General features: G+C 71.7%; 91 protein-coding genes and 1 pseudogene. 52 read left to right on the top strand and 40 right to left on the bottom strand.

Annotated elements, in window-relative coordinates:
• Positions 1–114: 114 nt before the first annotated feature.
• Entirely contained in the window at positions 115–894 is a 780-nt protein-coding gene (locus KZ829_RS38540) for an ABC transporter ATP-binding protein (protein ID WP_220148783.1), read from the bottom strand.
• 118 nt (positions 895–1,012) lie between these two features.
• Between KZ829_RS38540 and KZ829_RS38545 the strand changes: the two genes are divergently transcribed.
• From KZ829_RS38545 to KZ829_RS38585, 9 genes are all read left to right on the top strand, one after another.
• Positions 1,013–1,834 (top strand): TIGR02452 family protein, encoded by an 822-nt coding sequence (locus tag KZ829_RS38545; RefSeq protein WP_220148784.1) that lies wholly within the window; start codon positions 1,013–1,015, stop codon positions 1,832–1,834.
• 43 nt (positions 1,835–1,877) lie between these two features.
• Positions 1,878–2,354, top strand: coding sequence for a hypothetical protein (locus KZ829_RS38550; protein WP_220148785.1), 477 nt, complete (start codon positions 1,878–1,880; stop codon positions 2,352–2,354).
• A 113-nt stretch (positions 2,355–2,467) separates the two neighbouring features.
• Positions 2,468–4,096 carry a methyl-accepting chemotaxis protein gene (locus tag KZ829_RS38555; RefSeq protein WP_220148786.1) on the top strand — a complete coding sequence of 543 codons (1,629 nt, stop codon included), beginning with the start codon at positions 2,468–2,470 and terminating at the stop codon, positions 4,094–4,096.
• A 28-nt stretch (positions 4,097–4,124) separates the two neighbouring features.
• On the top strand, positions 4,125–4,388 hold the full coding sequence (locus KZ829_RS38560; RefSeq protein WP_246636984.1) for a hypothetical protein: 264 nt from the start codon (positions 4,125–4,127) through the stop codon (positions 4,386–4,388).
• Between the two features lie 8 nt (positions 4,389–4,396).
• Positions 4,397–4,903: a GAF domain-containing protein gene (locus tag KZ829_RS38565; protein ID WP_220148787.1), complete on the top strand. Its 507-nt coding sequence runs from the start codon at positions 4,397–4,399 to the stop codon at positions 4,901–4,903.
• A 350-nt stretch (positions 4,904–5,253) separates the two neighbouring features.
• Positions 5,254–5,661, top strand: coding sequence for a hypothetical protein (locus KZ829_RS38570; RefSeq protein ID WP_220148788.1), 408 nt, complete (start codon positions 5,254–5,256; stop codon positions 5,659–5,661).
• Between the two features lie 43 nt (positions 5,662–5,704).
• Positions 5,705–6,769, top strand: coding sequence for a carbohydrate kinase family protein (locus KZ829_RS38575; protein ID WP_220148789.1), 1,065 nt, complete (start codon positions 5,705–5,707; stop codon positions 6,767–6,769).
• Positions 6,770–6,947: 178 nt separating this feature from the next.
• Positions 6,948–8,501: a family 4 glycosyl hydrolase gene (locus KZ829_RS38580; RefSeq protein WP_246636985.1), complete on the top strand. Its 1,554-nt coding sequence runs from the start codon at positions 6,948–6,950 to the stop codon at positions 8,499–8,501.
• 53 nt (positions 8,502–8,554) lie between these two features.
• The gene (locus KZ829_RS38585) at positions 8,555–8,863 is read left to right on the top strand and encodes a putative quinol monooxygenase (RefSeq protein WP_220148790.1); all 309 of its coding nucleotides are present in this window, start codon (positions 8,555–8,557) and stop codon (positions 8,861–8,863) included.
• Between the two features lie 63 nt (positions 8,864–8,926).
• On the opposite strand, the gene KZ829_RS38590 is transcribed toward KZ829_RS38585, so the two are convergent.
• Together KZ829_RS38590 and KZ829_RS38595 are read right to left on the bottom strand one after the other, a co-directional pair.
• Entirely contained in the window at positions 8,927–10,105 is a 1,179-nt protein-coding gene (locus tag KZ829_RS38590) for a fatty acid desaturase family protein (protein WP_372454006.1), read from the bottom strand.
• A gap of 130 nt (positions 10,106–10,235) precedes the next feature.
• Positions 10,236–11,312 (bottom strand): ferredoxin reductase, encoded by a 1,077-nt coding sequence (locus tag KZ829_RS38595; protein ID WP_220148791.1) that lies wholly within the window; start codon positions 11,310–11,312, stop codon positions 10,236–10,238.
• A gap of 110 nt (positions 11,313–11,422) precedes the next feature.
• Between KZ829_RS38595 and KZ829_RS38600 the strand changes: the two genes are divergently transcribed.
• From KZ829_RS38600 to KZ829_RS38630, 7 genes are all read left to right on the top strand, one after another.
• Positions 11,423–12,607, top strand: coding sequence for a PucR family transcriptional regulator (locus KZ829_RS38600; protein ID WP_204300397.1), 1,185 nt, complete (start codon positions 11,423–11,425; stop codon positions 12,605–12,607).
• 125 nt (positions 12,608–12,732) lie between these two features.
• Complete coding sequence (locus tag KZ829_RS38605; RefSeq protein WP_220148792.1) at positions 12,733–13,431, top strand: YqeB family protein; 699 nt, start codon at positions 12,733–12,735, stop codon at positions 13,429–13,431.
• Positions 13,428–14,603 (top strand): sensor histidine kinase, encoded by a 1,176-nt coding sequence (locus KZ829_RS38610; RefSeq protein ID WP_220148793.1) that lies wholly within the window; start codon positions 13,428–13,430, stop codon positions 14,601–14,603. Before KZ829_RS38605 ends, KZ829_RS38610 begins: the two co-directional genes overlap by 4 nt.
• Positions 14,582–15,262 carry a response regulator gene (locus tag KZ829_RS38615; RefSeq protein WP_372454007.1) on the top strand — a complete coding sequence of 227 codons (681 nt, stop codon included), beginning with the start codon at positions 14,582–14,584 and terminating at the stop codon, positions 15,260–15,262. The genes KZ829_RS38610 and KZ829_RS38615 overlap by 22 nt, the downstream gene beginning before the upstream one ends.
• A gap of 131 nt (positions 15,263–15,393) precedes the next feature.
• Positions 15,394–16,365, top strand: coding sequence for a methionine ABC transporter ATP-binding protein (locus KZ829_RS38620; protein ID WP_308285845.1), 972 nt, complete (start codon positions 15,394–15,396; stop codon positions 16,363–16,365).
• A complete protein-coding gene (locus tag KZ829_RS38625; RefSeq protein ID WP_220148796.1) occupies positions 16,362–17,018 on the top strand; it encodes a methionine ABC transporter permease in 657 nt (218 codons plus the stop codon). Before KZ829_RS38620 ends, KZ829_RS38625 begins: the two co-directional genes overlap by 4 nt.
• 72 nt (positions 17,019–17,090) lie before the next feature.
• Positions 17,091–17,912 carry a MetQ/NlpA family ABC transporter substrate-binding protein gene (locus KZ829_RS38630; protein WP_220148797.1) on the top strand — a complete coding sequence of 274 codons (822 nt, stop codon included), beginning with the start codon at positions 17,091–17,093 and terminating at the stop codon, positions 17,910–17,912.
• A 34-nt stretch (positions 17,913–17,946) separates the two neighbouring features.
• On the opposite strand, the gene KZ829_RS38635 is transcribed toward KZ829_RS38630, so the two are convergent.
• Positions 17,947–18,636, bottom strand: a complete 690-nt coding sequence (locus KZ829_RS38635) for a lytic polysaccharide monooxygenase (protein ID WP_220148798.1) — start codon at positions 18,634–18,636, stop codon at positions 17,947–17,949.
• A gap of 115 nt (positions 18,637–18,751) precedes the next feature.
• Here KZ829_RS38635 and KZ829_RS38640 point away from each other — a divergent pair, with 115 nt between their 5' ends.
• Positions 18,752–18,916, top strand: coding sequence for a hypothetical protein (locus KZ829_RS38640; protein ID WP_220148799.1), 165 nt, complete (start codon positions 18,752–18,754; stop codon positions 18,914–18,916).
• A 31-nt stretch (positions 18,917–18,947) separates the two neighbouring features.
• Here KZ829_RS38640 and ald read toward each other — a convergent pair whose 3' ends face one another.
• Positions 18,948–20,063, bottom strand: a complete 1,116-nt coding sequence (ald, locus tag KZ829_RS38645; RefSeq protein ID WP_220148800.1) for an alanine dehydrogenase — start codon at positions 20,061–20,063, stop codon at positions 18,948–18,950.
• Between the two features lie 128 nt (positions 20,064–20,191).
• Here ald and KZ829_RS38650 point away from each other — a divergent pair, with 128 nt between their 5' ends.
• Both KZ829_RS38650 and KZ829_RS38655 read left to right on the top strand, forming a co-directional pair.
• Positions 20,192–20,659: an Lrp/AsnC family transcriptional regulator gene (locus tag KZ829_RS38650; RefSeq protein ID WP_220148801.1), complete on the top strand. Its 468-nt coding sequence runs from the start codon at positions 20,192–20,194 to the stop codon at positions 20,657–20,659.
• A 98-nt stretch (positions 20,660–20,757) separates the two neighbouring features.
• Positions 20,758–22,038, top strand: a complete 1,281-nt coding sequence (locus KZ829_RS38655; protein ID WP_220148802.1) for a hypothetical protein — start codon at positions 20,758–20,760, stop codon at positions 22,036–22,038.
• A gap of 645 nt (positions 22,039–22,683) precedes the next feature.
• Here KZ829_RS38655 and KZ829_RS38660 read toward each other — a convergent pair.
• Genes KZ829_RS38660 through KZ829_RS38680 form a run of 5 tightly spaced genes read right to left on the bottom strand, consistent with a single transcriptional unit; the run spans position 22,684 to position 27,681 of the window.
• Positions 22,684–23,535 carry a hypothetical protein gene (locus tag KZ829_RS38660; RefSeq protein ID WP_246637006.1) on the bottom strand — a complete coding sequence of 284 codons (852 nt, stop codon included), beginning with the start codon at positions 23,533–23,535 and terminating at the stop codon, positions 22,684–22,686.
• Complete coding sequence (locus KZ829_RS38665; RefSeq protein WP_220148803.1) at positions 23,532–24,368, bottom strand: carbohydrate ABC transporter permease; 837 nt, start codon at positions 24,366–24,368, stop codon at positions 23,532–23,534. Before KZ829_RS38665 ends, KZ829_RS38660 begins: the two co-directional genes overlap by 4 nt.
• The gene (locus KZ829_RS38670) at positions 24,368–25,342 is read right to left on the bottom strand and encodes a carbohydrate ABC transporter permease (RefSeq protein ID WP_220148804.1); all 975 of its coding nucleotides are present in this window, start codon (positions 25,340–25,342) and stop codon (positions 24,368–24,370) included. Before KZ829_RS38670 ends, KZ829_RS38665 begins: the two co-directional genes overlap by 1 nt.
• A 5-nt stretch (positions 25,343–25,347) precedes the next feature.
• Entirely contained in the window at positions 25,348–26,646 is a 1,299-nt protein-coding gene (locus tag KZ829_RS38675) for an ABC transporter substrate-binding protein (RefSeq protein WP_220148805.1), read from the bottom strand.
• A gap of 9 nt (positions 26,647–26,655) precedes the next feature.
• On the bottom strand, positions 26,656–27,681 hold the full coding sequence (locus KZ829_RS38680; RefSeq protein ID WP_220148806.1) for a LacI family DNA-binding transcriptional regulator: 1,026 nt from the start codon (positions 27,679–27,681) through the stop codon (positions 26,656–26,658).
• Positions 27,682–27,899: 218 nt separating this feature from the next.
• Here KZ829_RS38680 and KZ829_RS38685 point away from each other — a divergent pair, with 218 nt between their 5' ends.
• The 9 genes from KZ829_RS38685 to KZ829_RS38725 all read left to right on the top strand — a co-directional run bounded on the left by KZ829_RS38685 (position 27,900) and on the right by KZ829_RS38725 (position 38,324).
• Positions 27,900–29,219 (top strand): Gfo/Idh/MocA family protein, encoded by a 1,320-nt coding sequence (locus KZ829_RS38685; protein ID WP_220148807.1) that lies wholly within the window; start codon positions 27,900–27,902, stop codon positions 29,217–29,219.
• Complete coding sequence (gene uxaC, locus KZ829_RS38690; RefSeq protein ID WP_220148808.1) at positions 29,216–30,634, top strand: glucuronate isomerase; 1,419 nt, start codon at positions 29,216–29,218, stop codon at positions 30,632–30,634. The genes KZ829_RS38685 and uxaC overlap by 4 nt, the downstream gene beginning before the upstream one ends.
• Entirely contained in the window at positions 30,634–31,923 is a 1,290-nt protein-coding gene (locus KZ829_RS38695) for an enolase C-terminal domain-like protein (protein ID WP_220148809.1), read from the top strand. Before uxaC ends, KZ829_RS38695 begins: the two co-directional genes overlap by 1 nt.
• Positions 31,914–33,374, top strand: a complete 1,461-nt coding sequence (locus KZ829_RS38700) for a mannitol dehydrogenase family protein (RefSeq protein WP_220148810.1) — start codon at positions 31,914–31,916, stop codon at positions 33,372–33,374. The genes KZ829_RS38695 and KZ829_RS38700 overlap by 10 nt, the downstream gene beginning before the upstream one ends.
• Positions 33,374–34,534 (top strand): Gfo/Idh/MocA family protein, encoded by a 1,161-nt coding sequence (locus KZ829_RS38705; protein ID WP_220148811.1) that lies wholly within the window; start codon positions 33,374–33,376, stop codon positions 34,532–34,534. The genes KZ829_RS38700 and KZ829_RS38705 overlap by 1 nt, the downstream gene beginning before the upstream one ends.
• Before the next feature lie 13 nt (positions 34,535–34,547).
• A complete protein-coding gene (locus KZ829_RS38710; RefSeq protein WP_220148812.1) occupies positions 34,548–34,883 on the top strand; it encodes a cupin domain-containing protein in 336 nt (111 codons plus the stop codon).
• Between the two features lie 9 nt (positions 34,884–34,892).
• Complete coding sequence (locus KZ829_RS38715; protein WP_220148813.1) at positions 34,893–36,206, top strand: pectate lyase family protein; 1,314 nt, start codon at positions 34,893–34,895, stop codon at positions 36,204–36,206.
• A gap of 146 nt (positions 36,207–36,352) precedes the next feature.
• Entirely contained in the window at positions 36,353–36,952 is a 600-nt protein-coding gene (locus KZ829_RS38720; RefSeq protein WP_220148814.1) for a fascin domain-containing protein, read from the top strand.
• Between the two features lie 142 nt (positions 36,953–37,094).
• Complete coding sequence (locus KZ829_RS38725) at positions 37,095–38,324, top strand: hypothetical protein (RefSeq protein WP_220148815.1); 1,230 nt, start codon at positions 37,095–37,097, stop codon at positions 38,322–38,324.
• 1 nt (position 38,325) lies between these two features.
• Here the strand turns inward: KZ829_RS38725 and KZ829_RS38730 are convergent, their stop codons facing one another.
• A complete protein-coding gene (locus KZ829_RS38730; protein ID WP_220148816.1) occupies positions 38,326–38,676 on the bottom strand; it encodes a hypothetical protein in 351 nt (116 codons plus the stop codon).
• Between the two features lie 360 nt (positions 38,677–39,036).
• Entirely contained in the window at positions 39,037–39,651 is a 615-nt protein-coding gene (locus tag KZ829_RS38735; RefSeq protein WP_220148817.1) for a hypothetical protein, read from the bottom strand.
• A 219-nt stretch (positions 39,652–39,870) separates the two neighbouring features.
• On the opposite strand from KZ829_RS38735, the gene KZ829_RS38740 reads away from it, so the two are divergent.
• On the top strand, positions 39,871–41,889 hold the full coding sequence (locus KZ829_RS38740) for an MFS transporter (protein WP_220148818.1): 2,019 nt from the start codon (positions 39,871–39,873) through the stop codon (positions 41,887–41,889).
• 36 nt (positions 41,890–41,925) lie between these two features.
• Here KZ829_RS38740 and KZ829_RS38745 read toward each other — a convergent pair whose 3' ends face one another.
• Positions 41,926–42,795, bottom strand: coding sequence for a class I SAM-dependent methyltransferase (locus KZ829_RS38745; protein WP_220148819.1), 870 nt, complete (start codon positions 42,793–42,795; stop codon positions 41,926–41,928).
• 47 nt (positions 42,796–42,842) lie between these two features.
• Here KZ829_RS38745 and KZ829_RS38750 point away from each other — a divergent pair, with 47 nt between their 5' ends.
• Positions 42,843–43,409 carry a helix-turn-helix domain-containing protein gene (locus tag KZ829_RS38750; RefSeq protein WP_220148820.1) on the top strand — a complete coding sequence of 189 codons (567 nt, stop codon included), beginning with the start codon at positions 42,843–42,845 and terminating at the stop codon, positions 43,407–43,409.
• A gap of 6 nt (positions 43,410–43,415) precedes the next feature.
• Here the strand turns inward: KZ829_RS38750 and KZ829_RS38755 are convergent, their stop codons facing one another.
• Positions 43,416–44,435: a LacI family DNA-binding transcriptional regulator gene (locus tag KZ829_RS38755; RefSeq protein WP_220148821.1), complete on the bottom strand. Its 1,020-nt coding sequence runs from the start codon at positions 44,433–44,435 to the stop codon at positions 43,416–43,418.
• Positions 44,436–44,612: 177 nt separating this feature from the next.
• Between KZ829_RS38755 and KZ829_RS38760 the strand changes: the two genes are divergently transcribed.
• Entirely contained in the window at positions 44,613–45,623 is a 1,011-nt protein-coding gene (locus KZ829_RS38760; RefSeq protein ID WP_220148822.1) for a LacI family DNA-binding transcriptional regulator, read from the top strand.
• Between the two features lie 221 nt (positions 45,624–45,844).
• Here the strand turns inward: KZ829_RS38760 and KZ829_RS38765 are convergent, their stop codons facing one another.
• Entirely contained in the window at positions 45,845–47,248 is a 1,404-nt protein-coding gene (locus tag KZ829_RS38765; RefSeq protein WP_220148823.1) for a serine/threonine-protein kinase, read from the bottom strand.
• Between the two features lie 153 nt (positions 47,249–47,401).
• Here KZ829_RS38765 and KZ829_RS38770 point away from each other — a divergent pair, with 153 nt between their 5' ends.
• From KZ829_RS38770 to KZ829_RS38795, 6 genes are all read left to right on the top strand, one after another.
• Positions 47,402–48,004, top strand: a complete 603-nt coding sequence (locus KZ829_RS38770; RefSeq protein ID WP_220148824.1) for a hypothetical protein — start codon at positions 47,402–47,404, stop codon at positions 48,002–48,004.
• A gap of 124 nt (positions 48,005–48,128) precedes the next feature.
• Positions 48,129–49,955 (top strand): diguanylate cyclase domain-containing protein, encoded by a 1,827-nt coding sequence (locus KZ829_RS38775; RefSeq protein ID WP_220148825.1) that lies wholly within the window; start codon positions 48,129–48,131, stop codon positions 49,953–49,955.
• Complete coding sequence (locus KZ829_RS38780) at positions 49,952–52,228, top strand: putative bifunctional diguanylate cyclase/phosphodiesterase (protein ID WP_220148826.1); 2,277 nt, start codon at positions 49,952–49,954, stop codon at positions 52,226–52,228. Before KZ829_RS38775 ends, KZ829_RS38780 begins: the two co-directional genes overlap by 4 nt.
• A gap of 19 nt (positions 52,229–52,247) precedes the next feature.
• Positions 52,248–52,757, top strand: coding sequence for a hypothetical protein (locus KZ829_RS38785; protein WP_220148827.1), 510 nt, complete (start codon positions 52,248–52,250; stop codon positions 52,755–52,757).
• Positions 52,745–53,614 (top strand): SCO6745 family protein, encoded by an 870-nt coding sequence (locus KZ829_RS38790; RefSeq protein WP_308285846.1) that lies wholly within the window; start codon positions 52,745–52,747, stop codon positions 53,612–53,614. The genes KZ829_RS38785 and KZ829_RS38790 overlap by 13 nt, the downstream gene beginning before the upstream one ends.
• A gap of 67 nt (positions 53,615–53,681) precedes the next feature.
• A complete protein-coding gene (locus tag KZ829_RS38795) occupies positions 53,682–54,464 on the top strand; it encodes a hypothetical protein (RefSeq protein ID WP_220148828.1) in 783 nt (260 codons plus the stop codon).
• 1 nt (position 54,465) lies between these two features.
• Here KZ829_RS38795 and KZ829_RS38800 read toward each other — a convergent pair whose 3' ends face one another.
• From KZ829_RS38800 to KZ829_RS38830, 7 genes are all read right to left on the bottom strand, one after another.
• The gene (locus KZ829_RS38800; protein WP_220148829.1) at positions 54,466–55,596 is read right to left on the bottom strand and encodes an ABC transporter substrate-binding protein; all 1,131 of its coding nucleotides are present in this window, start codon (positions 55,594–55,596) and stop codon (positions 54,466–54,468) included.
• A 9-nt stretch (positions 55,597–55,605) separates the two neighbouring features.
• Entirely contained in the window at positions 55,606–56,361 is a 756-nt protein-coding gene (locus KZ829_RS38805) for an ABC transporter permease (RefSeq protein WP_220148830.1), read from the bottom strand.
• Between the two features lie 73 nt (positions 56,362–56,434).
• Positions 56,435–57,250, bottom strand: coding sequence for an ABC transporter ATP-binding protein (locus KZ829_RS38810; RefSeq protein WP_308285847.1), 816 nt, complete (start codon positions 57,248–57,250; stop codon positions 56,435–56,437).
• Positions 57,247–58,089, bottom strand: a complete 843-nt coding sequence (locus KZ829_RS38815) for an ABC transporter permease (RefSeq protein WP_220148831.1) — start codon at positions 58,087–58,089, stop codon at positions 57,247–57,249. Before KZ829_RS38815 ends, KZ829_RS38810 begins: the two co-directional genes overlap by 4 nt.
• On the bottom strand, positions 58,086–59,084 hold the full coding sequence (locus tag KZ829_RS38820; RefSeq protein WP_220148832.1) for a TIGR03842 family LLM class F420-dependent oxidoreductase: 999 nt from the start codon (positions 59,082–59,084) through the stop codon (positions 58,086–58,088). Before KZ829_RS38820 ends, KZ829_RS38815 begins: the two co-directional genes overlap by 4 nt.
• Before the next feature lie 12 nt (positions 59,085–59,096).
• Entirely contained in the window at positions 59,097–60,497 is a 1,401-nt protein-coding gene (gene hydA, locus KZ829_RS38825) for a dihydropyrimidinase (RefSeq protein ID WP_220148833.1), read from the bottom strand.
• Positions 60,494–61,336 carry a nitrilase-related carbon-nitrogen hydrolase gene (locus KZ829_RS38830; protein ID WP_220148834.1) on the bottom strand — a complete coding sequence of 281 codons (843 nt, stop codon included), beginning with the start codon at positions 61,334–61,336 and terminating at the stop codon, positions 60,494–60,496. The genes hydA and KZ829_RS38830 overlap by 4 nt, the downstream gene beginning before the upstream one ends.
• 142 nt (positions 61,337–61,478) lie before the next feature.
• Here KZ829_RS38830 and KZ829_RS38835 point away from each other — a divergent pair, with 142 nt between their 5' ends.
• The 4 genes from KZ829_RS38835 (at position 61,479) to KZ829_RS38850 (ending at position 66,159) form a co-directional block, all read left to right on the top strand.
• The gene (locus KZ829_RS38835; protein WP_246636986.1) at positions 61,479–62,903 is read left to right on the top strand and encodes an aminotransferase class I/II-fold pyridoxal phosphate-dependent enzyme; all 1,425 of its coding nucleotides are present in this window, start codon (positions 61,479–61,481) and stop codon (positions 62,901–62,903) included.
• A gap of 27 nt (positions 62,904–62,930) precedes the next feature.
• On the top strand, positions 62,931–64,226 hold the full coding sequence (locus KZ829_RS38840; protein ID WP_220148836.1) for an aspartate aminotransferase family protein: 1,296 nt from the start codon (positions 62,931–62,933) through the stop codon (positions 64,224–64,226).
• Positions 64,227–64,612: 386 nt separating this feature from the next.
• On the top strand, positions 64,613–65,839 hold the full coding sequence (locus KZ829_RS38845) for an inorganic phosphate transporter (protein WP_220148837.1): 1,227 nt from the start codon (positions 64,613–64,615) through the stop codon (positions 65,837–65,839).
• 11 nt (positions 65,840–65,850) lie between these two features.
• On the top strand, positions 65,851–66,159 hold the full coding sequence (locus KZ829_RS38850) for a hypothetical protein (RefSeq protein ID WP_220148838.1): 309 nt from the start codon (positions 65,851–65,853) through the stop codon (positions 66,157–66,159).
• A 68-nt stretch (positions 66,160–66,227) separates the two neighbouring features.
• Here KZ829_RS38850 and KZ829_RS38855 read toward each other — a convergent pair whose 3' ends face one another.
• The 5 genes from KZ829_RS38855 to KZ829_RS38875 form a co-directional block, all read right to left on the bottom strand.
• Positions 66,228–67,325, bottom strand: a complete 1,098-nt coding sequence (locus tag KZ829_RS38855; RefSeq protein WP_220148839.1) for a glycerophosphodiester phosphodiesterase — start codon at positions 67,323–67,325, stop codon at positions 66,228–66,230.
• Between the two features lie 218 nt (positions 67,326–67,543).
• Positions 67,544–69,511 (bottom strand): hypothetical protein, encoded by a 1,968-nt coding sequence (locus KZ829_RS38860; protein ID WP_220148840.1) that lies wholly within the window; start codon positions 69,509–69,511, stop codon positions 67,544–67,546.
• A gap of 33 nt (positions 69,512–69,544) precedes the next feature.
• Positions 69,545–72,505 (bottom strand): glycine--tRNA ligase, encoded by a 2,961-nt coding sequence (locus KZ829_RS38865; protein ID WP_220148841.1) that lies wholly within the window; start codon positions 72,503–72,505, stop codon positions 69,545–69,547.
• 115 nt (positions 72,506–72,620) lie between these two features.
• Positions 72,621–73,415, bottom strand: coding sequence for a hypothetical protein (locus KZ829_RS38870; protein WP_220148842.1), 795 nt, complete (start codon positions 73,413–73,415; stop codon positions 72,621–72,623).
• 93 nt (positions 73,416–73,508) lie between these two features.
• Positions 73,509–75,035 carry a sensor domain-containing diguanylate cyclase gene (locus KZ829_RS38875; RefSeq protein WP_220148843.1) on the bottom strand — a complete coding sequence of 509 codons (1,527 nt, stop codon included), beginning with the start codon at positions 75,033–75,035 and terminating at the stop codon, positions 73,509–73,511.
• A gap of 78 nt (positions 75,036–75,113) precedes the next feature.
• Here KZ829_RS38875 and KZ829_RS43635 point away from each other — a divergent pair.
• Positions 75,114–75,302 (top strand): annotated as a pseudogene (locus KZ829_RS43635) (HAD-IA family hydrolase); the annotation flags it as partial.
• Between the two features lie 180 nt (positions 75,303–75,482).
• Here KZ829_RS43635 and KZ829_RS43640 read toward each other — a convergent pair.
• Positions 75,483–76,376, bottom strand: coding sequence for a hypothetical protein (locus tag KZ829_RS43640; RefSeq protein WP_246636987.1), 894 nt, complete (start codon positions 76,374–76,376; stop codon positions 75,483–75,485).
• Entirely contained in the window at positions 76,373–77,068 is a 696-nt protein-coding gene (locus KZ829_RS38885) for an RNA polymerase sigma factor (protein ID WP_220148844.1), read from the bottom strand. Before KZ829_RS38885 ends, KZ829_RS43640 begins: the two co-directional genes overlap by 4 nt.
• A 186-nt stretch (positions 77,069–77,254) precedes the next feature.
• Between KZ829_RS38885 and KZ829_RS38890 the strand changes: the two genes are divergently transcribed.
• Together KZ829_RS38890 and KZ829_RS38895 are read left to right on the top strand one after the other, a co-directional pair.
• Positions 77,255–79,021, top strand: coding sequence for a glycoside hydrolase family 6 protein (locus KZ829_RS38890; protein WP_220148845.1), 1,767 nt, complete (start codon positions 77,255–77,257; stop codon positions 79,019–79,021).
• 116 nt (positions 79,022–79,137) lie between these two features.
• Positions 79,138–79,773, top strand: a complete 636-nt coding sequence (locus tag KZ829_RS38895) for a hypothetical protein (RefSeq protein WP_220148846.1) — start codon at positions 79,138–79,140, stop codon at positions 79,771–79,773.
• 100 nt (positions 79,774–79,873) lie between these two features.
• Here KZ829_RS38895 and KZ829_RS38900 read toward each other — a convergent pair whose 3' ends face one another.
• Both KZ829_RS38900 and KZ829_RS38905 read right to left on the bottom strand, forming a co-directional pair.
• Positions 79,874–80,797: a DUF3455 domain-containing protein gene (locus tag KZ829_RS38900; protein ID WP_220148847.1), complete on the bottom strand. Its 924-nt coding sequence runs from the start codon at positions 80,795–80,797 to the stop codon at positions 79,874–79,876.
• 109 nt (positions 80,798–80,906) lie between these two features.
• Positions 80,907–81,692, bottom strand: coding sequence for a hypothetical protein (locus tag KZ829_RS38905; RefSeq protein WP_220148848.1), 786 nt, complete (start codon positions 81,690–81,692; stop codon positions 80,907–80,909).
• A gap of 379 nt (positions 81,693–82,071) precedes the next feature.
• On the opposite strand from KZ829_RS38905, the gene KZ829_RS38910 reads away from it, so the two are divergent.
• The 3 genes from KZ829_RS38910 to KZ829_RS38920 are packed head-to-tail and all read left to right on the top strand — an operon-like array spanning position 82,072 to position 85,855.
• Entirely contained in the window at positions 82,072–83,802 is a 1,731-nt protein-coding gene (locus KZ829_RS38910; RefSeq protein ID WP_220148849.1) for a translation initiation factor III, read from the top strand.
• Complete coding sequence (locus KZ829_RS38915) at positions 83,799–85,274, top strand: NADH-quinone oxidoreductase subunit NuoF family protein (protein WP_220148850.1); 1,476 nt, start codon at positions 83,799–83,801, stop codon at positions 85,272–85,274. Before KZ829_RS38910 ends, KZ829_RS38915 begins: the two co-directional genes overlap by 4 nt.
• On the top strand, positions 85,271–85,855 hold the full coding sequence (locus tag KZ829_RS38920) for a TlpA family protein disulfide reductase (RefSeq protein WP_220148851.1): 585 nt from the start codon (positions 85,271–85,273) through the stop codon (positions 85,853–85,855). The genes KZ829_RS38915 and KZ829_RS38920 overlap by 4 nt, the downstream gene beginning before the upstream one ends.
• A 3-nt stretch (positions 85,856–85,858) precedes the next feature.
• Here the strand turns inward: KZ829_RS38920 and KZ829_RS38925 are convergent, their stop codons facing one another.
• Positions 85,859–86,110, bottom strand: a complete 252-nt coding sequence (locus KZ829_RS38925; RefSeq protein ID WP_220148852.1) for a PspC domain-containing protein — start codon at positions 86,108–86,110, stop codon at positions 85,859–85,861.
• A gap of 187 nt (positions 86,111–86,297) precedes the next feature.
• On the opposite strand from KZ829_RS38925, the gene KZ829_RS38930 reads away from it, so the two are divergent.
• Complete coding sequence (locus KZ829_RS38930) at positions 86,298–88,082, top strand: serine/threonine protein kinase (RefSeq protein WP_220148853.1); 1,785 nt, start codon at positions 86,298–86,300, stop codon at positions 88,080–88,082.
• A gap of 48 nt (positions 88,083–88,130) precedes the next feature.
• Here the strand turns inward: KZ829_RS38930 and KZ829_RS38935 are convergent, their stop codons facing one another.
• Positions 88,131–90,515, bottom strand: coding sequence for a Tex family protein (locus KZ829_RS38935; RefSeq protein WP_220148854.1), 2,385 nt, complete (start codon positions 90,513–90,515; stop codon positions 88,131–88,133).
• Between the two features lie 398 nt (positions 90,516–90,913).
• Between KZ829_RS38935 and KZ829_RS38940 the strand changes: the two genes are divergently transcribed.
• Complete coding sequence (locus KZ829_RS38940; protein WP_220148855.1) at positions 90,914–91,633, top strand: PP2C family protein-serine/threonine phosphatase; 720 nt, start codon at positions 90,914–90,916, stop codon at positions 91,631–91,633.
• Here KZ829_RS38940 and KZ829_RS38945 read toward each other — a convergent pair.
• On the bottom strand, positions 91,630–91,992 hold the full coding sequence (locus KZ829_RS38945) for an MmcQ/YjbR family DNA-binding protein (RefSeq protein ID WP_220148856.1): 363 nt from the start codon (positions 91,990–91,992) through the stop codon (positions 91,630–91,632). The two genes, KZ829_RS38940 and KZ829_RS38945, sit on opposite strands and share 4 nt — an antisense overlap.
• 47 nt (positions 91,993–92,039) lie before the next feature.
• Here KZ829_RS38945 and KZ829_RS38950 point away from each other — a divergent pair, with 47 nt between their 5' ends.
• Positions 92,040–92,579, top strand: coding sequence for a GNAT family N-acetyltransferase (locus KZ829_RS38950; RefSeq protein ID WP_246637004.1), 540 nt, complete (start codon positions 92,040–92,042; stop codon positions 92,577–92,579).
• Positions 92,580–92,582: 3 nt separating this feature from the next.
• On the opposite strand, the gene glgB is transcribed toward KZ829_RS38950, so the two are convergent.
• Genes glgB through KZ829_RS38970 form a run of 4 tightly spaced genes read right to left on the bottom strand, consistent with a single transcriptional unit; the run spans position 92,583 to position 99,789 of the window.
• Entirely contained in the window at positions 92,583–94,733 is a 2,151-nt protein-coding gene (gene glgB, locus KZ829_RS38955) for a 1,4-alpha-glucan branching protein GlgB (RefSeq protein ID WP_246636988.1), read from the bottom strand.
• A 23-nt stretch (positions 94,734–94,756) separates the two neighbouring features.
• Positions 94,757–96,058 (bottom strand): maltokinase N-terminal cap-like domain-containing protein, encoded by a 1,302-nt coding sequence (locus KZ829_RS38960; RefSeq protein ID WP_220148858.1) that lies wholly within the window; start codon positions 96,056–96,058, stop codon positions 94,757–94,759.
• Positions 96,055–97,812, bottom strand: a complete 1,758-nt coding sequence (gene treS / locus KZ829_RS38965; protein WP_220148859.1) for a maltose alpha-D-glucosyltransferase — start codon at positions 97,810–97,812, stop codon at positions 96,055–96,057. Before treS ends, KZ829_RS38960 begins: the two co-directional genes overlap by 4 nt.
• Before the next feature lie 12 nt (positions 97,813–97,824).
• The gene (locus KZ829_RS38970; RefSeq protein WP_220148860.1) at positions 97,825–99,789 is read right to left on the bottom strand and encodes an alpha-1,4-glucan--maltose-1-phosphate maltosyltransferase; all 1,965 of its coding nucleotides are present in this window, start codon (positions 99,787–99,789) and stop codon (positions 97,825–97,827) included.
• Between the two features lie 430 nt (positions 99,790–100,219).
• On the opposite strand from KZ829_RS38970, the gene KZ829_RS38975 reads away from it, so the two are divergent.
• Positions 100,220–100,819: a hypothetical protein gene (locus KZ829_RS38975; protein WP_220148861.1), complete on the top strand. Its 600-nt coding sequence runs from the start codon at positions 100,220–100,222 to the stop codon at positions 100,817–100,819.
• Between the two features lie 230 nt (positions 100,820–101,049).
• On the opposite strand, the gene KZ829_RS38980 is transcribed toward KZ829_RS38975, so the two are convergent.
• Together KZ829_RS38980 and ppgK are read right to left on the bottom strand one after the other, a co-directional pair.
• Positions 101,050–101,511 carry a PPOX class F420-dependent oxidoreductase gene (locus KZ829_RS38980; protein WP_204300331.1) on the bottom strand — a complete coding sequence of 154 codons (462 nt, stop codon included), beginning with the start codon at positions 101,509–101,511 and terminating at the stop codon, positions 101,050–101,052.
• 21 nt (positions 101,512–101,532) lie between these two features.
• Positions 101,533–102,327 carry a polyphosphate--glucose phosphotransferase gene (ppgK, locus tag KZ829_RS38985; protein ID WP_220148862.1) on the bottom strand — a complete coding sequence of 265 codons (795 nt, stop codon included), beginning with the start codon at positions 102,325–102,327 and terminating at the stop codon, positions 101,533–101,535.
• Positions 102,328–102,572: 245 nt separating this feature from the next.
• On the opposite strand from ppgK, the gene KZ829_RS38990 reads away from it, so the two are divergent.
• On the top strand, positions 102,573–102,821 hold a 249-nt coding region (locus KZ829_RS38990), incomplete at its 3' end, for a sigma factor (protein ID WP_281428346.1).

Genomic DNA, 102,821 nt, shown 5'->3' on the forward strand with positions numbered 1-102,821 from the left:
CCCCCCCCCCCCCCCCCCCCCCCCCCCCCCCCCCCCCCCCCCCCCCCCCCCCCCCCCCCCCCCCCCCCCCCCCCCCCCCCCCCCCCCCCCCCCGCGGGGCGGTCGTGCGGTGGTTCAGGGGGCCACGGCAGCGGGGGTACGGACTCCGAGCTCGGCCAGCAGGGAGGAGCGGAGTGCGGCCAGCCCGGCGTCGCCCCGGTCCCGGGGACGGGCGCCGGGGACGTCGAGCACCAGTCGCACCGAGGCCGCGCCGCCGTCCCGGGCGCCCAGCAGCACGATCCGGTCGGCCAGGTGCAGCGCCTCGTCGACGTCGTGGGTGACCAGCAGGACCGTGGTGCCGGCCTCGCGCTGGACGTCGGCGAGCAGGTCCTGCATGCGCAGCCGGGTCAGCGCGTCCAGCGCGGCGAACGGTTCGTCGAGCAGCAGCACGCCGGGGCGCCGGGCCAGGGCGCGGGCCAGTGCGGCCCGCTGCGCCATGCCGCCGGACACCTGCCGGGGCCGGTGTCTCGCGAAGTCGGCGAGCCCCACGACGGAGAGCCAGTGCGCGACCTCCTCGCGGGCGCGGTCGCCGGTGACGTCGCGGGGCAGGCCGAACGCCACATTGCGCTCCAGGGTCCGCCAGGGCAGCAGCCGGGGCTCCTGGAAGACGACGGCGCAGCGGGGCTCGAAGCCGCGCACCGGTTGCCCGTCCACCAGCACGCTGCCCGTGGTCGGAGTGTCCAGGCCGCCGGCCAGGCGCAGCAGGGTCGATTTGCCGCAGCCGGACGGCCCGAGCAGGGCGACGACCTCGCCGGCGGCCACGTCGAGGTCGACGCCGGCCAGGACGGCGCGGCGGCGGCCGCTCGCGGTGAACTCCTTGCCGACGCCGGAGATCTGCAGGGGTACGGCGCTCATGCCGCGCACTATACCGACTATTCCTACCGGTTAACTAGAGTGTCTTGTCCGGGCCGGGGTCTCCGCCGTACCGGTAAATGCCTGGTGCCATCCGCCGGGGGCGGCGATCATCGAGATCATGAGTGCCAGGTTGCGCGGGATCGCGCGGGAGACGGTCGCGATCACCGAGCAGGGGTGGTACGAGGGGCCGGACGGTGTCGTGGACATCGCCGGTGACGTCGCCGCCGCGGTCGCCGGCACCCGGCTGCACCTGCCCGGCGACCCGCTCCCCGAACCCGTCCCGGTGGCCGGCCCACCCGTGATCGAGGTGACCGCCGAGTCCACTCTGGCCGCCGCCCGCCGAGTCGGCGCCGGGGTGGCCTGCCTCAACTTCGCGTCGGCCCGCAACCCGGGCGGCGGCTTCCTCAACGGGGCCCAGGCGCAGGAGGAGAGCATCGCCCGTGGCTCGGCGATCTATCCCGCGCTGCTGGCCGCCGGAGACTTCTACGCCTTCCACCGGGCCGACCGGGGACTGCTCTACACCGACCGGATCATCTGGTCCCCGGCGGTTCCGGTCTTTCGTGACGACCGCGGTCGGCTGCTGGCTCACCCGTACCCCGTCTCGATTCTGACCTCGGCCGCCCCCAACCGCGCGGCGATCACCCGGAACGAGCCGGACCTGCTCGCGGGGGTCTCCGGCGCGCTCGCCCGGAGGGCGGCCCGAGTGTTGCGGGTGGCCGCCGCCCACGGCGCCCGCGAACTGGTCCTCGGGGCCTGGGGCTGCGGCGTCTTCGGCAACGACCCGGGCGAGGTGGCGCGGGCCTTCGCCGCGGCGCTGCGCGACGGGCCGTGGTTCGACCGGGTGGTCTTCGCGATCATGGACCGCCGGGAGACGGTCCGCGACGAGTTCCGGACGGCCTTCGCGCTTCCCGGCGATGCCGGGCACCGGACGGTAGGGTAGTCGCTACCGCCTGTCCGCCGTCGCAGCCCGGCTGGAGCGCGTCATGACGGATTCCGACGATCCCCTGGTCCGCGTCGGGCGCTGGGCGCTCGCCAAGGTCTGGTTCGGTGTGGTGCTCTCCGGCGGCTACGCGCTCGGCCGGCACTACGACTGGCCGCAGGCGTTCCTGACGGCGGCCGCCGTGCTCGGCGCGGTGGCGCTCGCTCTGGCGTCGTCGTTCCTGCCGATCTGGACCAGGCAGCGGCCCAGCGGCATCCCGGTCGCCGACGTCGGGCTGCGGGTGATGGTGTGGGGCGGGCTGGCCGGGTCGGTGATCGCCCTGCTGCTGGGCATGCCGGCGGTCGGCATGGTGGCCGCCGCGCTCCTGCTCAACACGGCGGCCCGCACCTTCGGCGACCCGTTCGCCCCGTTCCTGCGGCGGCTGCGGATCACCCCGCCGGTCCGCTACCGGGCTCGCGAGCGGACGGTCCCGCCGCGCCGGGTCCGCCGGCCCGGCCCGGTCGAGGACCGGGCCGCCTGAGCGGCGTCGCACTCCTATCTGGCCCAGGTTGCTCAGAGGTTGCCGGATGGTGCCGACGTGAGTAGTACGGGCGGCCGGTGTGGGGCGGCCGGGCCTGGCCAGGGAGACTGGATATGACCGAAGTGACCGGGGAGGCGGACCCGAACGCCGGAGGACGGCGGTTCTGGGTCGATCTCAGCGTCAACCTCAAGATCATCGCTGCGATCGTGGTCGCCGTGGTGGTCGCTCTGCTGATAGGTGTGCTGGGACTGCGGGCGGCCGCCGCGGCCAGCGACGCGGCACAGTCGATCTACCGGAGCAACGTGCTGGGCGTGGCGGCGCTGGGAGCGGTGCAGAACGGGATGACCCAGGCCCAGCTCGCCCTGTCCGACCACATGCTCAACGCGGACACCGACGCCGAAGGGCAGTACGAGGAGCAGATCGCCGAGGACTTCGACGCCGTCGAGAAGGCGTGGGCCGTCTACGAGGCCACCGACCCGGTCCCCGATCCGGCCATGGTCGACGACGTGAAAGCCGACTGGCAGGAGTTCGTGCGGACCGCGAACGAGCAACTGATCCCCGCCGCCCAGAGCAACGACATGGACGCCTGGGTGGCCGTCCGCAACGGCCCGCTCCAGGATCTGACCACCGAGATCAACGGGCACCTCGCCGAGATGGTCCAGATCGAGCGGGCCGCGGCGGCGCAGGCGGCCGACAACGCCCGCTCCAGGCACGAGAGCAGCCGCCTCCAGTCGATCCTGCTGCTCGTCCTCGGCGTCGCCGCGGCCCTCGGGCTCGGCGTCCTGGTGGCGCGGGGCATCGTCCGCTCGCTGGACCGGGTCACCGAGGTCTGTGAAGGCCTGGCCGACGGCGACCTGACCCGGCAGACCGGGCTCACCAGCCGCGACGAGCCCGGGCGCATGGGCCGCGCCCTGGACGTCGCCGTCACCCGGCTCCGGGACACCGTCGGCACCATCGGCGGGTCCGCGGTCACGCTGGCCAGCGCCTCCGAGGAACTGTCCACGGTCAGCTCCCAGCTGGGGAGCGGGGCCGCCGACGTCGCCGAGAAGGCCGGCACCGCCAGCACGGCCAGCGAGTCGGTCAACATCGGCATCCAGTCGGTCGCCGCCGGCGCCGAGGAGATGAGCGCCTCGATCGCCGAGATCGCCTCCAACGCGGCCGACGCGGCCCGGGTCGCCCACGACGGCATGGCCGTCGCCGAGCGCACCAACAACCAGGTCGCCGAACTCGGCGCCGCCAGCGCGGAGATCGGCGACGTGGTCCGGCTGATCACCGTCATCGCCGAGCAGACCAACCTGCTGGCCCTCAACGCCACCATCGAGGCCGCCCGCGCCGGCGAGCTGGGCAAGGGATTCGCCGTGGTGGCCGGTGAGGTCAAGGAACTCGCCCAGCAGACCGCCAAGGCGACCGAGGAGATCATCGAGCGGATCGCCGCCATCCAGGAGTCCAGCGGCTCGGCGGCCACCGCGATCGGCGAGATCACCCAGGTCATCCAGCGTATCGGCGACTACACCACGACCATCGCGTCCGCCGTGGAGGAACAGACCGCCACCACCGGCGAGATGAGCCGGTCGGTCGCGGACGCCGCCACCAGCAGCGGCGACGTCGCCCGGACCATCTCCGGGGTCGCCGAGGTCGCGGCCGCCACCGCCGAGGGCGCCCGGGCCACCCAGCAGGCGGCGGCCGACCTCACCCGGCTCGCCGGGGACCTCACCAACCTGGTCGGTGGTTTCCGCCACTGAACCCTGGACCCTCGTGACGGGAGAGATCGTGACCAGTGCGCCCTACGGGCTCAGCCGGCCCACCGTGGACGACGCCCGGGCCGCGGTGCTCCGCGTCCACGCCGGGAACGGCACCCGGATCTGGACCGACCTGCTCCACGCCGCGGGGCTCACCGGGAACGAGCCCGGCGGCCTGGACCGGATGCTCGCCGTCATGCACGACGCCGACCCGTCCACCCGGCTCTGCGCCCTCGCCATCAAGATCCGGGTCACCGCACACACCCATCTCACCGCCGCCCACAGCATCCTCTAGGAGTCGCCGTGAACACCGATCTCTTCGACCGGCTCGGCGTCCCGGAGCGGATCCGGGAGATCGCCGGGTACGACCTCTTCGACGAAGATCTGCGGACCAGCCTCGACGCCATCGCGAAACGAAGCGCCGGGCTCCTCGAGGCGCCGATCTCGATGGTGTCGATGATCCTCGACACCTCACAGTTCATCATCGGCTCGTACGGGGTGTCCGGGTGGGTGGCCGACGCGGAGGGGACACCGGCGGAATGGGCCATGTGCACGCACACCGTGCTCGCCGGGGAGCCCTACTGCGTCGTCGACGGGACGCAGGACCCCAGGCACGCGGACAACCCGTTCCTGCGGATGACCGGGATGCGCAGCTACCTCGGGGTGCCGCTGATCGGCGGTGGGCACGCGCTCGGGGCGCACTGCGTGATCGACGCGCGGCCACGGATCTTCACCGACGTCGACCGGGCGGTGCTGGCCGACGGGGCGGAGAAGGTGATGCGGCTGCTCGACGCGTACCGGCTCCGGTAGCGGCCGGGATCTCCCGGCGCGGGACGGCCTCCGGGGCCCACTCCAGATCGAGGGCCCGTGCGACAAGGGGACGTACGTGACCCGCGACGGATTCCTCGGCGTCAATTGGGTGGCATAGGCGAACAGATCGTCGGCGATGTGCTCGATCGTTTCCCAGCAGGACCAGATCAGGCCGGTGGCCGGGGTGTGCCAATCCCGGTCCGTCGCGGTCTGCAGGGTGGCGATGGCCAGGTCAACCGCCTCGCGGACGTCCCGCGCACCGCTGGAGTTCTCAGTCATCGCGGCAATTCAGCCCCCCCGGGTGACGAGCGGCCACGGAATTTGTCATACCCCAGGCGCATCATCGCGGTATGGGAGAACCAGCAACGCCGATTCGCCGCCGGATTGAGCTCACCGTCGCTGAGGCTCGCCTGCGGTTCCAGCAACTCGTCCGCGTCACCGGGGTGACCGGGCAGGTGACCGTGGTGGTCGACGGCGGGCGGCCGATCGCCGCCATCGTGCCGGCCTCGCAGGTGCTCGACCCGCCTCCGGCCCCGCCCCCGCCTCCGGCGGCGCCTTCGGCTGCCGCTGAGGGATGGATGCGCCGTGTGGAGAAGGTGCGGGAGGACGTCCGCCGGCAGCATGCGCAACGCATCGGGGACCTGTCCCAAGCCTTGGATGAGGCATGGAGGCTTCTCGATGAAATGCGGCCGCCGGGCACCGACCGGACTGTGGACACACTGCGTGCCGCCCATGTAGACCTTCGGAAGGCTCGCTGATCAAAGGCCACTTCACCGATAGGAGCGGCGCTAAGATCGGACGATGGCTCGACAGCTCGACCTATTCGTCCCGGGAATCGTCTACCTCGATGTGATCTTCACCGGCCTCCGCGAGCTGCCCGAGCCCGGCACCGAGGTCTGGGCGCCCGGCATGGGTTCGTGCCCCGGCGGCGTCGCCAACCTGGCGGTGGCCGCCAGCCGGCTCGGCCTGCACACGGGGCTCGGCACGGCGCTGAGCTCGGACGCCTACGGTGAGTTCTGCCACCAGGTGCTGAGCCGTCAGGAGGGGATCGACCTCTCCGCCTCACGCCGCCTCGACGACTGGCACTCACCGGTGACCGTGTCGGTGGCGTACGACCGGGACCGCAGCATGATCACCCACGGCCATCCGCTGCCCACCGACGCCGACGGGCTGGTCAACGGCCTCCCACCGGCCCGCAGCGCCGCCGTGAGCCTGGCGCCGGAGGGCACCGGCTGGGTGCGCCGCGCCCGCGCCGCCGGGACACTCATCTTCGCCGACGCCGGGTGGGACGACACCGACCAGTGGTCGTGCGAGGTGCTCGGGGTGCTCGCCGACTGCCACGCCTTCCTGCCCAACGCGGTCGAGGCCATGCGCTGGACCCGCACCGACGAGCCGCGCCAGGCCCTGGAGAAACTGTCCGGCCTCGTACCGGTGGTGGTGGTGACCTGCGGCGCCGACGGGGCAATCGCCATCGACGGGAGCACCGGGGAGATCGCGTCCGTCCCCGGCGTGCCGGTGGAGGCCCTCGACCCGACCGGCGCCGGTGACGTCTTCACCGCCGGCTTCGTCACCGGCACGCTCGGCGGCTGGCCGCTCGCCGACCGGGTGGCCTTCGCGACCCTCGTGGGCGCCCTGTCGGTGCAGCATTTCGGCGGCTCCCTGTCGGCCCCCGGCTGGGGCGACATCGCCGACTGGTGGACCGCCACCCGCGCCGGCGCCGCCCGCCACCACGGCGACTCCAGCGAGGCGGTCCTGGCCCGGCGGTTCGGCTTCCTCGACGACGTGATCCCGGCGGGAAGCCGCAACGCGGTCCACCGGGCCACGGCCACGATCGCCCGGCTCTCCGACGTCAGCCCCGGCCACTGACCCGGCACATGCCCTGCCCCGCCGTCCGCGCCGGTCCGCCCTTCTCGCCGGGCCGGCTGCTTCGGCCGTGCCGACGTTCGCCGTCGTTCACGTCACGGCCCGGCGCCTTCTGTCTGGCCGTCGCCCGTGGGTCAGGGCGGCGAAGAACGATGATCGGTAACCGAGCCATGGAGATCGCATGCGACTGACGATTCTCGGCGGCGGGGGTTTCCGGGTGCCACTGGTGCACCGGGCGCTGCTCGCCGACCGCGAGCGGACCGGCATCACCGAGCTGGTCCTGTACGACGTCGACGCCGGGCGCCTCGACGCGATCGGCCGGGTGCTCACCGCCCAGGCCCGCGGCGTGCCCGGAGCCCCGCGGCTGATCACCACCACCGACCTGGACACCGCGGTCACCCGTGCGGACTTCGTGTTCTGCGCGATCCGGGTGGGCGGCCTCCGCGGGCGGGTCACCGACGAGAGGGTGGCGCTCGAAGCGGGCGTCCTCGGCCAGGAGACGGTCGGAGCGGGCGGCATCTCCTACGGCCTGCGCACCGTCCCCGAGGCCCGCCGCATCGCCGCCCGCATCGCGCGCCTCGCCCCCGCCGCCTGGACGATCAACTTCACCAACCCCGCCGGTCTGGTCACCGAGGCCATGGCCACCCACCTCGGCGACCGGGTCATCGGCATCTGCGACTCCCCGTCCGGCCTGGTCGACCGCGTGCTGCGGGCCCTCGGCGCCGGCCCCGGCACGGTCCGGGTCGACTACGCCGGCCTCAACCACCTGGGCTGGCTCTACGGCGTCCACCTCCTCGACGCGGCCGATCCACGTGCCACCGATCCGCTCGCGGTTGGCGCTGGGCGTACCGGGACGGATTTGCCGGGTTCGGACAGCGGGAGTGATCCGCTCGGGGTGGGCGCTGGGCGTACCGGGACCGGTCTGTCGGGTGTGTGGGGTTCAGGTGGCGGGACCGGTCCGCTGAGGGCGGGCGACTCGCGTGCCGGGACCGATGTGTCCGGCCAGGGCGACGGGAATCTCCTGGCGGGCCTCCTGGACGACCGCCCGCGGCTGGAATCGTTCGAGGAGGGCCGCCTCTTCGGCGCCGACCGGCTTCGTGACCTGGGCGCGATCCCCAACGAGTATCTGCACTACTACTACGATCCGGCCGGCACGCTGGCCGCGGTGCGCCAGGCGGCGCAGACCCGGGGTGAGTTCCTGCTCGGGCAGCAGCGGCGCTGTTATGCCGAGATCCTCGTCCGCGATCCGCTCGGCGCCTGGCTGGGGGCGTGGCGGGAGCGGGAGGCCACCTACATGGCCGAGAACCGGGAGCTCACCGGCGCCGGCGAGCGGGAGCACGACGAGTCCCGGCCCGCCGGTTACGAGGGTGTCGCGCTCGCGGTGATGCGCGCCCTGGCCCTCGACGAGCCCACCACCCTGATCCTGAACGTGCGCAACCGGGGCGCCGTCACCGTCCTCGACGACGGCGCGGTGGTCGAGGTGCCGTGCACGGTGGACGCCCGCGGGGCTTCGCCCCAGCGGATCTCGCCGCTTCCGGCGCACGGCACGGGGCTGATCCAGGCGGTCAAGACGGCCGAGAGGTGGGTCCTGCAAGCGGTCGATTCAGGATCAAGAGCCGCAGCGGTACGGGCGATGGCCGCGCATCCCCTGGTCGGATCGGAACACCTCGCGGCCCGTCTGATCGACGCCTACCGGGCCGAGTTCCCGGAACTCGCCTACCTGCGGGCCGGGTGAGCCGAAAACTGTCGTACCCGCCTGGCAGGGTGACCGGTGAAAGGGGGCACGAGATGAGGTATGGCTACTTCGGCACGATGAGGACCCGGCCCGGCCACCGGGAGGAGGTCGTGTCGATCCTGCTCGGCGGCGCCGACGGTCTGCGCGCCGCCGGCTGCTACGTCTACGTCGTCGGTGTTTCGGACGACGACGATCAGACCATCTGGGTCAACGAGGTGTGGGAGAGCAAGGAGCATCACGACGCCTCCCTGCAACTGCCCGGGACCCGGGCCGCGATCGCCAGGGCGATGCCCCTGCTGACCGGCGAGTTCACCAGTCAGGAGATCAGTGTGCTGGGCGGCCTGGGCGTCCCACCCGAGTGACGGCGCCGGGGCCGGGCGTCACACGCCCGGTCCCGATGGATGGTGCTGTGGTGGATCGTGCGGTCAGGCCGCGACCTCGGCGGGGTGGCGCGGCGGGATCGAGTGGTCGATCTCGCGGGCCGGCTTTCGGTTGGGCAGGGCCAGGCGGAAGACCTTGGCCCACGCCGACGCCACCTGGAAGACCAGCGGCCCGGTCACGTACTTGAGCTGGTAACGCTCGAAGAGCGCCCGGACCTTCGGCGCGACCTCGGCGTAACGGCTGGCCGGCAGGTCGGGGAAGAGGTGGTGCTCGATCTGGTGGGAGAGGTTGCCGGTCATGATGTGCATCAGCTTGCTGCCGGAGATGTTGGCCGAGCCGAGCATCTGCCGGAGGTACCACTCACCCCGGGTCTCGCCGGTGATCGACGTGCGCTCGAAGGTCTCGACGCCGTTCGGGAAGTGGCCGCACATGATCACCGAGTGGCTCCACAGGTTCCGGGCCAGGTTGGCCACGAAGTTGGCGGCCATGGTGCCGAAGAGGGCGCCGAGCGGGTTGCCGACGGCGAAACCGACCGGGAGGGCGAGGGCCGGGTGCACGACGTAGTCACGGGTGACCTGCCGGCGGATCTTGTGGAGGACCTGGCGGGCGCGGGCGCGGAACTCGGGGTTGTTGCGGCGCTTCTTGGTCCGCAGGTTGCGGCCCAGCTCCAGGTCGTAGGCGGCGATGCCGTATTCGAAGAAGCACGCGTTGACGAAGTTGTAGAAGGGCTGCCCGAGGTGCGCGGGCGCCCACTTCTGCTGCTCGTCGACGCGCATGATGCCGTAGCCGAGGTCGTTGTCCCGGCCGACCACGTTGGTGTACTTGTGGTGCAGCTCGTTGTGCGAGTGCTTCCACTGCTCGGCCGGCGACGCCGAGTCCCACTCCCAGGTGGTCGAGTGGATCTTCGGGTCGCGCATGAAGTCGTACTGGCCGTGGAGGATGTTGTGGCCGATCTCCATGTTCTCCAGGATCTTGGAGATCGACAGGCCGATCGTGCCGAGGACCCAGGCCGGGGGGAAGACCGAGAAGAGCAGGACGGCGCGGCTGCCGAGCTCGAGGCGCCGCTGCACGGCGATCATCCGCCGGATGTGCCGGGCGTCCTTCTCACCGCGGACGGCGAGGATCTCGTCGCGGATGGCGTCGAGCTCCCGGCCGAGCTGCTCGATGTCCTCCGGGGAGAGATGGGCGATCGGGTTGACTTCCTTGCGCTGCAGCGTCGTCACAGAACTTCCTCGTTCTTTCGGGAGCCGGTTCGGCGGGAGCCGGCTCGCGGGCGGGGCTCCGAGGTTGCGGGCTCGGAGGTGGCGCCTCCGAGGTTGCGGGCTCGGAGGATGCCGGGTCGGCGCTACGGGGTCAGGCGTCCAGCCGGCACGGGCCGGCGGCCGTGGAGATGCATGTCTGGATCAGGACGTTGTCGCCGTCCACCTCGGTCGCGGTGGTGAGCTTGCCGTCGCGGACGTCGCGGACGATGCCCTCGCGCATGGGCAGCACGCACTTGAAGCAGATGCCCATCCGGCAGCCGGATTTCATCAGCCGGCCCGCCGCCTCGGCCGCGTCGAGCACCGTGGCGCCGGCGGCGACGTCCACGACCAGCCCGGACTTCTCGAAGGTGACCGTGCCGCCGTCGCCGGCGACCAGCACCGTGGGCCGGAAGCGTTCGACGTGCAGCCGCTCGGCGGCGCCCGCGTCGGCCCAGTGCTCCTGGAGGTCGTCGAGCATGTCGCCGGGGCCGCACGCCCAGGTCTCCCGCTCGAACAGGTCGGGCACCAGGTCGGCCAGGGCGGCCGGCTTGAGCCGCCCGTCGGCGCGGGTGTGCCGCTCGATCAGCCGGATCCGGCCCTGGGCGGCGAGTTCACGCAGCTCGGCGCCGAAGACCACGCCCTCCGGGGTCCTGGCTGAGTGCACGACGACCACGTCGCCCAGCTCGGGCAGGGCGCTGCGCAGCATGCCCATCACCGGGGTGATGCCGCTGCCCGCCGTGACGAACAGCGCCTTGGCCGGCCGGGGCGAGGTCAGCACGAAGTCGCCGGCCGGCAGGTCGAGGTGGACCAGCATGCCCTTGCGGGCGTGCCGCAGCAGGTGGCCGCTGACCGCGCCGTCCTGGACGGCGTTCACGGTGACGGTGAACCTGCCGTCACGGCGGTCGGCCGCGCTGGTCACCGAGTAGGCACGCCACAGCCGGACACCGTCGACGTCCACGCCGAGCCGAACGTACTGTCCGGGCTGGTGTGGCTCCCAGCCACGACCCGGGCGCAGCTCCAGGGTGACCGCGTCGGCGGTCTCGGGGCGCACGGCTTCGATCCGGGCGCGCAGGACGGTGGGGTTGCGCAGGGGCGCGATGACGTCGAGATAGTCGGCCGGCACCACCGGAGTGGTGATCAGCTCGACGACCCGCCACGCGCCGTTGCGCAATGTCTGATTTACAGGCACCTACCAAGACTGGTCGCTTGCAAAGGCAAAGTCCTGACCTGGGAAAGTGAATCCGGGGCCGCATAATTGTTCGGCGGGGACAAAGACCGGACGGAATGTGAGGGAGCCGCGTGAAACAGCCGCTGCGCGACGTACGGTCCTATCGCCTGCCGCCAGAGGTCGTCGACCCACTCCGGCAGGGTCTGTCCGGAGTCTCCTCGCAGACGATCAAGGCGATCATCCGGGAGGTCCCGGCGTACGCCGAACCGTTCGCCGGCGAGCTCGGGCACAAGATCGCGCGGGCGGTGCGGGCCGCGCTCGCCACCTTCCTCAACCTGGTGTCCCGTCCGGGCGCCGACCCGGGCACCCCGATGGCGTCGGCGATCGAGGCGGCGTACGCGCTGGGCCGCGGCGAGGCCCGCTCCGGCCGCAGCCTGGACGCGCTGCTCGCCGCCTACCGGGTGGGCGCCCGGGTGGCGTGGCGTGAGCTGGCCGCGATCAGCGTCGCCGCCGGGCAGCCCGCCGCCACCATCGCCGACTTCGCCGAGCTGGTCTTCGCCTACATCGACGAGCTGTCCGCGGCGAGCGTGGCCGGGCACGCCGACGAGCTGGCCGCCTCCGGCCGGATCCGGATGCGCCACCTCCAGGAGCTGGCGCAGGCGCTGGTCGCCGGGGAGCCCGCGCACGTGCTCCAGGCGGCCGCCGAGCAGGCCGAGTGGGCGCCCCCGCAGACCCTCACCGCGCTGCTGCTGCCGGAGCGCGCGGCACGCTGGGTGATCGACCTGCTCGATCCGCGTACGTTGCAGCTCGCCGACGCCGTACCCGATCTCCCCGGCCTGACCGTGCTGCTGGTCCCGGACCCGCAGGGCAGCTCCCGCCCGACCATGACCCGGCTGCTGACCGGCCACAACGTGGTGATGGGCCCGGCCCGCCCGTGGCTCGAGGCGAGGAGCTCGCTGGACCGGGCGATCCGGGTGCACCGGATGACCGCTCCGGCCGGCGGCGAGGTCGTCGACACCGAGGACCATCTGGCCGCGGTGGTGGTGACCGCCGACCCGGGCGCGCTGGCGGATCTGCGGGCCTGGGCGCTGACCCCGCTGGCCGGCGAGCGCGGCGCGGCCGCCGCCAAGCTGATCGAGACGCTGCGCAGCTGGCTGCTGCACCACGGCCGCCGCGAGGACGTGGCCGCCGAGCTGTTCGTGCACCCGCAGACGGTCCGCTACCGGATGGCCCGGCTCCGCGAGCTGTACGGCGACCGCCTCCGCGACCCGCAGTGGGTCCTGGCCCTGACCATCGCCCTGGCCATCCCGGAGTGAAGCGTCCCCGGCCGGGCGGATATACCAAAGTCAGAACCGGCCGACTTCGGACGACTGGTTCGGCCGAACGGCCCGAAATAGCGTGGTCACCGCAAGGGCGGGCAGCGGAAGCGGGTGGTCGGGACATGGGCGGCGATGCGTCACGGCAGGACGGGACGGTGCTGACGTTCTCGCCGGTGGCCCGCGTCCTGGTGCTGTTCGGGCCGGCCACGCTCGGCGCCCTGATCGGGTTCGCGCTGCCGGTGGCCGCCCGTTGGCTGGTGGACGTGGGCTTCCCGGTCCTCGGTGTGGTGTGGAGGGTGGCCTCTTCGGTCGACACCTGGTGGAAGGCCGCCGTGCAGGCCGCGATCCTCGCGGTGGTGGGCGGACTGGTCAGCGTGGAGATCGTGCAGCGCACCGCCCGGGTCACGGTCGGTTCCGGCGAGGTGCGGTTGCGGACCGGGGACAGCGAGGTCGTCGTCGCCCGCCCGGAGATCGGGGCACTGTTCGTGGAGGGCGGCGCCCTGGTGATCCTGGACCGGGAGTCGCGGCGGGTGTTCCACGGCGAGCCGCAGGCCGGGGCCGACGTGCTGGAGCGGGTCTTCCGCGAGCACGGCTACCCCTGGCGGTCCGAGGACCCGTTCGCCGGCCTCTACCAGCGGTGGGTCCCGGAGACCGGTCAGCTGCCGGTGGCCGTCGAGGCGGTGCTGTCGGCCCGCTCGGTCGCGCTGCGCAAGAAGGCCGCGAAGGAGGCCGCCGAGCTGCGCGGATCCCTGGAGAAGCTGGGTTACGCGGTCCGCGACGACGGCGCCCACCAGCTCTGGCGCCCGCTGGTGCGCTCATGACACCGGCGACCGAGGTGGAGGCGGAGCGGAAGGAACGGGCCGGGCAGCGCGTCTGGGATGTGGCGGCCGTGCTGTCCTCCTGCGTCGGGGCGGCGATCGTCCTCGGCGACGCCCAGGCCGGCCGTGGGATGAGCGACGATCAGGTGTTCCTGCATCTGGTGGCCGGGTGCGTCTTCGCCCAGGCGCTCTGGTGGCGGCGCCGGTGGCCGGTGGCGGTGGCGGTCTTCCTCAGCGTCGTCTCGGTGGTCGCCGAGGGCGCCGGCGTGGCCTCGCTGATCGCCCTGTTCACGGTCGTCACGCTGCGGCGCGGCCGGCCGACCGTGCTGGTCACCGCGATCGGTGTGGCGACCGGGCTGCTCTTCACGTGGATCAACCCGGATCCCACCGTGCCGATGCCGGTCAACATCGCGCTCACCATCGCGATCACCGCCGCCACGGTCGCGATCGGGCTTGCGGCGCGGGCCCGGCGGGACCTGATCGAGTCGCTGCGGGAGCGGGCCGTCCGTGCCGAGGAGGAGACGCGGCTGCGGGCCGACCGGCTGCGCTCGCTGGAACGGGAACGGATCGCCCGGGAGATGCACGACGCGCTCGCCCACCGGATCTCGATGGTCAGCCTGCACGCCGGTGCCCTCCAGATCCGTCCCGATCTGACCCCGGAGGAGGTGGCGAAGGCGGCCGCCACCATCCGGGACAGCGCTCATCAGGCCCTCGAGGACCTGCGCGAGATCCTCGGCGTGCTGCGGGCCGGTGACGGCGACGGCCTCCGGCCGCAACCCGACCTGCGAGACCTGGGCGACCTCCTCGCCGATGCCCACCGAGCGGGGGTACGGGTGAGCGCCGTCAACCACCTGGACGGACTGCCGATCAGCGCGTCGCTGGGGCGGACCCTGTACCGGCTGATCCAGGAGGGCCTCACGAACGCGGGCAAGCACGCGCCCGGCACGTCCGTACGCCTGCTGTTGGAGAGCACCGGTGAGGGTGAGCTGCATCTGTTGATCTCCAACCCGTTGCCGGGCATCGCGCGCAGCGTGGTTCCGGGGGCGGGCGCCGGGCTGGTCGGGCTGGCCGAGCGGGTGGAGCTGCTGCACGGGCGGCTGTCGCACGGTGTCCGCGACCATCCGGGCGCGGGCCTGAGTTTCGATCTGGAGGCGTGGTTGCCGTGGCCGAGCTGATCCGGGTGCTGATCGCCGATGACGACCCGCTGGTGCGGGTGGGCCTGTCGCTGGTGCTGGGCGCGGCGCCGGAGATCCAGATCGTCGGCGAGGCGGGTGACGGCGCCGAGGCGGTCGAGCTGGCCCGGCGCCTGCGGCCGGACGTGGTGCTGATGGACGTGCGGATGCCCCGGACGGACGGTCTGGCCGCGACCGCTGAGCTGCGGCGGGACGGCCCGGCCCCGGCGATCGTGGTGCTGACCACCTTCGACACCGACGAGAACCTGCTCGGGGCGCTGCGCCTGGGGGCCAACGGCTTCCTCCTGAAGGACATCGCGCCGACCGAGATCCTGGACGCGGTGCGGCGGGCGGCCGCGGGTGAGTCGATCCTGGCGCCGTCGGTGGTGCCGCGCCTGATCGGGTACGCGGTGGCCCGTGACCCGGAGAGTGACGGCGGCCGCGGCAGCCGGGCGTCGGCGGTGCTCGACCGGCTCACCGAGCGTGAGCGGGAGGTGGCCGAGGCGGTGGCGACCGGGCGCTCCAACGCGGAGATCGGCGCGGAGCTGCACATGAGCGTGCCGACCGTGAAGGCGTACGTCTCCCGGCTGCTCGACAAGCTCGGCTGCGCCAACCGGGTGCAGGTGGCGATCCTGGTCCACGAGTCGCGTACGGGAAAGTGACCTTCCTCGTGAGGGTCGTTACAGGAAGTGGTTTCCGGCGGTGACTCCGGCTAGCGTTGACCGAACGCAAAGACCTACTTGCTGAGTAGGCATTGCGACGCTCGTCACAACTGCTGACCAGGGTGTTCAACGTGATCGAAATTGGCGGTCTGCGCAAGGCGTATCGCTCCAGGAGGGGCTCGGTCCAGGCCGTCGACGGAGTCGACCTGACCGTCGGTGATGGCGAGGTCTTCGGCGTCCTCGGCCGCAGCGGCGCCGGCAAGAGCACCCTGCTGCGTTGCGTCAACATGCTGGAGCGGCCGGACGCCGGCACGGTCACGGTCGACGGTGTCGAGCTGACCGGTCTGCGCGGTAAGCGGCTGCGGACCGCCCGGCACGGGATCGGGATGATCCACCAGCACTTCGCGCTGCTCTCCTCACGCACCGTGGCCGGTAACGTCGCGTTCGCGCTGGAGGTGACCGGCGCCCCGCGGGCGGAGCGGAAGGCCCGGGTCGCCGAGCTGCTCGAACTGGTCGGTCTCAGCGAGCGCGCGGACGCGTACCCTGCCCAGCTGTCCGGTGGCCAGAAGCAGCGGGTCGGCATCGCCCGCGCGCTCGCCGCGCGGCCCCGGGTGCTGCTCTCCGACGAGGCGACCTCGGCGCTCGACCCGGAGACCACCGAGTCGATCCTGCGGCTGCTGCTCGACCTGAACCGCCGGCTCGGCCTCACCATCCTGCTGATCACCCACGAGATGACCGTGGTGAAGCGGATCTGCACGTCGGCCGCGGTGATGCGGGACGGGCGGTTCACCGAGTCCGGCGCCATCACCGATCTGCTGCGGCGGCCGGAGTCGGAGCTGGCCCGGGACCTGTTCCCGCTGGAGCCGGTGACCGGCGCGGCCGGGGACACGATCGTCGACATCACGGTGAGCGGTGACGAGGCCGACGAGCCGATCATCGCGGAGCTGGCCCGGCGGTTCGCTCTCGACGTACGCATCCTGGGTGGTTCTGTGGAAACGCTCGCCGCGACGCGCGCCGGGCGCTGGCGTCTCGCTCTGCCGGGCGCCCCGGACGACAACCGTGAGGCCCTCGACTACCTGCGCGAACGAGGGGTGGCGGCGTGACCTGGCAGGAGATCTACGAGCTGCTCGACGTCGGGGTGCGCGAGACGGCCTGGATGGTCGGCGTGTCGGCGCTGCTCACCGCTGTCGGCGGCCTGCTCGTCGGGGTGCTGCTGGTGCTCACCGGCGCCGGCGGCCTGCTGCCGCTGCGGCCGCTCAACGCGGTCCTCGGCCTGATCGTGAACGTCGGCCGGTCGCTGCCGTTCATCATCCTGCTGGTCGCGGTCATCCCGTTCACCCGCATGGTGGTCGGCACCACGATCGGCACCGACGCGGCGATCGTCCCGCTGACCATCGGCGCCATCCCGTTCTTCGCCCGGATCGTCGAGTCGGCGCTGCGCGAGGTGCCGCCGGACGTGGTCGCCGCGGCCACCGCGATGGGCGCCACCCGCACCCAGATCGTCGGCAAGGTGCTGCTCCGCGAGGCCCTTCCGGCCCTGGTCGCGGGCCTGACCATCACGGTGATCGCGCTGGTCGGCTACTCGGCGATGGCCGGGGTGGTCGGCGGCGGCGGTCTCGGTGACCTCGCCATCCGGTACGGCTACCAGCGCTTCGAGACCGAAGTGATGATCGCGACCGTGGTGGCCCTGGTGATCCTCGTCCAGCTCGTCCAGATGCTCGGCGACCTGCTCGTCCGCAGGTTGTCGCACCGCTGACCAACCCCCGGCCGTGACCCGGCCGGGGTCCGTCCCAATTCCTCTAACACCCATCGAAATGAAAGGTTCCTCATGCGCCGCCGCTCCTTCGCCGCCGTCCTGGCCGCCGCCACCCTCACCCTGGGCCTGGCCGCGTGCGGCTCGTCCGACTCCTCCGACAGCGCGGACAAGGACACCCTCAAGGTCGGCGTCAGCCCGGTCCCGCACGGCGAGATCCTCAAGTACGTCTCGGAGAACCTGGCCGCCGCCGAGGGCCTGAAGATCGAGATCGTCGAGTTCAACGACTACATCCAGCCCAACGTGGCGCTCAGCGAGAAGCAGCTGGACGCCAACTACTTCCAGCACATCCCGTACCTGGAGGAGGAGGTCGCGTCGAAGGGCTACAAGTTCACCGCGCTCAAGCCGGTGCACATCGAGCCGCTCGGCGTCTACTCCAAGACCGTGGAGACCCTGGCCGAGGTGCCTTCCGGCGGCGTCGTGGGCATCCCGAACGACCCGTCGAACTCGGGCCGCGCCCTCGCCCTGCTCGCCAAGAACGGCCTGATCACCCTGAAGGACGGCGTCGGCGTCAAGGCGACCGAGAAGGACATCACCGCCAACCCGAAGAACCTCCAGTTCAAGGCGCTCGAGGCCGCGCAGCTGCCGCGCAGCCTGGAGGACACCGCGATCTCGGTGATCAATGGCAACTACGCGATCGAGACCGGGCTCAAGCCGGCCACCGACTCGCTCGTGCTGGAGACCGGCGACGACAACCCGTACGCCAACCTGGTCGTCGTCCGCACCGGTGACGAGACCGACGCGCGGGTCGTGAAGCTGGAGAAGCTGCTGCACTCCGCCGAGGTGAAGAAGTTCATCGAGGACAAGTACCAGGGTTCGGTCCTGGCCGCGTTCTGATGTTCGGGGAGCCGCGTGCGGCTCCCCGAAACCCTCAGCAGGCGCCCTGGTCCGCCCACACGTCGGCGGATCCGGGCGTCTCACCCTGCGTCCACCACTTGGCCCGCCAGGTGTGGCGGTTGTGCGACACCAGGTTGCCGCCCACGTAGACCGCGCCGCTGCTCCACGCCGCCGCCGTGCAGCCGGTCGGCGGGGGAGTGCCGCCGCCCCCGCCGGTGCCGCCGATGTTGACGTCGATGCACGAGTAGAACGCGTTGGCGGTGTCGGCGATCGTCCAGACGGCGAGGACCTTCTGCCGTCCGGAGAAGCCGCTCAGATTGACGGTGTGTGACAGCGTCGCCGGCGGCTGCTGGCTGTTGCCGGCGAAGTACCCGACCCGCGTGCCGCCGATGAAGTACTCCCAGCTCGCGGTCGCGTGCCGGGCCGTGTTGATCCAGGTGAACGTCTGCGAGGTGCTGACGTTGGTGGCCGGCCAGCCCTTGCTGTCGTCGTTGAGCTCGGCGAAGACACCGTTGTTGCCGTGACAGTTCCGCAGGCCCTTGGGGCCCTCGACGCTTTGCGGCTCGTACTTGATCTGCCCGCAGGCGACCCGCCCCTGCGCGCACAGGGCCTGCCGGCTGGGCGGTGACGAGACATATCCGTGCGCGGCCGCCGGTGAGGCGACCAGTATCGAGCCCGCGGTCCCCAGGACGGCGACGGCGAGCAGGGTCAGAAACTTGCGCATGCCACTCCCTCCAATGACAGATGTCGATTAATGGGTGTGACAGAAATATAAAGTAAGGTTTCCTAAATTAAAAGCGGGATGGCGCGATCCGCACACGACGGCGCATGATCGGAGCATGACCGAGGAGACCGCCGCCGAACGGCACCAGCGCTTCGGAAGACTGCCCGCCCGGATCCGGCCCGAGGACCACGTCGAGCTGGTCGACATCCGCCGCCCGGAGGGCCGGCCGGCCACCGCGCTCGATCTCGAACACGAGCGCGCCCTGCACACGGCCGCCTGACGGCCGGGAGCAGGGCGCGGTTGAAGGCCGATCAGGCCAGGATCGTTTCGATCCGCTCGGTGGGGAGCCCGAGGGCCGAGCCGACCAGGTCGTTGGTGAGGACACCGGCGTGCACGTTCAGGCCCAGCGCGAGCGCCGGGTCGGCCCGCAGCGCGTCGCGCCAGCCCAGGTCGGCCAGGCGCAGGACGTACGGCAGGGTGGCGTTGGTGAGCGCGTAGGTCGAGGTGTTCGGCACCGCGCCCGGCATGTTGGCCACGCAGTAGAAGACCGACTCGTGCACCCGGTAGACCGGGTCCTGGTGGGTGGTGGGCCGCGAGTCCTCGAAGCAGCCACCCTGGTCGATCGCGATGTCGACCAGCACCGAGCCGGGCTTCATCCGCTTCACCAGCGCGTTGCTGACCAGGGTGGGGGCCTTCGCGCCGGGCACCAGCACCGCGCCGATCACCATGTCGGCGTCCAGGACCGACTGCTCGACCGCGTACGAGCTGGACACCAGGGTCTTCACCCGGCCGCCGAACCGGTCGTCGATCTGCCGCAGCCGCGGGATGCTCAGGTCCAGCACGGTGACGTCGGCGCCCAGGCCGAGGGCGATGGTCGCCGCGTTCACACCGGACACGCCGCCGCCGATCACCGTCACCTTCGCGGGCGCCACCCCCGGGACGCCGCCCGGCAGCACACCCCGGCCGCCGCTGTTGCGCATCAGGCTGTACGCGCCCACCTGCGGCGCGAGCCGGCCGGCCACCTCGGACATCGGCGCGAGCAGCGGCAGCGACCCGTCGGCGAGCTGCACCGTCTCGTACGCGATCGCGGTGGTCCCGCTGTTCAGCAGCGCCTTGGTGCCCTCGGCGTCGGCCGCCAGGTGCAGGTAGGTGAAGAGGACCTGCCCGGCGCGCAGCCGGTGGTACTCCTCGGCGATCGGCTCCTTCACCTTGAGGATCATGTCGGCCGCGCCCCACACGGCGTCCGCGTCCGGGAGGATCCGGGCGCCCGCCGCCTCGAAGTCGGCGTCGCTGATGGCGGATCCCACGCCGGCGCCGGCCTGGACCGACACCTCGTGCCCGTGTCGCACCGCCTCCACGACACCGGCCGGGGTGATCGCCACCCGGTACTCGTGGTTCTTGACCTCTGCCGGCACACCGATGTGCATGGGGTTCCTTCCGCCACCAACTCCCGATGGCGATAGAGTGGAACGATGTGCAGCTCGGGGGCAACACGAGCGAAGAAGATTCTGTTCACTGACGCCGACGGGCAAATCCTTCGATCCGGCGTGCCCGGATGACCGATCTGCCGAAGGATGTTCGAGGCCTCGATCACATCGACCTGGAGTTGCTGAGCCTGCTGGAGTCCGACGGCCGGATGCCCAACAACGCGCTCGCCGAACGGGTCGGCATCGCCCCGTCGACCTGCCTCACCCGGATCCGGCGGCTGCGCGAGATCGGCGCGGTCCGCGGCTTCCACGCCGACGTCGACCCGGCCTGGATCGGCCGCCCGATCCAGGCCATGATCGCCGTGCGGATCCGTTCGGACGCCCGCGAGGAGATCGGCCGCTTCGCCGAGTCACTGGCCGGCATCCCGGCGGTCCGCGACGTCTACTTCGTCTCCGGGTCCTACGACTTCCTGCTGCACGTCGCCTGCGCCGACGTCGACGACCTCCGCTCGATCATCGCCGAGCGGCTCAGCGGCACCCGCCTGGTCGCCGGCACCGAGACCTACCTGATCTTCGAGCACCGCCGCGGCTCCTGACCGCCTCCGCTCCCCGGATTCACGCGTTCATCTATGCTCGGCGCGCCGCAGCTTGTTGATCATGGGAGGCGCGGGTGCGGGCGAATGGGCTGCCACGGATGGCGGGGCTGACGGCGTGGGTGACCGGCGTGGCCTTCGTCGTCGCGCTACTGGTGCTGTGCTGCGGTTATCCGATGTTCGGCTTCGAATGGCGCCCGAGCGGCGGGTCGGCGAAGGCGGCGCCACAGGGTCCCGGATCTCTGCCGGAGCGGGTCGGTGCCCCGTCGCCGTGGACCCCCGACGGCCTGGAGGCACCGATCGCCGCGGCCTCCGTTCTCTACACCTCGAACACCTGGTTCGCCGACGAGTCCGGGCACCTCAGCGGACTGGTCGGGCGCGCGGACGACACCTACCGGGTCACCGAACTGTACGGGCCGGCCGGCATGTCCTCGGTGCTCTCCCCGGACGGCACGCACATCGCCGTGGACGAGGGCGTCGCCGAACTGGGAACCGGGAAGATCACCGCCTTCCGGGAGCGGGACGACACCAGCGACCTCCGCGTCGAACCCCAGGCGTGGTCACCGGACGGAAACTCGGTGGCGGTGCTGTTCGGCTCGTGGAACGACCACGGCGGGCCCGACGACGGCGTACGCCTGAAGGTCGTCGACGTGCGCAGCGGCGCGATGCGCGAGATCGCCGTGCTGAGCCCGATGGCCGCGTTGCCCGGATGGACCGTGGCGTTCTCGCCGGACGGGACGCGGCTCGCCTTCCAGGTGGAGGACCGGATCCGGGTGCTCACACTCGCCGACGGCAGCAGCGTGGACCTGCCCCTGCCGGCCGGCGCGCGGATCGCCGGGAAGGGCGCGTGGACCCGGGACGGGCAGAGCCTGCTCGTGGTGAGCGGCGAGAAGTGCGACTGCGCCGGGTACCCGCGACGGTGGACGGTCCGGACGATCGCGGCGGCCGACGGCACGGTGACCGGGCCCTCCTGGACCCGCGACGGCGTCTACGCGCTACGGGTCCTCGGCTGGTGGAAGGGCCGGCCGGCGACGGTCGAGTACACGGCCACCCGCGCGGCCAACCCGTCGCTGTTCGCCGACGCCCTCGGGCAGGACGAGCTGACCAGCCAGGACGGCATCGAGAGCGCCCGGCTGATCGAGCTGGGGAGCGGCCGGGAACTGCTCGCCGGGGACGAGATCCCGGTCAACGGGGACGTCGAGTCGATCGACGTGCCCGATCGGATCCTGGCCGAAGGGCGGACCCGGGCGGGGTCGCCGCCGCTGCTGGATCTTGACGCGCTGACCCTGCTGCCGGTCACGGTCGTGCTCACCGGCCTGCTGGTGCTGCTGTTCCTCGGCGTCTGGTGGCTGGCCGCCCGCCTCTGGCCCACACCGCGCTGACGTGCCGCGCCGCGCGCCAACCCTCCGCGCGCCAACCCTCCGCGCGCCAACCCTCCGCGCGCCAACCTTCCGTGATCTTGGACGTATTGCCACCGCCAGCGGTCGTAAAGCGTCCAAGGTTGCGGAGGGCGGGGATGGGGGCGGTGCTTCGCGCGCGCAACCTTCCGTGATCTTGGACGTATTGCTACCGCCAGCGGTCGTAAAGCGTCCAAGGTTGCGGAGGGCGGGGATGGGGGCGGTGCTTCGCGCGCGCAACCTTCCGTGATCTTGGACGTATTGCTACCGCCAGCGGTCGTAAAGCGTCCAAGGTTGCGGAGGGCGGGGATGGGGGCGGTGCTTCGCGCGCGCAACCTTCCGTGATCTTGGACGTATTGCTACCGCCAGCGGTCGTAAAGCGTCCAAGGTTGCGGAGGGCGGGGATGGGGGCGGTGCTTCGCGCGCGCAACCTTCCGTGATCTTGGACGTATTGCTACCGCCAGCGGTCGTAAAGCGTCCAAGGTTGCGGAGGGCGGGGATGGGGGCGGTGCTTCGCGCGCAACCTTCCGCGATCTTGGACGTATTGCCACCGCCAGCGGTCGTAAAGCGTCCAAGATCACGGGGTGTGGGCGCGGAGCGCGGTGAGTGAACGTCGCGGGTGTGGCGGGATCACTCCGCGGGGGCCAGGCGGTCGCTCAGGACGTGGCCGGCGAACAGGTGGAAGCCCACCACCAGCGGGATCGTCGCCGGGACCGAGAGTGCCAGGAAGAAGGCGAGCATGCCGGCCAGCGCCGGGGCGATCGCCGACCACGGCCGGCTCACCGCCTGACCCCAGGCCCAGCCGATCGCGGCCTTCCATGACTGCGACGGATCACGGCCGCCGGCCACCAGGGTGAGTGTGGTGACCCCGGCCAGCCAGGTGACGACGGCCGCGGTGATCACCAGCATCGGCGTGCCGCCGGGTACCCAGCCGCGGCTCAGCGCCACCAGGTCGATCAGCAGCAGCGCGGCCACCAGCACGACCGGGACACCGGGCAGCAGGGTGCGGCGGAACTGCCGCAGCAACGGCCGGAAGGCGGGCAGCGAACCGGCGTGGTAGCGGTGCCGGACCGCCGTCGAACCAGCCGCCAGCGCCGCCGGCAGGGTCAGGACCGGCAGCGCCGCGACCGTCACCCCGATGCCGATCAGCGCGAGATCGGTGCCGAGCGCGAACCGTTCGCGCCAGTCCGGCCGGATCTCCGGCTCGTCCTCACGCGGCCAGTTCGGACCGCTCGGCCGGCCGGCCGTGATAGCGAGCGGGGCGCTCGGCCCATCCGCCGTCGTGGCGATTGGGGTGCTCGGCCCGTCGGCTGGAGTGGGGAGTGGGGTGCTCGGCCCGTCGGCTGGAGTGGGGAGTGGGGTGCTCGGCCCGTCGGCTGGAGTGGGGAGTGGGGTGCTCGGCCCGTCGGCTGGAGTGGGGAGTGGGGTGCTCGGCCCGCCCGCCGGTGTGGCGAGCGGGCCGGTGGCGGCGGGCGTGGTCATCCCTTGAGGCCCGACGTGTTGATGCCCTCGACGAGCATCCGCTGGAAGGCCACGAAGAACAGGAAGACCGGGGCCAGCGACAGCACCGACATGGCGAACATCGGGCCGACCGAGGACTGCCCGCTGGAGTCGATGAACAGCGTCAGTGCCACCGGGGCGGTGTACTTCTCCAGGTCGGACAGGTAGACCAGCTGGCGGAAGAAGTCGTTCCACGTCCAGATGAACGAGAAGATCGCGGTCGACACCAGAGCCGGCCGGGACAGCGGCAGGATCACGTGCCGGAACACGCCGTACGGGGAGCAGCCGTCGATCGTGGCGGCCTCGTCGAGGTCACGGGGCACTCCCCGCATGAACTGGACCATCAGGAAGACGAAGAACGCCTCGGTGGCCAGCAGTTGCGGGACGATCAGCGGCGCGTACGGCCAGTCGCCGCCCACCCAGCCGAACGTCTTGAACATGACGAACTGCGGGACGATCAGCACGTGGCCGGGCAGCAGCAGGGTCCCGATCATGATGGCGAACCAGAAGCCGCGCAGCCGGAACTTCAAACGGGCGAAGGCGTACGCCGCCAGCAGGCACGAGATGCAGTTGGCGACCACCGTGAGGCCCGCCACGAGCGCGCTGTTGAGGAAGAACCGCCCGAAGCTGACGTCGAAGTTGCTCCAGCCGTCGGTGTAGTTGCCCGGCGTCCACTCGTTGGGCAGCACCGCCACGTTGTTCAGGACCTCGGCCGGGCTCTTGAACGAGCTGCCGAGCATCCACACCAGCGGGTAGAGCACCACCGCCGAGAGCAGGACCAGCGTCAACGGCCGGGCCAGGCGCTGGAGGGTCATCAGTCTTCTCCGTCCGAGTAGTGCACCCAGAACTTGCCGGTCCGGAAGACGACGGCGGTGACCAGGCCGATCGCGAGCAGGAAGGCCCAGGCCATCGCCGAGGCGTAGCCCATCTGGTACTCGTTCCAGCCCTTGATGTAGAGGTGCAGCGTGTACATGAGGGTTGAGTCGACCGGGCCGCCGGTGCCGTTGCTGAGCACGAACGCCGAGGTGAAGCCCTGGAAGCCGTTGATCGTCTCGAGCACCAGATTGAAGAAGATCACCGGCGACAGCATCGGGAGCGTGATGCTGAGGAACTTGCGCCACGGGCTGGCGCCGTCCACCGAGGCCGCCTCGTACAGCTCGACGGGGACCTGTTTGAGACCGGCCAGGAAGATCACCATCGGGGCGCCGAACTGCCACACGGCCAGCAGGATCAGCGTGCCGAGCGCGAAGTCCGGGTCGTTCACCCACGCCTTGCCCTCGATGCCGAACCAGCCGAGGAAGGAGTTGAACGCGCCGTCGCGGTTGAACATGTTGACCCAGACGATGGCCAGCGCCACGCTGCCGCCCAGCAGGGAGGGCAGGTAGAACAGGCCACGGAACAGGCCGGCGGCCTTGAACGATCTGTTCAGCAGCATCGCCACACCGAGCGCGGCGGCCAGTTTGAGCGGGGTGGCCACCAGCGCGAAGACCAGGGTGACCCGGACCGCGTGCCAGAAGGACGGGTCCTCGGTGAACATGGTGCGGTAGTTGTCCAGCCCCACCCACTTCATCGACTCCCAGTCGGAGAGGACGTCGTAGTTGGTGAAGCTGAGGTAGAGCGACATCAGCATCGGGATGGCCGTGATGGTCAGCAGCCCGAGCAGCCAGGGGGACAGGAAGACGTAGCCGGCGACGCCGTCGTTCTTGCGCTTGGCGGGCCGGCCCCGCCGCTGGGAAGCGGCGGGACCGGTCGTCGGCGCGGTCGGCGAGGGCCGTGCCGTTGTTGCCATGGGACTCACCGGCTGATCGCGGCCTGGGCGGCGGCGAAGAACTGCTCGGCGGCCTTGGCCGGGGTGGCGCGCCCGTACTGGGCCTCCTCAGCGGCCTTGATCAGCTCGGAGCGGACGGTGCTGTGACCCTTCGGCGGCACCGCGGGGCCGGGGCCGAAGGTCTTGCCCAGCTCCTTGACCATCTCGATGGTCTGCTTCATCGACGGGTTCTCGGTCGACGCGGCGACCTGGGCGCGGATCTCGGTGTTCGACGGCAGACCGCGGTCGGTGCCCAGGATCTTGCCCGCCTCCGGGTCGTTGACCAGGAAGTTCAGCACGTCGGCCGCGACGTCCTTGTGCTCGCTGCCCTTGTAGACCGAGAAGTACATCGAGGCGCGCGGCCACTGCTTGGTGGAGTCACCCGGGTACGCGATGACCTCCAGCGCGTCCTTGGTGTTCTTCTGCAGCTCGGGCATCTGGTTGGCCCACACCCAGGAGGTGAGCGCCTTGCCGGTGACGACCAGCTGCTTGCTGACGTCGGTGGCGTTGCCCTCGTGGATCACGTCCGGTGTCGGGGTGGCCTTGGCGTCCCGGGCGCCCTTCCACAGCTCGAACCAGGCCTGCACGTCGGCCTGGGTGAAGCCGAGCTGGCTGCCGTTGTAGAACTCCTTGCCGTTCTGGCGCAGCCACACCCAGAACGCCTTGTAGTCGGCGCTCGGGTCCTGGGTGCCGGCCACACCGGTCTTCGCGGCGGCGCCCTTGGCCCAGGCGATGTGCTCCTCCCAGGACTGCCCGGTGGTGGGCAGCGGCACCTTGGCGGCCTCCAGCTTGGTCTTGTTGAAGACCAGACCCTGGGTGTTCTCACCGAACGGCACGCCGGCCAGCTTGCCGTCCACAGTGGCGTACGTGACGAGACCCTGCGGGAACTTCGAGGTGTCGATCTTCCCGGACTTCTGGTACTCGGTGAGGTCCTGCGTGACGTTGCGGGTCGCGTACTCGGCCAGGTAGTTGTCGTCGATCTGGAAGATGTCCGGCGCGTCGTTGCCGGCGGTGAGTGTGGCCAGCTTGTCGAAGTAGCCCTGGTTGGCCTGCCAGGTCTTCTTGAACGTGACCTCGGGGTGCTTGGTCGTGTAGAGGGCGAGGGCCTGCTCGGTGAGCTGGGCGCGGGCCTCGGCGCCCCACCAGAAGAAGCTCAGCTCGACCTTGCCGTCGTCGCTGGACTCCTCGCCGCCACAGGCGCCGAGGGCGAGGGGAAGGGCCAGCATGCCGGCGACCAGGCCGCGGAGCAGGCGGCGCCGGGGAAGGGGGTGGGATGAGGTGGTCATGGGGGTTCGTCACTCCTTGACGTGTGCGGCAACCTCAGCGGCGATCGCGACGGCCGGGGCGTACGGCCCCGGGCCGGTGGAGTTGCGAATGATCAAGTCGGTCCGGAGGGTGACCTGCCCGGTCGCCCCGTCGTCGCCCTGCTGGAGCAGCATGTCGACGGCGGCACGGCCGGCGGCGGCGGTCGGGTTGGCCACGGTGGTGAGCCGTGGTCGCACCAGCCCGCTGTACGCGATGTCGTCGATCCCGACGATGCTGACCTGCCCGGGGACCTCCACACCGCGGTCCTGCAACGCCTGTAGCAGGCCGATCGCCATCAGGTCGTTGTAGGCCAGCACCGCGGTGGCGCCGGTGGCGAGCACCGCCTCGGCGGCGGCCGCCCCGGCCTCCTCGACCGGCTGGTTCGGGCCGAGGACGGTGAGATCCGCGCCGGCCGTACGGGCGGTGGCCCCGGCGGCCCGGCGGATCTCCCGGTTGGTCCACGAGCCCCGCGGCCCGGCCAGATAGACCAGGTGGCGGTGGCCCAGGTCCAGCAGGTGGCGCACGGCTTCCCGGGCGCCCTGTCCCACGTCCATGACCACCGCGGGCAAGCCGGTGATCATGCGGTTGATCACGACCAGGGGCACCTCGCGGCGCAACTGCTCTATCTGGTCGTCGCTCATCCGGGGACTGCACAGCAGGATCCCGTCGACCTGCTTGGCCAGTGCCTGCACCAGGTCGGACTCGACGATCGGATCCTCGTCGGTGTCGGCGACGAAGACGTGGTAGTCCCGCCGCCGGGCGTGGGTCTCGGCCGCCTTGATCAGAGGCGGGAAGAACGGGTTCGCGATATCGGCCACGATCAGGCCGATGTTGTGGGTACGTCCGGTGATCAGTGCCCGGGCCGCCCGGTTGGGGCGGTAACCGAGCTGCTCCGCGGTGGCCAGAACCCGGGAACGGGTCTCGGGGTTGACCAGATGCGGCGCGGAGAACGTGCGCGACACCGTGGAGATGTGCACGCCGGACGCCCTTGCGACGTCCCGGATCGTCACAGCCACGGTGCCTCCCTTGATGACGGCCCGGATGTGACCCGGGTCTCTAGGTGACAGCCATTAATGCAAACGGTTGCTGTCATGTCAACGCCCTTCAATGTCGATCTTGTTGCCGGGCCATGACTCAGTCGTGTCATATGTGGACAAATGATAGCTACGCATTGACTTGGGTCGTGGTTTGCTCCCTAAGCTGTTGCAAACGTTTGCCGAATGGAGGCGACGGAATGCCCCTCTCTTCCCGCCGCCGGTACGCCCTCGTGGGCGCCGGCTCCCGGGCCGGAATGTTCCTCCGCGCGATCACCGGCGACCACGCGGACGTGGCCGAGCTGGTCGCGATGGCCGACACCAACCAGGCCCGGCCGGCCGTCCACAACAGGCGGCTCGCCGAACCCGTCCCGGTGTACGACGCGGCGGACTTCACCGAGATGCTCAAGCGTGAGCGCGTCGACGTCGTGCTGGTCGCGACCGTGGACCGCTATCACGACCACTACGTCGCGGCGGCGCTCGACGCCGGCTGCGACGCGATCACCGAGAAGCCGATGACCGTCGACGTCGCCGGTTGCCGTCGCATCCTGGACGCCCAACGGCGCACCGGGCGCGACGTCCGGGTCACTTTCAACTACCGCTACAACCCGCTGCACGAGGCGGTGAAGCGGGTGATCTCGTCCGGCGAGATCGGCGAGATCGGCTCGGTCCACTTCGAGTGGTTGCTGGACGTCCGGCACGGCGCCGACTACTTCCGCCGCTGGCACCGCGACAAGGCCAACTCCGGCGGCCTGCTGGTGCACAAGGCCGGCCACCACTTCGACCTGGTCAACTGGTGGCTCGACGACGGGCCCGAGCAGGTCTTCGCGGCCGGGCGGCTGTTCTTCTACGGCGAGCAGGGACGCCGCCACGGGTACGCCCGGGACTACGACCGGGCGCACGGTGCGGCGACCGCCGACGGGGACCCGTTCGCGCTGCGGATGACCGACGAACCGACCATGCGCGAGCTCTACCTCGAAGCCGAGGGCGACGACGGCTACATCCGGGACCGCAACGTCTTCGCGCCCGGGGTGACCATCGAGGACGACATGGCCGTGCTGGTCCGCTACACCCGCGGCGCGTCGATGAGCTACCACCTCACGGCGTACGCGCCCTGGGAGGGTTACCGGGTGATGTTCAACGGAAGCCGGGGCCGGCTGGAGCTGGAGGTCGTGGAGAGCGACCACGTCTCACCCGCGGCCGCGGCCGGCGTCAAGGGCGAGCCGGGCGCCGAATCGGCCGCCGAGAAGGGCTTCAAGCGGCTGCTGGTCCGGCCGTTCTGGGCGCCGCCCCGGGAGGTCGTGGTGGACGGGCTGTCCCGGCACGGGCACGGCGGCGCGGACGTGCGGATGCTTGCCGACCTGATCCGGCCGGACGCCCCCACGGACCCGCTCGGGCGGACGGCCGGCGCCGTCGACGGCGCCCGCGCCCTGCTCACCGGCCTGGCCGCCAACGAGTCCCTGGCTCAGGGGCAGGCCATACGCGTGCAAGACCTCCTAGATCTTGAGGACAACGAGTGATCGACGAGAACCATCTCTTCCCCGCCGAGCCGACCCAGCGGCAGATCGCCCGCGAGCTGTACCGGCACGCCAAGGATCTGCCCCTGATCAGCCCGCACGGGCATGTCGACCCGGTGCTGCTCGCCGACGACCAGCCGTTCGGAGACCCGGCCCGGCTGTTCGTGGTCCCCGACCACTACGTCACCCGGATGCTGGCCAGCCAGGGCATTCCACCGGCCCGGCTCGGCGTGCCCAGCATCGACGGGTCGGCGGTCGAGACCGACGGGCGGGCGATCTGGCGGCTGCTCGCGGAGAACTGGAAGCTGTTCCGAGGCACCCCCTCCCGGCTCTGGACGGAGAAGGTGCTCTCCGGCGTCTTCGGTCTCACCAAGCCGCTGAACGGCCAGAACGCCGACGAGATCTACGACGAGCTGTCCGCCCGGCTCGCCGAGCCCGAGTTCCGGCCGCGGGCGCTGTTCACCCGGTTCAACATCGAGGTGCTGGCCACCACCGAGAGCCCTCTCGACGAACTGCGCGCGCACGCGAAACTGGCCGCCGACGGCTGGGGCGGCCCGGGCGGCCGGGTGATCACCACGTTCCGTCCCGACAACCTGGTCGACCCGGACTGGCCCGGCTGGGCCGAGCGGGTGGCCGGGCTCGGCGAGCTGACCGGCCTCGACGTCGGCACCTACCCCGGCTTCCTGAACGCGCTGCGCAGCCGCCGGGCCGCGTTCATCGAGGCCGGCGCCACCAGCTCGGACCACGGCCACCTCACCGCGGCCACCCTGCTGCTGAGCGACGCCGACGCGGCCGTCCTCTACCGCAAGGCCCTCGGCGGCGGCGCCACCGCGGCCGACGCCGAGGCGTTCCGGGCCCACATGCTCGTCGAGTTCGCGAAGATGTCCCTCGAGGACGGCCTGGTCATGCAGCTGCACCCGGGTTCGGTCCGCAACCACAACGAGGCGCTCTACCAGCGGCACGGCCGGGACGTGGGCGGCGACATCCCGTCGGCCACCGACTACGTGCACGCGCTCAAGCCGCTGCTCGACGCGTACGGCGCCGACCCTCGCCTGCGGATCGTGCTCTACACACTGGACGAGACCGTCTTCACCCGCGAGCTCGCCCCGCTCGCCGGCGGCTACCCCAGCCTCTACCTGGGCGCGCCCTGGTGGTTCCTGGACAGCCCGGAGGGTCTGCGCCGGTTCCGGGAGACCGCCACCGAGACGGCCGGCTTCTACAACACGTCCGGATTCGTCGACGACACCCGGGCGTTCTGCTCCATCCCGGCCCGGCACGACGTGGCACGCCGCATCGACGCCGGATTCCTGGCCCGGCTCGTCGCCGAGCACCGCCTCCCGCTCGACGAGGCCGCCGAGACCATCGCCGACCTCGCCTACCACCTCCCGAAGCGTGTCTTCCGACTGGAGAAGAACTGATGACAGTGCGGATCACCGGCGTCGACGTCCACGACGTCCGGTTCCCGACCGCGGCGGCCGGTGACGGCTCCGACGCGATCAACAAGGGTGACTACTCGGCCACCTACGTCGAGGTCACCACCGACGCCGGGGTCACCGGCAGCGGCCTGACCTTCACCAACGGCCGCGGCAACGAGCTCACCTGCGCGGCCGTCGAGGCGCTGGCCCACCACGTCACCGGCCGCACCGTCGAGGAGATCGCCGCCGACCAGGTCGGCTTCTGGCGGTCCATCACCGCGGACGTGCAGCTGCGCTGGCTCGGCCCGGAGAAGGGCGTCATCCACATGGCGTCCGGCGCGCTGATCAACGCGGTCTGGGACCTGCGGGCCCGCCTCGCGGGCAAGCCGATGTGGCGGTACCTCGCCGAGATGCCGGCCGACGAGCTGGTCGCCTCCATCGACTTCCGGCACATCAGCGACGCGATCACGCCCGGCGAGGCGCGCGAGATCCTCGAGAAGGGCGCCATCGGGTACGCCGAACGCCTCGCCGAACTGGAGAGTGACGGCTTCCCGGCCTACACCACGAGCGTCGGCTGGCTCGGCTACCCCGACGACAAGGTGCGCGAGCTGACCCGGCGGGCGGTGGCCGACGGCTGGCGCGCGGTCAAGATGAAGACCGGCGGCCCGCTGGAGGACGACGTCCGCCGGGCCGGCATCATCCGCGGCGAGCTGCCCGACGGCGCCCTGCTGATGATGGACTCCAACCAGGTCTGGGACGTGGACCAGGCGATCGCCGCGATGGAGGAGCTGAAGGCCTTCGACCCGTACTGGATCGAGGAGCCCACACACGCCGACGACGTCCTCGGTCACGCCCGGATCGCCCGCGCCGTGGCGCCGGTCCGGGTCGCCACCGGCGAGGTCGCCGCCAACCGGGTGATCTTCAAGCAGCTGTTGCAGGCCGGCGCGATCGGCGTCTGCCAGGTCGACGCCTGCCGGGTCGCCGGCGTGAACGAGGTGCTCTCCATCCTGCTGCTGGCCGCCAAGTTCGGGGTGCCGGTCTGCCCGCACTCCGGCGGCGTCGGCCTCTGCGAGTACGTGCAGCACCTGGCGATCTTCGACTTCCTGCGGGTGGGCCGGTCGCTGGACGGCCGCATGATCGAGTACGTCGACCACCTGCACGAGCACTTCACCGACCCGGTCACCGTGGTCGACGGCCGCTACCGGCTGCCGCGGCTGCCCGGCTACAGCGTCGAGATGAAGCCGGAGTCGATCGCCGAGTTCCGCTTCCCGGACGGGCCGGCATGGCGGTGACCTACCGTCTCGGTCGCGGGGCGCTCACGTCGCTGCCCGAGGCGAGCCGTCCCGCCGTCAGCCCCGGCAGCGTCCGTGCCGGGATCGTCCACCTCGGCCTGGGCGCCTTCCACCGCGCCCACCAGGCCGTCTTCACCGAGGACGCGGTCGCCGCGTCGGGCGGCGACTGGGGGATCCTCGGCGTCGCACCGCGCTCGCGCGACATCCTGGAGAGACTCCGCGAGCAGGACGGGCTCTACAGCGTGCTGACCGTCGGCGGTGGAGCGGACCGGGCCCGCGCGATCGGCATCCTGGCCGGGCTCGGGCACGCCGCCGGCGACCCGCACGGGGTGGTCGCGGCGATCGCCGACCCGAGCATCCGGATCGTGTCGATGACCGTCACCGAGAAGGCGTACCGGCTCGACCCGGCCGGGCGGCTGCTGGTCGACGACGACCTGCGCGCCCAGCTCACCGGCCAGGCGCCACCGGTCAGCGTGCCGGCGCTGCTGGCCCGCGGGCTGATCCGGCGCCGGGCGGCCGGCGGTGGACCGCTCACCGTGCTCTGCTGCGACAACATGCAGCGCAACGGCGCCCGGATCCGTGGCCTGGTCGAGCAGGCGCTCGAGGTGGCCGGCGCCGATCTGAGCGCCGACGTCGCCTTCCCGTCCACCATGGTGGACCGGATCGTGCCCGCCACCAGCGCGGACCACATCCGCCGGGCGGCCGCCGCGCTGGGCGCCGACGACGCCGCGCCGGTGGTGGCCGAACCGTTCACCCAATGGGTGATCGAGGACGACTTCCCCGGCGGGCGGCCGGACTGGGCGGCCGCGGGCGCGATTCTCACCGGCGACGTCACCCCCTGGGAGACGCTGAAGCTGCGCGCCCTCAACGGCGTCCACTCGTCGGCCGCCTACCTGGGCGCGCTGGCCGGCCGGGAGTTCATCGCCGACTCGCTGGAGCTGCCCGGGATGACCGGGCTGCTGCGCAGGCTCATCGCCGACGACATCGCGCCGACCATCGCGCCGCCGCCCGGGGTCACCGTGACCGGGTACGGCGAGTCGGTCCTGGAGCGGTTCGCCAACCGCGAGCTGGGCCACCGCAACCTCCAGGTGGCGATGGACGGCACCCAGAAGCTGCCGTACCGGCTGCTCGACACCATCACCGAACGCCGCCGGGCCGGCGCCGTCCCGGTCTGGGGCGCGCTGATGGTGGCCGCCTGGATGCGCTTCGCCCGGGGATCCGCCGACGGCGGCGCCCAACTGCCGCTGGACGACCCGCTGGCCGGGCTGATCCGGGACGCCCTGGCCGGCGCGCCGAAAACACCGGCCGGTGTGGTGGGCGCCCTGCTCGGCCTGGACGCGGTCTTCGGGCCGGAGCTCGCCGGCGACGACGTCCTGCGCGCCGAGCTGCTGCGCTGGTACGGCGAGCTGGACCGGCACGGCGTCGTGGCGACGGTGAAGGGGCTGGGCTGATGGCCACCCGGGTGGCGCTGATCGGCGCCGGGGGCCACGGGCTCTCGCACCGGCGTACGTTGCAGCGGTTGTCCGACGCCGGAACCGTCGAGGTGGCCGGGCTCTGCGACCGGCAGCCGGTCGACCCGCACCCGGACGCGCCGCTGCCCGGGGTGCCGTTCTACCGCGACCACCGGGAGCTGCTCGCCGGGGAGCGGCCGGAGATCGTGATCGTCTGCACTCCGCCGCACACCCACCTGGCGATCGCGCTGGACGTGCTGGCGGTCGGCGCCGACCTGCTGCTGGAGAAGCCGCCGGTGATGTCGTCGTTCGAGCACGACCGGCTGGCGGAGGCCGTGGCCGAGAGCGGGCGGCTCTGCCAGGTCGGGTTCCAGGCGCTCGGGTCGACGGCTCTCGCCGAACTGTGCGCGGCCGCGCCGGCCGGGCCGATCGGGGTGTCCGGGGCGTGGTGGCGCCCGGACTCCTACTACGAGCGGGCGCCCTGGGCCGGGCGCCGTGCCGTGGACGGCCGGCCGGTGCTGGACGGGGCGCTGGTCAACCCGTTCGCGCACGCCCTCATGCAGGCGCTGGTGCTGGCCGACGAGGGCGGCCCCGGGTTCCGGCCGGTCCGGATGGAGCTGGAGCGCTACCGGACCCGGCCGATCGAGACCGACGACACCACGTTCCTGCGCCTCACCGGGAACGACGGGCGCCGCGTCACCGTGGGGGTGACGCTGGCGTCGGCGGTCTTCATCGCCGGGGAGATCCGGGCCGGCGGCGCCGTCCTGGAGTACCCGACCGACCGCCTGCGGCTGTCCGGCCAGGCCGAGGTCCAGCGGGTCCCCGGCCGGACCGGGCTGCTGGAGAACCTGATCGAGCACCGGCGCGACCCCCGGACGCCGCTGCTGGCGCCGCTGGCCCGGACCGGGTTGTTCACCGCGGTCGCCGAGGCGATCGTGCGGGCGCCCGAACCGAGCGTGATCGGCGACGGCTGGCTCGCGCCGCACCCGGACGGCGGCGGGCGGGTCGTCACCGGGATCGACGAGATCGTCCGGGAGGTGGCCGAGACCGATCGGCTGCCCTCGGAGACGAGGGTGCCCTGGGCCGCCGAGGTCCATCGCACCGTCGTGGAACCCCGGCTGAGGTTGGGGGCTGCTCAGCCCGTACGACAAAGGGATTGAAAGGAGGAACGCCATGCGCAAGTTGAGCTTCGCCGATCTCGACACCGGGGATCAGGGGCCTAGATTCACCAACGTCCTGCCCGGACACGTGACCGACCGTGGCGGGTTCCGGATCTATCCGGAACCCGGCCACCGCACACACGACGGGCCGGGGCGGCACACGCACCCGATCCCCGAGGTGTTCTACATCGTGCAGGGACAGGGCGAGATCGAGATCGAGGGCGAGGTGGTGGACAAGTTCGAGGCCGGTGACGCGATCCTGATCGAGCCGGAGGAGGACCACCACCTGATCAGCCGGGGCGAGGGCCCGCTGGCCTTCGTCTGGATGCACCTGGAACCGGTCGAGTAGGGCCGGGCCATGCGAACCGCTCTCGCGGCGGCGCTCGGCGCGGTCCTCACCGCCGGCGTCGCCACCGTCCCCGCCTCCGCCGCCCCGCCCGCCGTCCCGGTGCTCGCGCGGCAGACCCTGCCCGCGAACGACGGGTGGGCGGCCGCCACCACCGGGACCACCGGTGGCTCCGCGGCCGACGACGCGCACGTCTTCGTGGTGCGCAACCGTGCCGAACTGGCCGCCGCCCTGGCCGGAGGCACCGATCCGACCCCGCGGATCGTGCTGGTCAAGGGCACCATCGATGCCAATGTGGACGATGCGGGCAATCCCCTGACCTGCGCCGGCTACGCGGACCCGGCGTACAGCCTGGACGCCTACCTGGCCGCCTACGACCCGGATGTGTGGGGCCGCGCCAGCCGGCCGTCCGGGCCGCTCGAGGAGGCCCGGGTCCGGTCGCAGCGCACCCAGGCCGCCCGGATCCAGCTGCGGGTGGGCGCCAACACCACCATCTACGGGCTGCCGAACGCCCGGCTGGTCGGCGCCAACCTGCTGATCTCCAACGTGGACAACGTCATCGTGCGGAACCTGCGGATGGAGGACGCGGCGGACTGCTTCCCGGCGTGGGACCCCACCGACGGGTCGGCGGGCAACTGGAACTCCGCCTACGACCTGATCACCCTGACCGGGGCGACGCACGTGTGGGCCGACCACAACACGCTCAGCGACGGGAACAACGTCGACGCCGACCAGCCGCTGTACTACGGGCGGCCGTACCAGGTGCACGACGGCGCGCTCGACGTGATCCGGGCGTCCGATCTGGTCACCATCTCCTGGAATGTGTTCCAGGAGCACGACAAGACGATGCTGATCGGTTCCACCAACACCGTCGGCGCGGATGTCGGGAAACTGCGCGTGACCGTGCACCACAATCGTTTCGCCAATGTCGGGCAGCGTGTTCCGCGGGTGCGATTCGGTCAGGTCGACGTATTCAACAACTACTACTACATGACCGATGAGGACACCTATTCGTATTCGTGGGGCGTCGGCGTCCAATCGGCGATCTACGCGGAGAACAACTTCCTGCTGCGTAGCGCCGACCTGGCGCTCGAGGACTTCGTCTACGACTGGGGCGGCACGGCGATCACCGAGATCGGCACGCTGACCAGGGTCGGAACCGGCCCGGTACGCGAGGTCGACCTGCTCGGCGAGTACAACGCCACGCACGATCCGGACCTCGGCACGGACGCCGGCTGGACCCCGGCGCTGCGGGCCGGCCCGGTCACGCCGACCATCGCGGTGCCGCTTCTGGTGAACGCGTGGGCGGGCGCCGGAAAGATCTGACGGAAATCTCCCGGCCGGGGTTTTCGGCTTCCCCGGCCGGGTTCTCCGCCGATCGCATCCGCCGATCGCGCCGAATCGCGGAAAGGGCTGGGCTACGCTGGCGGGCGTCTGCTTCCCGGCGAATCCGCAATTCGAGGGTGATCCTCATGAACAGTGCTGCCCGGTGCGCGGCGGCGGTGATGGCGGCCGGTCTCCTCCCGTTCGTGGCGCCCTCCGCGCCCGCCGGTGCGGTCCCGGTGGCCCCGGGCGCCGGCTCGCCCGCCCTGGAACGGATGCGGCGTGAGGTGGCCGCCGCGACCGGCTCACGCCGCGTGCCCTGCTGGCGCAACGTCACCATCAGATCCGCGGCCAACGGCCGGTACGTCTCCGCCGAGATCGGCTGGGACGGCCCCGGCTACGGGGCACTGCGCGCCCGGGCGACGAGAGTCAGCCCGTGGGAGAGATTCACCGTCTGCCGGGACGCCTACTCCGGCGCCACCTGGATCCGGGCACAGGCCAACAACGACTTCGTCTCCGCCGAGCTGGACTACGCCGGCGCCACGTACGGGCTGTTGCGCGCCCAGGCCCAGAGGGTCGCCGGGTGGGAGCGGTTCTACTCCAACCGGGCGCCCGGTGGGAACTTCTCGTTCTATGCCCGGGCCACCCGGCGATGGGTGTCCGCCGAGGTCACGTTCCGGGGAAGGGGATACGGCTCGCTGCGCGCGCGGGCCACGAGCGTGGGCGCTGAGGAGACTTTCAGCTGGTAGGAGTCGTCTCGTTTGGTAAGGGCCTTAAGAGTGCAGCCCCTAGAACCTTAAGTTTTTCTTTATTCGCATCTTTGGTGATCCGCCGTTGGGAGCGTTCCCGTATGGACCGGTCGAGAGAGCGGTTCGACAGGAAGGCACGCAGATGAAGCGGTACCGGAGCTACGCGAAGGGCTCGTCGGCCGGAGCGAAGCGCTGGCGTGTGGCCGGCGTCGCGGGTGTCGCGGTGGCCCTGGTCGGTGTGGGGCTCGGCGTCGCGGCCGCGGCCGACTCCGCCGTCCCGACGGTGAACTGCCCGACGGTGGCGGACAAGCTCGGCGCCGTGCCGGCGCAGGCCCAGGCGGAGATCGCCCGCAACCTGCAGCTGCTGAACACGCAGATCCAGGAGGCCAACAACCGGATCCGCACCACCCAGGGTCAGGGCGGCGCGAACTTCATCCAGAACGCGATCCTCGACCCGCTGAAGGACAAGCGGTTCGCGGCGATCAACCGGATGGAGACGGCGATCGGCCGGACCATCGCCAAGCCGAACCTGAACGCGGAGGGCCTGTCGGGCTGCTCGCTGAACGCCAACGGCGGCGGCAACGCCTCGCCGGAGCCGGCCAACGTACCCGCCGCCTCGGTGTCGGCCGGTGCCGCCGCGGTCGGGAACGTCGGCACGATCGTCTGCCCGGACGTCGTCATCAACGTGGCGGTCCCGGCGCAGGCCCAGGCCGAGATCGACCGGAACCTGGCCCTGCTGCAGACCCAGATCAACGAGGCGAACGCCCGGCTCAAGAGCTCGGTCGGCCAGGGCGGCGCCAACTTCGTCCAGAACGCGATCCTCGGCCCGCTGAAGGACAAGCGCTTCGCCGCGATCAACCGGATGGAGACGGCGATCGGCCGTAACGCCGCCAAGCCGGACCTGAACGCCGAGGGCCTGTCGACCTGCTCGCTCAACGCCGCCGGCGGTGGCGCCGCGGCCGCGCCGACCGCGGCCCCGACCACCCAGGCCCCGGCGAACAACGGCAACGCCGGGAACAACGGCAACAACCAGGCCGCGGCCAGCCGGAACACCGGCAACGTCGGCATCAACGACGGCACCGCGCAGGTGGACTGCCCGGACGTCGTGATCAACGTGGCGATCCCGGCGCAGGCCGCGAACGAGGTCAACCAGAACCTGGCCCTGCTGCAGACCCAGATCAACGAGGCGAACGCCCGGATCAAGAGCACGGCCTTCCAGGGTGGCGTGAACTTCATCAACAACGCGATCCTCGGCCCGCTGAAGGGCAAGCGGTTCGCGGCCATCAACCGGATGGAGACGGCGATCGGCCGTAACGCCGCCAAGCCGGACCTCAACGCCGAGGGTCTGTCCGCCTGCAACCTGAACAAATAATTCACCGAGATTGATCGACGGAACGGCCCGGCTGCGTCTGGCGGCCGGGCCGTTCCCGTGCCTTGCCGGCGGCGCGGTTGTAGAGGAACGCCTTGGCCGCGGCCTGGGACAGGTTCGCCAGGCCGAGCGCGGTCCAGAGCAGCGGCAGCCCGCCGTGCTCGGCGGCCGGGACGGCCACCACCGCCAGCAGGCCGAAGAAGATCAGCGTGCAGAACAGGCTCGGCAGGGTGTTGCGCAGGCCGAGCAGCGCGAACCCGTAGACGGCCTGGAGCGCGTCGGTCACCACGGCGAACCCGACCAGCGGCAGCAGCGCCAGAACATCCGGCCGGGCCGAGACCGTCGACAGCCGCACCGTCCACGCCGGACGCCCGGGCGACCGCCGGGGTGGCCAGCACCACCAGAGCGCCGCAGCCACCGATCCCGAGACCGAGCACCCGGCCACTGCCCAGCACCCGCCGCAGCGCCGCCGGATCGTCGTGGGCCGCGGTGACAAAGGGCATCATGCCGCGCATCACCCCGGACACCGCGGTGGCCACGGGCACGTAGACCGCGGCGGCTACCGCGAACGCGGCCAGGGAGGCGGTGCCGTGCCGGCCCAGGAGTGCGGTGCTGACCAGCGCGCTCGCCGACGAGACGGCCATCGTGACGTACAGGGGGAGCGCGGAGCGGAGAATCGCCCGGGTCTCGGTCATGGTGGGGAGATCATGCCGGATCAGGGTGGCGTGACATCCCCCGGGCCGTCCGATGTGAACAGCCCGTTGAGCCCGGACGTGGCCTCGTGCTGCACCCGGGCCTCGATGGCGTCCCGCTCGACGTTGTGGGCCTCCTCGACCAGGACCTCGGCGGCGACTGACGCCACGTGCGCAGCCTCGCGGACCTGGACGGTCTCCGACACCGCGTCCAGATAGGCGCGGCGGGCCACCCGGACCCGGTCGTCGTCGACCTGATCGGCCGGCGGGCCGGCGTGCTGCCAGATGCCGTTGAGCTGCTCCACCGTCAGCTCGCCGCGCCGGTAGGCGGCCAGCGCCGCCCGCTGCACCAGCATCTGCGTCTCGTCGGCGGTGGCCACCCGGGACTCCCAGCGTGCCTCCAGATAGCGGTCCTCGGCCCGGTCACGTTCGCCGGCCGCGGACTCGGCCCGGTGCCGTGCCTCGTCCGCCGCCCGGACCGCCCGGCCGGCCGCCGCCCGGACCGCCTCCACGTCGGCCACCATCTCGTCCGCCTCGGCGGTCACCCGCCGGGGTCGCTGCCAGACGGCCACCACCGCCACACAGAGCAGGATCACCACGACGGCAGCGGCCGCAATGACCGCCCACCTCAAAACCATCGACCGCTACCCCTCCCGGCACCCGATCACCGTCGATCCCACGACCGTAAATCGATCACCCGCCGGCCGCCACTCCAGCCCGGCGGGGGTGTGATCGCCTCGGGGCAGCCCTATCGGATAGCCTCATGCGCCGCGTGGCGTACCGAGGCTGTGACACGGGCGTGGTAGACAGCGGGCGCTCGACGAGCACCTCCCGGCCGCATCGAAAGGCGTTCGATCGTGAAGCAGCTCAACGACCTGATCGCGGACTTCTGGGGGGACTACGCCGCCCTGGTCCTGCTGGCCGGCGGCCTGCTCGGGGTCATCCTGCTGATCAGCTTCGGCATCTGGGCCAAGCGGACCGGAAAGCCGCTGCGCCCGCTCGCCCTGGCCTTCAGCATGAACCTGGCGCTGCTGCTCAACGCCGAGGGCATGTGGGTCATCGCGATCGACCAGCTCAACCTGCCGAAGATCTTCGCGGTGCTGGTGTTCGCGGTCTTCGAGATCTGCTTCCTCACCGCCACGTCGCTGGCCGCCGAGCAGTACCGGCGCACGTCCGTCTACGCGAGCGACGGGACCATCGTCACACCCGGCCATCCGGGGGCGATGCTCTACATCGCGGCGCTGATCGCCGGGCTCTCCGGGGTCATCGTGGCCAGCAACGCGGTCACCTTCACCGAGAAACTGCTGCGTCTCGCCGTACCCTGCATGATCTTTCTGATGTGGTGGGCGGCGCTCACCGCGGCCGGGCAGCGGGTCCGGCGCGGGCGTTTCGCCTACAGCCCGCGGCGGCTCGCCGAGCGGTGGGGCTGGCTCATCCCGGACGACGACCCCGATCTGGTACGGATGGCCGCCGAGCGACAGGTGCGCCGGATGGTCGTCAACTACCACCGGGTGAGCGCCGGCCGCTTCCCGAAGCCGTGGTGGCGGTCCCGGCTGCTCAAGGACGCGCGGACCGCGGGGGAGCCGGTCGTCGAGGAGGTCATCGAGCAGCTGGCCCGGATCCAGCGGGTGATGGATCTGCTGGTGCCGGGGGCGGTGCGGATCCGGGTCCCGGCCGCCGCCGGTGTGCAGGCGGTCACCGCCCCCTCCGTGCCCGGAGCGGCGGCCGTGCTGCTCTCCGCCGGGGCTCCGGCACCCGCGGCCGAGGCGATCCCGGACGGTCCCGCGCCGGCCGGGCACGCGGATCCGGCCGTGGCCCCCTCGGTTCCGGCCGTGCCGTCGGTGCAGCCGGTCCGGTTCGTCCAGCCGGTCGAGCCGGATTCCGCGGCGCCGGCCCCCGTGGCGCCGGCTCCCGTGGCGGCGGCTCCCGTGGCGGCGGCTCCCGTGGCGGCCCCCGTGGCGGTGGCTCCTGCGGTAGCGACGTCCGTGGCGGCTTCCTTGGCGGCGGAGGAGACGCTGCCCGACCCCGAACCGGCTTTCCCGGCCGCGGCTGGGACGGTCACGGTCCCGGTCCAGCGCGGCCCGGTCGATCGGAGCGATTCGGCCTCCGCCGCGGTCCCGGTCTCCCCGGCGCCCGCCCCGCAGCCGGCCTGGGCGGCCACCCCGACCGGCGCCCGCCCGGCCGTCAGCATCGCCGGCTCGCCCTGGTGGCGGCTCGCCGTCGACCGGCTCAGCAAGATGGTCGCCCAGGAGATCAGCGCCGAGGACCTGCCGGAGATGAACTACCTGCGGATCAACGAGCTGGCCCGCAAGCTGGCGCCCCGGGTGTCGGAGCTGGGCGAGGGCGTGGTCCGGACGTTCATCAACGAGTACGTGCGGGAGCTGGACGGGGAGCACGTCGAATCGGCGTACCCGTGGCGGGACTTCCTGCCCGCGGCGGCCGCCGTGCCGCCCGGGTCGGACGCGTGGCACGCCGCGCTGGCCGACCTCCGTACCGCCCTGGAGGAGGAGCTTCCGGAGGGGCAGCCGCTGGACTCCGACGAACTGGCCGAGCTTCTGGCTCCGAGCGCGCCCCGGCTCGACGAGGCCACGATCCGGGGCTTCATCAGCGACTACGTCCTCGCGCTGAGCGGGATGCCGGGATCGGGCAACGTCCAGCCGTGGGCACACCTGTTGCCGCGCCCGCAGAGTGTCCGGCCGGCCAGCGACGAGGACCTGCTGGAGATGCACGGGGCCGAGTTGTTCGAGCACCTGCGCAGCACCGGGCGGCTGAGCCGGTACAAGGTGCAGGCCGTGACCGGGATCAAGAGCCGGGTCCAGGCCGACCGGATCAAGGTGCTCATCGAGGAGCGCGCCGCCGAGACGGCGACCGCCTGACGAACCGCGGCCGATCTCCGATCGGCGGGACGGACCCTAGGCCGGCGTGGCGATCCAGGCCGAGCGGGTGCTGTGCACCGACAGGCCGGGAAGATGCCGCAGGACGTGTTCGTCCTTCGCGAGCAGCGTGTCGAGCGTCTCCCGGTCCTCGGCCGAGAGCCGCTCGGCGACGCCGGCCCGGAACCGTTTCAGCGTGGCCACCGCGTAGCGGACCGCCGGGGCGGGCAGCGGCGGGGCCAGGTCGACGACCAGGTCCCGTGAGTCGAGGACGGTGAAACCGGCGGCGCGCAGCCGGGCCGGCCAGTCGGAGCCCATGTGCGGCAGGTGCTCGGCCTTGGCCGCGTCGGCGAGCGCGTGGCAGCGCGCCTCCAGGCCGGGGGCGCCGATGCCGATGTCGTCGGGCAGGAACCGGGGCATCGACTCCATCTCGATCATCGCGAGGAGGCCGCCGGGGCGCAGGACGGCGCGGATGTCGGCGAGCACCCGGTCCGGGTCGTTCATGTGGTGCATCGACGACGACGCCCAGACCAGGTCGGCCTCGCCGGTCTCCGGCAGGCCGCCGCCGGCGTCGGCGTGCAGCGGGCGGACCCGGTCGGCCACGCCGTGCCGGGCGGCGCTCTCGGTGAGATGCCGCAGCATTCCCTCGTCGGTGTCGATGGCGGTGACGACGGCCCCGGGAAAGCGCCGGAGCAGCGCGAACACCCCGGTCCCGGTGCCGCTGCCGAGGTCGACGACGCGACGGACGGGGGCCTCCCCGGCCAGCTCGGCGATCCGGCCGGTGAACGCGGCGAGGTGGGTGGCGGTGACCTCGGCGTCCAGGAGGAGCATCTCGGTCAGGTCGTACCCGTCGCCGTGGTGGTGCCCGTGGCCGTGGCCGTGGCCGTGGTGGTGATGTTCGTGAGCCATACGACGACTGTAGAACCGGTTTGCGGCTCACGCATACAATCTTGCGTATGACGCAAGACGCTGAGGTCGACGCCCTCGTCCGGGCGCGCATCCGGGGGCTCCGGATCGCCAAGGGCTGGTCCCTCGACGAGCTGGCGGCCCGCTGCTACCTGAGCCCGTCCACGCTGAGCCGGATCGAGACCGGCCACCGCCGGATCGGGCTCGACCAGCTCACCGCGATCGCCCGGGCGCTGGGCGCCAGCCTCGACCAGCTCGTCGAGACGGAGAACGACGACGTGGTGATCAAGCCGCACCACCATCCGGAGCGGGGCATCACCACCTGGACGCTGAGCGGCGACCACGAGCACGCCGGGCTGACCGTGGCCCGGGTGCGGGTGACCCGGCCCGCCTCACGGCGCCCCGAGGACCTGCGGGTCCATCCCGGGCGGGACTGGTTCACCGTGCTCTCCGGGACGGTCGAGCTGATGCTCGGCGACCGCCTCGTCATCGTCGAGACCGGCGAGGCCGCGTCGTTCTCCACCATGACGCCGCACAGTTTCGGCGCGCGCGGCGGGCCGGCCGAGGTCATCGCGGTGCTCACGCCCGACGGCGAGCGCACCCACGTCCACTCCTGAGCCGGGTCAGGCCGAGCCCGGCGCGGTGAGGCTGGACCGCCACACCAGGGCCGCCGCGGCGCGCTCGCTGTGCGGGCCGGAGTCGTCGCCGAGCGCCAGGGCCATCGCGCGCTCGCCCATCTCGACCAGCGGCAGGCGCACGGTGGTCAGGGCCGGGGTGACGTCCCGGGCGATCGGCATGTCGTCGAAACCGGTCACCGAGATGTCCTCCGGCACCCGGACCCCGCGCTCGCGCAGGGTGGCGAGGGCGCCGACGGCCATCGAGTCGTTCAGCGTGATCAGGGCGGTCAGGCCGGGCTCGGCGTCGAGCAGAGCCCCGGTCGCCCGGGCGCCGCCGTCACGGGTGAAGTCGCAGTAGACCAGCCGGGACGCCGGCAGCTCCACCCCGGCCTCGTCGAAGGCGCGGCGGAAACCGGTGAGGCGGTCCGTGGTGGTGGTCAGGTAGCGGGGCCCGGCGATGACCCCGATCTCCCGGTGGCCCAGACCGAGGATGCGCAGGCCCAGCTCGTGGGCGCCGTCCTCGTTCGCCGGCAGGACCGCGCTGCCGACCAACCGGTGCCGGCCGATCACCGCGACCCGGCCGCCGGCCTGCTGGTACGCGTCCAGCTCGCCGTTGAGCCGCTCGGTGAACGCGTCGTCGTGGTAGCCGGAGCCGGCCAGGATCAGCGCGTGCACCTGCTGGGCGCGCAGCAGCCCGACATACGCCAGCTCCCGCTCCGGCTCCCGGTAGCTGTTGCAGATCACCAGCAGCCGGTCCTGTGCCCCGGCCTGGCGCTGCAGGCCTCGGGTGATCTCCGCGAAGTACGGGTCGGAGACGTCGTGCACGATCACGCCGACCGCCGACTTGCGGGGGCGGGCCACGTTCTGCGCGTGCGCGTTCGGCACGTAGTGCAGCTGCCGCACCGCGGCCAGGACCCGCTCGCGGAGATCCTCGTTGACGCGTTTCGCGCTGTCGTTGATGACGCGGGAGACGGTCGCCGGGGAGACCCCGGCGAGCCGGGCAACATCCGCCAGGGTGACCGCCATCCGGACAGGTTAACGGCCCGGCGGGGCGGATGCGTCGACGACCCGGCCGAAGCGGTCGATCGACGGTTCCGGATCGGTCGCGGGGACAGTTCCCGTAACTTTCGGTTGGGGGGCTACCCTCATCAGGGCGCACCTGGAATCGTGCACATCTCAGGTGGCGGAAAGGACGGTCAAAGCATGAGGGAGGACCGGAGCCGCTCGACCGGGCGGCCGACCCTCGAGGAGGTCGCTGCCCGGGCCGGTGTCGGCCGCGGGACGGTGTCCCGGGTCGTCAACGGGTCGGCGCAGGTCAGCCCGAAGGCGCGGCAGGCCGTTCAGGACGCCATCGACGCGCTCGGCTACGTGCCGAACCGGGCGGCCCGTGCGCTCGTCACCCAGCGAACCGACTCGATCGCCCTGGTGATCTTCGAGTCCGGGGAGCGGTTCTTCGCCGAGCCCTTCTTCGGCCGCATCGTGCAGTCCATCTCGTCCGTGCTGGTGGCCCGCAACCTCCAGATGGTCCTGATGATCGCGCAGGCGCCCGAGGAGCGGCGCCAGCTCGAGGGCTACCTCACCCGCCAGCACGTCGACGGCGCCCTGCTGCTGTCGCTGCACGGCGACGACCCGCTGCCCGCGCTGCTCGAGGAGCGCGGCGTGCCCACCGTCCGGGCCGGCCGGCCGTTCCATCCCGAGCCGGTCAGCTTCGTCGACGCCGACAACCGCGGCGGCGCCCGGGCGGCCGTCACCTACCTGCGCGACCAGGGGCGGCGCTGCATCGCCACGATCACCGGCCCGCTCGACATGGCCGTGGGCATAGCCCGCTACGACGGCTACCGTGACGTCGTCGGCGACGGCCCGGCCGCCCGCGGCGACTTCGGCGAACTCAGCGGCGCCACCGCGATGGAGTGGCTGCTCAGTCAGTACCCGCAGATCGACGCGGTCTTCGCCGCCTCCGACATGATGGCGGCCGGTGCGCTGCGTGTGCTGCGCCGGGCCGGGCGGCGCGTCCCGCAGGACGTCGCGGTGATCGGCTTCGACGACTCGGTCATCGCCCGGCACACCGATCCGCCGCTGACCAGCGTCTACCAGCCGATCGAGCAGATGGGCCAGGAGATGGTCCGCCTGCTGCTCACCAAGATCGACGGCGAGGAGCCGGCCGACTGGGAGACCGTGCTCCCCACCCGTCTGATCCTCCGCGGTAGCGCCTAGGCCCGATCTTCCCGGCTGGCCCTCAGGGCTGTCTCGATGCGCTTGAGACAGCCCTGAGAGCCAGCTGGACTCAGTGGCCCGTGCGGCCGAAGCCGCCCGGGCCTGACCACCGATCTCAGCCCGGCGGGCGCGGCAAAGGCGTGACCCGGCAGCGGATCGCGTGGAGCCGGCGGGGCGGTCCGGGTGCGGTTGCGGACGACTCACCGCGTACCGGAAATGTCTTATGGGGTTTGCAGGAGGCCCCGGAGGTCGGCCAGGCGCTGCTGGAGGACGGCGGCCTGGGACTCGGTCAGGCCGTCCTCGTTGAGGCGCTCGCGGACCTTGCGGGTGAGCTCGTCGACCTGGTCGGTGATGTCGGCTTCGGAGTCCGGGTCGATGAGGCGCAGCAGGTTCATGAAGTCGAGCGCCACGTCGGGGCGGATCTCGCCGCGGTCCTCGCCTCGTTCGACGGCGGCGCGGACCCGGCTGAGGGCCACGTCGACGGTCAGCGTGGCGGCGGGGCTGGGGCGGGTCGTGGCCGAGGTCGCCGGCGGCGGCGCGGGGGGCGCCGTGGACTCGGACTCGACCGGCGCCGTGGTGGTGGGCGCGCCGCTGGGTGGCTGGGCGAACTCGGCATCCTGCTGGGAGTCGCCGACCGCGTTGATCACCGCGATGAAGGCGATGGCGGTGACCGCGAGGGCGGCGCCGACGGCGAGCCGGCGCGGCAGCGGCGAACGTTCCGGGGCGGCGGCCGGGGTGGGCAGCACCCGGGCCAGGCCGGTCGGTGGCCGGCCGGGCAGCGGGATGGTGAGCCGGGCCGGGGCGGACGGGATCAGCCGGGACAGCACGCGGCGCGCCTGCGCGGCGGTGGGGCGGCGCAGCGGATCCTCGTCGAGGCAGCGCAGGATCAGCTCGCGCAGCCGGGCCGGGAGGGCCTCGGGCAGGGGAGTGGGACCGTTCGCCTGGGCGAGGGCCAGCTCCTCCCACGTGTTGACGTCGTACGGCGGCTCCCCGGCGACCATCTCGAAGAGGAGCACGCCCAGCCCGTACAGGTCGGTGGCCGGCTCGGCCGGTTTGCCGTCCAGCCGCTCCGGGGCCGCGTAGGCCGGTGTGCCGAAGCTGACGCCGGTCTCGTCGTCGTCGGGTTCGCCGGCGGCGGCGCTGATGCCGAAGTCGAGGAGTTTGACCCCGCCGGGGCACAGCATCACGTTGCCCGGCTTGATGTCGCGGTGCACCACCCCGGCGGCGTGCGCGGCGGCCAGCGCCTCGGCGACCGCGGTGCCGATCGACACGGCCTCGCCCCACGGCATGGGGCCGCCCGCGTCGCACAGCCGGGCCGCCACGGTCTCGCCGTCGAGCAGCTCCATCACCACGAACGGCGCCACCGAGCCGTCCGGCCGGACCGCCTCCCGGTAGTCGTGGACGGCCGCGATCCCCGGGTGGGAGAGCCGGGCCGCGAGCCGCGCCTCCCGCCAGGCCAGGTGTGCGGCGCGGGTGTCGCCGGCCGGCAGTTTGACCGCGACCGGACGGTCCAGCAGCTCGTCGGCGGCTCGCCAGACCTGTGCCATGCCACCCGTCTCGAGGAGGGTGACCAGGCGGTACCGCGAGGCCAGGAGAGTGTCGGGGGCCGGCCAAACTTCGTGCATCCCAGGACATTCGCCCAGTGGGTCGGGCATGTCAACCCGTGCCGGTGTGCCGTGGGCCCAACGGATGCAACCGTGCGGCAACCGGTAGGCCAACCGACCTGAACCCGGTGCTGCCCACAGTGGTGACTCCCCCGAGCTGAGGAGTTCCATCAGATGCGCATGCGCCGTACCGCCGCCGCCGTCGCCATGGTCGCGGCCGTCACCCTCCCCGCCGCCGGTGTCGGTGGGGTCGCGTACGCCCAGAGCTCGTCGGCCACCGCGTCGGCCGCCAAGAAGCCGGCCGCGGCGAAGCCCACGAAGGCCAAGCCCACGAAGGCCAAGCCCACCAAGGCGCCGAGGAAGGTCGCCTTCCAGGCCTCCGGCACGATCACCGCGGTCGACGTGTCGGCCGGCACGATCACGGTGGCCGCGAGGAGCGGCACGAAGGACGTCCGTGGCAAGACCGTGACGATGACCGTCCCGGCGGGTGCCCGGATCATCCTGAACGGCAAGAAGATCACGGTGGCCGGGCTGGGCGCCGGGCAGAAGGTGTCGGTCACCGGCACCCGGGCCGGCACGGCCTACACGGTCACGAAGATCCAGGCGACCGGCAAGAAGGTGAAGCCGACCCCGGCCCCGTCGTCGCCGTCGGCCACGCCGACCACGTCGCCGACCACCCCGCCGACCACGTCGCCGACGGTCGAGCCGACCGAGTCGGCGCCCGAGCCGTCCGAGGAGCCCGAGACGCCCGAGGCTTCCGAGACCCCCGAGCAGTGAGACCCCGGTGACCGGTACGCCCCACCCGCCATGACAAGCCGGGGCGTACCGGTCACCGGCTTCTGCTAATGCCCGCGCCGGGGCGGCCGATGACAACCGGCACGGACCGGAGCACCGACGGGAGATGGCATTGTTGCGGCGCGACCCCGTGCTGATCGCTCTGACCGTGGTCGGCGTGCTGGTGGTGGGAGGGCTCGCCCTGGGCCCCGGCGAGCCCCGGCCCAAGCTGATCGTCGGCTGGCTGATCGCCCTGGTGCTGGACCTGCTGCTGTTCTGGTCGGCCCGCCGGGTGCGCCGCACCCTGGACCTGCCGCCGTACGCGGACCGGTTCTGGCGCGCCTTCTCCGTCGCCGCGCTGATCTTCCTCACCGGTGACCTGGTGCAGCTCTGGAGCACGGTGTCCGACCCCGGCGTCGACCGCCTGGTGTTCCACCCGGTGCAGTCGGTGGCGGCCATGGCCGGCGTCGTCGTGGTCTGCGCGGTGGTGCTGCTGTACCGCCGGACCCGTGGGCGTTCGCGCGGCCGGCGGATCCGGATGCTGCTGGACACCGCGATCGTCAACACCGCCTCGGTGTCGGTGGCCTGGTGCCTGATGACACGCCCGGGCCGGCCCGAGGCCGGGATCGAGGCGTACGTCGTCGCGATCCTCGGCTGTGGGCTGGTGCTCTGCGCGGCCTTCCTCACGGTGCGCTCCGGCCTGACCGGGGAGACGCCGTTGACCGGTTCGGCCGCGGCGCCGATCGTGGCGGCCACCGTGGTGCAGGCGGTGGGCGGCATCCTGGCGCCCAGCGGCAACGCGGGGGACCCTGGCACCCAGATGGCGCTGACCGTCGCGCCGATGCTGATGGTCCTGGCCGGGCCGCGGGTCCAGCTGCTGCGCGGCGCCGAGGGCCTGGACGGGCGGCGCTGGCTGGACCGGGCCCTGCGCGGCCGGTACAGCGCGCTGCCGTACACCGGGACGGTCCTCTGCGCCGCCGCACTGGTGATCGTGCTGACCACCGCGGGTCTCGGGCTGAGCGCCTGGGGCGCGCTGGCCGGGCTGCTGGTGAACGTCGCCCTGGTGATCGGCCGGCAGTTTCTCGCGCTGGCCGAGAACAACGCTTTGCTGGTCGGGATCCGTAACCGGGAACAGCGGCTGAACGCCCTGCTGCTGCACTCCTCCGAGGTCATCTCGATCGCGGCGCCGGACGCCGGTTTCACCTACGTGAGCCCGGCGGTCGAGCGGGTGCTCGGGGTGCCGGCGTCGGTGGCGCTGGGCCGCAACTCGCTGGACATCCTGCACCACGACGACCGTGCGTCCCTGGCCGCCGACCTGACCACGCTGTACTCGACGCCGGGAGCCGAGTTGACCTACCAGGGGCGGTACCGGCACGCCGACGGCTCGTGGCGCTGGCTGGAGGTGGTCGCGATGAACCTCACCCACGAGCCCGGCATCGGGGGCGTGGTGTGCAACGCGCGGGACGTGACCGAGTCCCGGGAGCTGCACGAGCGGCTGCGCTACCAGGCCGGCCACGACGAGCTGACCGGCCTGGCGAACCGGCGCCAGTTCACCGCGGCCGTGACCGGGCGGTCCGGCGACGCGGCGGTGCTGCTGCTCGACCTGGACGGCTTCAAACAGATCAACGACACGTACGGGCACGCCGCCGGTGACGCGGTGCTGCGGCACGTGGCGGACCGTCTGCGCGAGTGCTCCGGCCCGGACGACGTCCCGGCCCGGCTGGGCGGCGACGAGTTCGCGGTGCTGGCCACCGGGGTGGAGAGCGCCGAGCGGATCGCCGCCGGACTGCGGACGGTGCTGGAGCGGCCGGCCGAGATCGCCGGGCGGCCGCTGCGGGTGGGCGTCAGCATCGGCGTCGCCGTCGGGCCGTCCGCCGATCCGGATCAACTGCTCAATGCCGCGGACCTGCGGATGTACGAGGAGAAGCAGCGCACCCGGATGTACGCGTCATGAGGCGTCACGTGACCGCCGCCGGCATCACCTGCCTGCTCGGCGTCCTGTGGTACCTGGCGTGGGGGACGGCGGGCCGCGGCACCCCCGCGGTCGGCTACCTGTTCATGCCGGTGTCGATGGCCTTCGGCGGGCTGGCTGTGCGCTCCCTGCTGCGAACCGTGCCGATGGCCCCCGCCGGGCGCCGCTTCTGGCGGCTCCTGGAACTCTGCTGCCACCTCTTCGCGGCCGGCTTCACCCTCCAGGCCGTGGACGCCTTCCGGGCCGCCCCGGAACTGCCCGCGATGCCGGTCGCCGGCGCCGTGCTGATCTGCTCCGGCATCCTGGTGGCGATGTGGGGCGTGGGCCAGGTCCCGGTCGGCGTGACCACCGGCTACCAGCGCGGCAAGCAGTGGCTGGACCGGACCGTCGCCCTGCTCGGCTGCGCCACCGTGCTGTGGCACTTCGGGATCGCCCCGATGTACCGGGCGCCCCAGCCGTGGACCCCGTCGGCGCTGGCGGTGCTGGTGACGGCGTGCACGTTCGCGGCCGTGTCGATCACCAAGGTGTCGTACATCGCGGGCGGCCCGGTGGACCGGTCCGCCATGCGCCTGGTCGCCTCGAGCGGGCTGGGCGCGGCCGCCGTGGCGCTGCTCGCGGCGCTCGGCGGCTACCAGGCCATCCTGCCCGGCCATGCGATGATCGTGCCGGTCTGCGGCCTGCTGATCGCCGTCGGCGCCCGCCGCCAGCTGACCGCCACCGCGGGTCCGGGCCGCCCCGCCAACGTGTGGCTGCCCTACCTGGCGATCGCGGCGGTCGACGTGCCGGTCGCCGACGTGCTGATCCGCCGTTCGCACTGGGCGCCGGGCGCCTGGGAGGGCGTCCTCGTGGTGTCCGCGGCGGTGCTGGTCACCGCCCTGGTCGCGGTCCGGCAGTACGTGACGTTCCGGGAGAACACCCGGCTGCTGGGAGAACGGCAGGAGTCCGAGGCGCGGCTGCGGCACCAGGCGTCCCACGACCCGCTGACCGGGCTGGCGAACCGGGCCCTGTTCCGGCAGCGGCTGGAGGAGGTGCTGGCCGCCGGGCCGGCCACCGTGCTGCTCGCCGACCTGGACGAGTTCAACTCGGTGAACGACTCGCTCGGCCAGGACGCCGGTGACGGGCTGCTGGTCGCGTTCGCGGCGGTGCTGAGCGACGCGGCCGGGCCGGGGTCGGTGGTGGCCCGGCTGGCCGGCGACGAGTTCGCGGTGCTGCTGCCGGGTTCGGCCGACGGCGAGGCGGTGGCCGAACGGGCCGCCGGGGCGACCGCCGTGCCGATCAGCGACCAGCGGCTGCTGGTCCAGTTCAGCGCGGGCCTGGCCACCGGGTCGCGCGGCGCCGCCGCCGGTGGCCTGCTGCGCCAGGCCGACGCCGCCCTGTACGCGGCCAAGCAGCGCGGCCGGGCCAACTGGATCCGGTACGCCGACGGCATGGAACGGCCCGTCCAGGCGCACGCCCAGCTCGCCGGCGACCTGCGCCGGGCCCTGGACGCCGGTGAGTTCCGGCTGCACTACCAGCCGATCGTGAGTCTCGGCGACGGCCGGATCGTCGGGGTGGAGGCGCTGGTCCGGTGGGAGCACCCGGCGCGGGGCATGGTGTCGCCGGCCGAGTTCATCCCGGCCGCCGAACGTACCGGGCTGATCGTGCCGCTGGGCCGCTGGGTGCTGCGGGAGGCGTGCCGGCAGGGCGCCGCGTGGCTGTCCGAGTTCGGTCCGGGCTCGCTCGATAAGGTGGCGCCCAACGTGTCGGTGCGCCAGCTGCACGACCCCGGCTTCGTCACCGACGTGGCGGCCGCGCTCGCCGACCACGGGCTGCCCGCCGACCGTCTCGTCCTGGAACTGACCGAGTCGGCGGTGCTGCGCGGCCAGCACGTCCTGCGGGTGCTGCACGAGCTGCACGACTCCGGGGTGCGCCTGGCACTCGACGACTTCGGCACCGGCGAGTCGTCCCTGAGCCTGCTGCGCGCCTTCCCGGCGGCGATCGTCAAGCTGGACAAGTCGTTCGTCGACGGCGTCGAGCTCGACGAGCCCGGCACCCCGGCGGCGGACGCCCGGCAGGCGGTGGCCCGCGCCGTGGCCCAGCTCGCCGGCGCGCTCGGCCTGGACACGGTGGCCGAGGGCATCGAGAACCAGGAGCAGGCCGACCGGCTGCTCCGGCTCGGCTACGCCGTCGGTCAGGGCTACCACCTGGGCCGGCCGATGCCGGCCGAGCAGCTCACCGCGCTTCTCGCCGCCCGGCGGGTCAAGATCGCCGCATAAACCCCCGATATCGTACGGCGTGAGCTTTTCTGACGAGGGCACGTCGACCGCCCGGTCGCTCGCCGGCTGGCTGGAGCGGGTGACCTTCGCCGACCTGCCGGAGGCCGAGGCGACCGCCCGGATCGTGGACGCGGTCGCCGAGTGGGCCGCCGCCCAGGGCTGGCGGGTCTACCGGCGGGCGCCGAGCGTCTTCCCGCTGCCCGCGCCGCTACGGGGCACCTCGGTGCTGGACGTGGCCTGCGCGCGCCCGGACGGCCCGCCGGTGGCGATCGAGGTGGACCGGCTGGACCGGCAGCGCACCGTCGACAAACTGCTCGCCGAGGCGGCGGCCGGCCGGCTGGCGATCTGGGTGCGCTGGGGCGCCGGCCCGTTCCCGCCACCGCCGTTGCCGGTGCATCTCGTGGTCCGGGAGGCGTCCCGTCGATCCGGGCGATGGCATACGGTGGCGGCGCGGCCGGCGCCGCGCCACTCCGGGGCGGTCGGCTCCGGAGACACCGTCCACGCCGAGGAGTTGCCGTGGGAACCGTGACCGAGAGCCCGTACCGACTCGCCTGGCGGGTGACCGAGCCGCTGCATGCGCTGGTCTACTTCGTGCCCGAGACCTTCGAACGGTTCGCGAAGCTGGGCCTCTCCCCGATGGATGGCTACTTCGCGTCCCGTGGGGCCGCGTTCGGGCCGGTGGGGCCGGAGATCGTGGCCGCCACCTTCTACAACTTCAACCCGGCCCGCGTCGCTCGCGCGCTGCCCGCCGCCTGGGCCAAGGCGAGCCCCGGGCAGCTGCTCCAGGCCCGGTTGGAGGCCGTCGACGCCGCCCTGACCCGCGGGCTGGGCGCGGACGTGCTGGCCGGGCCGGAGATGGCCGAGGCGGCCGGGCTGGCCCGTACGGCGGCGGAGGCGGCCGCCCGGCTGCCGCACGGCCGCCCGCTGTTCGCCGTCCACGCCGCGCTGCCCTGGCCCGAGGCGCCGCACCTGGTGCTCTTCCACGCCCAGATGCTGCTCCGCGAGTTCCGGGGCGACGGGCACGTGGCGGCGCTGCTGGCGAACGGGGTCAGCGGCCTCGACGCGATCGTCATGCACGCGGCCAGCGGGGAGATCGACGGCCGGTTCCTGCGGGCCACCCGGGGGTGGAGCCGTGAGCAGTGGGCCGAGGCCGAGGACGACCTGCGGCGCAGCGGCCTGTACGGCGACGACGGGCTCACCGGGGCCGGCGTGGCCCTGCGGGCGCACATCGAGGAGCGGACCGACGCGGTGGCCGAGGTGGCCTACCGGGCGATCGGCGAACAGGGGTGCCTGCGGCTCGCGTCGCTGACCCGGCCGCTGAGCCGGACGATCGTGAAAGCGGGGCTGCTGAACCCGGCCGCCCTGGTTGAGCAGAAGCCCCGGTGAATCTGACCACGCATGTCACCTGGTCGAATCCGTTGCCGGAGCGTAATCGGTGGGTCACTCTTGGTGCGTGACAGAAGCCCAGCAGAGACACCCGGCTTCATGGTGGGAGCAATTCCCAGAGGCCTCCGAGCGATTCGACACCGCGCACCTCACCGAGGGTCTGGGTGAGCTGATCAACCCGAATATCGCCTCGCAGCTGCTGCGGCGGGAAGCGGAGATCGCCACCGAAGTCATGGTCCGGCACCTCAACAAGCCGGAGAGTGCAGAGCTGGCCGAGCGCGCCGCCAAGAGCGCCGAGCGGCTGGTCGCCACCCTCGACCGGATCGAGGACAGATCCGGCGATGCGTCGATGGTCGCCGAGGCGCGCGCGACCTGTCATCTTCTGCTGGGCCGTCTCGGGGAGGCGGCGTTCGCGGCCGAGGCGTTCGTGCCGACGCAGAAGGTCCTCCGGGCCTTCGTGGGTGCGCTGCGGATGGAACGGTTCGACGTCGACCTCGCGGTCAGGATGCTGGCCGCCGGGTTCGAACCGGCCGCCGCGATCCGTTCCGGCCAGATCGTCGGGAAGTACAACTGGTGGCCGAGCTGGCTGCTCCAGGTGATCACCGAGCGGGCGATGGACGGCCAGCTGGACGACGAGACGGTCGAGGCGCTGGACAAGTGCGCGTACGCCGACCTGGACCCGGTCCAGGTGCGGGTCGCCCGCCGCCTCCTGGCCGGGGAGGACGCCCTGATCGACGCGTCCGCGCAGCGGCTGGAGGCCCTCGGCGAGGCGCACGCGGCCGACAAGCTCCGCGCGGGCGACCTGGCCACGGTCGCCCTCGCGGCTCGGCTCGTCATGTCGTCCCAGTAGCTCAGGCGCCGCCCTCGGTCAGGGTGACCGTGGCCGGCTGGAAACCGGCGCCTTCGACATCGACGCCCGCGGCCTCGGCCTGCTCGATCGCCTGCTCGATGTAGTCGTTCGTGTAGGCCAGGCCCTCCGGCGCCCTGGTCAGCACCGTGTCGCCGGTCTGGTTCCTCGTGGTCTGCGAGATCTCCACGGTCTGCTTCCAGGCCGCCTCGTCGATCGTGCCGATCCCGCCCGCGGCGGCCGGCCACACCAGCTTGCTGACCTCGTTCATCTGCCACAGCTGGTGGCTCCTGCCGAGCTTGGACCCCTTCGCGACGACCAGGTCACGGCACTTCTCCGGGTTGTCCCGGCAGAACGCCCAGCCCTTGATCGTGGCGGTCAGGAACTTCACGGTCTGCTGCTGGTACGCCGGATCGTTCAGCTTCTGGGTGTTCGCCCACACCGCGTCCTGGAGCATCGAGGAGCCCTCGGTCTTCCAGTCGATGATCGCGAAGTCGCCGGCCGTGTAGAGCTTGCCGGTGGCCGGGTTCTTCGCCTCCAGCAGCTGGGCGTACTCGTTGTAGCTCATCGCCTGGGCGGCGTCGATCTCCTTCTTCAGCAGCGCCTGCATGTCGAACTGCTGCTGCACCAGGGTGACGTCCTTGCCGGGGTCGATCCCGGCCCTGGTCATGCCGGCGAACAGCTCGAACTCGTTGCCGAAGCCCCAGTTGCCGACCTTCTTGCCCTTGAGGTCGGCGGCCGTGGTGATGCCGCTGTCCTTCCAGGCCACCTGGTACGTCCCGGAGCGGGCGAAGATCTGCCCCACGTCGGTGATGCCGGCGCCCTGCTCCCGGGAGGCCAGCGCCTTCGGCACCCACGCGATCGCGTAGTCGGCCTTTCCCTGCGCCAGGACGGTCTGCGGGACGATGTCGACGCCGCCCTCCAGCAGCGTCACGTCCAGGCCCTGCTCCTTGTAGAAGCCCTGGTCCACGGCGGCGATGTAGCCGGCGAACTGGGCCTGGTAGAACCACTGCAACTGCAACTTGATCGGGGTCAGGGCGCCGCTCGCGCCCGGAGCCGGAGTGGTGGCGGTATCGGCGGTGCCGCAGGCGGTCAGCGCGAGAACCGATGCGAGGACTGTCCGGGAGAGCTTCAACGCGAACCCCTAACTTATGAGATGTCGTTTCCACGGCATGGCCAGGCGCTCCAGCAGGAGCGTGGCCAGGTAGAAGGTGAGTCCGAGGAGGCAGGCGCCGGCCACGAAGGCCCAGGCACGGGGGTAGGCGGTGAACGCGGCGGCGGAGGTGATCCGCGCCCCGAGCCCGTCCTGCAGCCCGCCGAAGTACTCGGCGACGACCGCGGCGATCACGGCCAGCGACGACGCCTGCCGCAGGCCGGTGAAGAGGTGGGGGAGCGCGCCGGGCAGCCGGACCTTGCGGGCGAAGGTCCAGCCGGACGCCGCGTACGTGCGCATCAGCTCCTGGTGGACCGGATCCACCTCGCGCAGCCCGCGCAGCAGGTTCAGGAAGACCGGGAAGAACACCACGATGCCGGTGACCAGGCGGCGCGGGACGCTGCTGGTCGACTCGAACATGTTGTTGAGGATCGGGGCGAGGGCGATGATCGGCAGCGCGTTGAGGACCGCGGCGAACGGGATCGACACCTCGCCGAGGACCAGGAACCGGCTGGCGGCGAGCGCGGCCAGCACCGCCACCAGGGTGCCGCCGATCAGGCCGGCCAGCGCGTTCGCGCCACTGGCCAGGGCCGCCTCCACGATGTTCTGCCGCTGCTCGACGATCTGCGCCCCGATCGCCGACGGCGCGGGCAGGATGAACGGCGCGACCCGGCCCAGCGTCACGAACAGCTCCCAGAGGAGCAGGGCCAGGACACCGACGACCACCGGCGGCAGGATTCTCCTCATGGCGCCACCTCCGCTGCGCTCCGGCGTCGCCATGAGTACACGACTGAGCTCGATGATTCGCTCGCAAGCTCGCTCATGAGCGCAGCGCCTGCCGTACCTCGGTGATCTTCTCGAAGTAGGCCGGGGCCTGCCGTCCGGCCTCGTCCCGCGACGGCAGCTCCACCTCGATCGACGCGGTGATCCGTCCCGGCCGGGCGGACATGACCACCACCCGGCCGGAGAGGAACACCGCCTCGGAGATCGAGTGGGTGACGAAGACCGTGCTGGTCCCGGTCTTGGCGCAGATGCCGAGCAGCTCCGACTGCAACCGTTCCCGGGTCATCTCGTCGAGCGCGCCGAACGGCTCGTCCATCAGCAGCAGCGGCGGCTGGACCGCCAGGGCGCGGGCGATCGCCACCCGCTGCTGCATGCCGCCGGAGAGCTGACCGGGATAGTGCCCGGCGAAGTCGGCCAGGCCGACCAGCTCCAGCATCTCCTCGGCCCTGGCCCGCCGTTCGGCCTTGGACACCCCGCGCAGCTCCAGCGGCAGTTCGACGTTGCGGCGGACGGTCCGCCACTCGAAGAGGCCGGCCTGCTGGAAGGCGATGCCGTACTCCTGGTCGCGGCGGGCCTGACCGGCCGGGCGCCCGGCGACGGTGACCGTGCCGGTGGTCGGCTCGATCAGGTCGGCGATCAGCCGCAGCAGGGTGCTCTTGCCGCAGCCGGAGGGCCCGATCAGCGACACGAACTCGCCGTCACCGACGGTCAGGCTCACGCCGGACAGAGCCAGGACCTCGTCGGAGCGGCCCTGGTTGAAGACCTTCGTGACGTTGTCGACGGCCACCGCGGCCGTGCTGCCCCGATCCGGCGCCGGCACGACGTTCGGGGCCGGGCTCGCCAACTCGCTCACAGTGTCGCCACCTCCACATGTCGCCGGTGCCGCATCAGCGGCAGTTCCAGGAGGCTCACCGCGCCCGCGACGAGCAGGCCCAGCAGGGCCGCGCCGAGCATGGCCGTGTAGACCTTGGCGGGATCCGAGGTGGCCTCCCGCGAGTACTCGATGATCAGGCGGCCGATGCCGCCCCGGGTGCCGGTGGAGATCTCACCGACCACCGCGCCGACCACCGCGGCCGCGCCGGCCAGCCGCAGCGCCGGGAAGAGGTAGGGCAGCGCCGCCGGGAAACGCAGCTTCACCAGCGTGCGCCACCATCCCGCGGCGTAACTGCGCATCAGCTCCACCCCGCCGGCCGACGGCGACTGGAGCCCGCGCAGCATGCCCACCGCGACCGGGAAGAACGCCAGGTAGGCGGCGATCACCGAGACCGTCGCCCAGGACGGCATGAGGGTGCCGCCCCAGCCGGCGATCAGCGGCGCGAGCGCCACGAGCGGCACGGTCTGGGAGAGGACGACGTACGGCAGCAGCCCCCGCTCCACGATCCGGAACCGCTGCATGGCCGCCGCCAGGACCAGCCCGATCACCGTGCCGGCGGCGAAACCGGCCGCCGTGATGCCGAGGGTGAACAGGCAGGCCTGCAGCACCACGAGCCACACCGGCCGGCCGCCGGTCATCTCCGGATCGGCCAGCCGCTGCCCGATGGTCCACAGATGCGGCATCGAGAGGTCGTCGGCGCGGGGCAGGACCCGTACGCCGAACAGCACCGTCCCCTCGGGATCGCCGGCCGCCTTGTAGCCCTCCCAGAGCAGCGCGGCCACGGCCAGCCCGGCGATCACCGAGAGGACCCGTCTCACGAGAACGCCGGGATGACGTGCTCGCCGTACGCCGAAAGGGTTTGATCCTTGGCGTCGTGCTGGAGATAGACCGCGAACTGGTCGACGCCGAGCTGCTTGAGCTCCTGCAACCGCTTCACGTGGTTCTCCACCGGCCCGAGGACGCAGAACCGGTCCACGATCTCGTCCGGCACGAACGTGGTGTGGGTGTTGCCGGCCCGCCCGTGCTCGGCGTAGTCGTAGTCCTGCCGGGCCGCGATGTAGTCGGTCAGCGCCTGCGGCACCGCCCGGCCGTCGCCGCCGTAGCGGCCCACGATGTCGGCGATGTGGTTGCCCACCATCCCGCCGAACCAGCGGGTCTGCTCGCGCTGATGCGCCAGGTCGTCGCCGACGTAGGCGGGCGCCGCCACACAGAACCTGATGGCGTCGGGGTCCCGTCTGTGGAGGACCGCCGCCTTCCGTACCGCCGTGATCATCCACTCGGCGATGTCCGGGTCGGCGAGCTGGAGGATGTAGCCGTCGCCCACCTCCCCGGTGAGGGCGAGGGCCTTCGGGCCGTAGGCCGCCACCCAGACCTCGAGGCGGCTGTCCGCGGCCCAGGCCAGCTGGAGCTCCTGACCGCGGACCGTGACCTTCTCCCCGTTGGCCAGGCCCTTGATCGCCAGCACGCTCTCGCGCAGCTGACCCAGGGTCTGCGGGGCGAGGCCGAGCACCCGCAGGGCGGAGTCGCCCCGGCCGATGCCGCAGATCGTGCGGTTGCCGTACATCTCGTTGAGGGTCGCGAAGGTCGAGGCGGTCACCGTCCAGTCCCGGGTGCCCGGGTTGGTGACCATCGGCCCGACCACGATCCGTTCGGTGGCGCCGAGGATGGCCGAGTAGACCACGTTCGGCTCCTGCCAGAGCACGTGCGAGTCGAAGGTCCAGAAGTGACTGAAGCCGGCCGCCTCCGCCCTCTTCGCCCACTCGACGACCTCCAGCGCGGGTGGGTCGTTCTGCAAGACGACACCGATGTCCATGCCCGCCCCTTTCTAGAGCAGGTAGTCGCTGAGGCCGCGCTTGAGGTAGCGGCCGCGGCCGGCCCGCCCGGTGTACTCGCCGCCGGTGGCGATCACCTCGCCGCGGGCGATGACCGTGTCGACGCGGCCATCGATCTCCCAGCCCTCCCACGCAGAGTGGTCCATGTTCATGTGGTGCGTCTCGGCGCTGATCCGGGTACGCCCGTTCGGGTCGTACAGGACGATGTCGGCGTCCGAGCCGGGGGCGATGATCCCCTTGCGCGGGTAGAGGCCGAACATCCGCGCCGGGGTGGTCGCGATCGTCTCCACCCAGCGGGCCAGCGACAGCTTGCCGTCGACGACGCCCTGGTAGAGCAGGTCCACCCGGTGCTCGACGCCGCCGATCCCGTTCGGGATCTTCGAGAAGTCGCCGAGGCCCAGCTCCTTCTGGTCCTTGAAACAGAACGGGCAGTGGTCGGTCGACACCACCGACAGGTCGTTGGTGCGCAGGCCCTGCCACAGGTCGGCGCGGTGGGTCTCGTGCCTGGACCGCAGCGGCGTCGAGCAGACCCACTTGGCGCCCTCGAAGCCGGGCGCGCCGAGCTGGTCCTCCAGGGTGAGGTAGAGGTATTGCGGGCAGGTCTCGGCGAAGACGTTCTTCCCCAGGTCGCGGGCGTTGCGGACCTGTTCGAGAGCCTTCGACGCGGACAGGTGCACGATGTAGAGCGGGCAGTCCGCGGCCACGCTCGCCAGCCAGATGGCCCGGCTGGTGGCCTCCGCCTCCAGCTCCTGCGGGCGGGTCAGACCGTGGTGGACCGGGTCCGTCTCACCGCGTTCCAGGGCCTGCTTGACCAGTACGTCGATGGCCGGCCCGTTCTCCGCGTGCATCATGATCATGGCGCCGTTGTCCCGCGCCTTCTGCATGGCGCGCAGGATCTGCCCGTCGTCGGAGTAGAACACCCCGGGGTACGCCATGAAGAGCTTGAAGCTGGAGATGCCCTCGCCGGCCACCAGCTGGTCCATGGCCTTGAGCGACTCGTCGTCCACGCCGCCGAGGATCATGTGGAAGGCGTAGTCGATGTGGCAGTTGCCGTCGGCCTTGCCGTGCCAGGCGGCGAGACCGTCCTGAACGACCTCGCCGGTCCGCTGCACCGCGAAGTCGATGATCGTGGTCGTCCCGCCGATCGCCGCGGCCCTGGTGCCGGTGTCGAACGTGTCGCTGGCGTGGGTGCCGCCGAAGGGCAGCTCCATGTGGGTGTGGGCGTCGACGGCGCCCGGGATGACGTATTTCCCGGTCGCATCGATCACGTGGTCGATCTGTGGCGAGCTCCCGGGCGCGAAGATCGCCGCGATGGTCTCACCGTCGACGAGGACGTCGGCCTTCACCGGTCCGGTGGGCCCGACGACCGTTCCGCCCCTGATCAGCGTGGTCACGGCGCCACCAGCCCGTCGTAGGAGTCGGGGCGGCGGTCGCGGAAGAACTGCCAGCGGTCTCGGACCGTGCCGAGCAGGCTCAGGTCCAGGTCACGAACGATCAGCTCGGGATGGTGGGTGTCCGCCACCTCACCGACGAACCTACCCTCCGGGTCGACGAAGTACGTCTGGCCGTAGAAGTCGTTGTCACCCAGCTCCTCGACGCCCACCCGGTTGATGGCGCCGATGAAGTACTCGTTCGCCACGGCGCTGGCCGGCTGCTCCAGCTGCCACAGGTAGGAGGAGAGACCGCGGCTGGTGGCCGACGGGTTGAACACGATCTGCGCCCCGTTGAGGCCGAGCGCGCGCCAGCCCTCGGGGAAATGCCGGTCGTAACAGATGTAGACGCCGACCCTGCCGACCGCGGTGTCGAACACCGGATAACCCAGGTTTCCGGGACGGAAGTAGAACTTCTCCCAGAACCCCTTCACCTGCGGGATGTGGTTCTTGCGGTATTTACCGAGGTATTTGCCGTCGGCGTCGACCACGGCCGCGGTGTTGTAGAGGACGCCGGGCTGCTCCTGCTCGTACATCGGCAGGATCATGACCATTCCCAGTTCGGCGGCGAGCGCCTGGAAACGCTCGGTCGTCGGGCCCGGGACGGATTCGGCGTACTCGTAGTAGGCGGCGTCCTGGACCTGGCAGAAGTAGGGGCCGTAGAAGAGCTCCTGGAAGCAGATCACCTTCGCGCCCTGGGCGGCGGCCTCACGAGCGTAGTCCTCGTGCGCTTTGATCATGGATTCCTTGTCGCCCGTCCAGGTGGTCTGGACGAGGGCGGCGCGGACGACTCCGGTCGTCATTGCGGCCCCTCTCTATTTGATCTTCTGGCACGCGCAGTGCGCCTCGAAGCGCCTGTGATCGTGTGTTTACTCCTCGTTTAGGGTCCGGCGCCAGGGCTTGCTTGTCGGCGTCGGATGCCGTAGGACACTAACGACACACATCATGGCGGACAATTGCCCGTACGTTACGGAATGTTTCGGAGACGATAATTTGCTGACGCTGATCACCGGGGCGGTTCAGGACAGAAGCGCCCGGGGCATCGCGGCGGCGGTGAGCCGTCTGATCACCTCCGGCCGGCTGCCCGCCGGGGCCCGGCTGCCCACCGTCCGCACGGTGGCCGGTGGGCTCGGCGTCAGCCCGACGACGGTCAGCGAGGCATGGCGCAACCTCATCCTCGCCGGGGCGATCCAGACCCGCGGCCGCTCCGGGACCTTCGTGTCCGGGCCGCTACCGCCCCGCGCACGACTGCGGTACGCCCAGCTCAGCGGGGCCCGGATCGGTCTGCCACGGGACCTGTCCACCGGTGTGCCCGACCCGCTGCTGCTGCCGTCGCTCGACGTCGCGCTGCGCCGGATCGGCGACGGCCGGTGGGCCGGGAGCTACCTCGACCCGCCGGTGCTGCCCGGGCTGGACCAGGTGCTGCGGCAGCGGTGGCCGTACCCGCCGGAGCGGCTCACCGTGGTGGACGGCGCCATGGACGCGCTCGACCGGGTGACCGGGGCGGTGCTGCGGTACGGCGACCACGTCCTCGTCGAGAACCCGGCCTTCCCGCCGCTGCTCGACCTGCTCCAGGCGGTCGGCGCCACCGTGGTCGGGGTGCCGATGGACGCCTCCGGCATCGTCCCGGACGCGCTGCTGCGGGCCGTCCGCGGCTACCGGGCGGTCGCCCTCTTCCTCCAGCCGCGCGCCCACAACCCGACCGGCGCCAGCATGGACGAGGCCCGGGCCGCGCTGCTCGCCAATGTCCTGCTGGAGGCGCCGCACCTGCTCGTGGTCGAGGACGACCACGCCGGCGACATCGCCACCGCCCCGCCGGTCAGCCTCGGCCGCTACCTGCCGGACCGGACCGTCCACGTGGCCAGCTTCTCCAAGAGCCACGGGCCGGACCTGCGGCTCGCGGCGGTCGGCGGGCCCGCCCACGTGCTCGACGCGGTCGCCGATCGGCGGCTGCTCGGGCCCGGCTGGTCCAGCCGGCTGCTCCAGGGCGTGCTGCTCGACCTGCTCACCGACCCGGACGTCACGGCACAGGTGGCGGCGGCGCGGGAGGCGTACGCGTACCGCCGGGCCGCGCTGTCGGCCGCGCTGGCCGAGCGCGGGGTGACCACCGAGGCGACCGACGGGATAAACCTCTGGCTGCCGGTCCCCGACCAGCAGAACGCCATGGTCGCGCTGGCCGCCCACGGGATCGCGGCCGCGCCCGGCGCCCCGTTCTGCGTCACCCCGCTGCCCGGCGACCACCTGCGGATCACCGCGGGGCTGGTCGCCGACGGCTACGGCGAGCTGGCCGACGTGCTCGCGGCGGCCACCTCCGAGACCACCCGCGGCAGCGGCCGGCGGGACCTCGCGCACCCACCCGGATGGCGCTAGGGAAGCACATGACAACGGAGGTCATCGATGAGCCTGCTCGACCGTCACCGGGCGGTGATGCCCGGTTGGATGCCCGTCTACTACGGCGACGACGCGCTGGAGATCGTCTCCGGGAGCGGCCGCCGGGTCACCGACGCCGGCGGCCGCACCTACCTCGACTTCTTCGGTGGGGTACTGACCACGATGATCGGGTACGACGTGGCCGAGATCAGCGACGCGGTCCGCGCCCAGATCGGCACCGGCGTCGCGCACACCTCCACGCTCTACCTGATCCGGCAGCAGGTCGAGCTGGCCGAGAAGATCGCCCGGCTCTCCGGGATCCCGGACGCGCGGGTCTTCTTCACCAACTCGGGCACCGAGGCCAACGAGTCGGCGCTGCTCATGGCCACGAACGTACGGCGGTCCAACCAGATCCTGGCGATCAAGAACAGCTATCACGGCCGGACCTTCGCGACCATGGCGGTCACCGGGCACCGCAGCTGGTCGTCCAGCTCGCTGAGTCCGCTGTCGGTGAACTGGCTGGCCTCCGCCGACCGGCTGCGCGGGCGGATGGCCGGGCTGAACGACGCCGACCTGCTCGAGGCGGCCGTCGACGACCTGCGGGAGGTCCTCGCCACGGTCACCGCCGGGGACGTGGCCGCCCTGATCGCCGAGCCGGTCCAGGGTGTGGGCGGGTTCGTGCACGGGCCGGACGGGCTGCTCGGGGCGTACCGGAAGGTGCTGGCCGAGCACGGGATCCTGCTCATCGCCGACGAGGTGCAGACCGGCTGGGGGCGGACCGGCGACCACTTCTGGGGCTACCAGGCGCACGGCGTCACCCCGGATCTGATCACCTTCGCCAAGGGCATCGGCAACGGGTTCGCGCTCGGTGGCGTGGTCGGCCGTGCCGAGGTGATGAACGCGGTCCCGGCGGTCAGCTTCTCCACGTTCGGCGGCAACCCGGTCAGTGCGGCCGCCGGCAACGCGGTACTCGACTACGTGCTCGACCACGACCTCCAGGGCAACGCGCGGCGGGTCGGCGGGATCCTGCTCGCGGGGCTGCGGGCGCTGTCGTACGGGATCCTGGCCGAGGTGCGCGGGCGGGGCCTGATGATCGGGCTGGAGTTCGTCCGGCCCGGCACCACCGAGCCGGACCCGGCGGTCACGCTGCGGGTCTTCGACCTCTGCCGGGAGGGCGGGCTGTTGGTCGGCAAGGGCGGCCTGTACGGCAACGTGCTCCGGATCGGCCCACCCCTCACCCTCACCGAGGACGAGGCCCGGGAGGGGCTCGCGATCCTGTCCGGCGCGATCGCCACGGCCGACGCCGAGTCCCGAATCGCCTAGATCGACTTCAGCCGGCCCTCAGGGCTGTCTCGCGCGCCCCGAAACAGCCCTGGGGCCGGCCGGGTTTTTGGGGCGCAACCGCTTACGCACGTCGCACGGTGCGGCCCGCATTCTGGACGCGCCAGCGGCCGGCGGGCCGTGCCGGGCCCTCGGCGGGAGCGACGGTCAGAACCCACCACCCCGATGCGACATATGATCCTTTGCCGGGTTTCCGCCGTGGCGGGCCTAAAGTTTTGTTCATCCAGCGTCCATTCGCGGACGCGAAGAGTAATTGTTCGGTCACCCAGGGGTGATATTTGGGAAACGTAAGGTTAACGAGGGCCGAACCTTGTACATGTTGCGTTGGGGGTATGGCAGTGGGCCCGTAACTCGGTCACGATCACGGCGTGACAGAAACATCCGTGATCTTGGCGCTGGTGGTCATCACGGCCCTGGCCTTCGATTTCACCAACGGGTTCCATGACACCGCCAACGCGATGGCCACCTCCATCGCGACCAAGGCGCTCCGGCCCAAAACGGCCGTCGCTCTGTCCGGTGTCCTGAACCTGGTCGGCGCCTTCCTCTCCGTGGAAGTCGCGCTGACCGTCACCAATGCCGTTGTCAAGATCCAGGACAAGAGCGGCGCGCCCAAGGCGGAACTCCTCGCCGACGGCGGCAGCGGATTGTTGCTGATCATCCTGGCCGGCCTCGTCGGTGGCATCGTCTGGAATCTGCTCACCTGGCTCCTGGGCCTGCCTTCCAGCTCGTCGCACGCCCTTTTCGGCGGCCTGGTCGGCGCCACCCTCGCCGGTCTCGGCGTGGCCGGCGTCAACTGGAACGGCGACGGCTCCAAGCTCGACGGCGTCGTGGGCAAGGTGCTCCTGCCCGCCGTCATCTCGCCGGTCATCGCGGGCGTCGTCGCCGTGGCCGGCACCTGGATCATCTTCAAGATCACTGCCGGGGTGGCCGCGCGGTTCACCGAGAAGGGCTTCCGCTGGGGCCAGATCGGCAGCGCCTCGCTCGTCTCCCTGGCGCACGGCACCAACGACGCCCAGAAGACCATGGGCGTGATCACCCTCGCCCTGATCGCCAGCGGTCACTGGGACGACCTGGAGAACATCCCGCTGTGGGTCAAGGTCTCCGCGGCGCTGGCCATCGCGCTCGGTACCTACCTGGGCGGCTGGCGCATCATCCGCACCCTCGGCAAGGGCATCACCGACATCACCCCGCCGCAGGGCACCGCCGCGCAGTCCGGCGCCGCCGCGGTCATCCTGGCCTCCAGCCACCTCGGCTTCGCGCTCTCCACCACCCACGTGGCCACCGGCTCGGTGATCGGTTCCGGTCTCGGCCGTCCCGGCGCCACGGTCCGCTGGGCGGTCGCCGGCCGGATGGTCCTGGCCTGGCTGATCACCCTTCCCTCGGCCGGCCTGGTCGGCGCCGCGATGTGGTACGTGGGCGACGCCGTCGGCGGCATGGCCGGCGCCCTGGTGGTCTTCGCCCTCCTGGTCGCGGCCTCCGGCGCGATGTACCTTCGCTCCCGCTCCGGCAAGGTCGACCACGAGAACGTCAACGACGACTGGGACGGCGCGGCCGCCCAGCCCGTCACCCCGATCCCCGCCGCCGCGGCGAACTGAAAGGCCGGGACATGCACAACCTCGACTTCGCGCTCACCGGCGCGTGGCAGGTCCTGCTCGCCGGCCTCGCCCTCGGCGCCGGCCTGCCGATCCTCTTCGCCCTCGGCATCCGCTCCCTCGCCTGGGGCGCCGGCGAGGCGTCCGTCAACACCAGCGGCGTCACCGCCGGGACCAAGCGCCCGTTCGGCACGGCCCTCGGCTACGCCCTGTTCGCGGTGGTCGTCCTCGGCGTGCTGCTCGGCCTGACGTTCATCGTGGCCAGCGGATTCGGCTACAAGCTCGACTTCTCGCACATCTACCCGACGCTCGTCGAGAAGTAGATCGCGCGTCCCGGCCCCGGCGTCCCGGCGCCGGGGCCGTCGCTTTCTCGTCGGCCGGTGGCGGTCCGTCAGGCCAGACCGCGGGCCAGGACGCCGATGTCCGGATTGTCGGTGAAGAGACCGTCGATCCCGGTTCGCAGGAACGTCACCTGCTCGTCGATCGCCTTGCCGTAGGCGCTGACGTCGGTGCCCACCCGCAGCTCGGCCGGAAGGAACGAGTTCTCCGCGCGAAACGTGTACGGCACGACCTTGAGCCCGGCCGCGTGCGCGTCGCCGACCAGACTGGTCGGCGAGCCGAGGGTGCCGTCCGCCCGGCGCGGGACGATCTGCCCCTTCTCCGGGCCGAGACCGTCCACGAACTCGGACAGTTCCTTGAGCCCACCCGGCGTCAGGTAGTCGGCGTAGCTGCGCGGGTCGTTGAACGGGCTGCCCGCCGCACTGCTCAGGAACACCAGCGGCACGTCGACCCGGTGCTCGTCGGCCAGCGTTCGCAGGTTGGCCGCCTCGAACGACTGGATGAACACCTTCGCACCCCGCCGGTCCAGGCCGTTGCGGCGCAGTGCCCGGACCAGCGGCTTCTCCAGCTCCAGGCCGAGCCGCTGGAAGAAGGTCGGGTGCTTGGTCTCCGGGAACACGCCCAGCTCCCGGTCCAGCTCCTTCGACAGCCGCCGGCGAAGGTCCAGCACCTCCTGGAAGGTCGGCACCTCGAACCGGCCGTCGTACAGCGTGTTCCGCTGACGGATCGCCGGAATCCGCTCGACCGCGCGCAGCGTCTTCAGCTCGGCGAGCGTGAAGTCCTGGGTCCACCAGCCGGTGACGCTCACGCCGTCCAGAACGACCGTCCTCCGCCGGCCGGCGAACTCGGGCCGCGACGCCACATCGGTGGTGCCGCCGATCTCCGGCTCGTGCCGGCACACCAGGACACCGTCCTTGGTGATCACCAGGTCGGGCTCCATGTAGTCGGCGCCCATCCGAGCGGCCAGCTCGTACGACGCCAGCGTGTGCTCGGGCCGGTAACCGGACGCGCCACGGTGCCCGACCACCAGGGCCCGGTTCCGGGTGCTGCGGTCGCCGCCGGCCCATGCGGGCGCGGAAGCGGCACCGGCCAGCGCCGGAGCGGCGGCGGCGACAGCGCCGAAGCGCAGCACCTGACGGCGATCTGCCACGTTCTCCTCCACGAACTCGGTCCGGCCGCGATGCCGGAACCACCACCGGCGCCACCCGCCGGAAGAACCTCTCCGGCGAAGATCGCCGGATGCCCGTTGAGAGTCGACGTGACCGATCCGTCACGCAGGCGACGATCTCATGGCGCGTCCGCGAACGCCGGGTCAATGGTCATCCCCGCCCCGTCGCCCTCGGCCCGCCGCAGCCCTCGCTCCCGCCGTCAGCGGGTGACGGTCGCGTGCAGGCGCTTCGCCTCCCGGGTCAGGCGGGCTCCGCCACCGCGCCCGGCCACCGCGTCGAGGCCCGGGACCTCGGCGCGCGTCCCGAGTCGCGACGTCACCCGGGTGGCCAGCTCCAGAAGGTCGGGCAGGCCGCGTGGGGTGGCCTTCAGCAGCGGTGGCAGAGCGGCGGCGATCGTCTCCCAGACGGCAACGGATGCTCCGGCCGCGTGGGCGTCGGCGAGCGCGGGCACCACCCGGGTCAGTTTCACGGTGCCGTCGGCGCACAGGTCACCCAGGTCGGCGCCGACCGCCGCGGGCAGCGGGCCGGTCCCGGCGGTCACCGCGAGGTAGCTGTCGACGGCCGCGGCACGGCCGGGCTGATGCCGGGCCCCCAGCCCGTACGCCAGGGCGAGCGCCACCGCCGCCCCGGAGCGCCCGGAGCAGTCACCCAGCAGCGGCAGCGCCGTGTCGTCCCGGCTGTCCCGGTCGGCGAGCCCGGCGATCTCCGGCAGCGCCCACGCCGCGACCGCCTCCCGGTCGTGCGGCAGCGTCATGGCCAGCACGTCCGGCGGGCAGTGGTGGAACGACAGACAGTCCTCCCGGGCGGTCGGCCGCCGCCCGATCGTGAACAGCAACCGGCCCAGCAGCGGCAGCCGCCGGTCGTCGCGTCGCGGCGCCAGGTTGACGACGACCCGGCGGATCAGCTCGGGACCCGCGTCGAACGGTGTCCAGGCGTCGTACCCGTAGCCGCCACCCGGTTGCTCGATGCGGGTGGCGATCGTCTCGACCCGTTCGGCACCGAACCACGCGGCGAGCCGTTTCCCCTCCGGGGTGCTCAGGGCGCCGGCCCGGGCGAGCACCGCGGCGTCGCCGGTCACCGCCACCCGCAGCAGCGCCTGCTCGAAGTCGAGAGGCCACGGATCCCGGCCGGCCGCCTCCAGCCGCTCCATCCGCTCGACCAGCGTGCCGGCCTCGACGCACCCGGACACGTCGGTGGGGGTGGCCAGCAGCACCGGGAGGCCCCCGGGGAGCCGGACCGCCAGCTCGGCGAGCCGCCAGGTCAGCACATCGGCCGGCACGTTGAACGCGGCGAGCTCGGGCGCCGGCCCGGTGACCCCGCTGAGCGCCCGGCCGAGGAACCCCAGGCCGTCGTCCCACGACCCCCGGAGCGCCCGGAGCACCTCGGCGGGCACCCCGGACAGCGCGCCCGCGTGGTGCAGCGTGACGAGCCCGGCCATGACTCGTTCCCAGCGCACCGCGGTCGCGGTATGGGCCACCGTCATCAGCTCCTCGGCCAGCTCGGCGGCGCTGCCGATGGGCGGCGGCATCGGGGCGGCCGGGGGAGCGGCCGCCACCTCCGGAAATTCGGCCGGCTCGGCGGAGGACCACCCGGCCCCGATCACGTCGCGGGCCCGTTCCTGCAGGTCGAGGGAGGGATGGGAAAGCGCGACGGCGACCGTCTCCCGGATCTCCGCGGCCCGCTCCGGCTCCCGGCGGGCCACCCGGTCCAGCCAGTCGCGCACCACCGGATCGGTCACCGGCGGCTCGGCGCCACCCTCGATGAGCAGCGCCTCGACGAACTCCCACTCCCGTGGATCCGGGTTGCGGGCCGGCAGCCGCCCGGCCAGCCGAACCCCGAGGTCACCGAGCCACGGCAGCTCCCGGGTCCGGGCGATCGCCAGGAACCGGTCGACCCGGATCCGGCCCCAGTCGCGCATGCTCCGGCGGGTGAGCAGGGCCGCCGCCCGGGCCGCGGTCGGCATGCAGGCGATCACGGTCAGCGCGAACAGCCCGGCCGGGCTCACCGACCGCTCCCATGGGCCCTCGTCGTCCGCCCGGATCCGTCGCTCGATCTCGGCGGCGAACGCCAGCCGCTCCCGCTCGGTGGCGCCGAGCAGGAGCGCGGTCAGGGCGGCGCTGTCGGTGTGGCTGAACGGGCGGGCGAGCCCGGCCCAGGTGAGCGGCATGCGGCACACCCTAGGGCCGGGCTACGACATTTCTCAGAACCGCAGATGGGACCAGTCGAGCAACCCGTCGCCGAGATCCCGGACGCGGGCCAGCAGACCCAGCCGGGCGGCCCGCAGCGCCGGGTCGTCGGCCATCACGAACACCTCGTCGAAGAACCGGCCGACCGGTTCCACGAGCGGCCGGGTGGCCGCCACGAACGCGGTGACGTCCGGCGAGGCCGGTACGGCGACCGCCGTCACCGCCTCGTGCAGCGCGATCTCGGCGGGTTCCTTGAGGAGCCCCGCGTCGTACCCGGCCGGAGTCCCGGCGGGCACGATCCGGCGCGCCCGCTGCACCGCCTCGGCGACGGCCTGGAAGCCCGGATCGCCGACCGCGTCCCGTAGCTGTCCCAGCAGCGCGGCGGCGACCGCCGGCCGGGCGGCGTGCGGCAGCACGGCGCGCACCCGGTCGACCGGCTGCCCCTCCTCGGTGAGCACCTGCTCCAGCCGCCGGGTCAGGAACTCGGCGCACGCCTCCAGGACGGTGTCCGCCACCGGCACCGGCTGCGCGGCCGCCGCCAGCGCCAGCCCCTCGGTGAGGTCGAACCCGGCCAGCCGCGGCGTCGCCCGGTGCACCGCGATCAGCCCGAGGAACGCCCGGCGGACCGCGAACGGGTCGCTCGACCCGGTCGGCAGACCCACGGTGGCGGCCAGCCCGGCGATCAGGTCCAGCCGGTCGGCCAGCGACAGCAGCGCGCCCGGCAGCGTACGCGGCAGGTCGTCACCGGTGTTGCGGGGCAGCTCGGCCTCGTACACCGCCTGCGCCACGGCCCGGTCCTCACCGGCGTGCAGCGCGTAGTCGCGCGCCATCACCCCGGCCAGGCTGGTCATCTCGGTGACCAGCTGCGAGCCGAGGTCGAACTTGACCAGTTCGGCGGCCCTCCGCAGGACCGGTGAACCGGATTCGAGGCGGTCGGCGACAGAGAGGGCAAGGGCGGCGATCCGGCCGGCCCGGTCGGCCATCGAGCCGAGCTTGTCGGTGAAGGTGAGGCGGTTCAGATGCGACTTCATCTCGGCGATCGGCGTCGCCTGGTCGGCGCGGTAGAAGAAGGCCGCGTCCTCGTAACGGGCGCGCAGCACCGCCTCGTTCCCGGCGCGGACGAGTTCCACGTCGACCGGCCCGTTCGCCACGGTGACGAACATCGGCAGCAGCTTCCCGTCGGCGTCACGCACCGGGAGGTAACGCTGATGCTTGCGCATCACCGTGGTCAGCACCGCGTCCGGCAGCGACAGATAGCCCTCGTCGAAGGTGCCGAGCAGCGGCAGCGGCTGCTCCACCAGGTCGGTGATCTGGTCGATCAGCGCGGCCTCGCCCTGGACGTCGATCCGCCCGTCCGGGTAGACGAGGTCCTGGGCGCCGATGACGATCAGTTCCCGGCGGTCCTCGTGGTCGGCGACGATGCCGTTGACGCCGAGCGTCTCCAGGAAGTCCTCGGCCGAGGCGATCTCGATCTCCGGCGGCACGGCGGTGCGCAGCAGCCGCGTCCGGCGTCCGGCGGCCAGCGTGGAGACGGCCACCGGCACGACGTCGTCGCCCCAGAGCGCGGCCAGCCAGCGGACCGGCCGGCTGAAGGCCAGCCTCGGATCGTTCCACCGCATGTTCTTGGCGGCCCGCAGGCCGGTCACGACCTGCGCGAGCACGGCGGCGAGCACCTCGGGTGCCGCGCGCCCGGCCTCGTGCTTCCGGACCACCACATGGGGTACGCCGCCGACCTCCTCGGTCTCGACGTCGGAGAGGGTGACGCCCTGCCCGCGGGTGAAGCCCTCCAGCGCCTTCGTGGCGGTGCCGTCCCCGGCATAGGCGGCCTGGACCTTGGGGCCCTTGATCGTGCGCACGTGATCCTCTTCGCGGGCCGCGACCGCTGTGGCGACGGCGATGAGCCGGCGCGGCGTCCCGAAGACCCGCACCTCGCCGTGGCCCAGCCGGGTGGCCGCCAGACCCTCGGTGAGCAGCCGCTGCACCTGCTCGCGCGCGGAGCGCAGCTCAGCGGGCGGCAGTTCCTCGGTGCCGATCTCGAAGACCAGCGTGCGCGCGGTGTCGCCGGTCTGCACGGCGGCGGCCGGCCGGGCCGGGGCGAGCGGGGTGACGGTGCCGAGCGGCAGTTCGAGCCCGGTGCGGCGATCCACCCAGAGCTTGGCGACCTCCCCCGCGAGCCGCCGCATCCGGCCGAATTCGGCGGCCCGCTCGGCCGTGGAGACGGCGCCCCGGGCATCCAGGACGTTGAAGGCCTGCGAGCACTTCAGCACGTAGGAGTGGGCCGGGACGGGCAGGCCGGCGTCGATCATGCGCTGCGCCTCGCCGGCGTAGATCTCCAGCAGCCGCCGGTTCGCCTCGATGTCGGCGTCGTCGAGGTAGTAGCGCGACATCTCGTATTCGGATTGGCCGAAGACCTCGCCGTAACTGACCCCGGGGGAGTATTCGATCTCCTTGAAGTGGGTCTTGTCCTGGAGCGCCATGATGATCCGCTCGATGCCGTAAGTGATCTCCACACTCACCGGATCGAGGTTCAGGCCGCCGGCCTGCTGGAAGTAGGTGAACTGGGTGATCTCCAGCCCGTCCAGCCAGACCTCCCAGCCGAGACCCCAGGCGCCGAGCGCGGGGGAGGCCCAGTTGTCCTCGACGAAGCGGACGTCGTGGGCGGTCACGTCGATACCGAGCGCGGCCAGGCTGCCGAGGTAGAGCTCCTGCGGGTTGCCCGGGTCGGGCTTGAGGATCACCTGGAGCTGGGTGTGGGTCTGTAGCCGGTTCGGGTTCTCGCCGTAACGGGAGTCGTCCGGCCGCACCGACGGCTCGGTGTAGACGACCCGCCACGGCTCCGGCCCGAGCACCCGCAGGAAGGTGGCGGGGTTGAGCGTGCCGGCGCCGACCTCGGTGTTCATCGGCTGGACGACGAGGCAGCCCTGATCCGTCCAGTAGGTGGTCAACCGGGCGAGCGCGTCCTGCATGGTGAGCATGGGACCGAAGTCTAGGTGCGCCCACACGGGGGGAGGTACGCGATTTGTGCCGGCCGACGATCTTTACGCCTTTCAGGACCTCCCCGGAGGCGGCCCGGCCGCCTCCGGGGAGCCGTCAGACGTAGTTCTTGTCCACGCTCGTCTGCGAGACGGCGAAGGAGATGTCGCAGGAGGAGAACTGCCCCTGCGGCGGGGTGGCGCTGGTCCACTCCAGGTAGAAGTGACCCTTCACGGTGGTCGGCTTCAGCTCGAACTCGGTCGGCCCGTCCCCCTCCGGGAAGTCACGCCAGCCCAGGTCACCGGCCCGGTAGGCGTTCTTCTGGTCGGCCGTGAAACCGATCCGGCCGCCGGACTTCGGCTGTAGGCACTTCCGTTCGAGCTTCACCTTCACCGGGCCCGCGCCGATGAGCTGATCCGGGCCGACGGCCTTGCAGGTGGGCAGGCAGGACAGGTTGGTGGCGGTCCAGGAGAAGAGCCTCCGGTCCACCGGCCGGCTCGTGTAGACGGCCAGGAAGTCGGTGGCGTCCGCGGTGATCGCCAGTTTCCGGTGCTGGTAGTGGGCGACGTACTCGCCGGTCGCATTGGCCCGCGTCGGGAAGCGGAATCTGCCCGAGCTGCCGGCCGTGACCGAGCCCAGGAACACCTTCGGAGCGGTCTGCTCCTTGCGGAAGAAGATGTCCACCCTTCCTCCGTTGCCGGTCGCCCGGTTCAGGTATCCGGCACGGCCGCTGAGGACGATCGGGGTGCCCGCCTCCACCTCGCCGTGCGGGGCGGAGAACTCCATACCGCTCGCCGGCCCGCGAGCCGGCGCCGGGACGGCGACCGCCCGGTCCAGCGTCACGACGGGCACCGCGACGGCCATGGTGGCGGCCAGCGCGCCGCCGGCCGCGAGCAAACGGGTATTGCCCACGTTTGATCCTCCCCGTGGGGTAGTTTCGTGATGTTTCAGCACGAAAACTACCAGTACGGGTCGAACTGCGCGCCGCTTTGCCAACATGGCGAGTCAGGAGCCGACCAGGCGTACTCCTCCACCGCCTCGCTTGGCCTGATACATGTAGGCGTCCGCCTCGCGCATCATGGCCTCGAACTCGGTGGCGTGGTCCGGGAAGAGCGCCACACCGATGCTCGCCCCGATCCGTACCGGCTCGCCCTCGATGTCGAACGGCTCCCGGAGCCGCTCGCAGATCCGCTCGCCCACCCCGATCGCGCCCTTCTCGTCCGGGTTGCCGATGAGCAGCACCGAGAACTCGTCGCCGCCGAGGCGGGCCACCAGATCCGGACGCCGCACGACCCCCTGGAGGCGCTTCGCCACCAGTTGCAGCAGCACGTCGCCGGCGTGGTGCCCGACGGTGTCGTTGACCTGCTTGAATCCGTTCAGGTCGAGCAGCAGCAGGCCGACCCGCGTGCCGGTGGCGGAGGCGATCTCGACGGCCGTCTCGGCCCGGTCCAGCAGCTGCTTGCGGTTGGGCAGCCCGGTCAGCGAGTCGTGGAAGGCCTGCTGGGTCAGCTCGTTCATGTGCAGCTCGGCGGCCTGCCGCATCCGGGCGCTGTCCATGATCAGCGTGCCCTCGACGGCGAGCTGCTGGGCCAGGATCCGGTCCTGGGCGGTCCAGTCCCGGGTGCCGCTGGAGTCCCCGCACATCACCATGCCGACCGGGCCCTGCGCGGACAGCAGAGGCATCGCGATGAACGAGCGGAACCCGATGGTCTGGGTGAGCCCGCCGGACCGGACCTTGGCCGTGCCGGCGTCACTGACCAGCATCGGCTCGCCCTTCTCGGCGCTGTTGCACCAGACCGGTGATTCCGCGGCGGGCCGGCCGAGCAGGTTGGTGCTGAGCGCCCGGTGCACCTCTTCGGGGAAACCGACACCGTGCACGTACCGGATCCGGCCCTCGCCGTCGATCAGGTGCATCGCCGCGTGCTCGGTCCGGAACGCGGTCGCGCACGAGCGGGCCAGCAGCTCGGCGGCGGTCTCCACGTTGTCGGCCGACATGCCGTACTCGAACAGCTCCCGGATGGTGGCGCTGCTGTGCGCCACGAACTGCCGCTGCTTCTCCGCGGCCAGCCCCTGCAGGGTGGTCGCGAAGTGCAGCGACATCGTCGCGATGGTGTCCAGCTGGAGCTCTTCCAGGGCGGAGCCGGTCAGCAGCAGCACGCCGACGGTCTGGCCGCCGATGCGTAGACGGATCGCCATCTGCTCGCCGTTGACGACCGGCTTGCCGCCGGCCGGGGTGCGGAACACCTTGCCGGCCACCAGCTGGTCACGGCGGCCGGGTTCGCCGACCCGGGCGCTCACGGTCATCATGCCGGTCTCCGAGTCCAGCTCGAAGACGGTGGCCGCGGTCAGGCCGGCGATGTCCCGCAGATGGGGCGCCGTCAGGTCCAGGACATGCTGCACCGAAGGGGTGTCCTTGGTCATGAACCCCACCAGTTCGGTCAGCAGAAGCGACTGCCGATCCGGTGTCATGACCGCCTCACCGGGCCCCTCCACCTTGGGGCCGGCGGTGTGCATCTCGCTGCCCACGCTCATGGCCCTAGTGGTCGGCAACCGCGACCCGCGCTTGAGCCACTGAAGACGTGTGCCGGGTCGCAAATCGGGTGCGACCCGGTGCCCGGCACGATCTCTCGATGCTCAAGTTTCTTGATCCTCGCCTGCGGCGGCGAGGTCGTGGGCCACAGGCCGGATCCGGCCGTCTACCGTCTCGCTCTCGACCGGCTCGGCCTGCCGCCGGAGGCGGCGACGGACTTCGAGGACACCCCGCACGGCGTTTCGGCCGCGGTGGCCGCGGGGTTGCGCTGTGTCGCGATTCCCCACGCGTACGCCCAGAGCTCCCGTTTCGCCCACGCCGACCTGGTCCCGACGACCGCCGCCCACTTCCCCTGGCCGAGGTGCTCACCAGGACCGTGGCGACGGCGGCCGTCCCCCGTCGACCGGCCGGCATCCGGCGCCGCCCGTCGGGGAGGCGCCGGTGGTGGATCAGGGCTGCCACGCCTCGGCCGGCCGGCAGGGGCCCTCGGGTGCCGGCTCCGGGGTGTCCGGCTCGCCGCTGTGCTGCGCGTCCTTCCCCTCGTGCCACCGGTTCTCGTAGACCACCCGGCCGTCCGGGGCCGTGTAGCACTGATCCCGTCCCAGCAGCGGTTTGAAGAACCGCTCCCGCCACACCTCCCGGCCGCCCTTTTCGTAGGCGACCAGCTCGGCGGCCGACTGGACGTCGTCGGTCCTCGTGAGCAGCCCGAACGTGCCGTCGGACAACCGCGCCGCGGTCGTCGTCCCGTTGCCGTGCTCCAGGGTCAGCCGGCCCACCCGCGCACTGATCCGGCCGGCCGCGATCACCCAGCCGCTCTCGGCCTCCGACGAACTGCGGCTGAGGACCTGGACCGGTCCGGGCAGCCAGTCCCGGGTGCCGTTCCATAGCTCGATACTGAAGCCGCCGCTGTCCTCCCGGCCCGGCTCGGCCTCCCGGCTGCAGGCGACATAACCCTGATCGGTGAGGAACAGCGCGCCGGTCCGGCCACGATGCTGCACGGCGACGCTGAGGTCCCCGACCGTGACGGGGAACCGGGGCCCTTGCTCGAACATCGGGCCGTCGGGGTAGCCGTGCAGGCACGCCTTCGCGGTGGCGGTCAGCGAGGAGGTCAGCTCGCCCGGGCCCATCGCGATCGTGGTGGGCGGGTCCCCGTCACGGATCAACGGGGTCGCGACCGCCGCGGCGGCGGCCAGCGTGGCCACCCCGGCCAGGGCCAGCCGCCCGGTCCGCCGCCGCCGGGCGAGCGCCGGCCCGTGCATCTCGAACCGGAGGCGGACCCGCATCCGGGCCGCCCCGGCGGCCGGCAGGTCACGCTCAGCGGGCGGATCCAGCTTCGTGATCATGACTCCTCCTGAAGATGAGCGGTGGCGGCGGTCACTTTGGGTGATCTTCCTGCTGCGGGTGATGCCGTCGCTCCCGGCGGCCCCGGGTCGTTCGGGCGCACCGGGACGGCGGCGCCCACCGGTTGGGGGCGGGCGATCGGCGGGGGTGGGTCGGGATCGGTGGCCAGTTGCCGAGACAGCCGCGCGCGGGCCCGGCTCACCCGGCTCCGGACGGTCGACTCGGCGACTCCCAGAACGGCCGCCGCCTCGGAATACGACACCCCGGACCAGAGGCAGAGCGCGACCGCCTCCCGCTCGGCCCGGGGCAGCCGGCGAACGGCGGCGAGCACCTCCCGCATCCGGCGCTCGTCGTCGAGGCGCCCGGCCACGTCGTCGGCCGGATCGGCGAGGATCTCGTCGGCCGGCGCCCGGAACAAGCGGTTGCGCCACCGGGTGAGGGCGCGCTGCTCGGACCGGACGTGGTGACTCGCCGTGACGAGGAGCCACGGCAGCGGTGAGCCGTCGACCAGCCGGACCTCGGCCCGGCGCCGCCAGGCGGTCAGAAAGACCGCCTGGGTCACGTCCTCCGCGACCGACCACGAGCCGGTGAGCCGGAAGGCGTGGTTGTAGACCGCCCGGGAACAGCGGTCGAACACGGCCTCGAAGTCGTCGGAGTCGCCGCTCTGCCAGAGGGTCTCGCGCTGGATCGTCACACCTGACTATGCCCGCGAGCAGGGATCCTGTTGCGCCATGAAATCGGCGTTGCCCGACTGTTTCGGAGTGATTGCGTTGGGAGCGCTCCCATGGAATGCTGTCGACATCGGCCAACGATCCCCACCGATGTGTTGGCCGACCGTTCCCCGGCGCCTCCCGCGCCGTCCCCGTCTCGAGGAGTCCTCATGAGACCCATCCCCACCCGTGCCAGGGCCTTCACGGCGGCCGCCGCCGTGGGCGTCGTCGCCGCTTCCGGCGCCGTCGCCGTGGCGACCAGCGCCAGCGCCGCGGCCGGCTGTCGCGTCGATTACTCGGTCAACCAGTGGAACACAGGATTCACCGGCAACGTCACGGTCACCAACCTCGGCGACCCGATCAGCGGCGGCTGGAACCTGAAGTGGACCTGGCCCGGCAGCCAGACGGTCACCCAGGCCTGGAGCGCCACGGTCACCCAGTCCGGGCAGAACGTCACGGCGACCAACCCGTCGTGGGCGGCCTCGCTGCCCACCAACGGCACCGCGAACTTCGGCTTCAACGGCAGCTGGTCGGGCTCGAACACGGCGCCCGCGTCCTTCACGCTGAACGGCACGGTCTGCAACGGCTCGACCGGCGGCCCGTCCAGCTCGCCGTCGACCTCGACGTCCCCGTCGACCTCGCCGTCGACCTCGGTGTCCCCGTCGACCTCGACGTCGCCGACCACCAAGGTCGACAACCCGTACGCCGGGGCCAAGGGCTACGTGAACCCGGAGTGGAAGGCGAAGGCCGAGTCGGTGTCCGGCGGCAGCCGGGTCTCCAACAACCCGACCGCCGTATGGATCGACCGGATCGCCGCCATCAACGGCACCAGCGGCAGCAGCTCCAACGGCTCCATGGGTGTGCGTGACCACCTGGACGCGGCTCTCGCGCAGGGCGCCGGCTACATCCAGTTCGTGGTCTACAACCTGCCCGGCCGGGACTGCGCGGCCCTCGCCTCCAACGGTGAGCTGGGCCCGAACGACCTGCCGCGGTACAAGGCCGAGTACGTCGACCCGATCGCCGCGATCCAGGGCGACGCGAAGTACAAGAGCCTGCGGATCATCAACGTCATCGAGATCGACTCGCTGCCGAACCTCATCACCAACACCTCCGGCCAGGCCGGCGGCACGGCGATGTGCGACACGATGAAGGCCAACGGCGGGTACGTGCAGGGCGTCGGTTACGCCCTGCAGAAGCTCGGCGCGCTCGGCAACGTCTACAACTACGTGGACGCCGCCCACCACGGCTGGATCGGCTGGGACTCGAACTTCGGCCCGACCGCCGACATCATGCTGCAGGCCGCCCAGGCCTCCGGCAACGTGAAGAACGTGCACGGCTTCATCACCAACACGGCCAACTACTCGGCCCTGCGTGAGCCGTTCGTGCAGCCGACCACCACGGTCGGTGGCCAGAGCGTCCGGCAGTCGAAGTGGGTGGACTGGAACCAGTACACCGACGAGCTGACCTTCGCCCAGGCGTTCCGCACCAAGCTGGTCTCGGTCGGCTTCGACTCGGGCATCGGCATGCTGATCGACACCTCCCGCAACGGCTGGGGCGGCTCGGCCCGGCCCACCGCGGCGAGCACCTCGACGGTCGTCGACACCTACGTCAACGAGTCCCGCATCGACCGCCGGATCCACGCCGGCAACTGGTGCAACCAGTCCGGCGCCGGCCTCGGCGAGCGTCCCACCGCGGCTCCCGCCTCCGGTATCGACGCCTACGTCTGGGTGAAGCCGCCGGGCGAGTCGGACGGCTCCAGCACCCTCATCGAGAACGACGAGGGCAAGGGCTTCGACCGGATGTGTGACCCGACCTACACCGGCAACGCCCGCAACGGCAACAGCATGTCCGGCGCCCTGTCCGGCGCTCCGATCTCCGGAGCCTGGTTCCCGGCGCAGTTCTCCCAGCTCATGGCGAACGCCTACCCGGCGCTCTGATCAGCTGAACGAACCGGCGACCGGCCGGCGCCCGCGTGGCGCCGGCCGGTCATCGTCGTCGTGGGATGTCCGTTCGGCCATTGCAATACGAGTGCATCGCCAACTACGGTGGCCCGGTGACGAAAGTGTGGGGGCTCGCGCGGTTCGTGGTCGTCTACGAGCTGCGGCTGTGGGCAGCGCTGTTCCGCTGGATTCTCCGGCGGCCGATCCCGGTCGGTCCGGGGGTCGAGCGATTCGGTTACGTGGGCGCGGTCAAGCTGATCCTGGGCGCGTTCATCGCCGTCTCGGCCGTGGAGATCCCGATCCTGGACCTGATGATCCCGTGGGAGCCGGTCCGGGTGGCCGCGCTGGCCCTGGGTGTCTACGGCCTGTTCTGGATGGTCGGCCTGGCCGCCACCATGGTGGTCCATCCCCACCTGGTCGGCCCAACCGGGCTGCGCATCCGTAACAGCATCACCCTGGACGTCCCGATCGCCTGGGAGCATGTCGAGTCCCTCGAGGTGCGCCGCCGTTCGATGCCGCCGGGCGGCCAGACCCAGCTGGAGGACGGCGTCCTCTCCCTCGGCATGGCCAGCCAGACCAGCATCGACGTGCGCCTGACCGGCCCGATGGTGCTCCCGGTCCGCAAGGCCAAGGGCCGGCCGGCGACCACCGTCCGCTTCCACGCCGACGACCCGGAGGCCCTGGTGCAGGCGGCCCGCGCCCACCTGGCGGCCCGACCGTCCGACCGGTCCGAAACCCAGCCGGCCTGAACCCAGACCCGTCTCGGCACTCCTGAAACAGCTCCCGGAGCCAGCCGGGTTCATGCCGCCGGATCCGGGAGCCGTTGTCGAAGCGGCTGCTGGTGGCGGGTCAGGGCTTGGCCGCGAAGAAGCGGTAGACCGCGCGGTAGGGGACAGCCGTGGTGCCGGAGCCGGTGCACGGGCCGGTCGGGGCGAGGCCGCCGACCGTGTCCAGCCGCTGGACGTAGGTGACCTTGCCGAAGACGCCGTCGCCCCGGTTCAGCTTCGCCGGGATCAGCAGTTGCGGAATGCTGTTCGGGTGCTCGGAGGGGGCGCGCTCGGCGTTCGGGCCGTCGCCCTCCAGGAGCGAGCCGTCCTGGTCGGATTGCCAGCTCGGGCCGCGGAAGTGCAGGGCGGACACCTTCTTCACCGGGTGCATGGTGACGCCGGTGAGTGAGGCGGCCGGTTCCAGCAGGGTCCACGTGCCGCCGCGGCATTCGTAGACCTGCACGCCCCGGGCCTTGAGCACCGAGTGCAGCACGTTCCCGGCCGGCGGGGTCAGTTCCGGCGGCACCCGCGGGTCGACCCCATGGAAGTTGTCGGCCTGCGTGGTGGGCGGCTCGGACTCGACCGGCGCCCGGTCGGTCCCGGCGAACGAGACACCGGCCGGCACGGCGACCGCGACGAGCGCGAGAGCCCCGAAGGCGGCGGCCACCTTGACCCGGCGCCCGGCGGAACGCCCCCGCGCGGACGGATGCTCACCGGACGACCGGCCGGATCCGGCCGGCGTACGTGCGCCGGCCGCGGCGAACCGCTCCGGCGCGGGACCGTGCCCGACGCGCGTCGGCCGGCCGGCGGGTGGCTGAGGATCACTCAACGGCTGGTAGGTGGCAGGCGCTTGTTGGTCCATGGGCGGCTGCTGGGCGGCGGGCGCCGGGTGGGCGACGGGTGGCTGGGGGCCGCTCAGCGGCTGCTGATCGACGGGCGCCTGCTGGGCGGCGGGCGGCCGCTGGTCGGCCGGTGGGCGCGGACGGGCGGGCGGGATCTGGGCCACGGAGTCCTCCCCTATGGACGGTGACGCTGGGCCCTCACGGTAGTGGGCCGTGGGGCCGGGGAGGCTCGTTGCGCCGGGAAATCACCCGGAGGAAGTGTTCCTATCTGAATTATCCGGGCATTCTGTAGAAACCGGTGGGTGTCGACTGCGCGTCCAGCCGGGCCTGCCGCGCCCGCGCCCGTAGCCGGACCAGCAGGAGCACGCCCAGGAAGACGCAGACGCCGCCGACGATCAGGCCCGGTCCGAGCAGGGTGGTGTCGTCGGCGACCAGCGCGGTCTCGGTCTCGTCCGGGTCGGCCACGGCCCGGGTGGGTTCGCGGGTCTCCTCCGGGGCTGCCTCCTCGGACTCCTCCGGCGCGGCCGACTCCTCCGGTGTGGCCGACGGGGACGGCTCCGCCTCCACCTCGCCGCGCACCCGGGCCTCCGTGCCGCCGGCGGTCAGCAGCGTGTTCTCGCCGTCGAAGGCGCGCACCTCGAACCGCACGTCGCCGCCCTCCGGGCCGGCGAACCCGACCTGCCAGCGGCCGGTCACCGTCCGGCCCCGGCACGCCGTGCCCGGGTCGAGGTCGTTGTCGACGATCGTCGTGGTGACGCCCTCGGTCTGGTCGGTGGTCGCGAACGGCCCGTCGTCCTCGAACCGGGTGACCCGGAACTGGTCCGGGTCGATCCGCGAGTGCATGAGCAGGGCCCACCGGACCTTGCGACACTGCCGGTTGTCCGAGGTGACGACGGCGGTCACGACCTGAGCGGAGCGCCCGGCGGTGAACCGGTCCGGCGCGGTGACCCGTACGCTGAACCCCTCCACGTCAGCCGCGGCCGGCGCCGCCCACACCACGGTATTCACTACGGCGCCGGCGATGACCGCGCCGGTGAGCGCGGTGATCCGGTGACGCATGACGATCCCCCTTCGCTGCCTGTCATCGACTCGCCTGCACTACTTAGTTCGCCTCCGGGCCGGAAATGGTTCAGCGGGTGGCCCGCGTCACCCACCCGCCGATCCTTATTTCTTCCTTAAGGGAGCAACCTTTTCGGTGTTTGCGCAGCTCAGCGGGCCTGCGCAGAAAGTAGTCAGCAGACTACGCAAAAAGTTCCGCCGGTGTTCATCCGATCCTGGGCCCGGCACGTAATCCGGGGAGGACACGGACCTGGGCCACGCAGGGGAAAGCAAGGCCGGGACCGGGTCCAGCGCAGAGCTTGAGCGCGGGGCGTTCCCCACGGACGCCGGCGTCCCACTGCCCATGGGACGTGACCGCACCAAGGAAAACGAGGAGTCCATGGCCCGCTCGAAGAACAACAAGGCAACCGCCGCCTCCCGGGTCGCGGTCGAAGTCGGCTCCACCGGCACCCGATCGGCGTCGACGCTCGAGGTGGTCCTGCTCGTCCTGAGCATCGGGGCCGCCATCTGGGCCGTCGCGATGATGACCACTCCCGGAAAAGTCGGGTACGTCTACTTCTTCTTCTACCTCGATTACTACATCGGCGTCGTCAGCCTGGTGTCGCTGTCCATCACCATCATGGTGGGGCTGGTCGCCACCGACCGGCTGGTGCTGAGCGTCCGCCAGCGGGTGCTGCTCCAGTCCGCACACCGCACCACCGGTGTGATCGCGGTCGGCGCCCTGGTCGCGCACGTCTGGACGAAGTTCGCCAAGGACTACATCGGCCTGCTCGACATCTTCATCCCGTTCCTGACCGACGGGCTCAACAAGTGGTACATCGGCCTCGGCCCGATCGCCGGCTGGATCATGGTGCTGGTGATGTGGTCCGGTATCGCCCGGGCCCGGTTCATCGGCCGTGGCAAGCCCTGGATGTGGCGGGGTATCCACGCGATCTCCTACCTGATGTGGCCGATCGCCCTCACCCACGGCCTCTCCGCGGGCCGTCCGGCGGCCACCTGGGTCACCGTCAGCTACGTCGTCTGCGTGCTCGGTGTGATCGTCGGTCTCGCGGTGCGCCTGTCGGTGAGCCTCAACCGCCGTAAGGACTTCGCCTCGCCGGCCGGTGTCGGCGCGGTCAAGCCGTCCGAGACCGGCACGCTGGTGCCGACCGCCTCGGCCCCGATCCGCCGCCCGGCCCGTCGCGAGGCTCCCCCGGTGGACCTGCTGGCCCCGGCCGGCGCCCCGGACGGCGGCGCGCCCACCCAGACGTGGAACCAGCCGCCGCCGACCCGCCCGGTCAGCCCGGCGCCCGCTCCGGCGCCGGCCCCGGTCGAGGAGGACTACCCGCCGCGTGGCCGCCGTCAGGCCGAACTGGAGGCGCCGCCCGCGCCGCGCCAGCGCCGGCCCGCCGAGGACGACGAGCGTTACGACACCCAGACCCGGATGTCGCGCCGTGACGTCGAGGACGAGCGTTACCGGTACGACGAGGAGCCGGCCCCCCGGTCCCGTGGCAGCCGTTCGCAGGAGGTCTACGACGAGGGCCCGCGCGGCCGCGGCCGCCGGTACGAGGACGACGAGCGCTACGACACCCAGACCCGGATGTCGCGCCGTGACGTCGAGTCGACCGGCACCCGGATGCGCCGCGACGACCCGGAGGCCACCGGCACCCGGATGCGCCGCGAGCCGGAGTACGACGAGCCCCGCTCCCGCCGGCGCGACGACGTCGAGGCGACCGGCACCCGGCTGGACGCGACCGGCACCCGGATGCGCCGCGAGCCCGAGTACGACGACCGCTCCCGTGGCCGTCGCCGCGCCGACGACGACTACGAAGCGGCTCCCCGAGGGTCCCGCTCGGCCCGCTACGAGGAGCCGCGCTACGAGGAGCCCCGCTACCAGGAGCCCCGTTACGACGAGCCGCCCCGCAGGCAGAGCCGTAGCGAGTTCGTCGACCTGGCCGACGGTTCCGGTGGCGGCTACCCGGCCGACGACTCGGCGACCCTGGTCGACACGGGTTCCCGCCGGGCCCGGCGGGACGAACCGGGCCGTGGTGGCGGCCGCCGGGGCGGGCGCGACGACGCTGACGACGCCTACCTCTCCCAGCTCCGCGGTGACGTGAGGGACACGAATTGAGCACGGCACAGGTTCCCCCGGTCACGGCGATCGGCACGCCGCGGATCACCGCGGGATTCGACGAGTACGGTCGCCTCGACCTGCTGGCCCACCAGGAGGTGCACGGCGGTTTCGCGGCGCTCTCCTCGGGCGAGCTGATCGGCCTGGCCGACCGGATCGAGCTGCGCGGCCGCGGCGGCGCGGGTTTCCCGTTCGCCCGTAAGGTCCGCGCGGTGGTGGACTCGTGCCGCCGGCAGGAGCTGCCCCCGGTCATCGTGGTGAACGCCACCGAGGGTGAGCCGCCGTCCTGGAAGGACAAGGCGATCCTGACCCGCGGCCCGCACCTGATCCTGGACGGCGCGGCGCTGGCCGCCGCCGCCCTGGACGCCGAGGAGATCGTCATCGGCGTCGCCGACGACGGTGTCGGCCAGGAGTCGCTCGCCGCGGCGCTGGCCGAGCGCAAGATGCCCTGCCCGACCCGGATCGTCCTGGTGCCGCACCGGTTCATCTCCGGTGAGGGCGGCGCGCTGGTCCGCGGCATCAACGGCGAGGCGCACATCCCGCCCGGCCGCAAGGTCCGGTCCAGCGACAACGGCGTGATGGGCCTGCCCACCCTGCTGTCGAACGCGGAGACGTACTCGCAGCTCGCGATCGCGGCCCGGCTCGGGCCGTGGGAGTACAACGCGGTCGGCATCCCGGAGGAGCCGGGCACCGTGATGCTCACGATCGGCGGCTCCGCGTCGGCCCCCGCCGTGGTCGAGGCGCCCACCGGCACCTCGCTCATGGAGGTTCTGGAGATGTGCGGCGCCGACATCGGCCCGGGCCTGCTGGTCGGCGGTTACCACGGCAAGTGGGTGAGCGCCGAGCAGGCGAAGACCATCCAGATCTCCCGCAAGGGGTTCGCGAAGGTCGGCGGCACCCTGGGCGCCGGCATGCTGATCCCGATCGGCTCGAAGACCTGCCCGCTCGGCGAGGTCGCCCAGGTCGTGCAGTACCTGGCCGGTGAGTCGGCCGGTCAGTGCGGCCCGTGCCGGATCGGTCTGCCCGACCTGGCCCGCGCGGTGACCCTGGTGTCGCTCGGCGGCAACGCGGTGGAGCAGGTGCGGCAGGCGGCCGGCCTGGTCAAGGGCCGGGGCGCGTGCAGCCACCCGGACGGCAGCTCGCGGTTCGCGCTGTCCGCGCTGGAGGTCTTCCGCGCCGACGTGCAGGCGCACTCCAACGGCGAGGGCTGTGGCAAGCCGGTGCGCGGCATCCTGCCGCTGCCGTACACGGCCGAGAAGGGGGCGCGCAAGCTGGCCCTGGACTGGTCGCGGTGCGACGGCCACGGGCTCTGCTCGGCGGTGGCCCCGGAGATCATCCGGCTGGACCACAACGGGTTCCCGGCGTTCCCCCAGACGCCGCTGCCGCCGTGGCTCGAGGACGGCGCCCGCAAGGCGGTCAACGTCTGCCCGGCGCTCGCGCTGCGGCTGACCGAGCCCACCACGGCCAAATGACGAGGCGGCGCGCGTCACGCGTACCCCGGCTGGTTTTGATCATGCTGGCGACCGCGCTCGCGGCAACCGGCTGCGGCACCACACCGGACGCGTCTCCCGCGCCCGCCACGAGCTCCGGGCCGGTCACGAGTTCCGGGCCGGCGGCCACCGCGACCGCGAAAGCGGAAGCGGTGGCCGTGCCGAAGTCGCTCTCCTTCACCGGCACCACCCTCGCCGGCGAGAAGTTCGACGCGGCGGGTCTGGCCGGCAGGCCGGCCATCCTCTGGTTCTGGGCGCCCTGGTGCGCCACGTGCGCGAGCGAGGCGCAATCTCTGGGCGACATCCATTCCGAGTACGGCGACGAGCTCGCGATCCTGGGCATCGCCGGGATGGGCGGCGCCGCGGAGATGAAGGAGTTCGTCGCCGACTTCGAACTGGAGTCGATCACGCACCTGAACGATCCCGGCGGCAAGCTGTGGAAGCGGTTCGGCATCGCGCAGCAGAGCTGGTACGTGATGGTGGACCGGACCGGGAAGATCGTCTACCGGGGTTACCTCGACGACCTCCAGCTCACCGGAAAGGTCCGCGAGCTCACCGCCTGACGGTCAGAAGGTGGTCGGGGCGGTAGGGGTGGGCGAGAAGGCGGGCTTCTCGGCCGGCATCAGGATCCACAGCAGCGGGTAGACCAGGATCTGGCTGCCCGGGATGACGAAGAGGATCAGCACGAACAGCAGCCGGCCGATCCACGGGTCGAGGCCGAAACGGCGAGAGAGGCCCGCGCACACGCCGGCGAGCATCCGGCCGTTCAGCGGGCGGACGAGACCCTGGCGGGCGAGCGTGTCGTGCACGGCGTTCATCGTGGACTCCTACTTTCACTGGTGGTGAAACCGTGACTCCATGGTGTGCCGGTGCGGGGGTCTCCGGCATCGGGTGGTGCCCCGATTCCTGTATCGGGGATCTCCATGAGGCCGCCGATATTTCCGGCCGGGACACGGCCCTATACAGTGCGATCGGCACGAAGGAGGAGCTGTCGGGGGGACGAGGATGGTCGATGCCGCACTGCCGGGCGAGCGGACACAACCGCTGCGGCCGCGCGACCCGCGCAACCTGGGCGACTACGAGCTCGTCGGCCGCCTCGGCGAGGGTGGCATGGGCACCGTCTACCTGGCGAGAACCGGTGGGGGAGTGCTGGTCGCGGTCAAGATGGTCCGCGCCGACCTGGCCTACGACGACGAGTTCCGGCGCCGGTTCCGCAGCGAGGTGAACCGGGCCCGGCAGGTGCCGCCGTTCTGCACCGCCGAGGTGATCGACGCCGACCCCGACCACGAGCACCCGTACCTGGTGGTCGAGTACGTGGACGGGCCCACCCTGGCCGACGTGGTCGAGCAGCGCGGCCCGTTGACCAGCGCCAACCTGCACGGTGTGGCGATCGGGGTGGCCACCGCGCTGACCGCCATCCACGGCGCCGGGGTGATCCACCGCGACCTCAAGCCGCGCAACGTGCTGCTGGCGCCGGGCAGCCCCAAGGTGATCGACTTCGGGATCGCCCGGGCCATGGAGGCGACCAGCGCCAACACGCGGACCGACCAGATGGTGGGCACCGTGGCGTACATGGCGCCCGAGCGGTTCAGCTCCGACCCGGGCACCCCGGTCACGCCGGCCGCGGACGTGTTCGCCTGGGGCAGCGTGGTGGCGTACGCGGGCACCGGCCACACCCCGTTCCGGGCCGACTCGCCGCCGGCCACCGCGGCCCGCATCCTCACCCAGCCGCCCCGCCTGGACGGGCTCAGCGGCCCGCTGCGCGACCTGGTGGCGCACGCCCTGGAGAAGGACCCGGCCAACCGGCCCAGCGCCCGTGAGCTTCTCGACCTGCTGATCTCCGGGGAGCGCCCGGCGGCCTCCGCGGCCGCCCTCGCCGACCAGCCCGCCCTGCGCGCGGCGGCGGTCGAGGCGCAGGCCGTGACCGGGTTCACGGCGGTGCCGGAGACGGCCGGTGGGAGCGTGCCGACCCTGGACATCCCGCCCGGCATGGTCGGCTACGACGAGAACTCGATCGTCACCGTGCCGATCTCGGCTCCCCCGGGGCACACCCGGCTCACCGGCCCGCCGCCGTCCGAGCCGGGCGGCCGCTGGGCGCTGCCGGTCGCGGTGGCCTTCCTGATCCTCGCGGTGGTCGCCGGAGCGGTCATGCTGGCCCTCTCGATGCGCCTGGACAATGACGGGGAGGCGGCGGCCGATCCCACGACCGCGCCCAGCGACGACACGGCCGTGCCCGCCGACCGCCCGTGGATGGCGGACACGCTGCGGCAGCAGTCCTACTGGCGGCCCAGCGACCAGGCCGGCGAGGGCAACTGCCACTTCGACGGCGGCCTGGTGGTGCACCGCGACAGCGTGGGCACCTACAAGTGCAAGGGCCCGGAGGACGAGCTGCCGCCGGACCTGCGGATCGAGACCGGCGTGCGGCTGCTCACCCCGGACAGCTGCGCGGCGATCTGGTTCCGCAACGTGAAACAGGACGGCTACCAGGTCCGCGTCTGCGAGAACAACATCTACCTGGGCGTGCACAGCAACGACGGCAAGGTGTCGGTGGTCAAGACCATGCCGCTGGGCGCGCCGGTCGCGCTGAACGCCGAACCCACCCTGATCACCCTGGCCGTCGAGGGTGACACGGTGCAGGTGTCGCGTGACGGCGTACGGGTCGGCGACGCTCCGCTGGAGAAGGACTTCGGGATCGGCCGGGTGCTGCTCGGCATCTACAACGAGCGGGACGCGCCGGACGAGGGCCGGTACGAGGTGGCCTTCACCGACCTCAGGATCTGGAAGCTGTGACGGCACGGGCCCGGGCGGAACGCCCGGGCCCGTGATCCGTCCGGCCGCTCAGTCCTTGGTGAGGCCGGCCCGGCGCAGCGCGTCGGCCATGGCGCTGTTGCCGATGCTGTTGCCGCCGCCCTGACCGCCCCGCTGGCCGCCGCCCTGCCGTGGCTGGCGCTGTCCGCCACCCTGCCGGCCCTGGCCGCCCTGACCGCGGCCCTGACCGCCCTGGCCGCCCTGGCCACTCTGGCCGCGGTCGTCGCGGTTGCGGCCGCCGCCCTGCCTCGGCTCGTCGGTGAGGCGCATGGACAGCGAGATCCGCTTGCGGACCGGGTCCACCTCCAGGACGCGGACCTTCACCACGTCACCGGACTTGACCACCTCGCGCGGGTCCTGGACGAACTTGTCGGAGAGCGCCGACACGTGCACGAGACCGTCCTGGTGCACACCGATGTCGACGAACGCGCCGAACGCGGCCACGTTGGTGACCTGACCCTCCAGGATCATGCCCGGCTTCAGGTCGGCGATCTTCTCGACGCCCTCGGCGAAGGTGGCCGTGGTGAACGCCGGACGCGGGTCACGGCCCGGCTTCTCCAGCTCCTTGAGGATGTCCGTGATGGTCGGCAGGCCGACCGTGTCGGTCACGAACCGGTCCGGCCGGATCGCCTTGAGCAGCGGGCTGTTGCCGATCATCGTCTTCACGTCCGAGCCGGCGTCGGCCGCGATCGTGCGGACCAGCGGGTACGACTCCGGGTGCACGCTGGAGAAGTCGAGCGGGTCCGCGCCGTCACGGATCCGCAGGAAGCCGGCGCACTGCTCGAACGCCTTCGGGCCGAGCCGGGCCACCTTCTTGATCTCCTGGCGGCTCTTGAACGGGCCGTTGGAGTCGCGGTGCAGCACGATGTTCTCGGCCAGGCCCGCGGTGATGCCGGAGACCCGGGTCAGCAGCGGCGCGGAGGCGGTGTTGATGTCGACGCCGACGCCGTTCACACAGTCCTCGACCACCGCGTCCAGCGACCGGGCCAGCTTCACCTCGGAGATGTCGTGCTGGTACTGGCCGACGCCGATGGACTTCGGGTCGATCTTCACGAGCTCGGCGAGCGGGTCCTGGAGGCGGCGGGCGATGGAGACCGCGCCGCGCAGCGACACGTCCAGGCCGGGCAGCTCCTGCGAGGCGTACGCCGACGCGGAGTAGACCGACGCGCCCGCCTCGGAGACGACCACCTTCGTCAGCTTGGCGTCCGGGTGCCGCTTGATCAGCTCGGTGGCCAGCCGGTCGGTCTCCCGGGAGGCGGTGCCGTTGCCGATCGCGATCAGCTCGACGTCGTGCTTCGACGCCAGCGCGGCCAGCCGGTGGATCGACTCGTCCCACTTGTTCTGCGGCACGTGCGGGTAGATCGTGTCGGTCGCCACCACCTTGCCGGTGGCGTCCACGACCGCGACCTTCACCCCGGTACGGAAGCCCGGGTCCAGCCCCATCGTGGCGCGGGTGCCGGCCGGCGCGGCCAGCAGCAGGTCACGCAGGTTGGCCGCGAAGACGCGCACCGCCTCGTCCTCGGCCGCCTCCCGCAGCCGGACCCGCAGGTCGGCGCCGAGGTGGATGAGGATCCGGGTGCGCCAGGCCCAGCGAACCGTGTCGACCAGCCACCGGTCGCCGGGCCGGCCGTGGTCGCTGACCCCGTTGCGGCCGGCGATGCGGCCCTCGAAGTAGCCCTCGTCCTCCTCCGGGTGCGGCTCCATGGTGAGGTCGAGGACGTCCTCCTTCTCGCCGCGCAGCATCGCCAGGATCCGGTGCGAGGGGAGCTTCGAGTACGGCTCGGCGAAGTCGAAGTAGTCGGAGAACTTCGCCCCGTCGGTCTGCTTGCCGTCGCGGACCTTGGCGACCAGCCGGCCCCGTGTCCACATCTGCTCACGCAGGTCACCGATCAGGTCGGCGTCCTCGGCAAACCGTTCGATCAGGATGGCCCGTGCCCCGTCCAGGGCGGCCTGCGCGTCGGCCACACCCTTCTCGGCGTCCACGAACGCCGCTGCGGCCGCTTTCGGGTCGACCGAGGGGTCGCCCAGCAGTCCGTCGGCGAGCGGCTCCAGGCCGGCCTCACGGGCGATCATCGCCTTGGTCCGCCGCTTCGGCTTGAACGGCAGATAGATGTCCTCCAGCCGGGCCTTCGTGTCGGCCTCGAGGATCTGCCGTTCCAGGGCGTCGTCGAGCTTGCCCTGGGCGCGGATCGACTCCAGCACCGCGGCCCGCCGGTCCTCCAGCTCCCGCAGGTAGCCCAGGCGCTCCTCGAGCGTGCGCAGCTGGGCGTCGTCGAGCGTGCCGGTCACCTCCTTGCGGTAGCGGGCGATGAACGGCACCGTGGCCCCGCCGTCGAGCAGCTCGACCGCGGCGGTGACCTGACCTTCCCGTACCCCGAGCTCCGAGGCGATGCGCTGATGGATAGCTGTCGTCACGCCGACGATTGTTACCGAGGCCGCCGCGGGTTGTCGCGCCGCCCCGCAGGGTCGCTCGCGCAGTCGTCCCCCGGCGGACGCCGCGGGCCGATTCCACGGACGTGACCGGCACGATGTGGTACGCCCGGCGATGTCCGCTTCCGCCCCGCTGTCCCGCCGTGCGTACCCCGATGTCGCGAATGTCACGAGGGCCAGCCGCGGCGGCAGCCGGAGGCCGCGACCGGCCGAACCCGGCCCGCCAGCCGCCGGCCGGCCCCGCAAAGGGGCTGTGACCTGCGACATCACCGCTGTCGGAGGGGGTTCCGGCCACGGCCGCCCGGAGCGTCCCGGGCGGTACTCGATGACACTTGGTAGGAGGTACTAGAGACAACCGAATTGGCCTTTGGCACTCTTGTCACATGACGCTTGCTGTCCGGGCGGTCGCCGCCACTGATCAGGGCCTGATCCGGTCCAATAACGAAGACGCCGTCTTCGTAGGTAATCGACTCTTCGTGGTGGCGGACGGCATGGGCGGGCTGCCCGCCGGAGAGCTGGCGAGCGACATCCTCGTGCAGACGCTCAGCGCCGTCGACTCGACGCCGGACACCGGCGAGCCCCTGCAGGATCTGATCAGCGCCCTCCAGACCGCCAACGAGCGGATCGAGGCCGCCGTGGCCGACGACGACGCCCGCGACGGCATGGGCACCACGGTCACCGCGCTGCTGCTCTCCGGCGACCGGCTGGCCGCCCTCAACGTCGGCGACTCCCGCTGCTACCTGCTCCGCGACGGCGAGTTCACCCAGCTCACCCGGGACGACACCTACGTGCAGGCGCTCGTCGACCAGGGCGTGCTCACCCCCGACGACGCCCGCCGCCACCCGCAGCGCGCCCTGGTCACCCAGGCCGTGCAGGGCGGGCCCTTCCGCCCGGCCGGCCGGATGATCGCTGCCCGCGCCGGTGACCGTTACCTGCTGTGCAGCGACGGCCTCTCCGACTACGTCGAGGACGCGGTCATCGCCCAGACGCTGCGCGAGGTCGCCGACCGCAAGAGCTGCGCCGCCGAGCTGGTCAACCGCACGCTGGAGAACGGCGCACCGGACAACGTGACCGTCATCGTCGCCGACGTCATCGACGTCTAGGCCTCGTCGAGACGGGCGACCAGGGCCTTCGGGGCCACCGTGCGGAAGGCGTCCTCGCAGAGTTCGGCGATCTCGGACCAGTCCGGATCCCGGTCCAGGCGGACGCCGAGCCAGCCGCGGTGGCCCACGTAGGGTGGCCGGAAGAACCGCTGTGGGTCGGCGGCGATCAGCTCCTCCTGCGCGCCGGGCGGGGCGGCGCACCACAGGTGCGGGAAGTCGTGGTCGTGGTGCCCGCCGGGCCACAGCATCACGAACTGCGGCTTGTCGCGGACGAAGAAGGCGGGCGCCCCATGACTGGGGCGCTCGGTCGCCTCGGGCAGGGCCAGGCAGATCTCGCGGACGCGCTCGGTCGAGTCCATGCCCCGCATTCTGCCGTGCGGGTGTGACATATCCTCGGCGCGTGCTGATGGCGACCGAGCGACTGATCCTGCGGCGGTTCCGGGCCTCGGACGCGCCGGTCCTGGCGGAGTACCGGTCGGACCCCGCGGTGGCGCGTTATCAGCCGTGGGACGCGCCGTTCCCGCTGGAGAAGGCGGAGGTCGCGGTCCGCGCCTACGCCGAGGCGTCGCCCGGCATCGCGGGTCACTTCCAGTACGCGGTCGAGCTCGCCGCGGAACAGGCGCTGATCGGTGACGTGTACGTGCGGCTGCACGACAACCTCCGGCAGGCGGAGATCGGGTTCAGCTTCGCCACGGCGTACCAGAAGAGGGGTTTCGCGACGGAGGCTGTGAGCGCCGTGCTGAACCGCCTGTTCCGCATGGACGGTTTCCACAAGGTCACGGGGGAGTGCGACGCGCGGAACACCCGGTCGGCGGCCCTGCTGGAACGGCTCGGTTTCCGCCGCGAGGGCCTGCTGCGGCAGCAGACCCTCATCAAGGGCGAGTGGACCGACGACCTTCTCTACGGCCTGCTCGCCACCGAGTGGAGTGGCGAACAGGCACGGTAGCGGTCAGCCCTCGTGCTTGAACCAGACGGCGCCGAGCGGGGGCACCCGCAGCGAGACCGAGGCGTCGAAACCGTGCCAGGCGAGGTGCTCGGCCTCGACCGCCCCCATGTTGCCGACGCCGGAGCCGCCGTAGAGCTCGCTGTCGGTGTTGATCACCTCGGTCCAGCGGCCGGCCCGCGGAAGGCCGATGCGGTAGTCCTCGTGCGGGACGGCGGCGAAGTTGACGACGCATGCCAGGGTGTCGCCGTTCGGGGCGAACCGGATGAACGAGAACGTGTTGTGGTGCGAGTCCTCACTCGTGATCCACCGGAAGCCGGACGGGCCGGTGTCCTGCGTCCAGATGGCGGGGGTGTCCCGGTAGACCCGGTTCAGGTCGGTGACCAGCCGCTTCACGCCGGCGTGCTGCTCGTCGCCGAGCAGGTGCCAGTGCAGGCCGCCGCCCTCGTTCCACTCGAACTCGTCGCCCATCTCGGAGCCCATGAAGAGCAGCTGCTTGCCGGTGAAGGCCCACATGAAGCCGAGCAATGCGCGGGTGTTGGCCAGCTTCTGCCACAGGTCGCCGGGCATCTTGCCGGTCAGTGAGCCCTTGCCGTGCACCACCTCGTCGTGGCTGATCGGCAGGAGGTAGTTCTCGCTCCAGGCATAGACGGTGGCGAAGGTCATCTGGTGGTGGTGCCACTGCCGGTGGATCGGCTCCTTCTCCATGTAGGAGAGGGTGTCGTTCATCCAGCCCATGTTCCATTTGAAGCCGAACCCCAGACCGCCCAGGTGGGTGGGGCGGGTGACGCCCGGCCACGCGGTCGACTCCTCGGCGATGGTGACCACCCCGGGGTGGTGCTTGTAGACGGTCGCGTTCATCTCCTGGAGGAAGCTGATCGCGTCCAGGTTCTCCCGGCCGCCGTACTGGTTCGGGGTCCACTCGCCGTCCTTGCGCGAGTAGTCCAGATAGAGCATCGACGCCACCGCGTCGACGCGCAGCCCGTCGGCGTGGAACTCCTCGCACCAGTAGAGGGCGTTGGCCACCAGGAAGTTGCGGACCTCCTTGCGGCCGAAGTCGAAGACGTACGTGCCCCAGTCCGGGTGCTCGCCGCGCCGCCAGTCGCCGTGCTCGTAGAGCGGGGTTCCGTCGAACCGGGCCAGCGCCCACTCGTCCTTCGGGAAGTGGGCCGGCACCCAGTCCAGGATCACGCCGATGCCGGCCTGGTGCAGCTTGTCGACCAGGTGCCGGAACTCGTCGGGCGTGCCGAACCGGGAGGTCGGCGCGTAGTAGCCGGTGACCTGGTAACCCCACGAACCGCCGAACGGGTGCTCCATCACCGGCATCAGCTCGACGTGGGTGAACCCGGTCTCCACCACGTAGCCGACCAGCTGCTCGGCCAGCTCGACGTAGGTGAGACCGGGCCGCCACGAGCCCAGGTGGACCTCGTAGACGCTGATCGGCTCCTGGTGCCACGACCTGCGGGACCGCTCCCGCATCCACTGCTCGTCGTGCCACCGGTAGGACGACTGGAACACCACCGACGCGGTGGCCGGCGGCACCTCGGTGTGCTGGGCCAGCGGGTCGGCGTGCTCGCGCCAGACCCCGTCCCGGCCGAGGATCTTGAACTTGTACTTGGTGCCGAGATGCGCCGTCGGGACGTAGATCTCCCAGACGCCGCTGGAGCCGAGCGACCGCATCGGCCACCCGTCGTACGGCCCCCAGCCCGCGAAGTCGCCGATCACCTGCACGCCCCGGGCACTCGGCGCCCACACCGCGAAGGCCACCCCGGTGCCGTGCGGTCGCGCGCCGAGCACCTTCCACAGCTTCTCGTGCCGGCCCTCGCCGATCAGGTGCAGGTCCAGCTCGCCGAGGGTGGGCGGATGCCGGTACGGGTCGTCGCACTCCACCCCGTCCACGTCGAGCCGGTAGTCGAGCACGCTGCCGGGCAGCTCGGCCGCGAAGATCCCGTCCTCGTGCACCTTCGTCGTCTCGTGGCGTTCCCCGTCGTGCAGGACGGCCACCCTCTCGGCGCCCTTGCGCAGGGTACGGATGACGGTGCGCCCACCGTGCGGATGCGCGCCCAGGACGGCGTGCGGATCGTGGGTGTCCCCGGCGATCACGCTGTTCATGGCCCGCTGGTCGGCGGCGAGGGGAGAGGTGGACTGGCCTATCATGATCTCGGGTTGCCCTCCGGGGTTCATCCGACGAGCCGGGCGATCGACCGCAGGGGGATCCGCAGCCAGCCGGGCCGGTGCCGGGCTTCGTAGGCGGCCTCGTAGACCGCCTTGTCCAGCTCGTACGCCGCCAGCAGCGCACCGTGCACACGCGGGTCGGTGCCCGCCACGTTCGTGTATCCGTCGCAGAACGCGGTCCGGTTGCGGTCCACCCACTCCCGGGCACGCGCCGCGAGATGCTCGTCCTCGTCCTGGTCGACCAGCAGCTGATAGGCCGCGTACTCGTAGGAGCGCAGCACCCCGGCCACGTCACGCAGCGGCGAGTCGGGCAGCCGGCGCTCGTCCAGTGGCTGGCCCGGCTCGCCCTCGAAGTCGATCAGCAGCCACGCCTCCGGGGTGCGCAGCACCTGCCCCAGATGCAGATCGCCGTGGATGCGCTGGATCTCGACCTGCTCGCCGGTCAGCGCGGTGAAGCGGTCGGTGATCGCCGGAACGTACCGCTGCACCTCGGGCACCGCGGTGGCGGCGGTGCGCAGCCGGGCCAGCACGGCGTCGAGCGGGAACGGCGACGGTCCGCTGCCCAGCTCCGCGGCGAGCGTCAGGTGCACCGAGGCGACCGCCTCGCCGAGCCGGAACGACTCGCCCTGGAAGTCGCCGCCCACCTCGTCCGCCGCGTACGCCGCGTCGGCGAACAGGTCCCGCGCCGACGCGGTCGCCATGGCCCAGCCCTCGGCCGAGTTGTCCGCGTACTGGGTGAGCATGCCGAGCGAGCAGTCGTCGGCCTGGAAGGAGCCGAGAAGGCGGGCCACGTGCGCGTTTCCGGCCCGGCCGAGCACCCGGTTCAGCTCGATGTCCGGGTTGACGCCGCTGGTGACCCGGCGGAACAGCTTGAGAATCGCGTCCTGGTCGAAGATGACGCTGGTGTTGCTCTGCTCCGCGTCGAACACCCGCGGCCAGGCCTCCAGCGGCAGCGTGATGCCGGGCTCCCGGTCGAAGGTGATGTCGCCGACCGGCTCGGACCGGTCGATCAGCCCCAGGAGGTGCCGGGCCGCCGCCGGATCGTAGAGGGCGTCGTAGCCGATCCGGCCGTCGTCGGTGGTGCCGATGGTGGCGATCGCGCTGTACTCCGGTATCGGGCCGGCGCCCCAGCCGACCAGGACCTGGTAGCGCTCGGAACTGCCGTCGGTGTACGCCACGTCGAGGAGGACCAGCTCCAGCTCCCCGCCCAGCGGCGTGGCGGCCGCCTGTTCGACCGAGGCGAGAACCCGGCTGCGGCCGGCGTACCAGCGCTGTTTCGGTAACCACTCGGCGAACGGCAGCGTCATTGCTTCTCCTCCGACCCGCACAACTGGAACCAGTAGAAGCCGTGGCCCGGAAGGGTCAAGAGGTACGGCAACTGCCCGACCCGGGGGAAGTTGACGTGCCCGGTCAACTCCACCGGGGTGTATCCGTTCCAGTGCTGCAGATTCAGCTCGATCGGTTGCGGGAAGCGTGACAGGTTGTTGACGCAGAACACCACGTCGTCGCCGTGTTCGCGCAGATAGGCGAGAACCGACGGGTTGGAGCCGCCCAGTTCGCGGAACGTGCCGACGGCGAACGCCTCGTGCCGCCGGCGGACCGCCAGCATGGTTCGCGTCCAGTTCAGCAGGGACGTCGCGCTGTCCCGCTGGGCCTCCACGTTGACCGCCTGGTAGCCGTAGACCGGGTCCTGGTTGACCGGCAGGTAGAGGCGGCCCGGCGTGGCGGTGGAGAAGCCGGCGTTGCGGTCCGGCGTCCACTGCATCGGGGTCCGGACGCCGTCCCGGTCACCGAGCCAGATGTTGTCGCCCATCCCGATCTCGTCGCCGTAGTAGAGCACCGGCGAGCCGGGCAGCGACAGCAGCAGGGCGGTGAACAGCTCGATCTGGTTCCGGTCGTTCTCCAGCAGCGGGGCCAGGCGGCGCCGGATGCCGACGTTCGCCTTCATCCGCGGGTCCTTGGCGTACTCCGAGTACATGTAGTCGCGCTCTTCGTCGGTGACCATCTCGAGCGTCAGCTCGTCGTGGTTGCGCAGGAAGATGCCCCACTGGCAGTTGTCCGGGATGGACGGTGTCTGCGCCAGGATCTCCGAGATCGGAAAGCGCGACTCCCTGCGGACGGCCATGAATATCCGTGGCATGAGCGGGAAGTGGAACGCCATGTGGCACTCGTCGCCGCCGGACCTGGCGTCGCCGAAGTACTCCACCACGTCGGCCGGCCACTGGTTCGCCTCGGCCAGCAGCACCCGGCCCGGGAACTCGTCGTCGATCACCTTGCGGCAGTGCTTGAGGAACGCGTGGGTGGCCGGCAGGTTCTCACAGTTGGTGCCCTCCTGCTCGAACAGGTACGGCACCGCGTCCAGCCGGAACCCGTCGATGCCGAGGTCCAGCCAGAACCGCAGGACGTCCAGCATGGCCTCCTGCACGGCCGGGTTCTCGTAGTTGAGGTCCGGCTGGTGGGAGAAGAACCGGTGCCAGTAGAACTGCCGGCGCACCGGGTCGAACGTCCAGTTCGACTCCTCGGTGTCGACGAAGATGATCCGCGCGTCCTGGTACTTCTCGCTGGTGTCGTTCCACACGTAGAAGTCGCCGTACGGCCCGTCCGGGTCGTGCCGGGACGCCTGGAACCACGGGTGCGAGTCGGACGTGTGGTTCATGACCAGGTCGGTGACAACCCGGATGCCGCGCTTGTGCGCCGCGTCCAGCAGGGCCACGAAGTCGTCGACCGTGCCGAACTCCGGCAGCACCTTGTAGAAGTCGCGGATGTCGTAGCCGCCGTCGCGCAGCGGCGAGTCGTAGAACGGTGGCAGCCAGAGGCAGTCCACCCCGAGCCATTGCAGATAGTCGAGCCGCTCGATGAGGCCGCGCAGATCGCCGGAGCCGTCGGTCCCCGAGTCGTAGAACGCCCGGACCAGCACCTCATAGAAGACCGCCCGCTGAAACCAGGTGCGGTCCGCCGGAAGCGCGCGGGCATGACCGAAGTCGTCGGCGGTCGGGTGCTCGACCACCCCGCCCTCGGTGTGGCTGCCCTCGGCCGGATCGTGCTCGCTCGTCAGCTCCATCGAGTTCTCCCCCTACCCCGTCCTGACGACGAAGATGTGCGCCGGCTCGACGAAGGGGTCGATCCGGACCGCGTTGTACTGACCCCACTCGTACGTCGCGCCGGTGATCTGGTCGACCACCGTGAATCGTTCGTGCCAGTCCAGGCCCAGCGCGGGCATGTCCAGCGTGGTGTTTCCCCACTGCACGTTGCCGGAGTCGAACGAGCAGATGACCAGGACGGTGTTGCCGGTGACGGGGTCCCGCTTGGAGAAGCAGAGCAGCGCGCCGTTGTCGACCTCGTGGAAGCGGAGGTTCCGCAGCCACTGCAGGGCCGGGTTCTCGTCCCGGATCCGGTTCAGCTTCGTCAGGTACGGCGCCAGCGACCGCCCGGACCGCTCAGCCGCCGCCCAGTCACGTGGCTTCAGCTCGAACTTCTCGTTGTCGATGTACTCCTCGGCCCCCGGCCGGGGCACGTGCTCGAACAGTTCGTACCCTGAGTACATGCCCCAGGAGGGGGTGAGCATCGAGGCCAGCACCGCGCGGATCTTGAACATCGGCGGCCCGCCGTGCTGGAGCGTCTCGTGCAGGATGTCCGGCGTGTTCGGCCAGAAGTTGGGCCGCATCCAGTCCGCCGAGGCGAGCAGCTGGCCCATGTACTCCCGCATCTCCCGCGCGGTGGTCCGCCAGGTGAAGTAGGTGTACGACTGGGTGAAGCCGATCTTGCCGAGCCCGTTCATCATCGCCGGGCGGGTGAACGCCTCGGCCAGGAACAGCACGTCCGGGTCGGTCTCCTTGACCTTCGGGATCAGCCACTGCCAGAAGTTGACGGCCTTGGTGTGCGGGTTGTCGACCCGGAAGATCTTGACCCCGTTGTTCACCCAGTGCATCACCACGCGGTAGACCTCGTCGCGCAGCGTGCGGTAGTCGTTGTCCCAGTTGATCGGGTAGATGTCCTGGTACTTCTTCGGCGGGTTCTCGGCGTACGCGATGGTGCCGTCCGCCTTCGTGGTGAAGAACTGCGGGAACCGCTTGACCCACGGGTGGTCCGGCGCGGCCTGGAGCGCCAGATCCAGCGCCACCTCCATGCCGAGCTCTTCCGCCTTCTCCCGGAAATGGACGAAATCCTCCAGGGTGCCGAGCTGGGGGTGGATCGCGTCGTGGCCGCCCTCGGCCGACCCGATCGCCCACGGCGAGCCGACGTCCTCCGGCCGGGCCACCAGCGTGTTGTTGCGCCCCTTGCGGTTGACCCTGCCGATCGGGTGGATCGGCGGCAGATAGACCACGTTGAAACCCATCGCCGCGATGGCCGGCAGCCGTCGCGCGGCGGTGCGGAAGGTGCCGTGCACGACAGGGGTCGCGTCGGGGCCGATCTCGGCGCCCTCGGAACGCGGGAAGAACTCGTACCACGCCGAGTAGAGGGCCCGGGTGCGGTCCACCCAGATGGCGAACGAACGGGTCGCGGTGACCAGGTGCCGCACCGGGTTGTGCCAGAGCAGCTCCTCCAGGTCCAGCGCCGGCGTGACCCGGGAGAACAGCGACTTCTGCTCGTCGCGCAGCGCGGCCGCCGCGTCGCGGACCAGGTCCTCCTGCTCGGCCGGCACGATCTTGGTGGCCAGGTCCAGCACGTCGGCGCCCTCGGCCAGGTCGTTCGCCAGGTCCCCGACATCCTGACCGGCGCCGATCTTCTTCACCACGGCGTCGCGCCACGTCCGGTACGGATCGTCGAACGCCTCCACCGTGAACGTCCACCGGCCGACCCGGTCCGGCCGGATCGCGGCGTGCCACTGGTCGAGGCCCGGCTCACCCGGGGTCATCCGGGTGAACGGCCTGGTCTCGCCGTCGGGGCCGCGCCATACCACGTTCACACCGAGCGCGTGGTGTCCTTCGCGATAGGACACCGCCGATACCGGGACCAGTTCGCCGACCACCGCTTTTGCGGGATAGCGGCCACCGGCGACCGCCGGCGTCACGTCTTCGATGGGGAAGCGACCGGTCATGATCTCCACCGTAGTCAGAGGGGCGCGAGAGGACTCGGCGACCGGGAAAACCACCGCCGGCGTCTCTATGACTTCTCCGCAGTGGAGGCTTTGAAACGGCCGATCGCCGATGCGTCCCAACCTACCGGAGGGGGGTGCCTACGGCGCATCCAGACGCGGCCGCGCGCCGCCGGAAAACACGACAATTTCACCTGCTCGCAACAGGCGTTCATCTTTCCCGGGCGGAATCCGCGAAACGGCCCCGGCGAGCGGGATCACGTTCGGCGGTACGGCGCCCGCGGACGGTGCGGACGACCGGCGTGGCCGGGGGAGCGTGTCGGTTGCCGTGCGTTGCCATCGAGGAACCCGGCTCAAGGAGGGCCCGTCGGCTCCGAGTTTGTATCCCTGAACGCGAGCCGGCCCCGGCGAGCGCCTGAAGGAGGAGAGCGACGTGGCTGGACCGTCCACCGCATTGTCCCCGGTGATCGCCGCCAGCACCCACTGGCTGGCCCGTGCCTACCCGGGGGGCGAGTCCAACACCGTGTCGCACACCCTCGCCGAGTTGCAGGCCCGGCAGGCCGTGACGGTCGCCGCCTGGCTGCGCTACCCGACCGAGATCGACGCCGCGCTGGTGGCGATCGCCGGCCCCGGCGGCTCCGCGATCCTCGACTGGAAGGCCGGAAGCGAACCGGACGACGAGTTCGCCGAGGGCGAGGGCTGGCGCACCTGGGTCGACGAGGTCGTCGTCAGCTGGGCCGCCTGCCTGCTGGCCGACCCGCTGCTGGCCCGGCGCGGCGTGGACTCGGTGATCGCCGCCCTGCCGATGCCCGACCAGCGGCCCCGCCCGGCCGGCCGCCGGGCCGCCGGGATGCCCACCGAGTTCCGCCGCCTGCTCCAGCCGGACAACCGTGACCGGGAGGCCGCCGCGCTGCTGCGCCACCCGGACCTCCTCGAGCCGATCGCCGCCCTGCACCGCGACACCCTGCTCTACCTGCTCGGCGCTGAGACTGGGTCTGATGGCCTCGCTCCGCTCGTGGATCGCGCCCCTTAAGTCGGTGTCGAGGGCGCCGAAATCGACCACGCTTCGCTAGCCGCGGTAGGCGCCCGCGGCCCCCCCCGGGCCGCTCCCCCGCGGGGTGCGCCTCAAACCTCTTTGCTTTCCCCTCCCGAGGGCCATGGTTGTGGTCCGCCGGAACGGGAGGGGCTCGAAGGCCGCAAGGCCGGCACCGGAACTGTCCTCCTGGGTGCCGGCCTTGCGGCCCTCACCTCTTCTGCCCCGGGTCAGGCCAGGCGGGCCGGGAAACCGCCGGTGGCGATCGGGCCCCAGGACTCGATCGTCACCCGGATCAGGCACTTGCCCTGGTCCCGCATGGCCTGGCGGTACTCCTCCCAGTTCGGGTGCTCGCCGGAGATGCCGCGGAAATACTCCACCAGCGGCTCCAGCGCCTCCGGCAGGTCGAGCACCTCGGCGACGCCGTCCACCTGCACCCACGGGCCGTTCCACTCGTCCGACAGGACGCAGACGGAGACCCGTGGATCGCGTCGGGCGTTCGCCGTCTTCGCGCGTTCCGGATAGCTGGAGATGACGATCCGGCCCTCGGCGTCGACGCCGCACGTGTTCGGCGACGACTGCGGGCGGCCGTCCTTGCGGGTGGTCATCAGGATCGCCCGGTGCCGGGGCCGCAGGAACTCCAGCAGCCCGGCCCGGTCGACCCGGTTGTTCGTCGCGATCGAGCGCGCCATGTGCCCGTACCCCTCGCGTTGTCAGAAGGCCGCGGCCGCGTTGACCGGGATCGCCCCCGGACGCTGGCCACCCGGACCGGCCGAGGCCTGATGCGCGGCCATGGCCGCGCCGATGAGGCCGGCGTTGTTGAGCAGGGTGGCCGGGACGATCGGCGTCTTGATGTCGATCAGCGGAAGGAACTTCTCCGACTTCTTGCTCACGCCGCCGCCGACGACGAACAGGCGGGGGGAGAGCAGCATCTCGACATGGTGCAGGTAGCGCTCGACCCGGGCCGCCCACTGCTCCCAGCTCAGGTTCTCGGCCTCGCGGATCCGGTCGGAGGCGAGCAGTTCGGCGTCGGCGCCGTCGATCTCGACGTGGCCGAACTCGGTGTTGGGGATCAGGATCCCGTCCGAGAACAGGGCGCTGCCGATGCCGGTGCCGAAGGTCAGCATCATGATCAGGCCGGACTGGTCGCGGCCCGCCCCGAACGCCACCTCGGCCACCCCGGCCGCGTCGGCGTCGTTGAGCACCGTCACCGGCAGGCCGAGCCGCTGGGCGAAGATCTGGGCGGCCGGCGCGTCGAGCCAGGACTTGTCGACGTTGGCGGCGCTGCGGGTCACACCGTCGACCACCACGCCGGGGAACGTCACACCGACCCGGTCGAAGCCGCCGAACGACGCGGCCACCTCGGCCACCGCCGCGGCGACGCTGTCCACGTCCGCGGGCTGCGGCGTGGGCACGCGGAATCGCTCGGCGAGCAACTCGCCGGTGGCCGGGTCGACCGGTGCGCCCTTCACGCCGGACCCGCCGATGTCGATACCGAGGATGGTCATGCGTCTTCCGTTCTTCCGGATGCCACTTCTGGTGGGTGTCTACCACGCCCGACCGACACTGAATCCCCCCGTCCCGGGACCGGCATGCCGCCACCGCCGGGTGAATCCGAGCCGTGTTCCCCGTGTTTACGCAACGTCACTCATACTTTCGGCTATCCAGGCGTAGGCTTCTCGGTTAGCGTTGCATTTCAGAACGGTCGCCGCGTGCGGGCACGGCTCTCTGCCCGTCTGATGGAGGACCAGTCATGACCGTGACCGAAGCGCCGCACCAGCCCGTGCACAGCGTGGCCGGTAACAGTGCGTCAGATCTGTTGGCCGCGATGGCCACCGCCTCACCGGGCCGGCACCGCGATCGGCTCCGCGCCCAGGCGATCGAGGCCTGGCTGCCGCTCGCCCGGCACCTCGCCCACCGCTACTCCGGCCGCGGCGAACCCACCGACGACCTCATCCAGACCGCCACCGTCGGCCTCATCAAAGCCGTCGACAAATTCGAC

This window comes from Actinoplanes hulinensis (assembly GCF_019429605.1).
In the GTDB taxonomy this organism is placed as follows: Bacteria; Actinomycetota; Actinomycetes; order Mycobacteriales; family Micromonosporaceae; genus Actinoplanes; species Actinoplanes campanulatus.

Coding starts and splice junctions, on each gene's coding strand:
- KZ829_RS38890 (WP_220148845.1), top strand. CDS start 77,255: ATGAGACCCATCCCCACCCGTGCCAGGGCCTTCACGGCGGCCGCCGCC.
- KZ829_RS38715 (WP_220148813.1), top strand. CDS start 34,893: ATGCGAACCGCTCTCGCGGCGGCGCTCGGCGCGGTCCTCACCGCCGGC.
- KZ829_RS38755 (WP_220148821.1), bottom strand. CDS start 44,435: ATGGCGGTCACCCTGGCGGATGTTGCCCGGCTCGCCGGGGTCTCCCCG.
- KZ829_RS38930 (WP_220148853.1), top strand. CDS start 86,298: ATGGTCGATGCCGCACTGCCGGGCGAGCGGACACAACCGCTGCGGCCG.
- ppgK (WP_220148862.1), bottom strand. CDS start 102,327: ATGACCATCCTCGGTATCGACATCGGCGGGTCCGGCGTGAAGGGCGCA.
- KZ829_RS38720 (WP_220148814.1), top strand. CDS start 36,353: ATGAACAGTGCTGCCCGGTGCGCGGCGGCGGTGATGGCGGCCGGTCTC.
- KZ829_RS38640 (WP_220148799.1), top strand. CDS start 18,752: ATGACCGAGGAGACCGCCGCCGAACGGCACCAGCGCTTCGGAAGACTG.
- KZ829_RS38910 (WP_220148849.1), top strand. CDS start 82,072: ATGGCCCGCTCGAAGAACAACAAGGCAACCGCCGCCTCCCGGGTCGCG.
- KZ829_RS38540 (WP_220148783.1), bottom strand. CDS start 894: ATGAGCGCCGTACCCCTGCAGATCTCCGGCGTCGGCAAGGAGTTCACC.
- KZ829_RS38655 (WP_220148802.1), top strand. CDS start 20,758: ATGGCGGGGCTGACGGCGTGGGTGACCGGCGTGGCCTTCGTCGTCGCG.
- KZ829_RS38840 (WP_220148836.1), top strand. CDS start 62,931: ATGAGCCTGCTCGACCGTCACCGGGCGGTGATGCCCGGTTGGATGCCC.
- KZ829_RS38820 (WP_220148832.1), bottom strand. CDS start 59,084: ATGGACATCGGTGTCGTCTTGCAGAACGACCCACCCGCGCTGGAGGTC.
- KZ829_RS38920 (WP_220148851.1), top strand. CDS start 85,271: ATGACGAGGCGGCGCGCGTCACGCGTACCCCGGCTGGTTTTGATCATG.
- KZ829_RS38775 (WP_220148825.1), top strand. CDS start 48,129: ATGGCATTGTTGCGGCGCGACCCCGTGCTGATCGCTCTGACCGTGGTC.
- KZ829_RS38860 (WP_220148840.1), bottom strand. CDS start 69,511: ATGCCGCTCACCTGGGCCGGGCTCGCCCGCCCGTTCAGCCACACCGAC.
- KZ829_RS38605 (WP_220148792.1), top strand. CDS start 12,733: ATGGGCGGCGATGCGTCACGGCAGGACGGGACGGTGCTGACGTTCTCG.
- treS (WP_220148859.1), bottom strand. CDS start 97,812: ATGGAGCTGACGAGCGAGCACGATCCGGCCGAGGGCAGCCACACCGAG.
- KZ829_RS38865 (WP_220148841.1), bottom strand. CDS start 72,505: ATGCTCACCATGCAGGACGCGCTCGCCCGGTTGACCACCTACTGGACG.
- KZ829_RS38700 (WP_220148810.1), top strand. CDS start 31,914: ATGGCGGTGACCTACCGTCTCGGTCGCGGGGCGCTCACGTCGCTGCCC.
- glgB (WP_246636988.1), bottom strand. CDS start 94,733: ATGATAGGCCAGTCCACCTCTCCCCTCGCCGCCGACCAGCGGGCCATG.
- KZ829_RS38925 (WP_220148852.1), bottom strand. CDS start 86,110: ATGAACGCCGTGCACGACACGCTCGCCCGCCAGGGTCTCGTCCGCCCG.
- KZ829_RS38650 (WP_220148801.1), top strand. CDS start 20,192: ATGACCGATCTGCCGAAGGATGTTCGAGGCCTCGATCACATCGACCTG.
- KZ829_RS38830 (WP_220148834.1), bottom strand. CDS start 61,336: ATGACGACCGGAGTCGTCCGCGCCGCCCTCGTCCAGACCACCTGGACG.
- KZ829_RS38835 (WP_246636986.1), top strand. CDS start 61,479: ATGGCGGACAATTGCCCGTACGTTACGGAATGTTTCGGAGACGATAAT.
- KZ829_RS38780 (WP_220148826.1), top strand. CDS start 49,952: ATGAGGCGTCACGTGACCGCCGCCGGCATCACCTGCCTGCTCGGCGTC.
- KZ829_RS43640 (WP_246636987.1), bottom strand. CDS start 76,376: ATGATCACGAAGCTGGATCCGCCCGCTGAGCGTGACCTGCCGGCCGCC.
- KZ829_RS38750 (WP_220148820.1), top strand. CDS start 42,843: ATGACGCAAGACGCTGAGGTCGACGCCCTCGTCCGGGCGCGCATCCGG.
- KZ829_RS38550 (WP_220148785.1), top strand. CDS start 1,878: ATGACGGATTCCGACGATCCCCTGGTCCGCGTCGGGCGCTGGGCGCTC.
- KZ829_RS38980 (WP_204300331.1), bottom strand. CDS start 101,511: ATGGCGCGCTCGATCGCGACGAACAACCGGGTCGACCGGGCCGGGCTG.
- KZ829_RS38705 (WP_220148811.1), top strand. CDS start 33,374: ATGGCCACCCGGGTGGCGCTGATCGGCGCCGGGGGCCACGGGCTCTCG.
- KZ829_RS38665 (WP_220148803.1), bottom strand. CDS start 24,368: ATGACCCTCCAGCGCCTGGCCCGGCCGTTGACGCTGGTCCTGCTCTCG.
- KZ829_RS38670 (WP_220148804.1), bottom strand. CDS start 25,342: ATGGCAACAACGGCACGGCCCTCGCCGACCGCGCCGACGACCGGTCCC.
- KZ829_RS38970 (WP_220148860.1), bottom strand. CDS start 99,789: ATGACCGGTCGCTTCCCCATCGAAGACGTGACGCCGGCGGTCGCCGGT.
- KZ829_RS38695 (WP_220148809.1), top strand. CDS start 30,634: ATGACAGTGCGGATCACCGGCGTCGACGTCCACGACGTCCGGTTCCCG.
- KZ829_RS38660 (WP_246637006.1), bottom strand. CDS start 23,535: ATGACCACGCCCGCCGCCACCGGCCCGCTCGCCACACCGGCGGGCGGG.
- KZ829_RS38575 (WP_220148789.1), top strand. CDS start 5,705: ATGGCTCGACAGCTCGACCTATTCGTCCCGGGAATCGTCTACCTCGAT.
- KZ829_RS38850 (WP_220148838.1), top strand. CDS start 65,851: ATGCACAACCTCGACTTCGCGCTCACCGGCGCGTGGCAGGTCCTGCTC.
- KZ829_RS38630 (WP_220148797.1), top strand. CDS start 17,091: ATGCGCCGCCGCTCCTTCGCCGCCGTCCTGGCCGCCGCCACCCTCACC.
- KZ829_RS38940 (WP_220148855.1), top strand. CDS start 90,914: ATGACGCTTGCTGTCCGGGCGGTCGCCGCCACTGATCAGGGCCTGATC.
- KZ829_RS38765 (WP_220148823.1), bottom strand. CDS start 47,248: ATGCACGAAGTTTGGCCGGCCCCCGACACTCTCCTGGCCTCGCGGTAC.
- KZ829_RS38555 (WP_220148786.1), top strand. CDS start 2,468: ATGACCGAAGTGACCGGGGAGGCGGACCCGAACGCCGGAGGACGGCGG.
- KZ829_RS38635 (WP_220148798.1), bottom strand. CDS start 18,636: ATGCGCAAGTTTCTGACCCTGCTCGCCGTCGCCGTCCTGGGGACCGCG.
- KZ829_RS38960 (WP_220148858.1), bottom strand. CDS start 96,058: ATGACGCTGCCGTTCGCCGAGTGGTTACCGAAACAGCGCTGGTACGCC.
- KZ829_RS38570 (WP_220148788.1), top strand. CDS start 5,254: ATGGGAGAACCAGCAACGCCGATTCGCCGCCGGATTGAGCTCACCGTC.
- KZ829_RS38945 (WP_220148856.1), bottom strand. CDS start 91,992: ATGGACTCGACCGAGCGCGTCCGCGAGATCTGCCTGGCCCTGCCCGAG.
- KZ829_RS38545 (WP_220148784.1), top strand. CDS start 1,013: ATGAGTGCCAGGTTGCGCGGGATCGCGCGGGAGACGGTCGCGATCACC.
- KZ829_RS38745 (WP_220148819.1), bottom strand. CDS start 42,795: ATGGCTCACGAACATCACCACCACGGCCACGGCCACGGCCACGGGCAC.
- KZ829_RS38580 (WP_246636985.1), top strand. CDS start 6,948: ATGCGACTGACGATTCTCGGCGGCGGGGGTTTCCGGGTGCCACTGGTG.
- KZ829_RS38760 (WP_220148822.1), top strand. CDS start 44,613: ATGAGGGAGGACCGGAGCCGCTCGACCGGGCGGCCGACCCTCGAGGAG.
- KZ829_RS38905 (WP_220148848.1), bottom strand. CDS start 81,692: ATGCGTCACCGGATCACCGCGCTCACCGGCGCGGTCATCGCCGGCGCC.
- KZ829_RS38875 (WP_220148843.1), bottom strand. CDS start 75,035: ATGAGCGTGGGCAGCGAGATGCACACCGCCGGCCCCAAGGTGGAGGGG.
- KZ829_RS38610 (WP_220148793.1), top strand. CDS start 13,428: ATGACACCGGCGACCGAGGTGGAGGCGGAGCGGAAGGAACGGGCCGGG.
- KZ829_RS38685 (WP_220148807.1), top strand. CDS start 27,900: ATGCCCCTCTCTTCCCGCCGCCGGTACGCCCTCGTGGGCGCCGGCTCC.
- KZ829_RS38585 (WP_220148790.1), top strand. CDS start 8,555: ATGAGGTATGGCTACTTCGGCACGATGAGGACCCGGCCCGGCCACCGG.
- KZ829_RS38710 (WP_220148812.1), top strand. CDS start 34,548: ATGCGCAAGTTGAGCTTCGCCGATCTCGACACCGGGGATCAGGGGCCT.
- KZ829_RS38725 (WP_220148815.1), top strand. CDS start 37,095: ATGAAGCGGTACCGGAGCTACGCGAAGGGCTCGTCGGCCGGAGCGAAG.
- KZ829_RS38770 (WP_220148824.1), top strand. CDS start 47,402: ATGCGCATGCGCCGTACCGCCGCCGCCGTCGCCATGGTCGCGGCCGTC.
- KZ829_RS38735 (WP_220148817.1), bottom strand. CDS start 39,651: ATGGTTTTGAGGTGGGCGGTCATTGCGGCCGCTGCCGTCGTGGTGATC.
- KZ829_RS38805 (WP_220148830.1), bottom strand. CDS start 56,361: ATGAGGAGAATCCTGCCGCCGGTGGTCGTCGGTGTCCTGGCCCTGCTC.
- ald (WP_220148800.1), bottom strand. CDS start 20,063: ATGCACATCGGTGTGCCGGCAGAGGTCAAGAACCACGAGTACCGGGTG.
- KZ829_RS38950 (WP_246637004.1), top strand. CDS start 92,040: ATGGCGACCGAGCGACTGATCCTGCGGCGGTTCCGGGCCTCGGACGCG.
- KZ829_RS38675 (WP_220148805.1), bottom strand. CDS start 26,646: ATGACCACCTCATCCCACCCCCTTCCCCGGCGCCGCCTGCTCCGCGGC.